General features: G+C 68.1%; 106 protein-coding genes and 2 pseudogenes (1 of these 108 only partly in view). 58 read left to right on the forward strand and 50 right to left on the reverse strand.

Going from position 1 to position 113243, the window contains the following annotated elements:
• The 5 genes from phnD (UN84_RS08725) to UN84_RS08745 form a co-directional block, all read left to right on the forward strand.
• A protein-coding gene (phnD, locus tag UN84_RS08725) for a phosphate/phosphite/phosphonate ABC transporter substrate-binding protein (protein ID WP_082090964.1) crosses the window boundary here: on the forward strand, positions 1–993 show its 3' portion. It extends 9 nt beyond the left edge of the window; the window shows 993 of its 1002 coding nt (coding positions 10–1002); the start codon falls outside the window, past its left edge; its stop codon occupies positions 991–993.
• A gap of 78 nt (positions 994–1071) precedes the next feature.
• A complete protein-coding gene (phnC, locus tag UN84_RS08730; protein WP_035598623.1) occupies positions 1072–1869 on the forward strand; it encodes a phosphonate ABC transporter ATP-binding protein in 798 nt (265 codons plus the stop codon).
• Positions 1856–2671, forward strand: coding sequence for a phosphonate ABC transporter, permease protein PhnE (phnE, locus tag UN84_RS08735; protein ID WP_046080273.1), 816 nt, complete (start codon positions 1856–1858; stop codon positions 2669–2671). Before phnC (UN84_RS08730) ends, phnE (UN84_RS08735) begins: the two co-directional genes overlap by 14 nt.
• On the forward strand, positions 2665–3474 hold the full coding sequence (gene phnE, locus UN84_RS08740) for a phosphonate ABC transporter, permease protein PhnE (RefSeq protein ID WP_046080272.1): 810 nt from the start codon (positions 2665–2667) through the stop codon (positions 3472–3474). The genes phnE (UN84_RS08735) and phnE (UN84_RS08740) overlap by 7 nt, the downstream gene beginning before the upstream one ends.
• Positions 3475–3641: 167 nt before the next feature.
• Positions 3642–4706, forward strand: a complete 1065-nt coding sequence (locus UN84_RS08745; RefSeq protein ID WP_046080271.1) for an endonuclease/exonuclease/phosphatase family protein — start codon at positions 3642–3644, stop codon at positions 4704–4706.
• 24 nt (positions 4707–4730) lie between these two features.
• Here UN84_RS08745 and UN84_RS08750 read toward each other — a convergent pair whose 3' ends face one another.
• On the reverse strand, positions 4731–6110 hold the full coding sequence (locus tag UN84_RS08750; RefSeq protein ID WP_046080270.1) for a class II fumarate hydratase: 1380 nt from the start codon (positions 6108–6110) through the stop codon (positions 4731–4733).
• Positions 6111–6309: 199 nt separating this feature from the next.
• Here UN84_RS08750 and UN84_RS08755 point away from each other — a divergent pair, with 199 nt between their 5' ends.
• From UN84_RS08755 to ehuB, 3 genes are all read left to right on the forward strand, one after another.
• Complete coding sequence (locus UN84_RS08755) at positions 6310–6678, forward strand: phasin family protein (RefSeq protein ID WP_046080269.1); 369 nt, start codon at positions 6310–6312, stop codon at positions 6676–6678.
• Between the two features lie 112 nt (positions 6679–6790).
• Complete coding sequence (locus UN84_RS08760; protein WP_046080268.1) at positions 6791–7363, forward strand: hypothetical protein; 573 nt, start codon at positions 6791–6793, stop codon at positions 7361–7363.
• Positions 7364–7443: 80 nt separating this feature from the next.
• Entirely contained in the window at positions 7444–8325 is an 882-nt protein-coding gene (gene ehuB / locus UN84_RS08765) for an ectoine/hydroxyectoine ABC transporter substrate-binding protein EhuB (RefSeq protein ID WP_052719406.1), read from the forward strand.
• A gap of 14 nt (positions 8326–8339) precedes the next feature.
• Here ehuB and hda read toward each other — a convergent pair whose 3' ends face one another.
• On the reverse strand, positions 8340–9041 hold the full coding sequence (gene hda, locus UN84_RS08770) for a DnaA regulatory inactivator Hda (RefSeq protein WP_046080267.1): 702 nt from the start codon (positions 9039–9041) through the stop codon (positions 8340–8342).
• Positions 9038–10114, reverse strand: a complete 1077-nt coding sequence (locus UN84_RS08775) for an AI-2E family transporter (RefSeq protein WP_046080266.1) — start codon at positions 10112–10114, stop codon at positions 9038–9040. Before UN84_RS08775 ends, hda begins: the two co-directional genes overlap by 4 nt.
• A 141-nt stretch (positions 10115–10255) precedes the next feature.
• Here UN84_RS08775 and purM point away from each other — a divergent pair, with 141 nt between their 5' ends.
• Together purM and purN are read left to right on the forward strand one after the other, a co-directional pair.
• Complete coding sequence (gene purM, locus UN84_RS08780) at positions 10256–11329, forward strand: phosphoribosylformylglycinamidine cyclo-ligase (RefSeq protein ID WP_046080265.1); 1074 nt, start codon at positions 10256–10258, stop codon at positions 11327–11329.
• A complete protein-coding gene (gene purN / locus UN84_RS08785) occupies positions 11326–12072 on the forward strand; it encodes a phosphoribosylglycinamide formyltransferase (protein ID WP_046080264.1) in 747 nt (248 codons plus the stop codon). Before purM ends, purN begins: the two co-directional genes overlap by 4 nt.
• A gap of 127 nt (positions 12073–12199) precedes the next feature.
• Here purN and dcd read toward each other — a convergent pair whose 3' ends face one another.
• Both dcd and apbC read right to left on the reverse strand, forming a co-directional pair.
• Positions 12200–12766 (reverse strand): dCTP deaminase, encoded by a 567-nt coding sequence (gene dcd / locus UN84_RS08790; protein WP_016854669.1) that lies wholly within the window; start codon positions 12764–12766, stop codon positions 12200–12202.
• 91 nt (positions 12767–12857) lie between these two features.
• Complete coding sequence (gene apbC / locus UN84_RS08795; protein WP_237022392.1) at positions 12858–13661, reverse strand: iron-sulfur cluster carrier protein ApbC; 804 nt, start codon at positions 13659–13661, stop codon at positions 12858–12860.
• A 304-nt stretch (positions 13662–13965) separates the two neighbouring features.
• Here apbC and UN84_RS08800 point away from each other — a divergent pair, with 304 nt between their 5' ends.
• Positions 13966–14898 carry a YihY/virulence factor BrkB family protein gene (locus tag UN84_RS08800; protein WP_046080263.1) on the forward strand — a complete coding sequence of 311 codons (933 nt, stop codon included), beginning with the start codon at positions 13966–13968 and terminating at the stop codon, positions 14896–14898.
• A gap of 27 nt (positions 14899–14925) precedes the next feature.
• Here UN84_RS08800 and UN84_RS08805 read toward each other — a convergent pair whose 3' ends face one another.
• The 20 genes from UN84_RS08805 to UN84_RS08900 all read right to left on the reverse strand — a co-directional run bounded on the left by UN84_RS08805 (position 14926) and on the right by UN84_RS08900 (position 37200).
• Positions 14926–15153: a lipopolysaccharide assembly protein LapA domain-containing protein gene (locus tag UN84_RS08805; RefSeq protein ID WP_016854666.1), complete on the reverse strand. Its 228-nt coding sequence runs from the start codon at positions 15151–15153 to the stop codon at positions 14926–14928.
• An 89-nt stretch (positions 15154–15242) separates the two neighbouring features.
• Entirely contained in the window at positions 15243–16667 is a 1425-nt protein-coding gene (locus UN84_RS08810; protein ID WP_046080262.1) for a phospholipase D family protein, read from the reverse strand.
• A gap of 156 nt (positions 16668–16823) precedes the next feature.
• A complete protein-coding gene (locus UN84_RS08815) occupies positions 16824–17417 on the reverse strand; it encodes a HupE/UreJ family protein (RefSeq protein ID WP_046080261.1) in 594 nt (197 codons plus the stop codon).
• Between the two features lie 248 nt (positions 17418–17665).
• The gene (gene ureG, locus UN84_RS08820) at positions 17666–18301 is read right to left on the reverse strand and encodes an urease accessory protein UreG (RefSeq protein WP_046080260.1); all 636 of its coding nucleotides are present in this window, start codon (positions 18299–18301) and stop codon (positions 17666–17668) included.
• Positions 18302–18396: 95 nt separating this feature from the next.
• Entirely contained in the window at positions 18397–19080 is a 684-nt protein-coding gene (locus UN84_RS08825) for an urease accessory protein UreF (protein ID WP_173835050.1), read from the reverse strand.
• Positions 19070–19585 carry an urease accessory protein UreE gene (gene ureE / locus UN84_RS08830; RefSeq protein WP_046080258.1) on the reverse strand — a complete coding sequence of 172 codons (516 nt, stop codon included), beginning with the start codon at positions 19583–19585 and terminating at the stop codon, positions 19070–19072. Before ureE ends, UN84_RS08825 begins: the two co-directional genes overlap by 11 nt.
• Before the next feature lie 10 nt (positions 19586–19595).
• On the reverse strand, positions 19596–21335 hold the full coding sequence (gene ureC / locus UN84_RS08835; RefSeq protein ID WP_046080257.1) for an urease subunit alpha: 1740 nt from the start codon (positions 21333–21335) through the stop codon (positions 19596–19598).
• Positions 21332–21655, reverse strand: coding sequence for an urease subunit beta (locus UN84_RS08840; RefSeq protein ID WP_035595978.1), 324 nt, complete (start codon positions 21653–21655; stop codon positions 21332–21334). The genes ureC and UN84_RS08840 overlap by 4 nt, the downstream gene beginning before the upstream one ends.
• Before the next feature lie 65 nt (positions 21656–21720).
• Complete coding sequence (gene ureA, locus UN84_RS08845) at positions 21721–22023, reverse strand: urease subunit gamma (protein WP_035595980.1); 303 nt, start codon at positions 22021–22023, stop codon at positions 21721–21723.
• A 160-nt stretch (positions 22024–22183) separates the two neighbouring features.
• Entirely contained in the window at positions 22184–23089 is a 906-nt protein-coding gene (locus UN84_RS08850) for an urease accessory protein UreD (RefSeq protein WP_046080256.1), read from the reverse strand.
• A gap of 263 nt (positions 23090–23352) precedes the next feature.
• Positions 23353–24051 carry an urea ABC transporter ATP-binding subunit UrtE gene (gene urtE, locus UN84_RS08855; RefSeq protein ID WP_046080255.1) on the reverse strand — a complete coding sequence of 233 codons (699 nt, stop codon included), beginning with the start codon at positions 24049–24051 and terminating at the stop codon, positions 23353–23355.
• Entirely contained in the window at positions 24045–24893 is an 849-nt protein-coding gene (gene urtD, locus UN84_RS08860) for an urea ABC transporter ATP-binding protein UrtD (protein WP_046080254.1), read from the reverse strand. The genes urtE and urtD overlap by 7 nt, the downstream gene beginning before the upstream one ends.
• On the reverse strand, positions 24890–26032 hold the full coding sequence (urtC, locus tag UN84_RS08865; protein WP_046080253.1) for an urea ABC transporter permease subunit UrtC: 1143 nt from the start codon (positions 26030–26032) through the stop codon (positions 24890–24892). The genes urtD and urtC overlap by 4 nt, the downstream gene beginning before the upstream one ends.
• 3 nt (positions 26033–26035) lie before the next feature.
• Positions 26036–27637 (reverse strand): urea ABC transporter permease subunit UrtB, encoded by a 1602-nt coding sequence (gene urtB, locus UN84_RS08870; protein WP_046080252.1) that lies wholly within the window; start codon positions 27635–27637, stop codon positions 26036–26038.
• A gap of 64 nt (positions 27638–27701) precedes the next feature.
• Complete coding sequence (gene urtA, locus UN84_RS08875; RefSeq protein ID WP_046080251.1) at positions 27702–29021, reverse strand: urea ABC transporter substrate-binding protein; 1320 nt, start codon at positions 29019–29021, stop codon at positions 27702–27704.
• Between the two features lie 232 nt (positions 29022–29253).
• A complete protein-coding gene (locus UN84_RS08880; RefSeq protein WP_237022301.1) occupies positions 29254–31287 on the reverse strand; it encodes a sensor domain-containing diguanylate cyclase in 2034 nt (677 codons plus the stop codon).
• A complete protein-coding gene (locus UN84_RS08885) occupies positions 31284–33854 on the reverse strand; it encodes a bifunctional diguanylate cyclase/phosphodiesterase (protein WP_046080250.1) in 2571 nt (856 codons plus the stop codon). The genes UN84_RS08880 and UN84_RS08885 overlap by 4 nt, the downstream gene beginning before the upstream one ends.
• Positions 33855–34235: 381 nt before the next feature.
• Positions 34236–35762 (reverse strand): tripartite tricarboxylate transporter permease, encoded by a 1527-nt coding sequence (locus UN84_RS08890; protein ID WP_046080249.1) that lies wholly within the window; start codon positions 35760–35762, stop codon positions 34236–34238.
• Positions 35762–36214 carry a tripartite tricarboxylate transporter TctB family protein gene (locus UN84_RS08895; protein ID WP_035595999.1) on the reverse strand — a complete coding sequence of 151 codons (453 nt, stop codon included), beginning with the start codon at positions 36212–36214 and terminating at the stop codon, positions 35762–35764. The genes UN84_RS08890 and UN84_RS08895 overlap by 1 nt, the downstream gene beginning before the upstream one ends.
• Positions 36214–37200, reverse strand: a complete 987-nt coding sequence (locus UN84_RS08900; RefSeq protein ID WP_046080248.1) for a Bug family tripartite tricarboxylate transporter substrate binding protein — start codon at positions 37198–37200, stop codon at positions 36214–36216. Before UN84_RS08900 ends, UN84_RS08895 begins: the two co-directional genes overlap by 1 nt.
• A gap of 211 nt (positions 37201–37411) precedes the next feature.
• On the opposite strand from UN84_RS08900, the gene UN84_RS08905 reads away from it, so the two are divergent.
• The 4 genes from UN84_RS08905 to UN84_RS08920 are packed head-to-tail and all read left to right on the forward strand — an operon-like array spanning position 37412 to position 41137.
• A complete protein-coding gene (locus UN84_RS08905; protein WP_046080247.1) occupies positions 37412–38023 on the forward strand; it encodes a helix-turn-helix domain-containing protein in 612 nt (203 codons plus the stop codon).
• Entirely contained in the window at positions 38020–38679 is a 660-nt protein-coding gene (locus UN84_RS08910; RefSeq protein ID WP_046080246.1) for a response regulator transcription factor, read from the forward strand. The genes UN84_RS08905 and UN84_RS08910 overlap by 4 nt, the downstream gene beginning before the upstream one ends.
• Positions 38676–40049, forward strand: a complete 1374-nt coding sequence (locus UN84_RS08915) for a sensor histidine kinase (protein WP_052719404.1) — start codon at positions 38676–38678, stop codon at positions 40047–40049. The genes UN84_RS08910 and UN84_RS08915 overlap by 4 nt, the downstream gene beginning before the upstream one ends.
• Complete coding sequence (locus UN84_RS08920) at positions 40049–41137, forward strand: ABC transporter substrate-binding protein (RefSeq protein ID WP_046080245.1); 1089 nt, start codon at positions 40049–40051, stop codon at positions 41135–41137. Before UN84_RS08915 ends, UN84_RS08920 begins: the two co-directional genes overlap by 1 nt.
• A 48-nt stretch (positions 41138–41185) precedes the next feature.
• Here the strand turns inward: UN84_RS08920 and UN84_RS08925 are convergent, their stop codons facing one another.
• The 5 genes from UN84_RS08925 to UN84_RS08945 all read right to left on the reverse strand — a co-directional run bounded on the left by UN84_RS08925 (position 41186) and on the right by UN84_RS08945 (position 45972).
• A complete protein-coding gene (locus tag UN84_RS08925; RefSeq protein ID WP_082090962.1) occupies positions 41186–41605 on the reverse strand; it encodes a septal ring lytic transglycosylase RlpA family protein in 420 nt (139 codons plus the stop codon).
• Positions 41606–41648: 43 nt separating this feature from the next.
• Positions 41649–42524 carry a uroporphyrinogen-III C-methyltransferase gene (gene cobA, locus UN84_RS08930; RefSeq protein ID WP_237022302.1) on the reverse strand — a complete coding sequence of 292 codons (876 nt, stop codon included), beginning with the start codon at positions 42522–42524 and terminating at the stop codon, positions 41649–41651.
• A gap of 161 nt (positions 42525–42685) precedes the next feature.
• Positions 42686–44146 carry a sodium-dependent transporter gene (locus UN84_RS08935; protein ID WP_035596014.1) on the reverse strand — a complete coding sequence of 487 codons (1461 nt, stop codon included), beginning with the start codon at positions 44144–44146 and terminating at the stop codon, positions 42686–42688.
• 166 nt (positions 44147–44312) lie between these two features.
• The gene (gene hppD / locus UN84_RS08940) at positions 44313–45425 is read right to left on the reverse strand and encodes a 4-hydroxyphenylpyruvate dioxygenase (RefSeq protein ID WP_046080244.1); all 1113 of its coding nucleotides are present in this window, start codon (positions 45423–45425) and stop codon (positions 44313–44315) included.
• A 217-nt stretch (positions 45426–45642) separates the two neighbouring features.
• On the reverse strand, positions 45643–45972 hold the full coding sequence (locus UN84_RS08945) for an MTH1187 family thiamine-binding protein (protein WP_046080243.1): 330 nt from the start codon (positions 45970–45972) through the stop codon (positions 45643–45645).
• 165 nt (positions 45973–46137) lie between these two features.
• Here UN84_RS08945 and cfa point away from each other — a divergent pair, with 165 nt between their 5' ends.
• Together cfa and UN84_RS17520 are read left to right on the forward strand one after the other, a co-directional pair.
• Positions 46138–47289, forward strand: coding sequence for a cyclopropane fatty acyl phospholipid synthase (gene cfa / locus UN84_RS08950; protein ID WP_046080242.1), 1152 nt, complete (start codon positions 46138–46140; stop codon positions 47287–47289).
• A gap of 46 nt (positions 47290–47335) precedes the next feature.
• Positions 47336–47380: pseudogene (locus tag UN84_RS17520) on the forward strand (class I SAM-dependent methyltransferase); the annotation flags it as partial.
• Positions 47381–47653: 273 nt separating this feature from the next.
• On the opposite strand, the pseudogene UN84_RS17400 reads toward UN84_RS17520, so the two are convergent.
• The 5 genes and pseudogenes from UN84_RS17400 to UN84_RS08985 all read right to left on the reverse strand — a co-directional run.
• Positions 47654–49570 (reverse strand): annotated as a pseudogene (locus tag UN84_RS17400) (retention module-containing protein); the annotation flags it as partial.
• A 157-nt stretch (positions 49571–49727) separates the two neighbouring features.
• Positions 49728–50339 carry a response regulator transcription factor gene (locus tag UN84_RS08970; RefSeq protein ID WP_046078141.1) on the reverse strand — a complete coding sequence of 204 codons (612 nt, stop codon included), beginning with the start codon at positions 50337–50339 and terminating at the stop codon, positions 49728–49730.
• Positions 50339–51766, reverse strand: coding sequence for an HlyD family type I secretion periplasmic adaptor subunit (locus tag UN84_RS08975; protein WP_046078142.1), 1428 nt, complete (start codon positions 51764–51766; stop codon positions 50339–50341). The genes UN84_RS08970 and UN84_RS08975 overlap by 1 nt, the downstream gene beginning before the upstream one ends.
• Positions 51763–53934, reverse strand: coding sequence for a type I secretion system permease/ATPase (locus UN84_RS08980; protein ID WP_046078143.1), 2172 nt, complete (start codon positions 53932–53934; stop codon positions 51763–51765). Before UN84_RS08980 ends, UN84_RS08975 begins: the two co-directional genes overlap by 4 nt.
• 71 nt (positions 53935–54005) lie before the next feature.
• A complete protein-coding gene (locus UN84_RS08985; RefSeq protein WP_052719278.1) occupies positions 54006–55760 on the reverse strand; it encodes a TolC family outer membrane protein in 1755 nt (584 codons plus the stop codon).
• 509 nt (positions 55761–56269) lie between these two features.
• On the opposite strand from UN84_RS08985, the gene UN84_RS08990 reads away from it, so the two are divergent.
• The 7 genes from UN84_RS08990 (at position 56270) to UN84_RS09020 (ending at position 65188) form a co-directional block, all read left to right on the forward strand.
• Complete coding sequence (locus UN84_RS08990) at positions 56270–56551, forward strand: hypothetical protein (RefSeq protein ID WP_016855562.1); 282 nt, start codon at positions 56270–56272, stop codon at positions 56549–56551.
• Between the two features lie 121 nt (positions 56552–56672).
• On the forward strand, positions 56673–58166 hold the full coding sequence (gene thiI, locus UN84_RS08995) for a tRNA uracil 4-sulfurtransferase ThiI (protein ID WP_046078145.1): 1494 nt from the start codon (positions 56673–56675) through the stop codon (positions 58164–58166).
• A 129-nt stretch (positions 58167–58295) separates the two neighbouring features.
• Positions 58296–60431 carry a putative bifunctional diguanylate cyclase/phosphodiesterase gene (locus tag UN84_RS09000; protein ID WP_052719280.1) on the forward strand — a complete coding sequence of 712 codons (2136 nt, stop codon included), beginning with the start codon at positions 58296–58298 and terminating at the stop codon, positions 60429–60431.
• Positions 60432–60639: 208 nt separating this feature from the next.
• Positions 60640–62676: a methionine--tRNA ligase gene (gene metG / locus UN84_RS09005; RefSeq protein WP_046078146.1), complete on the forward strand. Its 2037-nt coding sequence runs from the start codon at positions 60640–60642 to the stop codon at positions 62674–62676.
• A 7-nt stretch (positions 62677–62683) separates the two neighbouring features.
• Positions 62684–63715, forward strand: a complete 1032-nt coding sequence (locus tag UN84_RS09010; RefSeq protein WP_046078147.1) for an RnfABCDGE type electron transport complex subunit B — start codon at positions 62684–62686, stop codon at positions 63713–63715.
• 17 nt (positions 63716–63732) lie between these two features.
• On the forward strand, positions 63733–64368 hold the full coding sequence (nth, locus tag UN84_RS09015; protein ID WP_046078148.1) for an endonuclease III: 636 nt from the start codon (positions 63733–63735) through the stop codon (positions 64366–64368).
• A gap of 55 nt (positions 64369–64423) precedes the next feature.
• Entirely contained in the window at positions 64424–65188 is a 765-nt protein-coding gene (locus UN84_RS09020; protein ID WP_046078149.1) for a YdcF family protein, read from the forward strand.
• Positions 65189–65206: 18 nt separating this feature from the next.
• Here the strand turns inward: UN84_RS09020 and UN84_RS09025 are convergent, their stop codons facing one another.
• The gene (locus tag UN84_RS09025) at positions 65207–65884 is read right to left on the reverse strand and encodes a glutathione S-transferase family protein (RefSeq protein WP_146909001.1); all 678 of its coding nucleotides are present in this window, start codon (positions 65882–65884) and stop codon (positions 65207–65209) included.
• Between the two features lie 142 nt (positions 65885–66026).
• Between UN84_RS09025 and UN84_RS09030 the strand changes: the two genes are divergently transcribed.
• The 8 genes from UN84_RS09030 (at position 66027) to phnE (UN84_RS09065) (ending at position 75003) form a co-directional block, all read left to right on the forward strand.
• Positions 66027–66413 carry a response regulator transcription factor gene (locus UN84_RS09030; protein WP_046078152.1) on the forward strand — a complete coding sequence of 129 codons (387 nt, stop codon included), beginning with the start codon at positions 66027–66029 and terminating at the stop codon, positions 66411–66413.
• Complete coding sequence (locus UN84_RS09035; protein ID WP_046078153.1) at positions 66410–68476, forward strand: 3'-5' exonuclease; 2067 nt, start codon at positions 66410–66412, stop codon at positions 68474–68476. The genes UN84_RS09030 and UN84_RS09035 overlap by 4 nt, the downstream gene beginning before the upstream one ends.
• Positions 68473–68661 (forward strand): hypothetical protein, encoded by a 189-nt coding sequence (locus tag UN84_RS09040; protein WP_046078154.1) that lies wholly within the window; start codon positions 68473–68475, stop codon positions 68659–68661. The genes UN84_RS09035 and UN84_RS09040 overlap by 4 nt, the downstream gene beginning before the upstream one ends.
• On the forward strand, positions 68658–71405 hold the full coding sequence (locus tag UN84_RS09045; protein ID WP_082090815.1) for an ATP-binding protein: 2748 nt from the start codon (positions 68658–68660) through the stop codon (positions 71403–71405). Before UN84_RS09040 ends, UN84_RS09045 begins: the two co-directional genes overlap by 4 nt.
• Before the next feature lie 69 nt (positions 71406–71474).
• On the forward strand, positions 71475–72440 hold the full coding sequence (gene phnD, locus UN84_RS09050; protein WP_081945872.1) for a phosphate/phosphite/phosphonate ABC transporter substrate-binding protein: 966 nt from the start codon (positions 71475–71477) through the stop codon (positions 72438–72440).
• A 78-nt stretch (positions 72441–72518) separates the two neighbouring features.
• Positions 72519–73349, forward strand: a complete 831-nt coding sequence (phnC, locus tag UN84_RS09055; RefSeq protein WP_046078155.1) for a phosphonate ABC transporter ATP-binding protein — start codon at positions 72519–72521, stop codon at positions 73347–73349.
• On the forward strand, positions 73346–74173 hold the full coding sequence (gene phnE, locus UN84_RS09060) for a phosphonate ABC transporter, permease protein PhnE (RefSeq protein WP_046078156.1): 828 nt from the start codon (positions 73346–73348) through the stop codon (positions 74171–74173). Before phnC (UN84_RS09055) ends, phnE (UN84_RS09060) begins: the two co-directional genes overlap by 4 nt.
• Positions 74170–75003 carry a phosphonate ABC transporter, permease protein PhnE gene (gene phnE, locus UN84_RS09065; protein WP_046078157.1) on the forward strand — a complete coding sequence of 278 codons (834 nt, stop codon included), beginning with the start codon at positions 74170–74172 and terminating at the stop codon, positions 75001–75003. Before phnE (UN84_RS09060) ends, phnE (UN84_RS09065) begins: the two co-directional genes overlap by 4 nt.
• Positions 75004–75029: 26 nt before the next feature.
• Here the strand turns inward: phnE (UN84_RS09065) and UN84_RS09070 are convergent, their stop codons facing one another.
• The 3 genes from UN84_RS09070 to UN84_RS09080 all read right to left on the reverse strand — a co-directional run bounded on the left by UN84_RS09070 (position 75030) and on the right by UN84_RS09080 (position 77892).
• On the reverse strand, positions 75030–76154 hold the full coding sequence (locus UN84_RS09070) for a DUF294 nucleotidyltransferase-like domain-containing protein (protein ID WP_046078164.1): 1125 nt from the start codon (positions 76152–76154) through the stop codon (positions 75030–75032).
• A 164-nt stretch (positions 76155–76318) separates the two neighbouring features.
• Positions 76319–76621, reverse strand: coding sequence for an HlyU family transcriptional regulator (locus tag UN84_RS09075; protein ID WP_046078158.1), 303 nt, complete (start codon positions 76619–76621; stop codon positions 76319–76321).
• Between the two features lie 50 nt (positions 76622–76671).
• The gene (locus UN84_RS09080) at positions 76672–77892 is read right to left on the reverse strand and encodes an argininosuccinate synthase (protein WP_046078159.1); all 1221 of its coding nucleotides are present in this window, start codon (positions 77890–77892) and stop codon (positions 76672–76674) included.
• Between the two features lie 148 nt (positions 77893–78040).
• Between UN84_RS09080 and rnt the strand changes: the two genes are divergently transcribed.
• Positions 78041–78706 carry a ribonuclease T gene (gene rnt / locus UN84_RS09085; RefSeq protein ID WP_035598185.1) on the forward strand — a complete coding sequence of 222 codons (666 nt, stop codon included), beginning with the start codon at positions 78041–78043 and terminating at the stop codon, positions 78704–78706.
• A 164-nt stretch (positions 78707–78870) separates the two neighbouring features.
• On the opposite strand, the gene UN84_RS09090 is transcribed toward rnt, so the two are convergent.
• Positions 78871–79212, reverse strand: coding sequence for a Grx4 family monothiol glutaredoxin (locus UN84_RS09090; protein ID WP_016855581.1), 342 nt, complete (start codon positions 79210–79212; stop codon positions 78871–78873).
• A gap of 155 nt (positions 79213–79367) precedes the next feature.
• On the opposite strand from UN84_RS09090, the gene argF reads away from it, so the two are divergent.
• Positions 79368–80288 (forward strand): ornithine carbamoyltransferase, encoded by a 921-nt coding sequence (gene argF / locus UN84_RS09095; RefSeq protein ID WP_046078160.1) that lies wholly within the window; start codon positions 79368–79370, stop codon positions 80286–80288.
• Positions 80289–80517: 229 nt separating this feature from the next.
• Positions 80518–80820 carry a hypothetical protein gene (locus UN84_RS09100; RefSeq protein WP_046078161.1) on the forward strand — a complete coding sequence of 101 codons (303 nt, stop codon included), beginning with the start codon at positions 80518–80520 and terminating at the stop codon, positions 80818–80820.
• Here the strand turns inward: UN84_RS09100 and UN84_RS09105 are convergent.
• On the reverse strand, positions 80817–81533 hold the full coding sequence (locus UN84_RS09105; RefSeq protein WP_173834989.1) for an integrase core domain-containing protein: 717 nt from the start codon (positions 81531–81533) through the stop codon (positions 80817–80819). The genes UN84_RS09100 and UN84_RS09105 overlap by 4 nt on opposite strands.
• 388 nt (positions 81534–81921) lie before the next feature.
• On the opposite strand from UN84_RS09105, the gene UN84_RS09110 reads away from it, so the two are divergent.
• From UN84_RS09110 to UN84_RS09125, 4 genes are all read left to right on the forward strand, one after another.
• Positions 81922–82842, forward strand: a complete 921-nt coding sequence (locus UN84_RS09110) for a 3-keto-5-aminohexanoate cleavage protein (protein ID WP_046078071.1) — start codon at positions 81922–81924, stop codon at positions 82840–82842.
• Positions 82839–83795 (forward strand): L-carnitine dehydrogenase, encoded by a 957-nt coding sequence (locus UN84_RS09115; RefSeq protein ID WP_046078070.1) that lies wholly within the window; start codon positions 82839–82841, stop codon positions 83793–83795. The genes UN84_RS09110 and UN84_RS09115 overlap by 4 nt, the downstream gene beginning before the upstream one ends.
• Complete coding sequence (locus tag UN84_RS09120; RefSeq protein ID WP_046078069.1) at positions 83795–84256, forward strand: thioesterase family protein; 462 nt, start codon at positions 83795–83797, stop codon at positions 84254–84256. Before UN84_RS09115 ends, UN84_RS09120 begins: the two co-directional genes overlap by 1 nt.
• Positions 84257–84423: 167 nt before the next feature.
• On the forward strand, positions 84424–86031 hold the full coding sequence (locus tag UN84_RS09125) for a BCCT family transporter (protein WP_046078080.1): 1608 nt from the start codon (positions 84424–84426) through the stop codon (positions 86029–86031).
• 105 nt (positions 86032–86136) lie between these two features.
• Here the strand turns inward: UN84_RS09125 and UN84_RS09130 are convergent, their stop codons facing one another.
• Positions 86137–86775, reverse strand: a complete 639-nt coding sequence (locus UN84_RS09130; RefSeq protein ID WP_052719265.1) for a hypothetical protein — start codon at positions 86773–86775, stop codon at positions 86137–86139.
• Positions 86776–86778: 3 nt separating this feature from the next.
• Here UN84_RS09130 and UN84_RS09135 point away from each other — a divergent pair, with 3 nt between their 5' ends.
• Together UN84_RS09135 and UN84_RS09140 are read left to right on the forward strand one after the other, a co-directional pair.
• Positions 86779–87342, forward strand: coding sequence for a hypothetical protein (locus tag UN84_RS09135; protein ID WP_052719262.1), 564 nt, complete (start codon positions 86779–86781; stop codon positions 87340–87342).
• A gap of 126 nt (positions 87343–87468) precedes the next feature.
• Entirely contained in the window at positions 87469–88143 is a 675-nt protein-coding gene (locus UN84_RS09140; protein WP_046078068.1) for a Fe2+-dependent dioxygenase, read from the forward strand.
• A 9-nt stretch (positions 88144–88152) separates the two neighbouring features.
• On the opposite strand, the gene UN84_RS09145 is transcribed toward UN84_RS09140, so the two are convergent.
• Entirely contained in the window at positions 88153–89115 is a 963-nt protein-coding gene (locus tag UN84_RS09145) for a GlxA family transcriptional regulator (protein ID WP_046078067.1), read from the reverse strand.
• 151 nt (positions 89116–89266) lie between these two features.
• Between UN84_RS09145 and UN84_RS09150 the strand changes: the two genes are divergently transcribed.
• From UN84_RS09150 to UN84_RS09160, 3 genes are all read left to right on the forward strand, one after another.
• A complete protein-coding gene (locus tag UN84_RS09150) occupies positions 89267–90220 on the forward strand; it encodes a GlxA family transcriptional regulator (RefSeq protein WP_046078066.1) in 954 nt (317 codons plus the stop codon).
• Positions 90221–90342: 122 nt separating this feature from the next.
• Positions 90343–90723, forward strand: coding sequence for a Rieske (2Fe-2S) protein (locus tag UN84_RS09155; protein WP_046078065.1), 381 nt, complete (start codon positions 90343–90345; stop codon positions 90721–90723).
• A gap of 120 nt (positions 90724–90843) precedes the next feature.
• Positions 90844–92070 (forward strand): TauD/TfdA family dioxygenase, encoded by a 1227-nt coding sequence (locus UN84_RS09160; RefSeq protein ID WP_046078064.1) that lies wholly within the window; start codon positions 90844–90846, stop codon positions 92068–92070.
• A gap of 16 nt (positions 92071–92086) precedes the next feature.
• Here the strand turns inward: UN84_RS09160 and UN84_RS09165 are convergent, their stop codons facing one another.
• Positions 92087–93145, reverse strand: coding sequence for a GlxA family transcriptional regulator (locus UN84_RS09165; RefSeq protein WP_046078063.1), 1059 nt, complete (start codon positions 93143–93145; stop codon positions 92087–92089).
• Positions 93146–93267: 122 nt separating this feature from the next.
• On the opposite strand from UN84_RS09165, the gene tmpA reads away from it, so the two are divergent.
• The 11 genes from tmpA (at position 93268) to UN84_RS09220 (ending at position 104423) form a co-directional block, all read left to right on the forward strand.
• A complete protein-coding gene (gene tmpA / locus UN84_RS09170; protein ID WP_052719261.1) occupies positions 93268–94407 on the forward strand; it encodes a 2-trimethylaminoethylphosphonate dioxygenase in 1140 nt (379 codons plus the stop codon).
• Entirely contained in the window at positions 94404–94991 is a 588-nt protein-coding gene (locus tag UN84_RS09175; RefSeq protein ID WP_035598260.1) for an HD domain-containing protein, read from the forward strand. The genes tmpA and UN84_RS09175 overlap by 4 nt, the downstream gene beginning before the upstream one ends.
• Entirely contained in the window at positions 94988–96583 is a 1596-nt protein-coding gene (locus UN84_RS09180; RefSeq protein ID WP_046078062.1) for a 5-guanidino-2-oxopentanoate decarboxylase, read from the forward strand. The genes UN84_RS09175 and UN84_RS09180 overlap by 4 nt, the downstream gene beginning before the upstream one ends.
• Before the next feature lie 67 nt (positions 96584–96650).
• Positions 96651–97592 carry an ABC transporter substrate-binding protein gene (locus UN84_RS09185; RefSeq protein ID WP_046078061.1) on the forward strand — a complete coding sequence of 314 codons (942 nt, stop codon included), beginning with the start codon at positions 96651–96653 and terminating at the stop codon, positions 97590–97592.
• The gene (locus UN84_RS09190) at positions 97589–98332 is read left to right on the forward strand and encodes a class II aldolase/adducin family protein (RefSeq protein WP_046078060.1); all 744 of its coding nucleotides are present in this window, start codon (positions 97589–97591) and stop codon (positions 98330–98332) included. Before UN84_RS09185 ends, UN84_RS09190 begins: the two co-directional genes overlap by 4 nt.
• 20 nt (positions 98333–98352) lie before the next feature.
• Complete coding sequence (locus tag UN84_RS09195; protein WP_046078059.1) at positions 98353–99546, forward strand: pyridoxal phosphate-dependent aminotransferase; 1194 nt, start codon at positions 98353–98355, stop codon at positions 99544–99546.
• A 7-nt stretch (positions 99547–99553) separates the two neighbouring features.
• Positions 99554–100357 carry an ATP-binding cassette domain-containing protein gene (locus UN84_RS09200; protein WP_046078058.1) on the forward strand — a complete coding sequence of 268 codons (804 nt, stop codon included), beginning with the start codon at positions 99554–99556 and terminating at the stop codon, positions 100355–100357.
• Between the two features lie 327 nt (positions 100358–100684).
• Entirely contained in the window at positions 100685–101452 is a 768-nt protein-coding gene (locus tag UN84_RS09205; RefSeq protein ID WP_046078057.1) for a transporter substrate-binding domain-containing protein, read from the forward strand.
• Positions 101453–101531: 79 nt separating this feature from the next.
• A complete protein-coding gene (locus tag UN84_RS09210) occupies positions 101532–102245 on the forward strand; it encodes an ABC transporter permease (protein ID WP_035598240.1) in 714 nt (237 codons plus the stop codon).
• Between the two features lies 1 nt (position 102246).
• Positions 102247–102996, forward strand: a complete 750-nt coding sequence (locus tag UN84_RS09215) for an ABC transporter permease (protein ID WP_046078056.1) — start codon at positions 102247–102249, stop codon at positions 102994–102996.
• Entirely contained in the window at positions 102984–104423 is a 1440-nt protein-coding gene (locus UN84_RS09220) for an aldehyde dehydrogenase family protein (RefSeq protein WP_046078055.1), read from the forward strand. Before UN84_RS09215 ends, UN84_RS09220 begins: the two co-directional genes overlap by 13 nt.
• 82 nt (positions 104424–104505) lie before the next feature.
• Here the strand turns inward: UN84_RS09220 and UN84_RS09225 are convergent, their stop codons facing one another.
• The 4 genes from UN84_RS09225 to nanR form a co-directional block, all read right to left on the reverse strand.
• Positions 104506–104844: a tRNA-binding protein gene (locus UN84_RS09225; RefSeq protein WP_046078054.1), complete on the reverse strand. Its 339-nt coding sequence runs from the start codon at positions 104842–104844 to the stop codon at positions 104506–104508.
• A gap of 51 nt (positions 104845–104895) precedes the next feature.
• A complete protein-coding gene (gene yddG, locus UN84_RS09230; RefSeq protein ID WP_082090812.1) occupies positions 104896–105825 on the reverse strand; it encodes an aromatic amino acid exporter YddG in 930 nt (309 codons plus the stop codon).
• Between the two features lie 73 nt (positions 105826–105898).
• Positions 105899–106582, reverse strand: a complete 684-nt coding sequence (locus UN84_RS09235; RefSeq protein ID WP_046078053.1) for a helix-turn-helix transcriptional regulator — start codon at positions 106580–106582, stop codon at positions 105899–105901.
• Between the two features lie 25 nt (positions 106583–106607).
• On the reverse strand, positions 106608–107315 hold the full coding sequence (gene nanR, locus UN84_RS09240; protein ID WP_046078052.1) for a transcriptional regulator NanR: 708 nt from the start codon (positions 107313–107315) through the stop codon (positions 106608–106610).
• Positions 107316–107549: 234 nt separating this feature from the next.
• On the opposite strand from nanR, the gene UN84_RS09245 reads away from it, so the two are divergent.
• Genes UN84_RS09245 through UN84_RS09255 form a run of 3 tightly spaced genes read left to right on the forward strand, consistent with a single transcriptional unit; the run spans position 107550 to position 110997 of the window.
• Positions 107550–108377 carry a phosphogluconate dehydrogenase C-terminal domain-containing protein gene (locus UN84_RS09245; protein WP_046078051.1) on the forward strand — a complete coding sequence of 276 codons (828 nt, stop codon included), beginning with the start codon at positions 107550–107552 and terminating at the stop codon, positions 108375–108377.
• 11 nt (positions 108378–108388) lie between these two features.
• The gene (locus UN84_RS09250) at positions 108389–109657 is read left to right on the forward strand and encodes a ribulose-bisphosphate carboxylase large subunit family protein (RefSeq protein ID WP_046078050.1); all 1269 of its coding nucleotides are present in this window, start codon (positions 108389–108391) and stop codon (positions 109655–109657) included.
• Entirely contained in the window at positions 109654–110997 is a 1344-nt protein-coding gene (locus UN84_RS09255) for a four-carbon acid sugar kinase family protein (RefSeq protein ID WP_046078049.1), read from the forward strand. The genes UN84_RS09250 and UN84_RS09255 overlap by 4 nt, the downstream gene beginning before the upstream one ends.
• 89 nt (positions 110998–111086) lie before the next feature.
• On the opposite strand, the gene UN84_RS09260 is transcribed toward UN84_RS09255, so the two are convergent.
• Together UN84_RS09260 and UN84_RS09265 are read right to left on the reverse strand one after the other, a co-directional pair.
• Positions 111087–111968 carry an NAD(P)-dependent oxidoreductase gene (locus UN84_RS09260; protein WP_046078048.1) on the reverse strand — a complete coding sequence of 294 codons (882 nt, stop codon included), beginning with the start codon at positions 111966–111968 and terminating at the stop codon, positions 111087–111089.
• An 86-nt stretch (positions 111969–112054) separates the two neighbouring features.
• Positions 112055–113131: a tartrate dehydrogenase gene (locus UN84_RS09265; RefSeq protein WP_046078047.1), complete on the reverse strand. Its 1077-nt coding sequence runs from the start codon at positions 113129–113131 to the stop codon at positions 112055–112057.
• Positions 113132–113243: the final 112 nt, after the last annotated feature.

A 113243-nucleotide genomic window follows, 5' to 3' on the forward strand; every position in this document is an offset into this window, starting at 1 on the left:
CCTTCCGCTCGCCCCGGAAATCGCTCGCTCGTCCCCATCGCCCTCTCCACGCTGCTGCCGCTGGCCATGCTGGCGAGCCAGGCCCAGGCGCAGGAGGAGTGCGAGCGCGGCGCACTGGCCAATATCTACTGCGACGAGAATGGCGACATGGTCGCCGACCGGCCGACAGACGAGTCCGAATGGGCCAATCCCGACACGCTGATCTTCGCCTACACTCCGGTCGAGGATCCGGCCATCTACTCCGACATCTGGCAGCCGTTTATCGAGCACCTCGAGGAGGTGACCGAACGCGACGTGCGCTTCTTCGCCGTGCAGTCCAACTCGGCCCAGGTCGAGGCCATGCGCAGCGGCCGCCTGCACATCGCCGGCTTCTCCACCGGCCCGACCCCCTTCGCCGTCAACCTGGCGGGCGCCGTGCCCTTCGCGCTGATGGGCTCTGACGACGGTCGCTTCGGCTACACCCTGCAGCTCTATACCCACGTCGATTCCGGCATCGACGAGATGGAGGACCTGAGGGGCAAGCGCGTCGCCCACACCTCGCCGACCTCCAACTCCGGCAACCAGGCGCCGCGGGCACTGTTCCCCGAAATGGACATCGTGCCCGGCGAAGACTATGAGGTGGTGTACTCCGGCAGTCATGATCAATCCATGCTCGGGGTAGTGGCCCAGGACTACGACGCGGCTCCGGTGGCCTCGGAGGTGGTCGATCGCATGGCCGCCCGCGGCCTCTACGATCCGGAAGACGTCAAGATCATCTACGAGTCGGACAGCTTCCCGACCACTTCCTACAACTACGCCCACAACCTGCATCCCGACCTGGTCGAGAAGATCGAGGAGGCCTTCTTCAGCTTCGAGTTCACAGGCACCGAGCTTGGCGAGGAATTCGAGGGCGTCGAGAAGTTCGTCCCCATCAACTATCAGGACAACTGGAAGGTCATCCGCACGATCCAGAGTGCCAACGGCGTCGAGTACACCCCCGACAACCTCCAGTAACCTTCACGAGTCAGCGGCGCCGGCCTTCCCGCAGGGCCGGCGTCGACGTCTTGATGATCCTTTCTCGACGGACCCCTCATGCTAGAGATATCCAACCTGATCAAGCGTTACGGCCGCGACGAGCCGGTCCTCAAGGGACTCGACCTGACCGTGGAAGGCAACAGCGTCGTCTCCATCGTGGGAGCCTCCGGCGCCGGCAAGAGCACCATGCTGCGCTGTATCAACCGCCTGGTGGAGCCGACCTCGGGCTCGATCAAGCTCAACGGTACCGAGCTTGTCACGCTGCGCCACGGAGAACTGCGCCGCGCCCGACGCAAGATCGGCATGGTCTTCCAGGGCTTCAACCTGATCGACCGTCTCACCGTGATGGAGAACGTGCTGGCCGGTCGACTCGGCTACGTCAACCTCTTCCAGGCCATCACCCGGCGCTACCCGGAGGCGGACATCGAGCGCGCCTTCGTGCTGATGGAGCGCGTGGGAATCGCCCACTACGCCAACAAGCGTGCCGACGAGCTATCCGGCGGCGAGCGCCAGCGCGTCGGCGTGGTGCGGGCACTGATGCAGGAGCCCGAGGTGCTGCTCGCCGACGAGCCCACGGCCTCGCTCGACCCTCGTACCTCCGAGCAGATCATGGTGCTGCTGCAGAGCCTGGCGAGCGAGCTCGCGCTGCCGGTGCTGATCAACATCCACAACGTGGCGCAGGCGAGGACCTACACCGACCGTATCGTCGGGCTGCGCCACGGCACCATGATCTTCGACGGTGCTCCTGCGGACTTCGACAAGGCCGCCCTGGATGCCATCTACGGCGGTATCGAGGCGCCGGAAGACGAACTCGCCCCGCCCCCCGCGGAGGAGGTGCGCGATGGCCAGTCCTGACCGCGAGGCGCGCGCCACGCCGCGCACCTGGCGCAAGCCACCCTTCATCGCCAACCCGCTGGTGCGCTACGGCCTGCTGGTGGTGCTGGCGGCCTACCTGGTGTGGGCCTTCGGCAGCCTGCCCTTCAACTGGGAGCGCATCAGCGAGGGGCTTCCGCGGGCGGCGCGCATCTTCGGCGGCGGCTTCCCGCCGAGCCTGTCGCGCTTCGACCTGCTGCTCACCGGCTTCACCGAGAGCCTGCAGATCGCCATCCTGGCGACGCTGCTCGGCGTGCTGCTGTCGGTGCCGTTCGCGGTGATGGCGGCTCGAAACGTCGCACCGCTGCCGATCTACCTGCTGGGGCGCGCGGTGATCATCGTCTCGCGCAGCTTCCACCCGGTGATCGTGGCCATCCTGTTCGTCGCGGCGGTGGGCTTCGGCCCGCTGGCGGGGATCTTGACGCTGACCCTCTACTCCATCGGCTTCGTCGGCAAGCTGCTCGCCGAGGAGATCGAGGAGATCGACTGGGGACAGGTGGAGGCGATGCGCTCCACCGGCGCCGGCTATCTGACGACGCTCTTCTACGCCGTCTTCCCGCAGATCCTGCCCCGCCAGGTAGGACTCTCCATGTATCAGCTCGACAGCAACCTTCGAGCCTCAGCGGTGGTCGGCATCGTCGGCGCCGGCGGCATCGGCAGCACCCTGATGAACGCCTTCGGGCGCTACGACTATGACTTCGCCTTCGCCATCCTGCTGGTGATCATCGCGGTGATCCTGGCCAGCGAAGGCGTCAGCGGCTGGGTAAGGAAGAAGATATGGTAGACGATACCGACCTCTTGGCCGATCGCATCTGGCGACGGCACAATCCCAAGCAGCGGCTGATCCGCTACGGCGTGATGCTGCTGACCCTGATGGTGGTGGTCTGGGCCGTCAGCGACATCGATATCTTCTGGCCATGGGTATGGGACGCCCCCAACCAGATCTCGAGCTTGGGCGCGCGCATGTGGCCGCCGGATCCGACCCGGCTCGCCGAGATCGCGGATGCTATGATCGAGACGGTGCACATCGCCACCCTCGCGACCATGCTCACCATCTTCATCGCCCTGCCGGTCTCCTACATCGCTGCGCAGAACACCACGCCCAACCGCGCCTGCCTGTGGCTGGGGCGCTTCATCCTGGTCTCCAGCCGCTCGGTGAACACCATCATCTGGGCACTGCTGTTCGTGGCGATCTTCGGCCCTGGGGTGCTCGCGGGCATACTGGCCATCATGTTCCGTTCGGTAGGCTTCATCGGCAAACTGATGGGCGAGGCCATCGAGGAGATCGACCGCCGCCCCGTGGAGGCCATGGAGGCGACCGGCGCCTCCAAGGCCAAGGTGATCGCCTATGCGGTGGTGCCCCAGGTCATGCCTGCCTTCTTCGCCATCGTCATCCTGCGCTGGGATATCAACATCCGCGAATCCACAGTGCTGGGACTGGTGGGCGCCGGCGGCATCGGGGTCATCCTGCAGGGCTCCATCGACACCTTCGCCTGGCCTACCGTGGCGACGATCCTCATCGCCATCATCGCGCTGGTGCTGGTCGGGGAAGCGGTGACAGGCCTGCTGCGCCGCAAGGTGCTCTAGCGGCCGGCGCCATCCTGACGGCTGGAGCGGGCTTGGCCGAGCCCCGTGACCTGCTTTCAGCCACCGCGATGGCTCGGTACCGATCACCGGAGAGCGAGTTGCATCACGTTGAGGAGGGCGTGAGGTCACGCCCTTTCGAGGTGGACATGCCGGAGGGATGACGCGACATGCACGGATGGCTGCTCGGCGGGATCGCCGCCCTTCTCCTGCTGGCCAGCCTGATCGCCCGGGTGCCCGGGCACTGGTGGTGGCTGCGGGCCTGCGAGTTTCCCCGCCTGCAGATCGGCCTCGCCGGCGCCGCCTGCGCGCTGGCCTCGCCGCTGGCCGATGCGGCCGTGACGCCCTGGATCGCCGCCACGGGCGTCATCGTGTTCGCCATCCAGCTGCGCTACATCCTGCCCTGGACGCCGCTGTGGCCGGTGCAGGTGAAGCGCGCCCGGAACGACCGACCGGACCGCTGCCTGACGCTGCTGGTGGCCAACGTGCTGACCCCCAACCGCCAGAGCGAGGCCCTGCTCGCGATCATCCGCGAGCAGGACCCCGACCTGATCCTGACGCTGGAGTCCGACGCCTGGTGGGGCGAGCGCCTCGACAAGGGACTCGGCGACGACTGGCCGCATGCGGTGCGCGTGCCGCTGGACAACCTCTACGGCATGCACCTGTATTCGCGCCGGCCGCTGGTCGACCCGAAGGTCAAGTGGCTGATCCAGGACGACATCCCCTCGATCCACTGCGGCATCGAGCTGAAGAGTGGCGATCACTTCCGCTTCCACGCCCTGCACCCGCGCCCGCCGGCGCCCAGCGAGAGCGAGGAGTCGCTGTGGCGGGATGGAGAGCTGATGCTGGTGGCCAAGCTCATCCACCAGGACCCGGTGCCCACCGTGGTGGCGGGCGATCTCAACGACGTGGCCTGGTCCCGCAGCACCCGGCTGTTCTGCCGGGTCAGCGGCATGCTCGATCCGCGCCGCGGGCGCGGCATGTTCAGCACCTTCCATGCCCAGCACGCGCTGCTGCGCTGGCCGCTGGATCACGTCTTCGCCAGCGAGCATTTCACCCTCCGGCGCATGCGGCGCCTGTCACCCTTCGGCTCGGACCACTTCCCGATCCTGACCACGCTCTGCTATCGCCCCTCCCGCGCCGACGAGCACGACAACCCGACAGCGACGACCGAAGAGCATCGAGACGCAGTGGTGACCATCGAAGAGGCCCGGGAGCGCGAGCAGGACGACTGACGCTCCCGGCCACCTCGCCGAGGGCTAGCCCGGGATGCCGCCATGGGTCAGCGCCGCCGGATCGAGCAGCCGCTCGAGCTCCTCGCGGCCGAGGTCGGTCTCCTCGTCCGCCACGTCGATGATCGGCCTCCCCGCCTGGTAAGCCTTCTTGGCGATGGCCGCCGCGGCGTCGTAGCCGATCACCGAGTTCAGCGCGGTCACCAGGATCGGATTGCGCGACAGCGGCTCGCTCAGGTGATCCTCGCGCACCTTGAAGGTGGCGATGGCGCGGTCGGCCAGCAGCCAGGCGGCATTGCGCATCAGGGTGATCGAATCCAGCAGGTTGTCCGCCACCAGCGGCAGCATGACATTGAGCTGGAAGTTGCCGCTCTGCCCCGCCACCGTCACCGCCGCGTCGTGGCCGATCACCTGGGCGGCGGCCTGGGCGGCGGCCTCGGGAATCACCGGATTGACCTTGCCCGGCATGATCGAGCTGCCCGGCTGCAGCGCCTCGAGCTCGATCTCGCCAAGCCCCGCCAGCGGCCCCGAGTTCATCCAGCGCAGGTCGTTGGCGATCTTCATGATCGTGCAGGCCAGCGCCTTGAGCTGGCCGGAGAGCTCCACCGCGGCGTCCTGGCTGCCGAGGCTGGCGAAGAAGCTGTCGTTGGGCGCAAGCGCAAGCCCGGTCTGCCGGCCGAGCTCCTGGGCCATCCGGCTGGCGAACTCGGGATGGGCGTTGATGCCGGTGCCCACCGCGGTGCCGCCCTGGGCCAACCGGCACAGTCGCCCCATGGCGTCGTCGAAGCGTTCGATGGCCTGGCCGACCTGGCTCGACCAGCCGCCGAGTTCCTGGCTCAGGCGCAGCGGCATGGCATCCATCAGGTGGGTGCGACCGGTCTTGACCACGCCGTCCAGCGCCTCGGCGCGCACGTCGATGGTCCCGCGCAGGTGCACCAGCGCCGGGCGCAGCTCGCAGGCCACGCCCAGCGCCGCCGAGAGATGCAGCGCGGTGGGCACGACGTCGTTGCTCGACTGGCCCATGTTGACATGATCGTTGGGCCCTACCTCCAGGCCATCGCTGCTGGCCAGATGGGCGATCACCTCGTTGACGTTCATGTTGCTGGAGGTGCCGGAGCCGGTCTGGAAGACGTCCACCGGGAACTGGTCGTCGTGGTCGCCGGCGATCACCGCCTCCGCGGCCGCCTCGATGGCCTCGGCCCGGGCCGCGTCCAGCAGCCCCAGGTCGCGATTGACCCGGGCCGCCGCCAGCTTGATGCGGGCGATGGCATGAATGAAGCCGGTCGGCATCGCCCGGCCGGATACCGGGAAGTTGTTCACCGCCCGCTGGGTCTGGGCGCCGTAGAGGGCATCGGCCGGGACCTCCAGCTCGCCCATGCTGTCGCGCTCGATGCGGTGCTCGCTCATGTTCGCCTCCTGGCTGATGGTCTCCTGTCACCATGGTGGCGCGCCCGCCGGCTTACAAGACGCCGACACGACGAAAAGCCGAATCGCGGATGTTGCACTGCACAAAATGCGCTGCTATTGTGCATTGCAACAGAAGAGAGAAGGCGGCGGCATCCTGCCCAGGCCTTCGCAACGTGCGCCATCACAGGAGGCGAAGACGATGCAAAACTTCGATACCAAGCAGTTCACCGAACAGTTCGAGTCCATGTTCTTCGGCCCGGCCCGCGCCTATGCCAGCCTGTCCGTGGACTTCGCCGAGAAGCTGACCAACGCCCAGCTCGAGGCCGGCCGCGCCTACTCCGAAACCGGCATGGCCCAGCTCCGCGCTCTGCTCGACGTCAAGGATGCCGAAGGCCTGCGCAGCTACATGGAAGGCCAGCAGAAGGTCGCCAAGGACCTGACCGAGCGCCTGAAGGGCGACGCCGAGAAGGTCGTCTCCCTGCAGCAGGACTTCGTCCAGCAGAGCCAGAAGCTGACCGAAGAGAATGTCAAGCAGGCTACCGAGACCGCGACCAAGGCCGCCAAGTAAGGCCCACGGACCAGGCAGTCTCCCAGGGCCACCGCCAACGGCGGTGGCCCTTTCGTTGCGGATATGCGTTAAGCTCTCCCCCGCACAGGGCCAACCCTCACGGGAGAGTGCGATGACGACGTCCATGAACCGCGCGGTAGCGCGTTTTTCCCTGCCCATCCTGACGGGCCTGATCCTCACCGGCTGCCAGGTGCTGCCGCCCGACGGCGTCACACAGCGCGGCCCCGCCGAGGTGATCGACATCGGCGGCGAGGCTCCCGACACGACGCCATCGTCCCAGGGCCGCGTCCCCCGTCAGGTGGCTTTCCCCGCCGACGAGTACGCCGCCCTCGAGAAGACCGGCAGCGCCGCGCTCAGCGGCCGCCTGACCCTGGATACCGCGGCGGGCACCGTGATCGGCCGCGGCGAGACGGTCTCGGTGGCGCCGATCACCACCTACTCCGCCGAGGCCGCCGAACAGGCCCTGGCCGGACGCGCGGTGGAGCCCGCCGACCCACGGGCCCGGGCCTACACCCACACCGCCCGCACCGACGGCGACGGCTATTTCATGCTGCGCGGCCTGCCGTCCGGCAGCTTCTATGTCTCCGGCAGCGTGGTCGACCCCACCAGCGGCAAACGTCGGGTGATCGTCCATCAGGTGTCGCTCTCCGACGGCCAGCATCGCGAGGTACGGCTCAATCGCTGACGCCTCCGATGGCCCCCCTCCCGGCAGGCTTCTACCCTGAAGTCGAGGCCTGCGTCGCCAGGTCGGACGGGAGACACGACATGAAACGGAGCATGTACGACGCCGACTGGACCACGCGCGTCCGTTGGGCGGCACTGCCGCTGGCGATGACCGTCGCCATCCAGTCGTTCGCAGCCGACCTCGACACGCTTCAGGCGCGCGGTGGCATTCGGGTCGCGGTGGCCGACGAAGCGCCCTATGGCTACCTGGATGAGAACGGCGAGGCAAGAGGAGCAGGCCCCGACGTCGCCCGCCATGTGCTCGGTGAACTCGGCATCGACGACATCGAGTGGGAGGTGACCGCCTTCGGCGACCTGATACCCGGCCTCGAGGAGGGCCGCTTCGACATGGCGGCTGCCGAGATGGCGATTCGCCCCGAGCGCTGCCGGCGGGTGCTGTTCTCGGCCCCCAATACCTCCTACGGGGAAGGCCTGCTGGTGCGCGCCTCCAATCCGCTCGAGATCAACGGCTACCAGGACTTCACCGAACGCGACGACATTCGCGTCGCGGTACTCGCCGGCGCGACCCAGGTCGACATCATGTCGGCGCTGGGCGTCCCGGATGACCGGGTAGTGAGCATCGACGACAATGCGGCGGCCATCGACACCCTGCTCGCCGACCGGGCCGACGCCTACGCCGGCACCGGGCTCACCGTGAACCAACTGGACGCACAGCACCCCGGCGTCGAGATCGTGCAGGGCTTCGAGGATCCAAAGGTGAAAGGGGAGATCGTGCGCAGCTGGGGCGCCTTCGCCTTCCCGAAGGACGCCACCACGCTACGCGACGCCTTCGACGAGGTGCTGCTCGACTATCGCAATACCCAGGCCTGGGAAGACACTCTGGAAGGCTATGGCTTCACCCAGGACGACGTCCTCAACGCCTTCCGCTTCGATACCGACTGGCTGTGTCGCCATCAGGGGTGAACGTCATCTCCCTGCTACCAGCCCAGCGCCTGCTTGACGAAGGGAATGGTTAGCTTGCGCTGGGCGGAGAGCGAGGCGCGATCGAGAGTTTCCAGGGCATCGAACAGCGCTTCCAGCCTGCGCGGCCCGCGATGGAGGATGTAGCGCGCCACCTCATCCGGCAGCTGCATGCCGCGCACCCGAGCCCGCAGCTGCAGGGCGGTCAGGCGGTCGTCGTCGCCCAGCCCCTGTACGTGGAAGGTCATACCCCAGGTCAGCCGTGAGGCCAGGTCGGGCAGCTTGACCGCCAGCTGACGCGGTGGCGCCTCGGCGGCGATCACCAGCCGCTTGCCCGCGTCACGCAGGCGATTGAAGGCGTGGAACAGTGCCTCTTCCCAGCGCTTGCGCCCCACCACGCGCTCCAGGTCATCGATGGCGACCAGATCGAGACGTTCCACTTCCTCCAGCATCAGCGGCGGAAAATGGCCGAGCTCCTCCAGCGGCAGGTAAAGCGCGCGACGGTCGCGGTCCGAGGCGGCGTGACAGGCGGCCTGCAACAGGTGACTGCGACCCACGCCCTCGCCGCCCCACAGGTACAGGAAGGGCTCGCCGTCGTCGTCCAGCTGCCGCGTCAGGTGATCGACCAGGGTGGCACTGGGGCCGGGGTGGAAGTTGGCGAAGGTGGCGTCGTCACGCAGCCCCACGCCCAGCGGGAGCTGCGCGGGTGATCGACTCATGGTGACTCCTCGTCCTGGGGGCCGCGTCCCGCATCGTAAAGTGTGCTGTTTTTATAATGCTCGTGAAGATAACGCAACACCACCATCACCACGGCGGCCACCGGCAGCGCCAGCAGGATGCCGGTGAAGCCGAACAGCTGGCCGCCGGCCAGCACGGCGAAGATCACCGCCACCGGGTGCAGGCCGATCTTGTCGCCCAGCAGCTTGGGCTGCAGCACCGTGCTCTCGACCAGCTGGCCGAAGCCGAAGACCCCGGCCACGGCGAGCAGCATCAGCCAGTCGCCGAACTGGAAGAAGGCCACCAGGCCAGCGACGCTGATGCCGACGATCACGCCCAGGTAGGGCACGATGCTGGCCAGTCCCGACAGCAGGCCGACCAGCAGGCCGAACTTGAGCCCCAGCAGGGTCAGGCCGACGGCGTAGATGACGCCCAGGCACAGCATCACGATCAGCTGGCCGCGCAGGAAGGCCGACAGCACCTCGTCGCACTCGTGGCCCAGGCGCGCCGCCGCCGGCTCCCACTGGCGCGGTAGCGAACCGCGCAGCTTGGCCACCAGCACGTCCCAGTCGAGCAGCAGGTAGAAGGTCACCACCGGGATCAGCGCCAGGTTGCCGATCCAGGCCGCCAGCGCCAGCCCCGATTTCGAGGCCTTGGCCAGCAGGGTCGCGGCCACGGTGCCGGTTTCGCGCCAGTTGTCGAGCAACGCCCGACGCAGCTGGTCGAAATCGGTGCCCAGGTCGATGCCCGTGAGTTCGCGGAACTCGGGCAGCACCGTGACCTGCACCCAGTCCAGGGCCGCCGGCAGCAGCTGGGCCAGCTGGCCGATCTGACGCCCCAGCAGCGGAATCACCAGCAGCAGCGTCAGCACGATGATCAGCGTCAGCAGCAGGAACACCAGCGACACCGCCAGTCGCCGCGACAGCCCCTTCTCTTCCAGCCGGTCGGCCAGCGGGTCGCCAAGATAGGCCAGCACCATGCTGACGAAGAACGGCATCAGCACCGGCTCGATGCTGATGAAGAACCACAGCCCCAGCGCCGCCGTAACGGCCAGGACCCACCCCTGTCTGCGCATCTCGCTCTCCCTGTGTGATGCCCGGCACGGCGGTGCGAGCCGTGCGTCGTGATGCTACAATTCACGCCCCATCTTGCCCAGCCCGGCGGCGCCGACAGCGTCGCGGGCCTCATTGACCGCAATGTTCATACAGGACAGGCCATGACCGATTCCACCAACCGCCCGAGCGGCGCCTCCCTCAGCTACAAGGACGCCGGCGTCGATATCGATGCCGGCAATGCGCTGGTCGACCGCATCAAGGGCGTCGCCAAGCGTACCAGCCGTCCCGAGGTGATGGGCGGCCTGGGCGGCTTCGGCGCCCTGTGCCAACTGCCCAGCGGCTATCGCGAGCCGGTATTGGTCACCGGCACCGATGGCGTGGGCACCAAGCTGCGCCTGGCCATGGACCTGGGTCGACACGACAGCATCGGCATCGACCTGGTGGCGATGTGCGTCAACGACCTGGTGGTGGCCGGCGCCGAACCGCTGATGTTTCTCGACTACTATGCCACGGGCAAGCTCGATGTGGACATCGCCGCCGACGTGGTGACCGGCATCGGCACCGGCTGCGAGCAGGCCGGCTGCGCCCTGGTGGGCGGCGAGACCGCCGAGATGCCCGGCATGTACGAGGGCAACGACTACGACCTGGCCGGCTTCTGCGTCGGCGTGGTGGAGAAGGACGAGATCCTCGACGGCAGTCAGGTCGCCGAGGGCGACGTGCTGCTGGGCATGGCTTCCTCCGGCCCCCACTCCAACGGCTACTCGCTGATCCGCAAGATCCTCGAGGTCTCCGGGGCCTCCCTGGACACCGCCATCGACGGCAAGCCGCTGGGCGAGGCGCTGCTCGCGCCGACGCGCATCTACGTCAAGCCGCTGCTGTCGCTGATCAAGGAAACCGACGTGCCGGTGCACGCCCTGTCGCACATCACCGGCGGCGGCCTGACCGAGAACCTGCCGCGGGTGCTGCCCGAGGGCGCCGCCGCCCGCGTCGACGTGGCCAGCTGGGAGCGCCCGGCGGTGTTCGACTGGCTGCAGCAGCAGGGCAACGTCGAGGAGAACGAGATGTACCGCGTGCTCAACTGCGGCATCGGCATGGTCATCGCGGTGCCGGCCGACAAGGCCGACCAGGCCCGCGCCCACCTGCAGGGCCTCGGTGAAACGGTCTACCGCATCGGCGAGATCGTCGCCCGCGGAGACGACGAGGAGGTCGTCCAGCTGGAGAACCTGAAGGGATGAGCGAGAGCGACTACAGCAGCGACACCCTGCAGGACTTCACCCCCGAGCCCGCCGAGGCGCGTCGGGTGGTGGTGCTGATCTCCGGCAACGGCAGCAACCTCCAGGCGCTGATCGACGAGCAGGTCCACGACCGCCTGGGCGGCGAGATCGTCGCGGTGATCTCCAACCAGGCCGATGCCTATGGCCTGCAGCGCGCCCGCGAGGCCGGCATCGACGCCGTCGCCCTGCCCCACCGCGAGTACGAGAACCGCGAGGCCTACGACGGCGCCCTGATCAAGGTCATCGAGCGCCACGAGCCCGACCTGGTGGTGCTGGCCGGCTTCATGCGCATCCTGACGCCGCGCTTCGTGCAGCGCTTCCTGGGGCGGCTGATCAACATCCATCCCTCGCTGCTGCCGGCCTACCAGGGCCTGCACACCCACGCCCGGGCGCTGGCCGACGGCGTCGCCGAGCACGGCTGCAGCGTGCACTACGTCACCGAGGAGCTCGACGGCGGCCCGGTGCTGCTCCAGGCGGCGGTCGAGGTGGCCGACGGCGAGACCGAGGAAAGCCTCAAGGAGAAGGTCCACGCCCGCGAACACCTGATCTACCCGATCGCCGTGAAGTGGTGCCTGGAAGGTCGCCTGCAGTTCGGCGACGGTGGCGCCCGCTTCGACGGCATGCCGCTGCCGGAACAGGGCCTACGCATGTCCCACGCCGACGCGGCCGAGGAGCTGGACGAGGATATCGAAGACGAGGAGTAAGCTCGCGCTTCTCCCGGGCCAGACACAAGACAGCCCCGCCGGTTCGCCGGCGGGGCTGTCTTGTTTTCGAGGCGGTATCGCAATCCCGGAAAGCCGACAATTTGCGCAGCCGCCAATCGACGCTTTCTCAGGTTCGCGGCAGGGTCACACCTCGCTGCCCCATGTACTTGCCGCCGCGGTCCTTGTAGGAGGTCGCGCAGACCTCGTCGGATTCCAGGAACAGCATCTGCGCCACGCCCTCGTTGGCGTAGATCTTGGCCGGCAGGTTGGTGGTGTTGGAGAACTCCAGGGTCACGTGCCCTTCCCACTCCGGCTCCAGCGGCGTGACGTTGACGATGATGCCGCAGCGGGCATAGGTCGACTTGCCGAGGCAGATGGTCAGCACGCTGCGCGGAATGCGGAAGTACTCCACGGTGCGCGCCAGGGCGAAGGAGTTGGGCGGAATCACGCAGACGTCACCCTTGACGTCGACGAAACTGTTATCGTCGAAGCCCTTGGGGTCCACCACCGCCGAGTGGATGTTGGTGAACACCTTGAACTCGTCGGCGCAGCGCACGTCGTAGCCGTAGCTGGACGTCCCGTAGGAGATCACCCGCCGGTCGTTCACATAGCGCACCTGGTCGGCCTCGAAAGGCTCGATCATACCTTCCCGCTCGGCCATGCGGCGGATCCAGTGGTCGGATTTGATGCTCATGGGTCGTCCTGCTGGGTGGAATCGAAACGAATAGGGGCCGCCATGATAGCGGCCCCGGGGGCGGGCGTCACGGTTCTCGCCGCCGGCGGCCTCAGTCGCTGAACGAGATCGCCGGGCCGGCGTCGGGCGAGGCGCCCTCGAGCTGCTCGGCCACCTGACGGGCCATGGCACGGAAGCTGGCAGTGATCTCGCCGTCCGGCTCGGCGACCACGGTGGGTTCGCCGCCGTCGGCCTGCTCGCGGATCGCAAGCGTCAGCGGCAGCTGGCCCAGCACGCGGGTGTCGTATTCCCCGGCGATGCGCTCGCCGCCGCCCTCGCCGAAGATCGGCTCGCTGTGACCGCAGTTCGAGCAGACGTGCAGGCTCATGTTCTCCACCACGCCGAACACCGGCACGTTGACCTTGCGGAACATCTCGATGCCCTTGCGCGCATCCAGCAGCGCGATGTCCTGGGGCGTGGTGACGATCACCGCGCCGTCCACCGGCACCTTCTGGGCCAGCGTCAGCTGGATGTCGCCGGTGCCCGGCGGCATGTCGACGAACAGCACGTCCAGGTCGTCCCACACGGTCTGGGTCAGCAGCTGCTGGAAGGCGCCGGCGACCATCGGGCCGCGCCAGACGGTGGGCTCGCGGGTATCGATCAGAAACGCCATGGACATCACCTGCAGGCCGTGGGCCCGCATCGGCTTCATGGTCTTCTCGCCCGCCGCTTCGGGGCGTGCGCCCTCGGCCACGCCGAGCATCTTGGCCTGGCTGGGGCCGTGGATATCGGCGTCCAGAACGCCCACGCGATAGCCCTCGGCGGCCATGGCCAGCGCCAGGTTGGCGGTGACGGTGGACTTGCCCACGCCACCCTTGCCGGACGCCACGGCGACGATGTGCTTGACCCCTTCGATCACGACTTGCTCCTTACCTCGGTTGGGATGGCCGCCCGGGCGGCTCAGGCCATCAGTATACCCGCCGTCCCGGCGGCCGGTGAATGCCATCACGCTGCCCAGAAACGACAGACAGGATCACCCGCCGTTGACAGGTCTACGAGGGGCGCTGTGAACCCATCCATGGGCGCTAACGTTTGCCATCCCTGGCAAAAACCCCCTCAACGACCTGTCTTCGGCACCGGTCCGCCGGCCGCGGCGGGATTGACGCCAACGCCGTCGAGCGGCCTATCATGCCGTCAGACTTCCTCGACCCGGCCCCGCCATGACACCGCCTCCCGCCAGCGCCCCCTCGTCGTCTCGCCATTTTCGCCACAGCCGGCGGGTACTGAGCTTCGTATGGCGCGTGCTCGGCGCCTTCCTGCGCAATCGCGGCATCCTGCTGGCCGGCGGCGTGGGCTACAACATCCTGCTGTCGGTGGTGCCGCTGTTCGCGGTGATGGTGGTCCTGCTCGCGCGGGTGGTCGACGAGCAGCAGCTGCTCACCCTGCTGGCCATCCAGGCGCGCCACCTGACGCCCGCCCACGCCGAGGTGCTGCTGGACGCCGTGCGCTCGCTGCTCGACTCGCGCGAGGCGATCGGCGTGCTGGGCCTGCCGGTGCTGCTGGTGTTCAGCTCCTTCGCCTTTCGCATGCTGGAGGACGCCCTGGCGATCATCTTCCACGCCCCGGACGCCCACGTCGGGCGCTCGGCCTGGGTCTCGGTGCTGATGCCCTACGCCTTCATGGTGGTGCTGGGCGCGGGGCTGATGGGCCTGACGCTGCTGGTCAGCTTGGCGGATGCGGTCAATACGCTGTGGATGGCGCTGCTGGGCAGGGAGCTGCCCCTGGCGGGGCTCTCGAACACGGCGCTGAACCTGACCAGCTTCGCCGGCGTGTTCCTGCTGTTCAGCGCCATCTACAAAGTGATGCCGGTGGTCAAGGTGGCGCTCAGGCGCGCCCTGGTGGGCGGCTTCGTCGCCGCCCTGCTGTGGGAGGGCGCCCGGCTGCTGCTGGTCTATTACTTCGCCCACCTGTCGTTCGTCAACGCCGTCTACGGCTCGCTGGCGACGCTGATCGTGGTGCTGCTGACCCTGGAAGTGGGCGCCATCATCCTGCTGCTCGGCGCCCAGGTGATCGCCGAGCTGGAGCGCAACGCCCGCCTGGGCCTGCCGTGGCATCTGGACTCACGGCATCAGGCGGTCACCCACGTCGAGTAGTGGATGACCGCCCGAACCTCCGGCGACTCAGCGGTGCTTGGCATGCCCCTGCTGGCCGCGCAGGCGCCGCACCAGCCCCATCAGGCTGCGCCCACTGACCATGCCGAGCAGGTAGAGAGCCGCGATCAGCAGCGCCAGCGGTATCGAGAAGCTCCAGGTCAGCAGGCGCACCTGGACCAGATTCAGATTCTGCACGATCAGTATCACCACCAGCGCCAGCAGCACCAGTTTCACGCCTAGCCAGAACCGTTCCATGCCCTTTCTCCCTTGTCATCTCGGATCGCCCGCAGGCAGCTTAAAGCTGGTCGGCGGCGGCGAGGCTGTCAAAGCCGAATGGCCAACGTTCAGAACGTCGAGAGCCCCGAGGCCTCCATCAGCCGGTAGCGCCAGACATCCACCGCCCCGGCGGCATCAGACTCGTCATAGGGCCGGCTGGTGGTGCGTTCCGGCGTGGAGTGCCAGCGGCGGGTGAAGAACGCCTCGGCGTCGGCCAGCGCCGGCAGGCTGGGCGGGCCCAGCAGCCGCACGCTGGTCTCCAGGTTCAGGTCGTCGAGGTTGCGACGGGTGAAGTTGGCCGAGCCCAGGATCAGCTCGACCTCACTCCCATCGGCGGTCCGGCGCATCAGCAGCTTGGTGTGGCACTGCTCGCCGCGGGTGGCGCACCAGCGCACCGGAATGCCGGCCGCCGCCAGCTCGTCGGCCACCGGCCGATTCGGAATGCCGCCCTTGTCGAGGCCGAAGGCCTCGCGGTTGGGATCGAGCAGCACCCGCACCTCGACGCCGCGCCGACGCGCCGCGATCAGTGCTTCGATCAGCTCGCGATGGGCCAGATAGAACACCGCCACGTCGAGGTGATCGCCCTCCCCGGCCCGCTCCACGGCGGTGACCAGCGCATCGCGGATCGCGCCCTCGGTCAGCAGCTGCAGGCGAGCGCCAGGCAGGTCGTCCTCGGCGGGCGGCGGTGCGGGGCCGGGCACGGTGACGCCGGACCAGCCCGCCACCGCGCGCTCCGAGGCCAGCAGATCGAGGGCCGCCGCGCCCTCGACGCGCAGCGCCACGTTGCCGTGCAGGCTGCTGGCATCGTGGGGGTTGGCCGAGGTCACGAGCCCTGCCCAGCCGTCGCCCTGGTCCACCACCAGCGTCTTGCGATGGTTGGCCTTGACGTTGGCCAGCGCCAGATAGCTGCGCAGGGTGACGTCTCCCGGCCCCAGCGCATTGGGCAGCCAGCCGGCGGACGCCTGATTGCCGAGCCAGCGCGGCCCCAGCTGCCACAGTCCCGACCACAGCGGATTGGAGGCGCGCAGCCGATTCAGATCGGTGATCGCCACCTCCACGCCGGCCTGGCGCAGGCGCTCGAGGTGGTCGAGCTCGAGGCCGCCGTAGAGGGTGTTCAGCGGATCGGTGATCAGGATGGCGCGCAGCTCGGGATGGCGGCGCCGCTGACGGACCAGCGCCTCGGTGAGCTCCGCGGACAGCGGGCGGAAGTCGACCCCGTCGGCCGCCCCGGCGAAGTCGTTGAACAGGAACATGTCGACCACCACCAGGCGCTGCGCCTGGCCGATCATCGCCAGCGCCTCGTCGAAGATCGCCTGGCGGCGATGGCGCTCGCCCGCGGCGTCATACCAGGTCTCGTCGGTCAGCAGCCGCGGCGATTCGGCCACGCGCAGCGGATGGGCCTGGCCCACGCCCTCCGGCAGCGGCTTGTAGCGCTGCCAGACGCCCATGGCCAGCCACGCCAGCAGCAGCACCCCGAGCCACCATGGCCACATCCGCCGTCTCCCCGTCCCGCTTCTCATGTCGCGCCTCCCTGGCAGCCATCGAGGACACCATCGCCCTCGCTTATCGGCGCCAGCATAGCGCGGGGCTGGCCTCGACGCAGCGCGCCCGGCACGAGGCCGGGCGCGAAGACATCCTGCGCCGTGCGATCAGCCGATGGCGAACAACGCGCCCATGGCGGCGATGGCCGCGCCCAGGCCGCGCAGCACCCGCTGCTCGCGGGTCATCAACCAGCCGGCGACGCGGCGACCGACAACGGTCAGGGCCAGGGTCGCCAGGCTGAAGCCGGCCAGGTACAGCAGGGTGCTGGCCCCGTGCGGCATCTCGGCGGCGTGGGCATGGCCGTGGAAGACCATGAAGGTGACCACGGCAACGCTGCCCAGCGCCGCGGGCACGCGGGCCAGGGCCGCGACCAGCACGCCGGCCAGCAGCACGCTCATGGCGATGCCGAACTCCACGCCCGGCAGCGCCACGCCGCCCCAGGCCAGGCCGGCGCCGAGCAGCATGCCGCCCACCGCGAGCAGCGGCACGAAGCGGCCCATCGAGGCCGACTGACGCACGCTGAACAGGCCGACGGCCAGCATCGCCAGCAGGTGATCGAGGCCAAACAGCGGGTGGCTCAGGCCCGCCGCGAAGCCGCCGCCGGCGACCTCGTGACCGGGATGGGCCCAGGCGCTGCCGGCCACCAGCATCAGGGAAGCGGCGCCCAGGGCGCGCGAGCGAACGAGGGATGAGAGGTTCATGGCGATCTCCTTGCCGTGATAATCAGAGTGGCTTGCAGAAATGACGCTCGTCCGGCGCCAAGACCAGCGAGGGCGCTGTAAACCCTTCCCTGGGTAGCTACCGACGCCCTGCGGCGCTTTCGCATCCTGCGCCGCTTGCAGGGCCTGTGCCGGCCATCCATGGCCGGCCCGTTCGGAGCTATGCTCCTCACTCTTGGCGTAGGACCCTCGCTTTGTCTTGTCCCCGACGAACATGGCATTGGTGACGATCAGTCTGCGTCGGCGTGCTGGGGCCGGCGCTCCGGCAGCATGCCGCGGTCGAGGATGAAGGCGATGATCTCCTCGAGCCCCACCCCGTCGTGCAGGTTGGTGAACACGAAGGGCCGCTCGCCGCGCATCATCTTCGCGTCGCGCTCCATCACCGCGAGCGAGGCGTGGACCTGCTCGGCGATGTCGATCTTGTTGATGATCAAGAGATCCGACTTGGTGATGCCCGGACCACCCTTGCGCGGGATCTTGTCGCCGGCGGAGACGTCGATCACGTAGAGCGTCAGATCCGAGAGCTCGGGGCTGAAGGTCGCCGACAGGTTGTCGCCGCCAGATTCGACCAGCACCAGCTCGAGCTCAGGGTGGCGTGCCTGGAGGTCGTCGATGGCGGCGAGGTTCATCGAGGCGTCCTCGCGGATGGCGGTGTGCGGGCAGCCGCCGGTCTCGACGCCGAGGATACGATCCGCCGGCAGCGCCTCGTGACGGGTCAGGAAGTCGGCGTCCTCGCGGGTGTAGATATCGTTGGTGACCACGGCGATATCGTAGTGATCACGCAGGGCCCGGCACAGCTGCTTGAGCAACGCCGTCTTGCCGGAGCCCACCGGGCCGCCGACGCCGATACGCAGGCAATGGGTCATATTGTCTCTCCTTTTTACTTTCCTGAATCTTCTGTGTTCCTGAAGCGGTCCCGGTGCTGGCGACGCACTGGCCTCACCACACCAGCGGTCGCCTTCTAGCTTCGAAACAGCCGCGAGTACTGGGTCTCGTGCTGGGCGCTGGCCAGCGCCAGGCCGGGCAGCATCGGCCCGAGTGCGTCGTCGTCGCATTCGAGGGCCGCGTCCGTCGCCGCCACCAGCGACGGGCGCAGGCGCTCGATCAGCCGCTGGGCGGCGGTGTGGCCGAGCGGCAGCGCCTTGCAGGCCACGGCGAGCTGGTTCTCGAGCCAGGCCCAGGCGAAGCCGAGCAGCGCCTGGCGCGGCGTCACGCCCCGGGCCAGCGCCAGCCAGGCGAAGACGCCGACATAGCCCATGCCCTCTAGCCGGTAGGGCTCGTCCGGCGTCAGCCCGAGGCTCGTCACCAGCCGCGTCAAGGCGCTGCCGAGACGTGCCTCCTCGGCGGCGAGCTCGGCGGTCTCGCGGGTGGCGGCGAGCCAGCCGTTCCAGTGCTCGAGCGCCTCGACGTCGTCCTCGGCCCAGGCCGCCATGAAACGCGCCAGGGCCGGCAGCTCGCAGCGTGCCAAGCCGTCGTCGAGCACGCCTTCCAGCCACTCGCCGAGATCGTCCTCGCCGCACACCCAGTCGAGCTCGAAGGCGCTTTCCAGGCCCTGGGACCAGGCGAAGGCGCCGATCGGCAACGCCGGGCTGACCAGCTGCATCAGCCCCAGCAGCGCCAGGTCGTCGCTCGACTCAGTGGGCATGGTCATGACCGTGATGGTGGCCGTGGTGATGGTGATGCCCCCCCTCCCCGGCGCGTGCATAGGCGCCTGGCTCGGGATCGAAGGGCGCTTCGTGGTGCTCGAGCCGCGCGCCCAGGCGCTCGGCCAGCTCCTCCAGCACGTGATCCGGCGGGAAGCGGACCCAGCCCAGACCGGTAGACCCCGCATCGACATCGGCGCCGATGGCGAGCTGCACGTGGCGGTTACCCAGGTGATAGCTCAGCCGCGCCAGCGGCAGGCCCGACTCGAGGCGCGCGGTGACCACCGGTTCCACGGCGGCCTGGACGCGGATCGTCTGGCCGTCTTCGCCGGTCAGCCCGTCGCCGTGGCGCAGCACCGGCCCGCGGTCGAGGAAGATCCCGACCTCGCGTCCGCCGTCGGAGCTGGCCTTGAAGCGCCCGCGGGTGCGGGTCGCGTAGTCGAGGGTCAGGGTATCGACGGCGTCGCTCGCCTCGATCGGCCCCAGGCGTTCGGTCAATGTCAGCATCGTCACTTCCTTAGAACAGGTGATAGCGCTGGGCGAGGGGCAGCTCGGCCAGCGGCTCGCAGGTCAGGAGTTCACCGTCGCAGCGCACCTCGTAGGTCTGCGGGTCGACGCTGAGCTCCGGGCAGGCATCGTTGAGCTTCATGTCGCCCTTGCGCACCTCGCGCACGTTACGGCAGGCCACCAGCTCGCTGTCGAGCCCCAGCCGCTCCTTGATCCCCGCCTCCAGCGCCGCCTGGCTGACGAAGGTCACCCGGGTGGCGCTGGCGGCGCGGCCGAAGGCGCCGAACATCGGCCGGTAATGCACCGGCTGCGGCGTCGGAATCGAAGCGTTGGGATCGCCCATCGGCGCGGCGGCGATCATGCCGCCCTTGAGGATCAGCGCCGGCTTGACGCCGAAGAAGGCCGGGTCCCACAGCACCAGGTCGGCCAGCTTGCCGACCTCCACCGAGCCCACCTCGTGGCCGATGCCGTGGGTGATGGCCGGGTTGATGGTGGTCTTGGCGATATAGCGCTTGGCGCGGAAGTTGTCGGCGCCGAGCGCCTCGTCCTCGGGCAGCAGGCCGCGCTGGATCTTCATCTTGTGGGCGGTCTGCCAGGTGCGGCAGATCACCTCGCCGACCCGCCCCATGGCCTGGGAGTCCGAAGCGATCATCGAGATCACCCCCAGGTCGTGGAGGATGTCCTCGGCGGCGATGGTCTCGCGGCGAATGCGCGAGTCGGCGAAGGCCACGTCCTCGGGGATGTTCGGGTCGAGGTGGTGGCACACCATCAGCATGTCGAGATGCTCGTCGATGGTGTTAACGGTATAAGGCCGGGTCGGGTTGGTCGACGACGGCAGCACGTAGGGCTTGGCGCAGGCGGTCAGGATGTCCGGCGCGTGGCCGCCGCCGGCGCCCTCGGTGTGATAGGTGTGGATGGCGCGTTCCTTGAACGCCCCCAGAGTGTCCTCGACGAAGCCCGACTCGTTGAGGGTGTCGGTATGGATGGCGATCTGCACGTCGTAGCGCTCGGCCACCGACAGGCAGGTGTCGATGGAGGCCGGCGTGGTGCCCCAGTCCTCGTGCAGCTTGAGGCCCATGGCACCGGCCTCGAGCTGGGCCTCCAACGCCTCGGGCAGGCTGACGTTGCCCTTGCCGAGCAGGCCGATGTTCATCGGCAGGGTGTCGATCGCCTGCAGCATCTTGCCCAGGTGCCAGGCGCCGGGGGTGCAGGTGGTGGCGTTCGAGCCGGTGGCGGGGCCGGTGCCGCCGCCGAGCATGGTGGTCACGCCGCTGGCCAGCGCCTCCTCCACCTGCTGCGGGCAGATGAAGTGGATGTGGGCGTCGATGCTGCCGGCGGTGAGGATCTTGCCCTCGCCCGCGATCACCTCGGTGCCGGGGCCGACGACGATCTCCACGTCGGGCTGGGTGTCCGGGTTGCCGGCCTTGCCGATGGCCGCGATGCGCCCGCCCTGGAGGCCCACGTCGGCCTTGACGATGCCCCACCAGTCGAGGATCAGGGCGTTGGTGATCACGGTATCCATGACCGCGTCGTCGACGCGCTGGCTCTGGCCCATGCCGTCGCGGATGACCTTGCCGCCGCCGAACTTCACCTCGTCGCCGTAATGGGTCGCGTCGCGCTCGACCTCGATCCACAGCTCGGTGTCGCCCAGGCGCACTCGGTCGCCCACCGTGGGGCCGTACATGTCCGCATAGGCCTGGCGACTGATCTTGCTGGGGGTGGTGTTGGGCGCGTCCTTGGATGCACTCATGAAGTTTCTCCCTGATCGAGGCTGCCCATGACGTCGCCACGGAAGCCGTAGATGCGCCGATGGCCGACGAACGGAATCAGCGTCACCTCGCGGGACTGGCCGGGCTCGAAGCGGATCGCCGTGCCCGCGGCCACGTCGAGGCGCCGGCCGCGCGCCAGGTCCCGATCGAAGACCAGCGCCGGGTTGGCCTCGGCGAAGTGATAGTGGGAACCGATCTGCACCGGGCGGTCGCCGGTATTGGCCACCTCGAGGGTGATCCGTTCACGCCCCTCACAGAGTGCGATCTCGCCGTCCTGAAGCCGATATTCACCGGGAATCATCGATGCTCCCTCTTCGTTATTGGCGGTTATCCCATTGACGAAAAACTGATCGAGTACAGCCAGTTTTAGACGATGGGGTGATGGATGGTGACCAGCTTGGTCCCGTCGGGGAACGTGGCCTCCACCTGCACCTCGTCGACCATCTCGGCCACGCCCTCCATGACGTCGTCGCGTCCGAGGATCTCGCGGCCCGCGCCCATCAGCTCGGCGACGCTCTTGCCATCGCGGGCGCCTTCCATGATCTCGCAGCTGATCAGCGCCACGGCCTCTGGATAGTTCAGCTTCAGGCCACGGTCACGGCGCCGCTCGGCCAGCAGGCCGGCGGTGAACAGCAGCAGCTTGTCCTTGTCTCTCGGGGTCAGTTCCATCGAGATAGCTCCCAAAGCATGTCGTTTACCTTCAGTGTTCGGACTCTCGCCTGCCAGCTGGAAGAGCGGCGCTCCGCGCCTGGAAGCGTGAAGCCGGAAGAACCCCGATATCTGAAGGCCGGAGACTTCAAGCTTCCCGCTTCGAGCTTCCCGCTCCTCGTCAGGTCAGCCAGATGCGCGGCACGCTGGCCGGCCGCCCCGCCAGCCGCGGGCGCAGCACTTCCCAGGCCCGCTGGCAAAGCGCCCAGGCGACGTTGCGTTCATTGCCCAGGTAGCGCAGCAGCAGCACGCCCTGGCGCACCGTCACCGCCCATTCCCGACTCGCCGGCAGCGCCTCGCGCAGCTCGGCGATCACGTCCGCCTCGTCATCGAGCCCCACCGCCCACAGCGTCGCCTGTACCCTGGCGCCCCCCTGCCCCCAGGCGCCGCGGAAGCGACGATGGGTCGGATCCAGCACCTGGCGTTCGCACCATAGCGGGCGCCCCTCGCGGGTCAGGCGAAAACGCTGCTCGATGGCGCCGGAGACATAGGGCAGCCGGCTTGCCGGCCGGCCCAGGGCCAGCACCTCCCAGCCCAGGCAGCGCGCCCCGCCGGCCAGCTCGATGTCGGTGACCTGGCTGCCCTTCGAGCCGTCGAAGGCAATGGTCTCCTGGGGCAGCCACTCCAGCAGCGCGTCCTCGGCCACGGCGAGCCGGGTGTGCTGATGCCAGCGCACGCCCTGGCTGTCGGCACGGTAGAGCTTGTTGGCCGCCGGCGTGGTGAGCAGCGCCTGGGCCCCGAGCGCGAGCCGGGCCTCGATGGCGAGCTCGTCGCCGCTGACCAGTCCGCCGGGCGGATGCAGCAGATAGACGTGGCAGGCGCCTGGCCGACCCGCTTCGTCGGGGGCCTCCGGATAGAAGGGGCGCTGCACGCGCAACGGGCCCTGATGGCGGGCCTTGAGCATGCGGGTATGGCCATCGTCGCGGGCATCGAAGGCCAGCGACAGCGACGCCGCCCAGCGTCGCTCGCCGTCGAAGCGGTGGCCCGACTCGGCGGGCGACGGTAGGGCACGCGGAATGGCGGTCATCGACGGGTCCTGTCGGTCAGGTGGCTGATGGCAGACCTGCAGCAAGTGACGTACCAAACTGGTGAATTCACCAATAAATCATTTATAATCAATGCCTTATTTTGGATACAAAACGGCATACAGCCACTCTATGCACCATGGCGAGTCGTTTCAGGCCCTGATCGCGCACCGCTATCGAGCAAGAGAGTTTCGCTTGCACTGATATAAAGCAAGACGCCCGCCTCGGCCGGGCCGGGCGGGCGCAAGTCATCGGACGACAGGCGTCAGACCGTCAGGTGGGTCCTGATCAGTTCGTCGTCGAGCTCATCGATCGCCCCCTCGGCCACCGGCCGCCCGCGATCCATGATCGCGAAGCGGTCGGCATACCTGCGGGCGAAGGGCAGCTTCTGCTCGACCAGCAGCACGGTCAGGCCGTCCTCGCGGATCAGCCGGCGGATCACCTCGCCGATCTGGGCAACGATATTGGGCTGGATGCCCTCCCCCGGCTCGTCGAGGATCAGCAGCCTCGGCTCCAGCACCAGGGCACGGCCGATGGCCAGCTGCTGCTGCTGGCCGCCGGAGAGATCGCCGCCGCGCCGGTGGCGCATCTCGGCGAGCACGGGGAACAGCTCGTAGATGCGCTCGGGAATGCGCCTGGTGCCGTCGCCGCGGGCCGCCAGGCCGGTGCGCAGGTTCTCCTCCACGGTCAGCAGCGGGAAGATCTGGCGCCCCTGGGGCACGTAGCCGATGCCGAGCCGCGGGCGATCCTCCACGCGTTTCTTGGTCAACTCCACGTCGTCGGCGTAGCGCAGGCTGCCCGAGGCCACCGCGACCTCGCCCATCACCGCCTTCATCAGGGTGGTCTTGCCCACCCCGTTGCGGCCCATCACGCAGGTGCACTGCCCGGCCGGAATCTCGAGGTCGACGCCCCACAGGGTATGGCTCTCGCCGTAGTACTGATCGAGTGCGCGAATGCTCAGCATCGGGCATCCTCCGTGTTGTCCGACTCGGTGCCGAGATAGACCTCGACCACCTTGGGATCGCTCGACACCTGGTCCATGCTGCCCTCGGCCAGCACGCTGCCCTGATGCAGCACCGTCACGGTGCGTGCGATCGAGCGCACGAAGCCCATGTCGTGCTCGACCACCACCACCGACTGCTTGCCGGCCAGGCCGGTGAGCAGCTCGGCGGTGCGCTCCATTTCCTGTTCGGTCATCCCCGCCACCGGCTCGTCGACCAGCAGCAGCCGCGGCCGCTGCATCAGCAGCATGCCGATCTCCAGCCACTGCTTCTGACCATGGGAGAGGATCCCGGCCGGCCGGTCGCGGTGCGCGCTCAGGCCGATGGTGACCAGCACCTCGTCGATGCGGTCCCGCGCCTCGCCGGAAAGCCGGGCGGTCAGGGTGGGCCAGATGCGCTTGTCGGCGGCCATGGCGAGCTCGAGATTCTCGAACACCGTCAGGGCCTCGAAGACGGTCGGCTTCTGGAACTTGCGGCCGATGCCGAGGCTCGCGATCTGCGGCTCGTTCATGGTCAGCAGATCGTGGCGGCTGCCGAACCACACCGAGCCGTGATCGGGCCGGGTCTTGCCGGTGATGATGTCCATCATGGTGGTCTTGCCGGCGCCGTTGGGGCCGATGATGCAGCGCAGCTCGCCGTCGTCGATGGTCAGGTTCAGGTCATTGATGGCGCGGAAGCCGTCGAAGCTGACGCTGACGTCCTCCAGATACAGGATGGGGCCGTGGCGCACGTCCACCGGCGAGCGCACCGGCGCCATGAAATCGAAGACGCGATCACGGCTGGCCATCTCCTTGAGCAGGTTCATGAGCTCGCTCCTTGCGTGGGTGTCTCGGAGGCGACGTCGTCACGGCGGCGGCGCAGCGACGCCAGCAGGCCGGCCATGCCCTTCGGCAGCAGCACCGTGACCACCACGAAGAGCCCGCCGAGAGCGAACAGCCAGGCCTCCGGCATCACCCCGGTGAACACCGTCTTGGCGTAGTTGACCAGAAGCGCCCCGATCACCGCGCCGTAGAGGGTACCGCGGCCGCCGAGCGCCACCCACAGCACCACCTCGATGGAGAAGATGGGCGAGAACTCGCCGGGGTTGATGATGCCGACCTGGGGCACGTAGAGGGCGCCGGCCACGCCGGCGAGCATCGCCGAGACCACGAACACGAACAGCTGCACGCGCTCGACGCGATAGCCGAGAAAGCGCGTGCGCGCCTCGGCGTCGCGGCAGGCCACGCTGACGCGGCCCAGCTTGCTGGCGACGATGGCCCGGCACAGCACATAGCCCAGCGCCAGCGCCAGCCCAGAGGCCAGGAACAGCCCCAGTCGCGTGGCGTCGCTGCGCAGGTCGAAGCCGAGCAGCTCCTTGAAGTCGGTCAGGCCGTTGTTGCCGCCGAAGCCCATCTCGTTGCGGAAAAAGGCCAGCATCAGGGCGAAGGTCAGGGCCTGGGTGATGATCGACAGATAGACCCCGGTGACCCGGGAGCGGAACGCCAGGAAGCCGAACACCAGTGCCAGCAGCCCCGGCGCCAGCAGCACCATCAAAAAGGCGAACCCCGCCATGTCGAAGCCTTGCCAGTACCAGGGCAGGCTGTCCCAGTCGAGAAACACCATGAAATCCGGCAACACCGGGTCGCCATAGACGCCCCGGTCGCCGATCTGGCGCATCAGGTACATGCCCATGGCGTACCCGCCCAGGGCGAAGAAGGCGCCGTGGCCGAGGCTCAGGATGCCGAGATAGCCCCACACCAGGTCCAGCGCCACCGCCAGCAGCGCGAAGCTCAGGTACTTGCCGAGCAGGGTCACGGTATAGGTCGAGACGTGCATCGGATGCCCCGCCGGCACGATCAGGTTGAGCAGCGTGACGACCGCCAGTGCGGCCAGCAGCACGCCGAGAAAGAGTTGCGTCGACCGCTCGCGCAGCGGCCGCGACAGCCAGGATCTCGAAGCCAGCATGGATCAGCCCTCCGCCGCACGGCCCTTCTGCGGAAAGAGTCCGCGGGGGCGTTTCTGAATGAACAGGATGATGAACACGAGCACCAGGATCTTGGCCAGCACGGCGCCGGCCCAGGGCTCGAGCACCTGGTTGATGACACCAAGCGACAGCCCGGCCACCAGGGTGCCCCACAGGTTCCCCACGCCGCCGAACACCACCACCATGAACGAATCGATGATGTAGTTCTGGCCGAGGTTGGGCCCGACGTTGGTGAGCTGGGACAGCGCCACGCCGGCCAGGCCCGCCACGCCGGAGCCCAGGGCGAAGGTCAGGATGTCGACCCGGGTCGCGCGGATGCCCATCGAGCGCGCCATGGCACGGTTCTGGGTCACGGCGCGCACCTCAAGGCCAAGCCGGGTGCGGCGCATCACCAGCATCAGCCCGGCGAACACCAGCAGCGCGAAGCCCAGCACGAACAGGCGGTTGAGGGTCAGCGACAGGCCCTCGTTGATCATCAGCGAGCCGCTCATCCACTCCGGCGAGACCACCGTGCGGTTGAGCGGCGAGATCAGGGTGCGCACCAGCTGCTGGAGGATCAGACTGACGCCGAAGGTGGCCAGCAGGGTCTCCAGCGGCCGGCCCTTGAGGAACTGGATGACACTGCGCTCGATGACGATGCCGGCCAGCGCCGCGACCAGGAAGCCCGCGGGAATCGACAGCAGCAGCGCCAGTCCCGGCTGGCCCGGCAGCAGCTGCTGCATGCCCCAGGTGGTGTAGGCGCCGAGCATGATCAGCTCGCCGTGGGCCATGTTGATCACGCCCATCACGCCGAAGGTGATGGCCAGGCCGATCGCCGCCAGCACCAGCACCGAGCCGAGCGACAGGCCGAAATACAGCGTCTGGATGCCGTCGTTCAGCTTCTGCTTCTGCTCGATGCCGGCCAGGGCCTCGGTGGCGGCCTCGGACAGCGCCGTGTCATCGCTGCGAGCGGCGGCGCTGAGCGCCGAGCGCACGGAGGCATTGAGACTGCCGGACAGCGCCTCCACCGCCTCGACGTCGCCCTGCTCCAGGCGCTGGATGGCGATGGCCTGGGTCAGCAGCCGGCGCACCTCGTCGTCGAATTCGCCCTCCATCAGGGCGTTAAGCGGCTCGACCATCGCGGGCTCGACCCGGCCCAGCAGGTTCCGGGCCGCCTCGCGGCGCGCCGAGACCGCCGGAGCCCGCAGGTCGAGCAGCGCCAGGGTGTTCTGCAGCTGGCCGCGCAGCGCATTGTTGATGCCGATGCGATCCAGATCGCGACGCGACATCTCGCCGAGTTCCTCGTCGGTGATCGCATCGCGCACCGGCCAGTGGCGGCCGCGATTGGCGAGCACCACCACGAAGCGGCCGGCGTCTTGCTGGCGCTGCAGCTTGCCGTCGAGCAGCGCCTCGAGCCAGGCGCGGCTCTGCGGATGGCCGCTGTCGGCGATGGCCGTCACGGCCTCGCCCTTGGCGGCGTAGGAATCGGTGTCGAGGGCCTCGAGCAGTGCCCGGCCGTCGTCGGCCGCGGCCAGGCCGGTCGGCGCGGCGAGCGAGACGACGATCAGGCACAGCAGCCCCTGCACGAGGGAGCGAATCGTCCTCATGACCATGTCCTGTCAGTGGGAGAAAGGAAGGCCCGGGCCGCGACGCGGCCCGGGGAGCGGCTGCTTATTCGGCCGAAGCCACCTCGGTGTCGGCACCGCCGCCGCAGCGTCCCTCGACGACGTTGTAGTTGCCGCAGCGCATCGGCGCGCGCCAGTCGCTGATCAGGTCCCGCGAGCCCGGCAGGTAGTCGGACCAGGCATCGCCGGCCACGGTGGAGGGCGTCTCCCAGACGATGGAGAACTGGCCGTTGTCCTGGATCTCGCCGATCAGCACCGGCTTGGTGATGTGGTGATTGGGCATCATGGTGGCATAGCCACCGGTCAGGTTGGGCACGGACACGCCGATGATGGCGTCCTTGACCGCGTCGACCTCGGTGGTGCCGGCCTTGCGCACGGCCTCGCTCCACATGTTGAAGCCGATGTAGTGGGCCTCCATGGGGTCGTTGGTGACCGCCATCTCGTCGCCGTTGTAGTCGATCCAGCTGTCGATGAAGTCGTAGTTGGTGTCGGTATCGACGCTCATGAAGTAGTTCCAGGCCGCCAGGTGGCCGACCAGCGGCGCGGTGTCGATGCCGGAGAGCTCCTGCTCGCCCACCGAGAAGGCCACCACCGGGATGTCCGCGGCATCGATGCCCTGGTTGCCGAGCTCACGGTAGAACGGCACGTTGGCGTCGCCGTTGATGGTCGAGACCACCGCGGTCTTCTTGCCCTGGCTGCCGAAGTCCTTGATGTCGGAGACGATGTTCTGCCAGTCGGAATGCCCGAAGGGGGTGTAGTTGACCATGATGTCGTCGTCGGCGACGCCATGATCCTTGAGATAGGCCTCGAGAATCTTGTTGGTGGTGCGCGGATAGACATAGTCGGTGCCGGCCAGCACCCAGCGCTCCACGCCGACGTCGTTCATCAGGTAATCGACCGCCGGGATCGCCTGCTGGTTGGGCGCGGCCCCGGTGTAGAAGACGTTCTCGGAGGACTCTTCACCCTCGTACTGGACCGGGTAGAACAGCAGGCCGTCGAGCTCCTCGACCACCGGCAGCACCGACTTCCGCGACACCGATGTCCAGTTGCCGAAGATCACGTCGACCTCGTCCTGGGCCAGCAGCTGGCGCGCCTTCTCGGCGAACAGCGGCCAGTCGGAGGCCGGGTCGACCACCACCGGCTCGAGCTCGCGGCCGAGCAGGCCGCCCTGCTCGTTCTGCTGCTCGATTAGCATCAGCATGGTGTCCTTGAGGGTCGACTCGCTGATGGCCATGGTGCCGGAGAGCGAGTGCAGGATGCCGACCTTGATGGGATCTTCCTGCGCCAGGGCCGGTGCCGAGACGGCCAGGCTCAGCAGGCTGGCGACGAACAGGCGCTTGGGCACGGTGGGCGAATGGGAACTCATGGTGATCTCCTTGTCGATCCAGACGTTGCATTGGCGTTGTTATGGAGGGCGCTGACACACCACGGTGCACCATGCCCTACCCCCACTCTGCAAGAGCTACGCCACATTCTGGATCAACCGGGATAAACATTATTTTTCAATAACTTAAAGAATCCCCTTGAGCGCCCAACTCCGCCGAAAGTGCCCTTCTGGTGCAAGGGGTGCGCCGCTTACGCGCCACTTTGGTGCCGCATCAGTCCCCGGCCGGCTCGAACCGGGCATGCACGCGATCGCGCCCCGCCTGCTTGGCCGCATAGAGCGCCTGGTCGGCGCGCTTGATGGCCGGCGTCAGCGAGTCCTCGGCCGGATCGATCCGCGCCACGCCCAGCGAGGCAGAATAGGACAGCCACGATGCCCCGGACGAGGCGTCGTCGATCCTCGTCGAGGTCCCCACCGGCGTCGCCGCCACCGCCTGCCTCAGCCGCTCGGCCACGGCCATGGCCTGATCGGCATCGGTATCGCAGAGCAGCGCGACGAACTCCTCGCCGCCCATGCGGCACAGCACGTCGCCCTCTCGCAGCTGCTCGCGCACTGTCTCGGCGAAGGCCTGGAGCACCCGATCGCCCACGTCGTGACCGTGAACGTCGTTGATGCGCTTGAAATGATCCAGGTCGATGGCCACCAGGCTCAGCGGCATGCCGCGGCGGCGCGCCCTTGCCATCTCCAGGGCGGCCTGCTCCATCAGATAGCGGCGATTGCCCAGGCCGGTCAGGGGATCGGTCATGGCCTGCTGCTCCAGGCGAGCCTCCAGGTCCTTGCGCTCGCGAAGATCGAAGACCGTGGCCCGGGTGTACTGGAAGCCCTCCGCGGTGACCTGGGCAGTCGCCTGGATCGCTACCGGCAGCGTCGTGCCGTCGGCACGCAACAGCTCGCACTCGGCGCTGCCTTCGCCCTCTTCGCCCAGCACGCGGCGAAAGGCCGCCTGGAAGGCGCTCCGGGTCTCCGGGCTGACGAAATCGCGATACAGACGACGACCGATGACCTCGTCGGCCCGCAGCCCCAACCAGCCGAGCTCGGTGCGGTTGATCCTGACGATGCGGCCATCGGCGTCCAGGGAGTGATAGCCGCAGGGCGCGTGCTCGTAGAGATCCTGCACCTCGTCGGCGTACTGACGGGCCTCCCCGGCCAGGCGCTGCGCTTCGCGGGAAAAGGCCATGGCCTGGCGACGCAGTTGATGCTGACGCTGCAGGCTGAGCACCCACAGCACGCCCACGGCCACCGCCAGCAGATAGGTCAGCACGATCACCAGCAGCTGCCACGGATTGCCCAGCAGCAGCGCCGAAAGCGTCGGCCGGGGCACCAGGATGCCGAGTCTCCAGGGCTGGGTGTCCGGCGAGGTCATGATCATGCCCGCCTGGCTGCGATAGTGGTGGGTGCGGATATCATGGGTGCGGAAGCGCAGCAGATCCTCGTCGAGCGGCATCTCGCCCTGGCTGCGCGTCTCGAGGTCCTGCCAGAAGGCGGGATAGCGCTCCTCCAGCAGTCCTCCGAACTGGATGCCGTCTTCCACGTCGGGCAGCAGCCAGCGGCCGCGGGCATCGGCCATGACCGCCCGCACTCCCGCTTCTTCGCCGACGACATGAGGCAGCCGTGCCGTGAGATAGTGCCAGTCCAGGGTGAACAGCAGCACGCCGAGACGGTGGCCGTCGGCGCCGAACACCGGCGTGGCGATGTCGATCACCGCCGTGGTGCCCGCCTCGGCGCCAGCACGGCTGAGCCCGACCCGCGGTGGCGATACGTAGAGATTCCGCGCCGGCTGTCGCATGGCCTCGCGAAAGTAGTCGGCATGGGCGTGGTCGACGCCGGTCGGATGGGGCAACGGGCGAGTGCCGGCCGACATCAGCTCCTCGCCCTCGACACCGATCAGGACGAGGCGACTGTAGCGACCGAAATGGGTCGTCAGGGTATCGAGCAGCGCCGACAGCTGTGCCAGGTTCGTCTGGGTGGAGATCTGGCGATAGATCGCCACGCCGTCATGGACATCGCGCAGGTGGCGTCGCAGCAACGGCAGCTCGGCTACGGCCAGCACCTGGTTGAAACTCTCGTTCATGTCGTGAAGCAGGGTCTCGTACTCGGCGTCGAGCCGCGTGGCCGCGGCATCCCGAGCGCCGTCGAGACGCGTCTGGAGCTGGGCGACGAAGATCGGCGCCAGCGCCGCCGTGACGAGCAGAAGGGGCACGACCGTGGCGATGACCAGGCGCGCCCCGAGCGAGGTCGGTAGCATCATGTCAAAGGAATCGGCGAGTCGACGGCCAGATGATCGGGCAGATTTCCTAACGCGGTGAGCGGCATCGGGCGGGCGAAGTAAAAGCCCTGGAGCAGATCGCAGCGGCGGCGCAGCATGTCCTGCCACTGTACTGCAGTCTCGATGCCCTCGGCGACCACCACCATGTCCATGTGGTGCGCCATGGTGATCACGCCCTGCACGATGGCCGCACTGCGGCGTTCGGTGGGCGTCCTGGCGATGAAGCTGCGATCGAGCTTCACCTTGTGCGTCGGCAGGTCACAGAGGTAGCTGAGGCTGGAGAAACCGGTACCGAAGTCGTCGATGGCCACCCGTACGCCGATGGCCTTGAGACGATTCATCACATCGACCACCTGAGAGGCACCGTCAAGGAAGACGCTCTCGGTGACCTCCAGCTCCAGCTGCCCGGGAGGCAACCCGGTCTCGTCCAGCACTCGGCAGACCTCATCGAAGAAGCCGTCGCGGTGGAACTGTAGCGACGAGATGTTCACGGCCAGCGACAGCGGGCGTTCGCGACCGGCATTGAACCCCGCCAGTTCGCGGCAGGCACGGCGCAGCACCCAGCGGCCCAGCGGGATGATCTGGCCGGTCTGCTCGGCCAACGGGATGAAGTCGCCTGGCGAGACCATGCCGCGCTCGGGATGACGCCAACGCACCAGGGCCTCGACCCCGCAGATGCGCCCGCTGGGGGCCTCTACCAGCGGCTGATAGTGCAGTTCGAACTGCTCGTCCTGCAGGGCGGCGTGCAGGTCATGGCGCAGCAGCACGCTGTCCCGGGAGCCCGCCACCTCGCGGCCGCGATACCACTGCCAGGTATTGCGACCCTGGCGCTTGGCCCGCTCCAGCGCCGAATCCGCGTGCTGCAGCAGCTCATGGGGCTGCGAGGCGCCGCCCTCGTTGTCGGCGATACCGATGCTGGCACTGACATGAAGACGCTGCCCGTCGGCTTCGATGGGCAGCGCCAACGTCTCGAGGGTGCGCTCGGCCAGCTCGGCGACCGAGTCTCCACCGTCGAGCCCGGTCAACATCACCCCGAACTCGTCGCCCATCAGGCGGGCCACGACCTGCCCTTCGCCCACCAGCCGCCTGAGGCGCTGGGCCACGCGCATCAGCACCTGGTTGCCCAAGGGGCGCCCCAGCCCCTCGTTGATGCTCTTGAAGCCGTCCATGTTGAGGATCATCACCGCCAGAAACGCGGGTTGACTCAGGGCCTCACCCAGGCGATCGACGAAGTCGCCGTGGTTGGGCAGGCCGGTCGTCAGGTCATGGGTGGCCTGATAGGCGATCAGCGCCTCCTGCTCCTTTTCCAGGGTGACATCCCGCAGGCTGCCGATGAAATGCGTGCAGTCGCCGCCGGCATCGAAGACCGGGCTGATGATCAGGTGGTTCCAGAACGTCGAGCCGTCCTTGCGGTAGTGACGCAGCGTGACCTCGATACCGCGACGCTGGCGTATCGCCATGTGCATGGCCTCGACGGCCTCCGTTTCGGTCTCGGGCCCCTGAAGCAGCTCCCAGCTGCGGCCCATCACCTCATTCTGCGCATAGCCGGTCATGGCCTCGAAGGCCGGATTGCTGAACACGATGGGCGTATCGAAGCGTGCCTCGATCATCAGCATACCGGCCGGGCTGGCATCGATGCCGCGCTTGAGCAGGCGCAGCTCGTCGGTCTGTCGCCGCTCTTGGGTGACGTCACGGCAGACGCCATAGACGCTGACGATCTCGCCATCGATGATCACCGGGAACTTGCTTACCTCCAGTCGGCAGGAACGCCCCGACGCGTGGACGATGCGAATCTCGTAGGTCAGCGTCTCGCCGGCCCGGGCCCGGTCGAAGTTGGCCTGGGCCGAGGCCCGCCAGGCAGGCTCGACGAAACGACAGAAATGCATCCCCAGCATCGCCTCCGGCGAGTGGCCGGTGATGCGCTCGACGGCGGGATTGACGCGCTGGAAACGTCCCTCCAGATCGAAGGCGTAAGCCCCGTGCGGATGGTTGTCGAACAGCGCGTGATGCCAGCGGGACAGCGCCTTGTGTTCCCGACCATCGCGGTCACGTATCAGGGCCAGCGAGATCAGCGCGGCCGCCTGGCGCAGGCGCCGCTCGGCGACCTGGGTGGGCTCCCTGGGCGTGGGGAAATAGGCGTCGAGCACCCCCAGCAGCGTATCGTCGGGGCTGACCACCGGCATCGACCAGCAGGCCCGCACGCCCTCGTCCAGGGCCGCCGCGCGCAGACGCACCCAGCGCGGGTCGAGGGCGATGTCATCCGAGACGATGAAGCGCCCCTCACGGGCCGCAGCAGCGAAAGACGCCGCCTCGGCATTCAACGGCACCGACCAGCAGCGACGCGCGTACGCGTCGGACAGCCCCTCGCCGACCTCGAGGCCGAGGGTGTCCGACGACGGCTCGTGACGCATGAAGGCCGCAGTGGCGCCGGGCAGCACCAGCTCCACCCAACGGGCGATGGCCGACAGAGTGTCGTGCAGCGGCTGCTGCCGAGCGATCCGCTCGTGGATGTCCTGCTGCGCCTCCAGCCACGGAAGCTCTCGTTTCATCGGCACGGTCCCTGGTACGTTGCTGGCTCGGCCTGGCGGCACTGTAAGCAAGAAGGATCACGCCTGGCCCCTGCCGGACATCGTCGACATCGACGGGACTGACGATGCCCTCTCCGGGCACGTCAGCCGCAAAGGCATCCTGCTCGACAGAGCATATAGCATCTGCCTGCTGCCGACATGGCGCGTCCGACCCCGTGACCCTTCTATCGGCAAGGGATCGACGGTCTTGATCGGCGTGTCGCGACGGGTGTGGACACGGGTCGCAGCCGGCATCGGCCCTGGCCATTCGCACCGCCGTGCCTTCCCGCCCGATACGCAACGGGGGCGCCGGCCGGCTGCCGACGCCCCCGTCAGGTGGCGGACGCGTTCAGGCTAACGCCATCAGTCGCCCTCCGGGCCTCCGGTGCCGGTGGCCGCTTTCATGCGACGGCGCAGCAGCGGGCCGACGATGTAGGGCAGGATCAGGCCGAGGCCGGCGAACACCCACAGGCCGATGGCCAGGCCGCTGTCCCACAGGATGGTCCAGTCGCCGTCGGCGATGTCCATGGCGTGACGCAGGTTCTTCTCCATCTCCGGCCCCAGCAGCAGGCCGAGGATGATCGGCACCAGCGGGATCTCCAGCTTGCGGAAGACATAGCCGGCCACGCCGAAGGCCACCATGAAGTAGAGGTCGAAGGCGCTGTTGCTGATCGAGTAGATGCCCACGAACGCCACCATGGTGACAACCGGCAGCAGGTACTTCGGCGGCACCGACAGCAGCCGGACGAAGATGCCCACCAGCGGAATGTTCAGCACCAGCAGCAGGAAGTTGCCGATCAACAGCGCCGCGATCACACCCCAGACGATATCGGCGTTCTGGGTGAACATCAGCGGTCCCGGGGTGATGTTCAGCGAGATCAGCAGCGCCAGCAGCACCGCGGTGGTGCCGCTGCCCGGCACGCCGAGGGTCAGCATAGGCACCAGGGCACCGCTGGAGGCGCCGTTGTTGCCGGCCTCGGGGCCGGCCACGCCGCGCGGGTCGCCCTCACCGAAGTAGCCCTTGCTGCCGACCACCTTCTTCTCGAGGGTGTAGCCGATGAAGCTGCCCAGGGAAGCCCCCGCACCGGGAAGCACACCGGCGATGAAGCCGAGGATCCCGCCGCGAATGCTCGACGGCATGATGCCGCGGATGTCGGCCCACTTCAGCGACAGCTTGTTGACGGTCATCTTTTCCTTGCCGCCGCCGGCCTTGTCCTCGATGAAGAACAGCAGCTCGGAGATGGCAAACAGGCCGACGATGGCGATGATGAAGTCGACGCCCTCGTAGAGCTCCAGCACGCCGAAGGTGTAGCGCTGCACGCCGGTGCTGTCGATGCCCATGGTGGAGATCATCAGGCCCAGGCAGGCCGCTACCACGGTCTTCATCGGGTTCTTGCCGGTAATGCCGCCCAGGGTGGCGAAGGCCAGCAGGAACAGCGCGAAATACTCGGCCGGGCCGAAGGTCAGGGCAAACCTGGCCAGCAGCGGCGCCAGCAGGATCAGGCCCACGGTGGCGATCAGGCTGCCCATGAAGGAGGCCACGGCGGAGATCGCCAGCGCCTCGGCAGCCTTGCCCTTCCTGGCCATCGGATAGCCGTCAAGGCAGGTCATCATCGCCGGCTCGTCGCCGGGAATGTTGAGCAGAATCGAGGAGATGCGCCCGCCGTACATGGCCCCGGCATAGACCGAGGTGAGCATGATCAGCGCGGTTTCCGGCGCCAGGCCCAGGGAGAAGGCCAGCGGAATCAGGATCGCCACGCCATTGGCCGGCCCGAGGCCCGGCAGCGCCCCGATCAGGGTGCCGAGGAAGGCCCCCAGCAGGGCGAACATCAGGTTATGCGGCGCCAGGGCGACGCCGAAGCCGTCGATCAGATAACCCAGCGTTTCCATCAGCTCACCTCCAGGAGGGACAGCGGCCCCAGCGGCAGCGCCAGATCGAGGGCAAAGTTGAACACCAGGAACACCACCACCCCGGCCACGCCGCCGGTGACGTAGGCCCGGACCGGAGAGGCGCCCATGCGCCAGCACAGCGTGCCCACGGCCAGCAGGGTACTGAGGATGAAGCCAAGCGGCTGCAGCAGCGCGGTGTAGGCGATCAGCACCACCACCGCGATCACCAGCTCGATGCCGGTGCGGCTCCACGGCCAGGCGTTATCCGGGTCGGGGCGCACGATCAGATAGAGGCTGGACAGCGCCAGCACCGCGGACAGCAGCAGCGGGAAGGTCTCGGGGCCGACGCCCTCGGCCCCGCCGAACGGCTCGGGAAACTGGCTGGCGCCCCAGCCGTACGCGACGGCCAGGGCGATCAACAGGACCCCGAAGATGCGGTCGTTGAAGGTCATTACTGGATCAGCCCGATATCTTTGGAGAGTTGATTGATGTCGGCGATCTGGTCGGTCACGAACTGCTCGAACTCACCGGCGCTCATGTGGAACGGCATCAGGCCATTGCTGGTCATGACATCCTTCCACTCCTGGCTCTCGTAGATGGTGTCCATGGCATCCATCCAGTACTGCTTGGCCTCGTCGGAGACGTCGGCCGGCATGTAGAAGCCGCGCCAGTTCGGGCCGATGGCGTCGATGCCCTGCTCGCGGGCGGTGGGGATGTCGCTGTACTCGCCCGGCAGGCGCTCCTCGGCGAGCACGGCCAGCACTCGCAGGTCACCGGACTCCATGAAGCCCTGAGCCTCGGTGATGTCGCCGGTGAAGGCGTCGACGTGGCCACCGACCACCTGGGTCATGGCTTCACCACCGTTGTTGTACGACAGGTAGGGAATGCGCGGCAGGTTCTCGACGCCGGCTTCCTGGGCGGCGATCAGCACCTTGAGGTGGTCCCAGCCGCCCTTGGCGCTGCCGCCGGCGAACTTGACGCTGCGCGGGTTTTCCTTGAGCGCCTCCATCAGCTCGGGCAGATCGTCGTACTCGGAATCATCAGCCACGGCGATCACGCCATAGTCGGCGCCCAGCGCGCCCACCCAGTTGACCATGTCGGCGGTCATGCCCGGGAACTGCCCCTGGGCCAGGCGGGTAGTGGTGGCGGTGGAGGCGGCCACCAGCAGCTGCTCGTCGCCGGCACGCTTGCTGACGGTATGGGCGTAGGCCACACCGCCGCCGGCGCCGGCCATATTGATGGTCTGCACGTTGGCCGGCACCAGGTCCAGCTGCTCCATGACGTTGCCGACGCTGCGGCAGGTGAAGTCCCAGCCGCCCCCCGGATCGGCGGGGGCGATGCACTCGACCTTGCCCTGGGGTTCGAAGGCCATGGCGGAACCGGCGCTGACGGTGAAGGCGGCGACGGCGACGAACTTGAGCGGCGTTCTCACGGACATTGTTGTTGTCCCCTCTATGATTTTCGTTGGCGGATCGGGTCGGGCTTGCCGGGCGCTGACACCTGCCTTACAATTCTGTAAGGCAGAACAACGTTCCCTTGAGCGGAAAATTAGGCCGCCCACGCCATGGGGGTCAATGCCGTGGCGTCGAATTGCGACCAAAGTTGCAGGGCGCCGAATGTCCGTCACCGAGATACCGAAAGGAGCCGAGATGGCCCAGGACCGCGTCGAGGCCGTGGAGCGCGCGCTGACCGTGCTCGAGGTCTTCGATTCTTCCCAGGAGGCGTTCGCCCTGGCCGAACTGGCCGAGGCCACCGGCTTCTACAAGAGCACCCTGCTGCGCCTGCTCGGATCGCTGGCCCGCTTCGACTACGTGCAGCGCGGCGAGGACGGCCGCTGGCGACTCGGCGGCAGCCCCATGCGCCTGGCCCGCCGCCACGCGCCTTCGCAGCAGCTGGCCGTGCGCGTCCAGCCCTGGCTCGATCGCCTGGCCGCCGAGACCGGTGAAACCGCGGCCCTGCTGGCGCTGCATCCCGGCGAGGTGGAGTGCCGGCTGGCCGCCCTGCCCGCCACGCCGCTGCGCCACGATCTGCGCCCCGGCAGCCGCTGGCCGACCGAACGGGATACGGATCCGCGCCCCGCCCTGCCCGGCGGCACCATGACCTGCCTGGCGCTGGCCGACGCGCCCGGGGAGCCGCCGCTGTGGCTGTCGCTGTCCGGGCCCGCCGGCCGCCTGGCCCCGGAGACCGCCCACGAGGCCCTGACACGGGCCCGCGACGCGCTGGCCAGGCGCCTGGCCGGCGACAGGGAGAAAAACACATGATGCTGCTGGTGGAAGACGACCGGCTGCTGGCGGAGACACTGGTGGACGCCCTGTCGCTGGAGGGTCATGGCATCGAACACCTGGCCGACGGCGAGGCCGCCCGGCAACGCCTGGACGGCGCCGACCACGGCCTGTTGCTGGTGCTGCTGGACCTCAACCTGCCCGGCTGCGGCGGGCTCGAGGTGCTCGAGACCCTGCGCCGACACGACGCCGACACCCCGGTGCTGATCCTCACCGCCCGGGGCGCGGTGGAAGACCGGGTACGCGGCCTCGATCTCGGCGCCGACGACTACCTGGCCAAGCCCTTCGCCCTGGACGAACTCGAGGCCCGGGTGCGTGCCCTGCTCCGCCGCCGCGAACGCGGCCAGACACTCCAGGTCGGGCCGCTGGCCTTCGACGCCCCGGCCCAGCGCTTCGCCCTAGACGGCGAGACGCTGTCGCTGCCGCCGCGCGAGCAGCGCCTGCTGGCCTGCCTGATGCGCCACGCCGGCGAGCCCGTCGACAAGGCCCGGCTCGCCGAGGAAGCCTTCCAGGGCGAGACCATGGGCGACAACGCCATCGAGGTCTACGTGCACCGCCTGCGCAAGCGCCTGGCCGGCAGCGCCGTCGCCTTGCGCACCGTGCGCGGCCTGGGGTACCTGCTGGAGGCGGTGTGACGCGGCGCGACAGCCTGTATCGCCGGCTGCTGACCTGGCTGCTGCTGCCGCTGATGGCACTGGGCGCGCTGATGGTGCTGCAGGCCTGGATCGAGGCGCGTCAGACCGCCGATCGCGCCTTCGATCGACTGCTCGAGGCCGCCACCCTGGCCATCGCCGAGCAGGTCCAGTGGCAGGACGAGCGGCTGTGGCTCGACCTGCCTCCCGCGGCACTCGAGATGCTCGCAACCGATGCCGAGGAGCGCGTCTTCTACGCCCTCTACAACGCCGAGGGACGCTTCGTCACCGGCAACGCCGACCTCCCCGGCCCGCCCCGCCGCGACGATGAGAAGGCCGGCACGCTGCACTTCCGCGACCTGGTCTGGCACGACCTCGAACTGCGCCAGGGCGTGCGACGCGCCCGCCTGGAGGACTGGCAGACCCGCGAGCGTTTCGAGGTACGCGTCGCTCACACCCGAGAGGGCCGCGAACGCCTCGCGGCTGAGCTGCTGCGCACCAACCTGGCCTACATCCTGGGCATGGCGGGGCTCGCTGCGGCGGTCGTGGTGCTGGCCATCCGCGGCGCCCTGACCCCGCTGAGCCGCCTGCGCCACGCCATACGCGCCCGCGACCCGCGCACCCTGACGCCCCTGGCACTGCCGCTGCCGCGCGAACTGGCCGAACTTCGCGAGACGCTCAACGAACTGCTGGCGCGGATGCGCCGGGTGAAAGCCAACCAGGAGCGCTTCATCGGCGACGCCTCGCACCAGCTGCGCACGCCCCTCGCCGGCCTCTCGGCCCGCGCCGAGCTGGCCCTGCGCCAGGACGACCCGCAGCGCTGGCGAGAGGCGCTCGAGGCCATGCAGGCGACCAGCGCCCGCACCTCGCACCTGGCCGTCCAGCTGCTGTCGCTGACCCGCCTCGACAACCCCGAGTACCATCCCGAGCTGGCACCGGTGGCCCTCGACGACCTGGCCCGGCACGCCGTGCGACGCCACTGGAGCGCCTGTCATCGCGACGGCATCGACCTGGGCCTGGAAGCCTCGGAGAGCTCGGCGACGGTCGCCGGGCTCGACTGGCAGCTCGAGGAAGCGCTGGCCAATCTGATCGACAACGCGCGCCGCTACGGGGCGACGCACATCACCGTGCGGGTCACCGCCGCGCCGCCCGTCCTCGAGGTCGAGGACGACGGCCCCGGCATCCCCGCCGATCAGCGCCTGCTGATGCTGCGTCCCTTCCATCGCGGCAGCGACGAGCCCGACGGCTCCGGGCTGGGGCTTGCCATCGTCGACGGCATCGCGCGCACCCACGGCGCCCGACTGCGGCTCGATGACGGGCTGAACGGCCAGGGGCTGCGGGTCGGCCTGCACTTTCCGGAGGAGACCACCTGATGCGCCATCGCTGGCTCGTGCTGATAGGACTGTGGTCGCTGCTGTGCCTGGCCCCGCTCGCCGTCGCCGACGAGCGCCTGCACTACCCCGCCACGCCGACGAACGATGGCACCTCGGGCGAGCTGGTGGTCCACGGTGCCCTGGACCTGGTCTACGCCCGCACGCTGTTCGAGGCCTTCCATGCCCGCCATCCGGACATCGCGCTGACCTATCGCAACCTCGACACCCTGAGCCTGCATCAGCGCTTCCTAGCGCATCCCGACGAGGTCGACGTATTGATGTCCTCGGCCATGCCCTGGCAGTACCGGCTGGCCAACGACGGCCATGCCCGCTCGCTGGCCTCGCCGGAGGCCGAGGCCTGGCCTGCCTGGGCGCGCTGGCGGCACGAGCTGTTCGCCTTCACCTTCGAACCGATCGTGATGGTGGTGCGCCGCGAGCTCATCGAGCGCTTCGGCCGCCCGGACAGCCACGCCGAGCTGCTCGCCCTGCTCGAGCGTCATCCCGACGCCATGCGCGGACGCGTGGTCACCTACGACCCGGAGCACAGCGGCGCCGGCTACGCCTATGCCATTCAGGAATCGCGGCTCACGCCGCGCTACTGGGATCTGGTGGCCGCCTTCGGTGCCACGCAGACGGCGCTGGCGACCACCACCGGCGATATGCTCGAGGGCCTCGACGAGGGCCGCTACTGGCTCGGCTACAACCTGCTGGGCAGCTACGCCCAGGCGGTGGCCGATGCCCATCCGGCGCTGGAGGTGGTGGTGCCCGACGACTATGCGCTGGTCACCCAGCGCCTGGCACTGATCTCTCACCAGTCGCCGCATCCGGACAATGCGCGCCGTTTCATGAATTTCCTGCTCGGCGAGTCGGGCCAGCGAGTGATCGCCGAGGCGACGCCTCTCGGCGCCATGCACCCGGCCCTGAACGGACCGGGCACGGTCACGGCCCTTCAGGCGACACACGGCGAGGCGCTGCGCCCGGTATCGCTGGGGCCGGAGCTGCTGGCGACGCTGGACGACCTCAAGCGCCAGGCGCTGCTGGAACGCTGGAAACGGGAGTTCACGCGCGCGAACGCCACACCGCCCTAGCGGGTGGCACGGCGTCGGGCGCAGAGGAGAAGGCGCAGGTGGAAGGGCTCAGTCGGCCAGACTGAGCTGGACCCGGGCCGTTCCGCGATGGAGCATGCCGAGCGCGCGAGCGGCGCTCTTGGAGAGGTCGATCACCCGGCCGGAAACGAAGGGGCCTCGGTCGTTGATCATCACCTCGACCTGTCGTCCGTTATCGGGCCGGGTCACCAGCACCTTGGTACCGAACGGCAGGGTACGGTGGGCCGCGGTGAGTTCACGCTGGTCGAAGGCGTCGCCGCTGGCCGTGGTACGGCCCTGAAAGTAGTCGCTGTAGTAGGACGCCACCCCTTTCTGAATCGACGCCCCCTGCTGGTCCTCGTGGGCCAGGCTCGCGCCGGCGGCGCCGAGCATCCAGGCCACCAGGCCGACTTGCACCAGACGGCGAAAGCCTCTGGGGCGGGCCAGGCCCGCCTTGCCGGAAATTCCCATCTGTCACCTCGTAACGAAAGGGTCGCCGATCGACCTCCCGCGATCAGGCGCCGTCAGACGCATCGGACGGTGTCGGGTGCTTTCCCTGCAGCCAACCCAGGCTGGCGGCTCGTTCGCTGTCGAACCAGGCCAGCGCGTCATGCAATGTCACCACCGTACCGACGATGATAAGCGTTGGAGGTCGGATATTAGCCAACTCGTCGACCGACGGCAAATCCCCCAGGCTCGCCACGTGGACCCGCTGACGCGCCGTGGTGCCCTGTTCGATCAGCGCCAGCGGCGTGTCGGCCGCCAGGCCGTGGGCGCGCAGCCGCTCGCTGATGATCTCGAGACTGCCGAGCCCCATGTAGAACACCAGGGTCTGGCCGGGACTGGCCAGCGCCGGCCAGTCCAGGTCGCAGCTGCCGTTGCGCAGGTGCCCGGTGATGAAGCGCACCGACTGGGCATGATCGCGATGGGTCAGCGGAATGCCGGCATAGGCGGCGCAGCCGGAGGCCGCGGTGATGCCCGGCACCACCTCCACCTCGACCCCGGCGGCCACCAGGGTCTCGAGCTCCTCGCCGCCGCGGCCGAAGATGAAGGGGTCCCCCCCCTTGACGCGCACGACGCGCTTGCCCGACTTCGCCCAGTCGATCAGCGCCTGGTTGATGCCCTCCTGGGGCACGCTATGGTCGGAGCGCGCCTTGCCGACGTAAAGGCGCTGCGCCTCGGGGTTGGCCAGGGCCAGGATCTCGTCACTGACCAGCCTGTCGTGCAGGATGATCTCCGCGGCCTGCAGGCGGCGCAGCGCCTTGACGGTCAACAGCTCCGGGTCGCCGGGACCGGCACCAACCAGGCTGACGCGGCCCGGTGCCAGCTCGGACGCCGCGGGAGGAAGCCGTAGATCCGGCGTGACGGTCGGAGAAGTCGCGGCGCACATATTCCAATATCTCGATCAAATAAGATTTTATATGCAATAAAGTAATTAATTTGGCGACAAAATGCCACTCCCGCAGCGTCCGGGACGGGGCTTTTTTCCTCGATCAAACGACGCGGCCCCCGCAAGAGCGGGGGCCGCGTGGTCGCCAGGCGTGCTCGCCGTCAGGCGCAGAGCGTACGCTTCAGGCGCGGGCTGGCGAGCTCGCCGATCAGCGTGATCACTGCCAGCGCCAGCAGCAACCAGGGCCACTGCACGCCGAACTCCAGGGTGGCAATGCCCAGGGCATCGAGGAATACCGTCACGATGCCCAGCGGGCTGACATAACGCACCATGAACAGCCACAGGGCATGCACCGCCGGCGACAGGCCGAGCTCTTCGCGCATGGCCTCGCTGCTGAGCACGAAGCCGGCCAGCAGGGCCACGCCCAGGCCGCCCAGCGGCATCATCCAGCGCGACGTGAGGTAGTCCAGCCAGCCGAAGAAGTGCTTGCCGGCCAGGGTCCACTCGGCCCCGACGTTAAAGGACAGCATCGCCAGGGTGCTGATGATCCACAGCACGATGCCCACACCCCACGCCGCCGCACGACGCGTGATGCCCTTGTTGTCGGTGAGCCAGGAGACCGTGGCCTCGACCATGGAGATCGACGAGGTCAGGGCCGCCATGGACAGCATGACGAAGAACAGCACGCCGAACAGGGTGCCCATCGGCATGGCCTGGAAGGCCAGCGGCAGGCTCATGAAGATCAGCCCCGGGCCGCTGCCCGGCTCCATGCCGTTGGCGAAGATCACCGGGAAGATCGCCAGGCCGGCCATCAGCGCCACCAGGGTATCGGCAACGGCCACGCTGAGGGTGGTACGGCCGATGGAGGCCTTGTTCGGCAGATAGCTGCCGTAGGTCAGGATCGCGCCGGAAGCCAGCGACAGGGTGAAGAAGGCGTGGCCCATGGCGGCCAGCATGCCCTCGCTGGACAGGCTGCCGGCATTGAAGGCGAACAGGAAGCGCAGCGCGTCGCCGAAGCCGCCGGAGAAGGCGCCATAGACGATCATGATCAGCAGCATCACGACCATACCGGGCATCATCCAGCTGACGCTCTTCTCGATGCCGGCCTGCACGCCCTTGCCGACGATCACCATGGTGGCGACCGTGACCAGGGTGCTCCAGAAGCCGAGATTGAGCGGGTTGGCATTGTTGGCGCCGAAGATCGCCGCCATGTCGTCGACGCTGGAGCCGGCCAGGCCGCCAGTCAGCATCTTCCACAGGTAGGAGAACGACCAGCCGGCCACGACCACGTAGAAGCACAGGATCATGAAGCCGCAGAGCATGGCCATCCAGCCGAGCAGCGACCAGGCCGAGGCGCCCCTGGATTCAGCGGTGACGCGGCGAATGGCGTCGATGGGGCTGCCGCGGCCGCGGCGACCCAGGGCGATCTCGGTCATCATCACCGGCACGCCGATGGCCAGGATGCAGGCCAGGTAGACCAGCACGAAGGCCCCGCCGCCGTATTCGCCGGTCATGTAGGGGAATTTCCAGACATTGCCCAGGCCGACCGCGGAGCCGGTCGCCGCCAGGACGAAGCCCCAGCGGCCCAGCCACTGAGTACGGGGTTGTGAGTCGTTAGTCATGTCACACCAGGGATCACGGAACTGTTGTTGTCGCCGCCACGCGGCATGGGGCCGATACAGGGCACCCATTGTGACGGATTTTGTCGTGGTTGGGCAGGGAGACAGCGGATTGTTCTGGTTTCCGTCTCCCCGCCCTGACCGGCTCTCCGGCCGGCCCTTGGCGCTATCAGTCGTCCTTGAGCACGCCGCGACGGATCTGGTCTTCCTCGATGGATTCGAACAGCGCCTTGAAATTACCCTCGCCGAAGCCATCGTTGCCCTTGCGCTGAATGATCTCGAAGAAAATCGGGCCGATCACGGTCTCGGTGAAGATCTGCAGCAGCACGCCCTGATCGGGACCACCATCCACCAGCAGGTTCAGCTCGCGCAGCTCGTCGAGGTTCTCCTCGTGGTTGGGCACGCGCTGACCGACCTTCTCGTAGTAGGTGTCCGGGGTGGTCAGGAACTGGATGCCATTGGCCTTCAGCGCGCGCACCGTGGCATAGATGTCATCGGTGGCCATGGCCAGGTGCTGGATGCCCTCGCCGTTGTATTCGCGCAGGAACTCGGCGATCTGGGAGTTATCGTCGGCGGACTCGTTGATCGGGATGTGCATCTTGCCGCAGGGAGCGGTCATGGCACGGGAGTAGAGGCCGGTCTTCTTGCCGGCGATGTCGAAATAGCGCAGCTCGCGGAAATTGGCCAGCCGGGTGTAAAAGCCGGCCCAGACGTCCATCTGGCCGCGATCGACGTTGTGGGTCAGATGGTCGAGCACCTGCAGGCCCACGCTGTTGTCGCCAGCGCTGCGGCCCTCGATCGGCGCGAAGTCGATGTCATAGATGCTGCGCCCCTCGCCGTCGAGCTTGTCGTCGACGAAGTACAGCAGCGAGCCGCCGATGCCCTCGACCGCCGGAATACCGACCTCGCCCTCGCCCACCGGCACGTCCACCGGCGTGGCGCCGCATTCCACCGCGCGGTCGTAGGCCTGGCGGGCATCGGCCACCTTCCAGGCCATGGCACAGGCGGAGGGACCATGAACGCGGGCGAACTCGGCGGCATGGCTGCCGGGTTCGGCGTTGAGCACGAAGTTGATCCTTTCCTGCTGGAACAGGAAGACGTTCTTGGAGCGGTGCTTGCGGGTCTCGGTGAAGCCCAGCTGCAGGAACAGGCGACGCAGCGCCTCGATGCCCTCGGCGGTGGGCGCACTGTACTCGACGAAGGCGAAGCCGTCGGTGCCGAGCGGATTGGTGGTGTCGATCTCGGACGCCTGGGCAGGAGTACCTTGGACAGGGGCGTTCATGCAGAACCTCCGGGGTGCTAGTGATTGTGGTCTCCGGGCCTTGGCCCTTGGAGGTGCCCCCCCAGACTAGTGCGACCCGCCCCCTGCCGGAATGCGCCGCGACGCCCTGACGCCGCGCCTGGACGGCCCGCCACGGCGCCATCCGTAAATATTTCGTTACACCTCGCCCAAATCCCCGATCTGTCTTGCCGCGGCGGAAAGCTTCACTGACAGGGCGTCAACATTTCGTGACACCCTCGACGTCATCATCGCCCAACAGCCGCTTCACGCTCTCGACCTTGTCATCCATATGCTGCTCCCGGTCGGTCCGCGTGCCGAGCTTGAGCGTCGAGGTGATACGCGGCGCGCCCATCTCATGCACCGTCTCGTGACAGCGCTTGACCACTGCCATGACCTCGTCCCAGGGCCCTTCGATATTGGTGCCATAGGCATGCATCCGATGCTCGAGCCCCGAGACCTCGATCACTCGCTGACAGGCCGCTACCTGGGGGGAGACGGACACGCCGACCCCCATCGGTACCACGCACAGATCCACGATCACCTGCATTATGCTTACCTCATAAATATTAGCCTGATACAAAAGCCACAGCGTGAGTTGTCAGAAACGCTCATGGCTGATCTATGCTAACGCCTTGTAATAGAACAATCGGCATCACGCCACCTCCCGCTTTCTCACACCGGCTGCCCCGACTCTGAAGGATCAGGAGGAACCATGACCAGCGACCCACGTCTCGGCCCCATCGCCCTGCCCGACACCAGAGCCCGACGCGTCTTCGAGAAGCTGCTCGACGGCTCCGGCATTACCCTCAACGGCTCGGCCCCCGCGGACATCCGTGTCTATCATCCCGACTTCTTCTCCCGCGTTCTGCACCAGGGCACCCTGGGGCTCGGCGAGGCCTACATGGACGGCTGGTGGGAGTGCGAGCACATCGACGAACTGGCCCACCGGCTGCTGCGCCACGGCCTGGGCGAACACGCCCAGTCCAAATCAGAACGACTGATGTATCGCCTCCAGTCCGGTTTCTTCAACCTGCAGAGCCGCGCCCGCGCCCATATCGTCGGCGAGGCCCACTACGACTTCGGCAACGACCTCTTCGAACGCATGCTCGATGACACCATGTGCTACTCCTGCGGCTACTGGAAGGACGCCGGCAGCCTGCTGGAGGCCCAGCGCGGCAAGCTCGAGCTCGCCTGCCGCAAGCTCGAGCTGGAGCCCGGCATGCGGGTGCTGGACATCGGCTGCGGCTGGGGCAGCTTCGCCGAGCACGCCGCGCGGCATCACGGCGTCGAGGTCACCGGCATCACCATCTCCCGGGAGCAGGCGGAGCTGGCCCGTCGGCGCTGCGAGGGGCTGCCGGTCGAGATCCTGCTCGAGGACTACCGCGAGCTCGAGGGCCGCTTCGATCGCGTCGTCTCCATCGGCATGTTCGAGCATGTCGGCCATCGCAACTACGCCACCTACTTCGGGACGGTGGAACGCCTGCTCCCCGCCGACGGCCTGTTCCTGCTGCACACCATCGGCTCCAACACCTCCAACATCAGCGCCGATCCCTGGATCAACCGCTACATCTTCCCCAACGGCGTATTGCCCTCAGCCAGGCACATTGCCCAGGCCAGCGAGGAGCACCTGCTGATGGAGGACTGGCAGAACTTCGGCGCCGACTACGACCGCACCCTGATGGCCTGGCTCGAGAACTTCGACGCCCACTGGGACGAGATCGCCGATCGCTACAACGAGCGCACCCAGCGGATGTTCCGCTATTACCTGTCCATCTGCGCCGGCGCCTTCCGCGCCCGCAATCTGCAGCTGTGGCAGGTAGTGTTTTCGAAGGGCCGTGAAGGACGCTACGACGCACCGAGATAAACGCCGGACTGGCGCTGACATCCATGCCGACTACGACCGCACCCTGATGGCCTGGCTCGAGAACTTCGACGCCCACTGGGACGAGATCGCCGATCGCTACAACGAGCGCACCCAGCGGATGTTCCGCTATTACCTGTCCATCTGCGCCGGCGCNGCCGTTGGCATCGAGCGTCAGCGTGCCGTAGGTGTTCGTGCCGCTGTCGAGCGTGTAGGTCACCCCGGTGCCGGCGACCGCCAGCTGGCCGCTGGCCGTCTCCGCAGGGCTCGTCGGGTCACTGCCCACATCGTCCAGCGCGGCCTCGTTCACCGTCTCGCTGGCGTTATCGGCGACCAGGGTCACGTCGGCCACGTCGATGGTCAGTGTGGTGGTGGAGCGGTCGCCGTCACCGTCTTCGATGGTGTAGACGAACACGTCCTGCGCATCGCTGCTGATCGCATCGGCATTCGCCACGTAGGTGTAGCCGCCGTTGGCATCGAGCGTCAGCGTGCCGTAGAGGCCGTCGATGGCCACCCCGACACTGCCGCTGGCGTCCGTGGTGGTATCACCACCGGCCGCACGCACCCCGACCACGCCGCCATTGGCCTCGGCGCCGTCGGCGCCGAACACGTCGGCGGTGCCGTCGGTCAGCACGTTGCCGCTGACGCTGCCGCCCTCGCCCACGGCGTTGGTGTCGGCGTAAGCCATCGGCCCATCGTCATTGACGTCAATGGTCAGCGTTGCGGGATCGGAGACGTCACCATCGTCGTCGGTGAAGCGTACATCGAACTGTTCCTGCACCTGATCGTTGGTGCCGACGGCATTGCTGACATCATGGTCCAGGGTGTTATCGCTCAGCACATACTGCCAGCTGCCGTCAGTGTCGACGGTCACGATGCCATAGGTGCCTTGCACCTCGGTGCCATCCTCCTCGATCGCGATCCATTCGCCATTGACGTCCTTGACCTCGATCAGCGCCAGCTGGTCGTTACCGGTATCGATCTCCGGCGTACCGCTGATCGTCGTGGTGCCGCCACCACTGCCATCGGGCAGCGCTGATTCCCACACCATGTTGCCTTCAGCACGAATGCCGAGCGTCACGACCTGGGGGGTGGAATCCTCGGCGATGGTCAGGTTCACCGTCGCCGTGTCGGTATCGCCATCGGCGTCGGTGATGGTGTAGGTGAAGCTGTCGGCGCCTTCGGCGCCGGGATTGGCCTGATAGGTGAAGGTACCGTCACCGTTGTAGGTGACCGTGCCCTTGCCGGGTTGCGAGGCTACGCCGACGCCGCTCTGCAGATCCACACCGTCGGCCCCGGCGGTGTCATTGGCGAAGACATCAATGTCGACGCTGCCATCCTCCGGCACCTCGTCGGTCACGGTATCGTCGACGGCCACCGGGCCGTCGTCATTGACGTCGATGGTCAGGGTCGCTTCCGGCGAGACGTCACCATCGTCGTCAGTGACTCGTACCGCGAAGGCATCCTGCACCTGGTCGGCCGCCCCGGTCTGGTCGACGCCGTCATGGTCCAGGGTGTTGTCGTCCAGCGTGTACGTCCAACTGCCGTCGGTATTCACCGTCAGCGTGCCGTAGGCACCCTGCACGCTCGTGCCATTGGCAGAGATCGGGATCCAGACGCCACTGGCATCCTGCACTTCGATCAGGTCGAGTGCATCCACGCCGGTATCGATCTGGAAGGCGCCGCTGGCGGTCAGGCTGCCGCCACCGCTGCCATCAGACAGTGCAGACTCCCAGACCACATCGCCATCGCCGTTGAGGTCCTGGGTATCGACCGTCGGCGAGTCGTCCTCCTCGGCGACGAGGGCCGGATCGAACTCGACCTGGTTCGGCCCCTCGAGTGAATTGGCGCCGTAGTTGAAGACCAGCGGGCTGACGTTTTCGCTGATGCGCAGCAGACGCACGAAGCCGTGACCGCTGTCGCCGCCGCCCGCACCACCGGCACCGCCGGCCGCAGTGGCATCGAGCCCTTCGAGCAGATCACCCTCGCCCTCGTCGATGGCCGCCAGCAACGCTGCGATATCCCCATCCTGGGCGCTGGCCTCCTCGCTGGCCGGCGCCTGATCCGACGCAAGGTCCGGCGTCATCACGACCTCTTCACCACCGGCGATGGCGGCCGGTTCGAGACCATCGCCGAAATCCAGCACGGCTCGCCCACCATCGGACGTTACCAGGGTCTCTCCTTCCTGAAGCGCGTCGCCGACGCTGAGCTCACGGAGGTTGCCGTCGGCGTCGCGCGCCCAGGCCTGGCCGGTAATGGATACCACGGTGGCGATGGTCATCATTCATTTCCCCTGAGGAGTCACATCAACCGGCATTTGCAACGAATACGCCGGTGGCTAATGACATCACACTAGGTCAGGGGCCAGGCCCCCGGTATTGGACCGAAGGACAGGTAACAGAAAGTAACGAGGCAGGACTGAACACCCGCCAGGGCAGGGCTCAAGTCACGCTCTGTTCCTGATGGGACAGCTTGAGCACGAGCTGCATGCGGTCGCGCACCTCGAGCTTGCGGAACACGGCACCGAGATGCGCCTTGACGGTCCGCTCGGTAATGCCCAGCAGACGGGCCACCGCCTTGTTGCTGTTGCCCTCCGCCACGGCCACCGCCACGGCACGCTCACGCTGGGTCAGGCGGTCGAGCATCTCTTCGCGTAGCCTCTCTTCCCCACCGAGCGCGCGATAGGCTCCTCCCACCACCTGGGCCATGAGCTCGGGCCCCACCCAGATGCCCTGATGGGCCGTGACCAGGGCCATCTGGCTCAGCAGCTCGGGAGGGGACAGCGCATGAGCATAGCCCCGCGCATTGGCCTCGAGGGCCTGGGTCGCCTCGCGCGAGTCCGGCGCATAGCTCAACACACTAACGATCGCCCCCTGCTGCGCCAGCTGCCGCACCAACACCGGCCAGGTGTCTCCCTGTATGACCACCCAGGCCTGGACCTCGGCGGATGCCATTTCCAGGGCAAAGGTCTCGTCGAGGCAGCGCGCATCAGGGAAGGCCTCGCGCCAGCGCGGCATCAGGACGCTCTCACGACATACGAAGATCTGCTTCATCAACGTTCTCCCAGCGCATCCTGCCAGCCTCTCAGCACCGGCTTGAGCAGGTACTGCATCACCGTGCGCTTGCCGGTCAGGATATCCACCTGTGCGGTCATCCCCGGTATCACGTCCAGTCTCTGGTGCTCGCTGCCGCCTTCCAGGGTACGGACCCGCACCAGATAGAAGGTATCGCCCTCGTCATCGGTGATAGTATCGGGGCTGATGTGCACCAGCTCGGCCTCCAGCCCCCCATAGATGGCGAAGTCATACGCCGTCAGCTTGATGGTGGCCGGCTGGCCGGGCCGCAGGAAGGCGATATCCTGCGGCGCGATACGCGCCTCGACCAGCAGGGCATCCGCAGTGGGTACGATCTCGACCACTTCCTGTCCCGGCTGCACCACGCCACCGAGGGTATTGAGGGTCAGGCGCTGGACGATGCCATCCACAGGCGAGCGAATCTCCGCCAGCCTCACGCGATCCTGCAGGCCGGCACTGGATTCATCCAACGCCGCCAGCTCCGCCATGGTCCGGGACAACTCCCCGCGCCACTCGTTGCGCTTCTCGAGCGTGACCTCGCGCAGCTTCGACTGCGCCTCCTCGATGGAGGATTGCAGGCGTTCGACCTGAGCCGCAGCCTGGTCGCGCTCGCCACGCGCACGGGTCACGTCGCGCTGCAGTCGCAGCACCTCGACCTCGGAGACGGCGCCGGAATCGAGCAGCGGCCGGGTCAGGTTCAGCTCGCGCCCGGCCATGCCCAGCTCCCGCGCCGCCGTATCGCGACGAGACTGGGCTTCGATCAGCTCCGCCCGGCGCTGGTCCAGCTGTTCCTCGAGGATGCTCTTCTGCTCCTCCAGTGCCTCGAGATTGTTCCGATACAGCTCACGCTCCTGGGCGACGATGTCAGGCGCCTCCTCGAGCAGCTCGCGCGACGGGGTGAAGGCGTCATCGGTCACCAGGGCACGCAGGCGTTCCACGCGAGCCTCGAGCGATTCGGCCTTGGCGCGGTTCTCGCGGAAATTGGCCACGAAGCGGGTGGGGTCGATACGCATCAGCAGCTGCCCCTGGGATACCGTCTCCCCCTCCTCGACCAGAATCTCCTGGACCACGCCCCCATCGAAGGACTGCACCTTCTGCAGCTGGCTGGAGGGAATCACCCGCCCGGTGCCCCGGGTCACCTCGTCCAGCGGCGCGAAGGCCGACCACACGATCAGCGCGGCAACGGCCAGCACCACGGTATAGAGCAGCAAGCGGGCCCGCAGCGGCTCCTGCTGGAGCCTGGCCCAGTCGGCATCGCTGGCCCAGTCGCGATCCAGGTGCGCGGACGTGACCCGCCGCGAGAACAGCCGGTCGATGAAGGGACGAAACGGCTTGCCGCCGGTCTCGGAAAAACGGCCGATGGCCTCGAAGCCACGCTGCTCGGAGGTACGGGAACGGTCGGTCATGTGCCGGCCCTCCCGATCTGCCCCTTGCGCAGGGCCTCGATCACCTTGTCCCGCGGCCCATCGGCCACCACCCTGCCCACATCGATAACCACGATGCGATCCACCAGCGACAGCAATGACGTGCGGTGGGTCACGATGAGCATCGTCTTGCCCGCCGCCACCTCCTGCAAACTGGCCTTGAGCGCCTCCTCGGAGGAATGGTCCATGGCGCTGGTGGGCTCGTCGAGCAACAGTACCTGCGGGTCGTGCACCAGCGCCCGGGCGATCGCCACCTGCTGACGTTGTCCTCCGGACAGCCGCTGGCCACGCTCGCCTACGTCGAGGTCGATCCCCTCCGGATGGCCGTCGACCAGACCGGAGAGGCCGCTGAGCCGAATGGCCCTCAGCAGGGACTCGTCATCGACACCGTCGCTGCCGGCACCGGCCAGGATATTGTCGCGCAACGAGCCATGAAACAGCGTGACGTCCTGGGGCACATAGCCGAAATGCCGCCGCAGCTGGACGGGGTCGTACTGACGCACGTCCACGCCATCCAGCCGCACCGCGCCGGCGTCGGGTTCATAGAGTCCCAGCAGCAGCTTGTGCAGCGTGGTCTTGCCGCACCCCACTCGCCCGAGCACGCCGACCTTCTCGCCGGCCTCGAGGGTCAGCGAGACCTCACGCAGCGCATCGCGCTGCTCGTCGGGATAGCGAAAGGCGACCTTGTCGAAGCGCAGCTCGCCCTGCACCACCGGGCGGTCGATGTACGGCCGAGCCTCGTCGCGCTCCACCGGCAGCGCCATCACCCCATCCAGTGAGCGCAGGGCCGTGGAGGCCTGGTGATACTGGGCCAGCAGCGCCGCGGCCTGGCTCACCGGCGCCATGGCCCGCGACGACAGCAGATAGGCCGCGATCAGTCCGCCCTGGGTCAGCTCGCCAGCGATGATCAGATAAACCCCCGTGATAACGACCGCCACCGCCACACTGTGCTGCGTCCACAGCGCCACGCTGCTCACCGAGGAGCTGATCAGGCGCAGCTGGGCGGTAGTACGCGAGAGAAAGGCCGAGGCCCGCTCCCAGATGCCCTGCACCCGGCTCTCGCCGCGCAGCGCCTTCAGGGTCTCGAGCTGCGAGATCGACTCGACCAGCGTGGCATTGCGCTGGGCGCTGGCCCGCCAGGTGGTCTCGGACAGCTCGTGCAGCTTGCCCTGGGCCGCCAGCGCATAGAGCAGCACGAAGACGACACCCACCAGCACCGGGATCACCAGCGGCGGGCCGATCAGGGCGATGATGGCGGCGAACAGCAGCACGAACGGCAGGTCGACCAGCCCGACCACCGTGGCCGAACCGATGAAGGCGCGCACCGACTCGAAGGACTGCAGCATGGCGGCGAAGGACCCGGTGGATGACGGCCGCGCGGTCATCCTGAGGCCGAGCACCTGCGACATCAGCGACGACGAGAGCTTGACGTCGGCCCGGCTCGCGGCCAGGTCCACGAAGGCGCCACGCATCAGCCGAAGCGCCAGATCGAAGCACAGCACCACGAAGACGCCGATCGCCAGCACCCACAGCGACTCGGTGGCATGATTGGGCACCACGCGATCGTAGACGTTGAGCACGAACAGCGGCATGGCCAGCGCGAAGAGGTTGATCACCACCGACCCGGCGAGCACGTCGCGGTAGAGTCTGCGGTTCTCGCGGATGACGCCCCAGAACCAGTGTCGGTCGCGCTTGCGCTCGACCTCGGGGCCGCGGGCATCGAAGCGAAAGCGTGGCCTGACATAGATGGCCTGGCCGCTGTAGCTGGCCTGAAGGCCGTCCAGCTCGACCTCGGTTTCCGCCTCGCCGAGCTCCGGGAAGATCACCCGGGCACGGCGCGCCTTGAGATCCAGCGCCAGCAGCACGCAGGCGCGTCCCGGCTCGAGCAGCAGTACGGCGGGAAACAGCGCGGGATTGAGCTGTACCAGACGCGAACGAACGATCCGCGCCGACAGCCCGGCACGGGCGGCGGCACGCGGAAAGACGCCAGGCGTCAGGCGCCCTTCCTCCAGCGGCAGGCCCGCCGTCAAGGCATCGGCGCTGACGTCATGTTCATGGGCCAGCGCAATGCTCTGCAGGCATTCGAGCAGCTCGTCCCGAACGGCAGACCTGGCCCCGCTGCCATCATCGAGCGCTTCACGTTGTGTCAATTCTCACCCCTGCGTAGAGACGATAGAGCGACGTCGGTCGAGCCGGGCCCGACCGACACCCACCTCACGTCCTAGGGCCGATAGGCGGCCATGTCGAGATTCTCTCCGGCACGCTCCAGGGTGACCTCCACACGACGGTTCTGGCGACGCCCCTCGACGGTGTCGTTGGACGCCACGGGCCGGCGAGAGCCGAAGCCTTCGGTCTGGATCAGCGAGGCGTCCACGCCCTGACTCACCAGGTAGTCGCCGACGCTCCGGGCACGACGCCGAGACAGCGGGTCGTTGATGGCGTCATTGCCGGTGGCATCGGCATGACCGGCGATGTAGACGCGCACCAGGTCGTTGCGGCCGCGGATCTGCTCGGCGAGCTGACGCAGCTCATCGCGCGATGCCATGCTCAGTTCGGCGCTGTTGATCTCGAACAGGGCGTCCGCCGAGAGCGTGACGTCCGGCGCGCGGGTCGGCGGCGCCGTGATGCCGCCGGTGAAGTCGGCCAGGGTGAAGCCGGTGGGCCCCGGAGACGGACAGATCGTCTCGGGGTCGAGGGAGACCCCATCGCTGCCGAGCTCGGCCAGGGTCGGCATGTCGTCGCGACGCACCTCCAGGGTCTGCATCAGCTGGCCCATGGCAGCCAGGGTGCGAGCGTCGGCCAGATCCACGTCATAGCTGGCATTGGCATAGGCGCGGCTGGCCTCGAAGTACTCGTTCTCGGTATCCAGCACGTCCAGCAGGCTACGCTGGCCGATGTCGAACTGCTGCTGGTAGGCACCTCGCACGCGGTTGGTGGAGAGGCGATGCTGGTTCAGGTAATCGAGCTGCTCACGCAGCCGCTGGGTATCGTTGTAGGCGATCTGGGTGGTCTGGCGCACGTCGACGCAGGCCTTTTCGCGCAGGTTGATGGCCTGCTCGACCCGTTCGCTGGCGGCACGGAAGCTGGCCAGGTCGCTGCCGCCGCGATAGAGGTTCATGCTCGCCACCAGCTCGATGCTGCTGCGGTCCTGACGCTCGTCGACGTCGTCGAGGGTACCGCTGTCGCTATCCTTGTAGGTGCCGGTGCGAGCGACCAGGTCGAGGGTCGGATGGAAGGCGGAGCGCTCGCCGCTCTGTGCTGCCCGAGAGGCCGCGATGTTCTCGATGGCGGCATGGAACTCGGGATTGCCCTGGAAGGCCAGATCCAGCGCCGACGCCACATCGGCGGGCAGGCGACCGGCGAAGTCCGGCGCCGGCGCCAGCGAGGCCGCCGGCAGGTCGCCGACGATACGCTGGTAGCGAGCCGTCACGTCATGCAGGTTGGAGGCCTCGGTCATCAGGTTGGATTCGGCCAGCGCCAGGCGTCCGCTGATCTGCTCGAGATCGACCCCACGCCCCGCCCCGGAGAGCGTGCGCTCCTCGATCTGGTTGAAGACTTCCAGGTGCTTGGCGTAGTTATCCTGCGCCAGGCGGACCAGTTCCCGGTAGCGCTGCACGTCCAGATAAGCCCGCACCGCCTCCAGGGAGACCTCCTCGCTGGCCCCGAGCAGCTCGTAGTAGCGCACCAGCTCGGCCCGATCGAGACGCTCCACCTCGCTGCTGGTGGCGAAACCGTCATAGATCATCTGCGTCAGCGCCACCTCGGCGTAGTCGGTATCGTAGCTGCCACGACCGTCGTGCTCGCGATCCTCCTGCCCCACCCCGGCGTTGACGTCCACGCTGGGCAGGTAATTCCCCCAGGCGGCACGACGGTCCTGCCCCGAGGCCCGAAGCTCGCGCCAGGCCGCCTGCACCTCGGGATTGGTGCTGATCGCCTGCTGCACGACACGTTGCAGATCACTGGATCCCGGAGACATCAGCCCCTGAGGCAAGGACTGGGCGACGGCCGAGGCTATGGGCAACAGGGCGAGGCCTGTCCCCACGGCAAGACCGCGGACGATGCGCGCTCGCGCGACGCGCGAAGACAAAGTGACGCTCGTGCGTTTCATGACAGTTCCCACCCCTTGCTGAGCCGGCATCGGTCGAGCACGGCTGTTGTTTTTTCGTCGCTGTGCCGCCTGCAAGAGCCAGCCCTGGTCAGGCAAGCTCCGCCTATGGCGAACTTGATCTTTTCTTGGGCGTCTAGGCCATCATGCGAAAAGATCAGCCCCTGCGAAGAACGTATTAACCCTCGTTCTGTAACATATAGTAACCAAAAGCCCACGATACGCCAGTATTACGCCATGGTGTTTATGTATGAAATTTGCTTACCGCGATGTAATCCATGGCTTACAAAGAGGCCGATGCCACGCCCGCTCTCACCGGAAAGCCCAAACGTGCTATCGTCAGCACCATCAGTCACACGGCCCGCCCAAGGAGAATCGGCATGTCGTCATCGGAGATCCAGAAGACTCGTGTCATCAATGAGCTACGCAGCTTCATCAAGAAGCTGCTGCAGGACCCCAAGATCCTCGAACAGTCGCTGACGATCGCCCGCGAGCGCCTCGGTGAGGGCGACCAGACCCAGGTCATGGCCCAGATCGCCAACGAGATTTCCGACACCACCAGCGTGCACATTCCGGAAGATCCCAAGGAGCACTCCGAGGCCGACCGGCTGTTCCTGGAACTGCTCAAGGAAGTGGTGCGGGAGGAGCAGGCCCTCTACTGAGGCCGCTCCGCATCGGGTCGAGGGACACTTCCGCGGCATCGCCTCCCTCGACCTGCGCGCCTTCACGCCAGCTGGTACAATGCGCGCCCTTTTTCCACGCCTCGCTTCAACGCCGCCTCGCATGCTCTATCTCCTCAAGCTTCACCCCGAGATCACCATCAAGTCCCGTTCGGTACGCCAGCAGATGACGCGCTGCCTGACGGCCAATATCCGTAACACTCTGCGTCGCCTGGACGACCGGGTGCGGGTCAAGGATCAGTGGGACGCCATTCGGGTGCGCCTGCCGGAAGGCCTCGATGGCGACACCACAGCCGCCATCGAAGACAGCCTCACCCGCATTCCCGGCATCCAGCAGGTGCTGGCCACCGAGGAAGTACGCTTCGAGTCGCTGGAACAGGCCGCCGAGCATATCGTGCCGCTATGGAGCCCGGTGATCGCCGGACACAGCTTCCGGGTCCAGGCCAAGCGCCGCGGTGAACACGACTTCACCTCGGCGGACATGGAGCGTTACCTCGGTGGCCGGCTGCTGGAGGCGACACCGAACGCCCGGGTCGACCTCAAGCATGCCGAGGTGGTGGTGCCGGTGGAGCTCAACGATCGGCGCCTGCAGGTGATCCGGGCACGCTGGAAGGGACTCGGCGGCTACCCGCTGGGCGTGCAGGGGCAGGCCCTGGCGCTGATGTCCGGCGGCTTTGACTCCCCGGTGGCGGCCTGGAAGATGATCCGCCGCGGCGTGAAGACCCACTTCCTGTTCTTCAACCTGGGCGGCCCGGCCCACGAGGCCGGCGTGCGCGAGGTCAGCCACCATCTCTGGTCACGCTACGGCGTCTCTCACAAGGTGAAGTTCATCTCGGTGCCCTTCGATGGCGTGGTGGGCGAGATCCTGCGCACCATTCCGGATGGCCTGATGGGCGTGGTGCTCAAGCGGCTGATGATCCGCGCCGCCAACCGCATGGCGCAGCGGCTGCGTATCCCGGCACTGGTCACCGGCGAGGCCATCGCCCAGGTCTCCAGCCAGACCCTGGCCAACCTGGCGGTGATCGACGACGTCAGCGAGCGACCGATCCTGCGCCCGGTGCTCACCGACGACAAGCAGGACATCATCGACCGGGCACGGCAGATAGACACCGCCCGCATCGCCGAATCGATGCCGGAGTATTGCGGCGTGATCTCGCGGCGACCGCACAACAAGGCGCCGCTGGACGACGTGCTGGCGGCCGAACGCGACTTCGACGACCGGGTGCTCGACGACGCCATCGAGGCGGCGATCATCAAGCGCATCGATGAGGTGCTGGAGCGCGAGCCTGCGCCGACCGAGGTCGCCACGGTGAAGACGCCCGAGGAGCTCGCCGGGCTCGACACGCCCTGCATCGTCGACATTCGCCGTGCCGACGAACGCGAGGCCGCGCCCCTGGCGCTGCCCCAGGAACTGGCACAGGTGCCGCTGATCGAGATTCCCTTCTACGAGCTGCAGGACCGGGCCCCCGAGCTCGATACGGACCGGCACTATCTGCTGTACTGCGACCAGGGCGTGATGAGCCGCATGCAGGCGCTCCACCTCGCCGACCGCGGACTGCATCACTTCGGCGTCTATCAGCACCGTCCCGACGCCTGAGGTCCCGCTCCCGACGGACATTCGCTCTATTTTCCTAGTCGTCGATGGAGCGATCTCCTACTCGAGACCGAGGCAGGCCACGCGGCATCCCACTATAGTGAGGGCACTTCACTCCGTGGGTTGCCTGATATGGATATGGGTTCCAATCCGCCGACCAGACGTCACCCGCTCGTTCACCTCGCCGAGACGCTCGAGACGCTCGAGGCATCCGCGGAACAGGGCGAATGGCGCGACGACGTACTGGCGCTGGTCGAGCGACTGTTCGGTCATGCCCCGATCATGATCGACGGTTTCGATGAACAGGGGCACTGCATCCTCTGGAACCATCAGTGCGAACGGGTCTTCGGCTGGACGGCCGATGAGGTGATGAACCACCCCGCCCCCCTGACGCTCTTCTACCCCGACCCGGCAGAATATCGGGCGGTCGTGGCCGGCCTGTCGTCCGGTGACGGCTCGCGGTTTCGGGAGTGGACACCGACGACCCGCGAAGGACGACGACTCACCACCCTGTGGGCCAACGTCGCCCTGCCGTGCGGCGGCATGATCTGCATCGGCCACGACATCACCGAACAACGCCAGGCGGAGAACCAGCGGCGTCTCGCCGCCAGCGTCTTCGATTCAAGCTCCGACGCCATCATGATCACCGATGCCGAGCGGCGCATCTGCGACACCAACGCTGCCTTCACTCGCATCACCGGCTATGCCAGGCAGGACGTGCTGGGCCTGACCCCCGGCATGCTGGGCACCGCACAGCACAACGCGGAAACCTACGAGGCGATCTGCCGCCACCTGGACGTGGAAGACAGCTGGAAGGGCGAGATCGTCGGTTACCGGCGCAACGGCGAGGCCTACCCGCTCATGCTTTCGGCCTCTGTGGTACGTGACGACCAGGGCCGGACACTCCACTACGTCGCCACCTTCTCCGACATCACCCATCTCAAGCGCCACCAGGACGAACTGCGCCACCTGGCACGACACGACGTGCTGACCGAACTGCCCAATCGCCGCCACTTCGCCGAACACCTCGCGGACGCGCTGCCACGGGCCCGTCGTGACGACACGCTGCTGGCGGTGTGCTTCCTCGATCTGGACGGCTTCAAGCCGATCAATGACCGCCTGGGCCATGCGGCTGGCGACCAGGTGCTGATCACGATTGGCCAGCGATTACGCGATGCCATTCGCGCCGACGATGTGCTCGCCCGGCTGGGCGGCGACGAGTTCGCCCTGCTGCTGACCGACCTGGAAGACCGCGAGGAATGCCTGCGGATCGTCGAGCGAGTCCGCTACCTCATCGCCAGGCCCATCCCCCTGGACGACTCATTGGTACGCATTTCCACCAGCATCGGCATCACCCTGTTTCCACAGGACGATGCGGAGGCGGGCATCCTGCTGCGCCATGCCGATCAGGCCATGTATTGCGCCAAGCGCGGCGGCAAGAACCGCTATGCCCTGTTCGATCCCGAAGAGCGCGAGGATTCGTCGCCCGGCCGCCGGCGCCTGGACCGCCTCGAACAGGCCTTCCGTGACGACGAGTTCCGGCTCCACTATCAGCCCAGGGTCAATCTGCTCAGCGGTGAGGTCTGTGGTCTCGAGGCCCTGATTCGCTGGGAGCATCCCGAGCATGGACTTCTGGAACCCGATGATTTCCTGCCCCAGCTGCTCGGCAGTCGTCTCGAGGCGCCCCTCGGCGACTGGGTGGTCGAACGGGTCCTGCATCAGCTCGCGGACTGGCAGCGCCAGGGGCTCGCCCTGCGCATCAGCTTCAACGCCAGCGCCAACGATCTGGCCCTGCCCGAGTTCTGCGATCGGCTGACGGCGGCTCTGGCGCGCTACCCCAGGCTGGACCGGCGTCTGCTGGAGATCGAGTTCCAGGAAAGCGCCGCCGTGTCGGATCTCGACGCCATCACCCGTACGCTCCAGCATTGCCGGCACTCGGGCCTGTGCATCGCCCTGGACGACTTCGGCACCGGCTACTCGTCGCTGGCGCATCTGCGTGAGCTGCCCATCGACGCCCTCAAGATCGACAAGCGCTTCGTCGGCGCCATCCTGAAGGACGAACGCGACGCCGCCCTCGTCCAGAGCATCATCCAGATCGGCGCACGACTCGGGCTCGACGTGATCGCCGAAGGCGCCGAGTCACCCGCACACTGCCAGCGTCTGCTCGAGCTGGGCGCCTCCCAGGCCCAGGGCTATGCCATCGCCCGCCCCATGCCCGCCGAACGCATCCCGCCCTGGCTGGCGAGCCGGGCCAAGGGGCCTCACTGACCACCCCGCTCACGCTCGACACGCCATCCCCCCGCCTCCTGGAGGCCCGGCCCGAGCCCGAGCCGGCAAGGGCCCGGGCGGATGCAGCCGGCGAGGAAAATGCTACAATCCGGGCCTGATTTCACGGATATCCGCATGACGGCCTCGACTTCGCCCAGGCGTCGAGTCGGCCGCCGTGCTCCACGTCTACGGGAACCTCTGAGCCACCATGTCGAACATCGCCCCGCGCAAGATCCTGGTCACCAGCGCCCTGCCCTACGCCAACGGCGCCATCCACCTGGGCCACCTGCTGGAATACATCCAGACCGACATCTGGGTGCGCTTCCAGAAGAGCCGCGGTCATGACTGCCACTACGTCTGCGCCGACGATGCCCACGGCACCGCCATCATGCTGCGCGCCGAACAGGAGGGCATCACCTCCCAGGCGCTGATCGACCGCGTCAGCCAGGAACACCAGACCGACTTCTCGCGCTTCGGGGTGGCCTTCGACAACTATCACTCGACCCACTCCGAGGAAAACCGCCACTTCAGCGAGCTGATCTACACCCGGCTGCGCGATCAGGGGCACATCGCCACCCGCGACATCGAGCAGATGTACGATCCGGAGAAAGGGCTGTTCCTGGCCGACCGCTTCATCAAGGGCACCTGCCCGAAGTGCCAGGCCGACGACCAGTACGGCGACAACTGCGAGGCCTGCGGGGCCACCTACACCCCGGCCGAGCTGATCGACCCGGTCTCGGCGATCTCCGGTGCCACCCCGGAAGTCCGCAGCTCCACGCACTACTTCTTCAAGCTGCCCGACTTCGCGGCCTTCCTGCAGGGCTGGATCAACGACGATCACGTCCAGCCGCAGATCCGCAACAAGCTGATGGAGTGGTTCGAGTCGGGCTTCAACGAGTGGGACATTTCCCGAGACGCGCCCTACTTCGGCTTCGAGATCCCCGACGCTCCGGGCAAGTACTTCTATGTCTGGCTGGATGCCCCGATCGGCTACCTGGCCAGCTTCAAGAACCTCTGCGAGCGCGAGGGTCTCGACTTCGACGCCTACTGGCGCGAGGATTCCGACGCCGAGGTCTATCACTTCATCGGCAAGGACATCGTCTACTTCCACGCGCTGTTCTGGCCGGCCATGCTGCACGGCGCCGGCATGCGCACGCCGACCGCGGTGAACTGCCACGGCTTCGTCACCGTCAACGGCGCCAAGATGTCCAAGTCGCGCGGCACCTTCATCAAGGCCGCGACCTATGCCGAACATCTGAATCCCGAGTACCTGCGCTACTACTTCGCCGCCAAGCTCACCGCTGGCGTCGATGACCTGGACCTCAACCTCGAGGACTTCGCCCAGCGCGTGAACTCGGACCTGGTCGGCAAGGTCGTCAACATCGCCAGCCGCTGCGCCGGCTTCGTCAAGAAGCTCGGCGGCGGCAAGCTCTCGGCCCACTGCGCCGAGCCCCAGCGCGTCGCCCGCTTCGTCGCCGCCGGCGACGAGATCGCCGAGCACTTCGAGGCCCGCGAGTTCGGCCGCGCCATGCGCAAGGTGATGGAACTCGCCGACGAGGCCAACACCTACATCGCCGAGGCCGAGCCCTGGGTGCTGGCCAAGCAGGAAGGCCGCGAGCAGGAAGTGCTCGACATCTGCTCGGTGGGCATCAACCTGTTCCGCCAGCTGATGGTCTACCTGGCCCCGGTGCTGCCCGAGATGGCCGAAGGCGCCCGCGCCTTCCTGAAGCTCGACTCCCTCGACTGGGACAGCCGCCAGGAGCTGCTGGTGGACCACGAGATCGCCAAGTTCAAGCCGCTGATGACCCGGGTCGAGCGCGACCGCATCGACGCCATGATCGAAGCGTCCAAGGAGGATCTGGTGGAAGAACAGAAGCTCAAGGACACCCCCAAGGGGCCGCTGGCCGACAATCCCATCGCCGAGACGATCGACTTCGGCGACTTCGCCAAGGTCGACCTGCGCATCGCCCGCATCGCCAAGGCGGAATACGTCGAGGGCGCCGACAAGCTGCTCCAGCTGACCCTGGACCTGGGCGGCGAGACGCGCAACGTCTTCGCCGGCATCCGCAAGGCCTACGCCCCGGAGGCCCTGGAGGGCCACCTGACGGTGATGGTCGCCAACCTTGCGCCGCGCAAGATGCGCTTCGGCGTCTCCGAAGGCATGGTGCTGGCCGCCGGCGATGACGACGGCATCTACCTGCTGGAGCCCCACTCCGGCGCCCAGCCCGGCCAGCGCGTGAGCTGATCCGGGCATGACGCAGCCCGCCCTGATCGAGGCCGTCGACGCCGCCTTGCCGCAGACCCAGTGCGGCAAGTGCGGCCACGACGGCTGTCGTCCCTACGCCGAGGCCATCGCGGAAGGCGAGGCGATCAACCGCTGCCCGCCCGGCGGCCAGGCCACCGTGGTGCGGCTGGCCGAGCTGACCGGTCGTACCGAGGTGCCGCTGGAGCAGCCCGCCCAATCGCCGCTGGTGGCGCGGATTCGCGAGGCCGAGTGCATCGGCTGCACCAAGTGCATCCAGGCCTGCCCGGTGGACGCCATCCTCGGCGCCGCCAAGCACATGCACACGGTGATCGAGGCCGAATGCACCGGCTGTGAACTCTGCGTGGCCCCCTGCCCGGTCGACTGCATCGACCTGCTGCCGCATCCGCACTGGCAGGCCGCCGACGGCGAGGCCGAGCAGGACGCCTACCTGGCCCGGCGCGCCGAGCGCGGCCGTCGCCGCTTCGAGGCGCGCAACGATCGTCTCGTCCGCGAGGAAGATGCCAAGCGAGAGCGGCGGCGCAAGCGCAGCGCCAGACAGGCCGCGCCGGCCCGGTCGCCCCATCAGGCCCAACCCCAGGCGCCCACGGCGACGCAGCCCCAGGCGCCGGCAGCGTCCTCCAGTGCCCTGCGCGCCAGCCGGGTCAGCCTGGTCGCCAGCCTCAAGCGACTGGATCGCCAGCGCCAGGCGAGCGATCTCGCGCCCGACAAGCGCGACGAGCTCGACCGTCGCGACACGGAGCTTCGCCAGCGCCTGGCCGACATCGATCGTCAGCTCGATGCGACCGACGGCTCCCAGCCCGCGAACGACGATGTGGGCAAGAGCGCGCGGCAGACCGAGCGTCAGCGCCGCTTCGCCGTCAACGCCGCCGAACAGGCCCGGCGCCGCGCCCGCCAGCAGCTGGCCCACGCCGAGCGCCAGCGCGACGACGCGGGCATCGCCGCCGCCCACGAGCAGATCGAGCGCGCCGAGCGCATGCTCGCCGAGGCGCGTGCCACCCTCGGCTCCGCCTCCCACTGATCACTGTCGCCCACGCTATGAACGCCCAGAAACGCCACGAGATCTTCGCCCGCCTGCGCGAGCACAACCCCGAGCCCACCACCGAGCTCAACTGGTCGACGTCCTTCGAGCTGCTGGCCGCGGTGCTGTTGTCGGCCCAGGCCACCGACGTGGGCGTCAACAAGGCCACCGACCGGCTGTTTCCGGTGGCCAACACCCCGGCGGCCATCCTCGAGCTGGGCCTCGACGGCCTGAAGGAACACATCAAGACCATCGGCCTGTACAACACCAAGGCCGAGAACCTGATGAAGACCTGCCGCATCCTGGTGGAGCAGCACGACGGCGAGGTTCCGCGTACCCGCAAGGCGCTCGAGGCACTGCCAGGCGTCGGCCGCAAGACCGCCAACGTCATCCTCAACACCGCCTTCGGCGAGCCGACCATCGCCGTGGACACCCATATCTTCCGGGTCTCCAACCGCACCGGCATCGCCAAGGGCAAGGACGTGGTCGAGGTGGAGCAGAAGCTGCTTCGCCACGTCCCCAAGGCATTCCGCCAGGACGCCCACCACTGGCTGATCCTGCACGGCCGCTACACCTGCGTGGCCCGCAAGCCGCGCTGCGGCAGTTGCGTGATCGAGGATCTGTGCGAATTTCCGGACAAGGTGGAACTCTAGTCACGCTTCACTCACGGTCTGACGCGCCGGACACGACCGGCGAGGGAGACGCTGCATGGCCCTGCTCGAGTCGCTGTTGCTGCCTCCGCTGCTCAACGCCTGGCTGATCCTGGTCGGCGGCCTGCTGTGGATGCGCCTGCATGTGATCGGCGGGCTGCTGGTCGCGCTGGGCCTGGGCAGCCTGATCGTGCTCGCCACCCCGACGGTCAGCCATGCCCTGCGTCAGGGGCTGGAGCCTCAGCCGCTTGCCGTCAGCGCCCTCATGGACGGTGCCCTGGGGGAACGAGCAAGCGCCATCGTGATTCTCGGCGGCGGCCGTGACTACGACGCCCCCGAATTCGGCTGGGGCGACGCCCCGTCCAACGCCAGCTGGCGGCGCCTGGCGTACGGTGCCTGGCTGCATCGCCAGAGCGGCCTGCCGATCCTGGTCAGCGGCGGTCGGGTCCATGACGAACACAGTGCCGAGGCCAGCCTGATGGCGGCCGCCCTGCGCGAGGTGTTCGACGTGCCGGTCCGCTGGCGGGAAGGCCGCAGTGCCAATACGGCGGAAAACGCCCGGCACAGCGCCGAGATGCTCACCGCCGAAGGCATCGACCATGTGGCGCTGGTTTCCCAGGCCTGGCATCTCCCGCGCGCCACGGCCGAGTTCGAGCGCGCGGGCCTTGCCGTCACGCCGGCCCCCACCGAGTTCGCCAGCCCTCCTCCCGATGGCCCCCTGGCCTGGCGCCCCAGCGCCTATCACCTGCATCAGAGCACCCGCGCCCTGCATGAATGGCTGGGGCGCGGTGAAGGATGGCTCAAGGCCAGGCTCCTGCCTTGAATCGCCCGCCCCGGGCCCTTACCCCAGCGAAAACTCCCCGCCGCGCTCGATCGCCTTTCGATACCCCGGACGCTCGCGGCAGCGGGCCAGGAAGTCCTGCAACCGGGGCGCCGATGCGAGCCCGCCGCGCCCCTCGAGCGCCAGCACCGGAAAGCTCATCTGGATGTCCGCCGCCGAGAAGGCCTCTCCGGCGAACCAGGTCGAAGCGTCAAGCTCGGCCTCCCAGAAGTCGCGCAGCTCGGTGATGCGCGGCCCCAGGAAGTTCTGCTCCACGCCCTTGGCGAACTGCCGCCCCAGCGGCCGCACCAGGGCCGGCACCGGCGGCTTACCGAGGCGCGAGAACACCAGCCGCATCACCAGCGGCGGCATCGCCGACCCCTCGGCATGGTGCAGCCAGAAGCGATAACGCTCGCGCTCATCGCTGCCGACGGGCGGCGCCAACTGGCCGTCGGCATCGTGATGCTCGAGCAGGTATTCGATGATCGCCCCCGACTCGGCGATGGCCCGCCCACCCCGCGCCTCATCGGTGATCACCGGCGACTTGCCCAGCGGATGCACCTCTTTCAGTGAGGCCGGGGCCAGCATGGTCTCGGGATCACGCCGATAAACGACCAGCTCATACTCGACACCCAGCTCCTCCAGCAGCCACAGCACGCGCTGGGAACGCGAGTTCTCCAGATGATGTACGCGAATCATGAGACGCTCTCCCTGTCCTTTCGTGAGTCGCCAGTGTAACGGGCTTGGCCCAAGGTCGTCTTTGCCACCTCAGGAGCCCTCTCTAGACTTGGAGACACTGGGATTTAATGCGTCGTGCAACGGGCGTCACGGGGAGGACGGCATGCGCAAGGTGCTGGTAGTGGACGACGAGCCCAATATCGTCCTGTCGCTGGAGTTTCTGATGCAGCAGGCCGACTTCGAGGTGGTGACCGCGGAGGACGGCGAGACGGCGCTGGCCCGCGTGTCCGAGACGCGACCGGATCTGATGCTGCTCGACATCAGCCTGCCGGGCATCGGCGGCTTCGACGTGCTGGAACGGCTGCGCGCCGATCCCGACTTCGCACGCCTGCCGATCATCATGCTCACCGCTCACGGGCGTGAGGTGGAACGCGAGAAGGGCCTGGCCCTGGGCGCCGACGACTACATCACCAAACCCTTCTCGACCCGCGAGCTGGTCGAGCGGGTCAAGAGGCTGCTCGCCGACGCCGGACGGGAGGGCGAACCATGACCCGCCGCCGTCCCGGTCCGCCTCGCCGACAGACCCTGATCGGGCTGTGGCTGCTGCTGAGCGGCGTGAGCCTGCTGGGCGGTGCACTCTTCGCCCTGTGGCTCGACGGCCTGCTGGCCCCCGAGGGCCTGGCCCGCGGGGCCCTGTGGGCCGGCAGTTTCTCCGGCGGCGGCACCATCTTCCTGGTCGGCCTGATCCTCGAACGGCGGCTGTTCATGCCGCTGCGGCATCTGCAGGTGCAGCTGGCACGCCTGGTGGCCAACCCCGATGCCGTAGACGACTATCCCCCGGAGGGTTGGCTGCGCGGCCTGGGGCCCGACCTGGTGCGCATCCGCGAGGCCTGGCGCGACGATCGTGCCCGGCTGGGCAACGCCCGCGCCGAAGGGGCGCGCAGCGCCGCCCGCATTCGCCAGGAGCTCGAGGCCCTGCTGCAGGTGCTGGACACGCCGCTGCTGCTCTGCGATCGCCATCGCCGGCTCCTGCTGTTCAACCCCGCCGCCGAGGCCCTGTTCGCCGATGCCCCCGGCCTGGGGCTCGGCAAGCGACTCGACACCCTGCTACCCGCCGCCAGCCTGCAGGAGGCCCTGCGCCAGCTGCCCGAAGACGCGACGCCCAGGGACGTGCTGGTCCCCTGCGGCGAGCGCTGGCTGCGCGCGACCCTCAGACGCATCCCCGAGAGCCAGGGCGAGACCCTGCTGACGCTGGTGGATGCCACGGCCAGCTGGCACAACGAGCTGGGCGCCGGTGCGGCCCTGGCCGAGCTGCTGCCCGCCCTGCGCCGCCATGGCGCCGGCTTGACCAGCGCCGCCGATGCCCTGGGGCACCTGCGGGGCACCGATAACGACGCCCTGCGCCAGCGCCTGTCGGGGGTGGTCGAGGAGGAAGGGCGCGGGCTGGCCGAAGGCCTGGAGCGGCTGGGTGAAACGCTCGACGCCCAGCAGCGCCGGGCCGAGCGTCTGTCCCCGCTGTGGTCCAACGATCTCTGGGCCGGCCTCGTCGAACGCCTGCCTGCCGGCGGCCCGACCCTCACGCCCATCGGCATGCCGGCCTGGCTCAAGGGCGATGCCCCGGTGCTGCTCGAGGCCCTGCACAGACTGCTGACCCGGCTGGCCGAGCGCACCGGCGAGACCCGCTTCGACGGCGAGGTCTGCCTGGGCAACCAGCGCGCCTACCTCGACCTGTGCTGGCAGGGGGCAGCGCTCAGCGAACGCGAGCTGTCGGCCTGGCGAGGCGAACGCCTCGAGGCCCTGCCGCTGGCCCCGACTCTCGGAGAGGTGCTCCGCCAGCATGCCAGCGATGCCTGGAGCCTGGCCGATGAAGACGGCGTTCATGCCCGCCTTCGGCTGCCCCTGCCGGCGCTGGAGCGAGTGGGCGCCCCTCGTCCGGCTCCACCGCCTCGCCCCGAGTTTCATGACTTCGGCATCGCCGAGCTGCCACCGCCTGACGCCGAGCTCGCCGCCCGGCCGCTGCGGGCGCTGGAGATCGTGGCCTGCGATACCGAGACCACCGGCCTGGAGCTGCGCCGCGGCGACCGGGTGATCAGCATCGGGGCCTGCCGCATCGTCAACGCGCGGCTGCTGGCCAGCGAGACCTTCGACCTGCTCATCGATCCCGGCCGGCCGATTCCGCCGGCCAGCACCGCCATCCATGGTCTCACCGACGCCGACGTCACCGGCGCCCCGCCCGCCGCCGTCGCCCTGCCGCGCTTTCGCGACTACGTCAGCGACGCCGTGCTACTGGCCCACAACGCCGCCTTCGACCTGCTGGCCCTGCAGCCATCGGACGGCGGCGTCTCCCTCGACATGCCGGTGCTGGACAGCCTGCTGATCTCGCGCGGTCTGGACCCCAGCCTCGACGGCCATGACCTGGATTCCCTGGCCGAACGCTACGGACTCGCCTTCCCGCCGGGCAGCCGCCACACCGCGCTGGGGGATGCCCGGGTCACCGCCGAGCTATGGCTGGCCCTGCTGCCGCGCCTCGAGGCCCGGGGCATCGACACCCTGGCGGCGGTACTGGCCCTGCAGGCGAGCGCCTTCGATCGGGAGGACGCCAGCGCTTCATGATGACGTCACGCCGCAAGGAGCGCCTGATCGCCCTGATCATCCTGGCGACGCTGCTGTTCACGCCGCCGCTGCTGCTGGTCACCGAGCGCCTGGGCCCCGGCGCCCTGACGCTGTATGTCTTCCTCGCCTGGGCCGCGGTGATCGCGCTGGCCGCCTGGCTGCTGGAAGGCGGGCGCCGGGAATGAGCCTGCGCGGCGAGTGGACCGTGCTGGCCGTGGCCTTCGGCTACCTGGCCCTGCTGTTCCTGATCGCCGCCTGGGGCGACCGGCGCGCCGCACGAGGCCGATCGATCATCGGCTCCCCCACCATCTACGCGCTGTCGATCGCCGTCTACTGCACCGCCTGGACCTTCTACGGCAGCGTCGGGCGCGCCGCCGAGACCGGCCCCAGCTTCCTGCTGATCTATCTCGGCCCGACGCTGGCCATGCTGCTGGCCCCCTTCGTGACCCGCAAGATGGTGCGCATCGCCCGCGCCCAGCGCCTCACGTCGATCGCCGATTTCATCAGCGCCCGCTACGGCAAGAGTACCGGGCTGGGCGCCCTGGTGGCGCTGATCGCCCTGATCGGCATCACGCCCTACATCGCCCTGCAGCTCAAGGCCATCACGCTGAGTCACGCGGTACTGGTCGACTACCCCGGGACGGCCGGCCAGGCCCTGGAGACCACCGCCTTCTGGGCCGATAAGTCGTTCTGGGTGGCGCTGGTGCTGGCGGTGTTCATCATCCTGTTCGGCACCCGCCACCTGGACGCCAGCGAACGCCATGAGGGCATGGTCGCCGCCATCGCCTTCGAGTCGCTGGTCAAGCTGGCGGCCTTCCTGGCGGTCGGCGCGTTCACGGTCTTCGTGCTCTACCGCGGCCCCGGCGAGCTGTTCACCCGGGTCGCCAAGACCCCGGACCTGCTCGGGGTGCTGGGCCTGGCCGCGGTACCGGGCGGCGCCCTGGGCTGGGTGGGCACCCTCGCCCTGGCCTTTTTGGCCTTCCTCGGCCTGCCACGCCAGTTCCAGGTGATGGTGGTCGAGAACGTCGACGAGCGACACATCATCCGGGCGACCTGGCTGTTTCCGCTGTATCTGCTGGCGATCAACCTGTTCGTGCTGCCCATCGCCCTGGCCGGCCTGCTGGGCGATGCCGGGGGCGATCCGGACAGCTTCGTGCTGACGCTGCCGCTGGCCACCGGCGCCGAGGGGCTGCCGCTGCTGGTCTTCATCGGCGGCCTGTCGGCGGCCACGGGCATGATGATCGTCGAGACCATCGCGCTGTCCACCATGGTCAGCAACCAGCTGGTGATGCCGCTGCTGCTGCGCGCCCGGCTGCTGCCCCGCGGCGGCCAGGGCGCGCTGGCCGGCTGGATGCTCGGCGTGCGGCGTCTGGCGATACTGGCCATCCTGCTGCTGGGCTACGGCTACCATGCGCTGGTGGGGGACGCCTACAGCCTGGTCACCATCGGCCTGGTGTCCTTCGCCGCCGCGGCCCAGTTCACCCCGGCGCTGCTGATCGGCCTCTACTGGCGCGGCGCCAATCGGCTCGGCGCCGGGCTCGGCCTCACGGCCGGCTTCATCGTCTGGGCCTGGACGCTGCTGATCCCGGGCTTCGCCCAGTCCGGCTGGCTCGACGCCGGTTTCCTCACCGACGGCCCGTTCGGCATCGCCTGGCTCCGGCCCTATGCGCTGTTCGGCCTGGAAGGCTGGGATATCTACACCCACGCGCTGCTGTGGAGCCTGGTGGCCAATGTCGGCCTACTGGTCGGCGTCTCACTGTTCACGCGGCCGTCGGCGCTGGAACAGACCCAGGCCGCGCTGTTCACCGAGGCGCTGCATCCGCGCCTCGACCAGGCCTCGCTGGGGCATGCCGGCCACACGCCGCGCGGCGAGCTGCGCGCCCTGCTCGACCGCTATCTGGGCGCGGCCACCACCGCCCGGGTATTCGCCGAAGAACCCGATCAGGACGACCGGCACCCCGCGTCGCCGGCGCTGGTGGCGCGGGGCGAACGGGCGCTGGCCGGGGCGCTGGGCAGCGCCTCGGCCCGAGTGCTGATCGACTCGGTGGTGCGCGGCGAAGCCCTCGACCTGCCGGCGCTGCTGAGCGTGCTCGATACCACCTCCGAGACGCTGGAGATGAACCGCCGCCTCGAGCAGAAGTCCCGCGAGCTCGAGCGCACCGGCGAGGCGCTGCGCGAGGCCAATGAACGGCTGCGCGAACTCGACCGCCTCAAGGACGAGTTCGTGGCCATGGTCAGCCACGAGCTGAGGACGCCCTTGACCTCGATCCGCGCCTTCGCCGAGATCCTGCGCGATCATCGCGACCTGCCCGACGACAAGCGCGAACACTTCCTCGGGGTGGTGGTACGCGAGAGCCAGCGGCTGTCTCGACTGATCGAGGAGATACTCGACCTGGCCCGCCTCGAGAGCGGCCGACTGACGCTGCATCCCGAGCGGCTCGATCTCGCCGAGCTGGCCCGCCGAGGCGTCGAGGCGGTGCAGCGCCCGCTGGAGGAGCGCGGCATCACGCTGGAGGTGGCCCTCGAGGTGGACGCCGCGCCGGTGATCGGCGACCCCGACCGGCTGGAACAGGTGGTCATCAATCTGCTCGACAACGCCGGCAAGTTCGCCGACGGCGCGTCCCCGCGCGTGCGCCTGGCGCTGACCCACTACAAGCGCGGCTTTCGGCTGGCCGTGGAGGACAACGGCCCCGGCATCGCCGAGGCCGAGCGCGAGCGGGTGTTCGAGAAGTTCCACCAGATCCAGCACCAGGACGACGGCGCGCCCCGCGCCCGCCCCCGTGGCAGCGGGCTGGGCCTGCCAATCTCCCGCGGTATCATCGCCCATCTCGGCGGCCGGCTGTGGGTGGAAGACGCCCCGACGCTGGGCGGCGCCTGTCTGGTGATGGAGCTGCCGGAGGCACCGGCCATGTCGCCGACTCACGACTGACATGCTGCTGTCACAGTAACGTTACACCCTGTGTCCTGACTCACGTCTCTCCTCACACAGGTGATTCCCATGCAGCTCATGTCTCGCTCTTTGCTCGTCGGCGGCGTCGCCGCCACCCTCGCCGCCGGCATGTCACAGGCACAGGCAGAATTCTCCCTCAGTGATCGCTTCCACGATGCCGATGGCGACCTGGTGGCCGACATTCCCGAGGACGCCTCCCAGTGGCGCGATCCCGATACGCTGGTCTTCGCCTATACACCGGTCGAGGACCCCGCCGTGTATGCCGAGGTGTGGGATGGCTTCCTAGAGCACATGGAGGACGTCACCGGCAAGAAGGTGCAGTTCTTCCCGGTGCAGTCCAATTCCGCCCAGATCGAGGCCATGCGTGCCGGCCGCCTCCACGTGGCCGGTTTCAACACTGGCTCCAACCCGCTGGCCGTCGCCTGTGCCGGCTATCGCCCCTTCGCCATGATGGCCGCCGAGGACGGCAGCTTCGGCTACGAGATGGAGATCATCACCCACCCGGGCTCCGGCATCGACGAGGTGGAGGACATCCGCGGCAACACCCTCACCCACACGTCGGAGACGTCCAACTCAGGCTTCAAGGCGCCCACCGCGCTGATGGCCTCGGAGTTCGGCATGGTCTCCGGCGAGGACTACGACGTCGACTTCTCCGGCAAGCACGACAACTCGGTGCTGGGCGTGGCCAACCGGGACTACGCCGTGGCCACCGTGGCCAACTCGGTCAAGAACCGCATGATCGATCGCGGCGTGATCGACGCCGACCAGATCGAGGTCATCTACCAGTCGGACACCTTCCCCACCACCAGCTATGGCACCGCCCACGATCTGGCGCCCGAGCTGCAGGAAGCGATTCAGGAGGCCTTTTTCAGCTTCGACTGGGAAGGCAGCGCCCTCGAGGAGGAGTTCGGCCGCAACGGCGAAGAGCAGTTCATTCCCATCACCTTCCAGGAACATTGGGCGGTCATTCGCCAGATCGACGAGGCCAATGGCGTGGAATACGCCTGCCAATGAGCCTCGTGACCGGCCGGGCGTGGGCGGAACGTCGCTCGCGCCCGACCGGTCGAGGAAAATCGAACGAGACCCTATCCATTGCTTACCATCGACCGACTCACCAAGACCTATGCATCCGGCGACACGGCGCTCCGTGAGGTGACCTTGCAGATTCCGCAGGGCCAGGTGGTGGGGCTGATCGGCCCCTCCGGGGCCGGCAAGTCGACCCTCATCCGCTGCATCAACCGCCTGGTGGAGCCCTCGGCCGGCACCGTGCACCTGGGCGAGACCGACCTGGTCCCACTGCGCGGCCGTGAACTTCGCCGGGCCCGGCGCCGCATCGGCATGATCTTCCAGGAATATGCCCTGGTCGAGAGACTGACCGTGATGGAGAACGTGCTGTCCGGACGCCTCGGCTATGTGCCCTTCTGGCGCAGCTTCACCCGACGCTTTCCGGGCCAGGACATCGAGAACGCCTACCGACTGCTGGATCGGGTGGGGCTGCTGGCGCATGCCGACAAGCGAGCCGATGCCCTCTCGGGCGGCCAGCGCCAGCGCGTGGGCATCGCCCGGGCACTGGCCCAGGACCCCGAGCTGCTGCTGGTGGACGAACCCACCGCCAGCCTCGATCCCAAGACCAGCCGCCAGATCATGCGATTGATCACCGAGGTCTGCGCCGAGCGCGGGCTGCCGGCCATCGTGAACATCCACGATGTACCGCTGGCGCAACGCTATCTCGATCGCCTGATCGGGCTGAAGGCGGGTCAGGTCGTCTTCGACGATGCGCCCGACCGCCTCGACGACATGACCCTCACTCGGATCTACGGCGCCGAAGACTGGAGCGGCGCGGAATCGGACGCGGACGCGGACGCCGTCGATGGCGACGACGCGGCAACGCCCCGGATGATGCCCGCGAGGTCGGCATCATGACCTCGTCCCCTGGCTACTGTTCATCCCATCCCTACCCGCGCCACTGGCGGCGACCACCGCAGCTCATCACCACGCGCCGCTGGCGACTGGCCATACCGCTGCTGGCACTGACCTATCTGATCCTCGCACTCGGCTCGCTGGAGGTCGACGGTGCCCGTCTGATGGAGGGCCTGTCACGCGGCGCGCGCTTCGTTCAGGGCTTCCTGCAGCCGGATTTCACCAGCCGTTGGCACGACATCCGTCAGGGACTGATCGAGAGCCTGACCATGACCCTGACCGCCACCGTGGTGGGCGTGCTGGTATCGATACCCATCGGGGTCGGGGCGGCACGCAACCTGTCGCCGCGCCCCGTCTACATGGTGTGCCGCTCGGTCGTGGCCATCAGCCGGTCGCTGCAGGAAATCATCATCGCCATCTTCCTGGTCGCCATGTTCGGCTTCGGGCCCTTCGCCGGCTTCCTCACCCTCGCCTTCGCCTCCATCGGCTTCGTGGCCAAACTGCTGGCCGACGACATCGAGGAGGCCAGCGCCAGCCAGATCGAAGCCATCCGCGCCACCGGGGCCAGTGGCCTGCAGCTGATCCACTATGCCATCCAGCCCCAGGTCATGCCGCGGCTGATCGGCCTGTCGCTCTACCGGCTGGACATCAACTTCCGGGAAAGCGCGGTGATCGGCATCGTGGGCGCCGGAGGCATCGGTGCCACCCTCAACACGGCCATCGACCGCTACGAGTACGACAGCGCCGGCGCCATCCTGCTGATCGTCATCGCCATCGTCATGTTCGCGGAATATGGCTCCAGCTACCTCAGGAAGACGCTGCAATGAGTGCCCTCGATTCCCGCCCGGGCGAACCCGCCCACTACTCGCAGGTCTGGTGCTTTCGCACACCGCGCGCCAGGCTGGCGCTATGGGGCGGCTGGGTGGCCCTGGTGGCGCTGTTCGTCTGGTGCTGGCAGGTGATGAACGCCAACACCCTGTGGGTCTTCGTCGCCGATGCACCCGATCAGGCAGTCGATATCGGCAGCCGCATGTTCCCGCCCGACCCGACCTACCTGCCCGAGCTGCTGCTGCCGCTATGGGACACCCTCAACATCGCCACGCTGGGCACGCTGGGCGGCATCATCCTGGCGATTCCGGTGGCCTTCCTCGCTGCCGGCAACACCACCCCCTCGACGCTGCTGGTGCGTCCCGTGGCGCTGTTCATCATCGTGAGTTCACGTTCGATCAATTCGCTGATCTGGGCACTGCTGCTGGTGGCGATCATCGGCCCGGGCCTGCTGGCCGGCATCGTGGCCATCGCCCTGCGCTCCATCGGTTTCGTCGGCAAGCTGCTGTATGAAGCGATCGAAGAGACCGATGGCCGACAGGTCGAGGCGGTGACGGCCACCGGCGCCGGACGCGCCCAGGTCATCCACTACGGCATCGTGCCCCAGGTGCTGCCGGCCTTCTGGGGCATCGCGATGTTCCGCTGGGACATCAACATACGCGAGAGCACCATCCTGGGCCTGGTCGGTGCCGGCGGCATCGGCATGAAGCTGCAGTCCTCCATCGACACCCTGGCCTGGTCCCAGGTCGCCACTATCCTGATCGTGATCCTCGCCACGGTGGTGGTCAGTGAAGCCCTTTCGGCCCGAGTTCGCCGAGCGCTGATCTGAGCGTCATGGCGTGACGCAGGAAGTCGTCACGCCTGTGCCCGCTTCACCAGCCGCCGAATGAGGGCCAGGTCATGGCGCAGCAGCAGACGCTGGTCCTCGCCGAGCGCGTCGAGGTCGATCCAGCCATCGGCGATGCGGCCCTGACGCAGGGCATCACGCTGAGCCGACAGCAACAGCGCCTGCAAACGCTCCAGCGCCCGCCTCAGCTCGGCGGCAAGCGCCGCCTCAAGCCCTCCCGCCATCACCAGTGCGGCCAGGCGTTCGCGGGTGGCCATCGCCCGCACGCGATGACGCACACTCAGCAGGCGCACGGCGCCGACCAGCGGCAGCAGTCCACGGTGCTTGAGGTCCAGCGCCGACTCGGCCGGCGCCCCCTCGCCCCCGGCGGCCAGACGTCCGAAGCGGTCGAGCGCCACCGGGCACTCGTTCAACAGCGCCGCCATCTCGTCGAGGAACAATCCGGCCTCGGGCACGTGACGCATCACGCCATCGACCAGTCCGGTCGCCAGCGCGGCATTACCGTACACCGGTGACGCATCGAGCAGGATATTGGCCTGCTGCACGCGCTTGACCCGCCGCTCGGCGGTCCAGATGGCCAGCTGGGCATGCCACGCCGAGAGGCGCTTGCGCCACATCGGCCAGCGCGCCATGACGTGCCCCGGGCACAGCGGGATGCCGGCGGCGTCGAGAGCGGCGGTGAAGCGCTCGCCCAGCGCCTGGAAGTAGCCATCGATCTCGGTGTGACGGGCGTCCGCATAGTCGGCGATGACCATGGCATTGTCCTGGTCCGGGACCAGCAGACTCTCGTGGCGCGCCGCCGAGCCCAGGGTCAGCACGCAGAACGCCACCGGCGGCGCCCCCCAGCCCTGCTCCTGCATGGCGACGAGTGACGCCTCGATGGCGCGGCGATAGAGCGCATCGTTGTGGTCGCTGATCAGCTGACTGATCCGCCAGGCCGGCAGGTCGAGGCGCACCAGCGCCGCCGCCAGATCGCGCTGCCAGGCATGGGCCTCGGCCAGGCTCGGCGTCGGCCCCAGCCGTTCGATGGCCTCGCCCAGCGGCGCGAGCAGCGCCGGCAGCCGCCCGACATCGGGCACGATGTCGTCGGCGAACAGCGAGCGCCAGGTCGAGGTTCGGTGGAGCAGGTGCATCGGCATGCCCAAAAGAAGACTGCCTCCAGCGTAGCAAGCGCCTCGTCCTTGCCGGTTGACCGGGAGCAGTCATGCGGTGCCCTGCCCTCATTGCCGACCATAAAAAAGACGGCGCCCCTGGGGACGCCGTCGCTCGGAAGCCTCTGGCAGAGCCGGAGATCGGCTCAGCGATCGTCGAACAAGGCGTCGCCCAACTCGTCGATCATCCGCTCGGCCTTGCTGACCATCAGCGCCTCGCAGGCCTCGCGACCGGGCACCACATCGGAGCGCTCGAAGCGATGCTCGAGCACCTCCTCGTCCTCGCCGCGGGGCTTGCGGATCCAGCCGCTGACGCGATACTGGCCGCCCATCTCCTCACACTGGGGCACGATCAGGTAACCCTGATAGGACACCGGCTCGCCCTCTGGCGCGGCGGCGGGCGTCGTCTCTCCCTGGCCGAACAGACCGGATAGCAGTTTCTTCAGCATCGAAGCCTCCTGGATCAAAAACGCCGACCCGATCGTCGGCGCTTTCTGGATCAGTCCTGCTGACGACCCTTGCCCGCCGCAATACGCAGACGCAGGGCGTTGAGCTTGATGAAGCCCTCGGCATCCTTCTGGTCGTAGGCGCCGGCGTCGTCCTCGAAGGTGGCGATGGACTCATCGAACAGCGAGGCGTCGGACTTGCGGCCGGCCACGGTGGCATTGCCCTTGTAGAGCTTCATGCGCACCACGCCGGAGACGTTCTTCTGGGTCTCGTCGATGGCGGCCTGCAGGGCACGACGCTCCGGGCTCCACCAGTAGCCGTTGTAGATCACCTCGGCGTACTTCGGCATCAGCTGGTCCTTGAGGTGGGCTTCCTCGCGGTCCAGGGTCAGCGACTCGATGGCACGGTGGGCGCGCAGCATGATGGTGCCCCCCGGGGTCTCGTAGCAGCCGCGGGACTTCATGCCCACGTAGCGGTTCTCGACGATGTCGAGACGGCCGATGCCGTTGTCGCCGCCCATCTGGTTGAGCTTGGAGATGACCTCGTGGGGACGCATCGGCTCGCCGTCGATGGCCACGATGTCGCCGTTCTCATAGGTCAGCTCGACGTAGGTCGGGGAGTCCGGGGCCGCCTCCGGGGAGACGCTCCAGCGCCACATGTCTTCCTCGGCCTCGGTCCAGGGGTCCTCGAGGTTGCCGCCCTCGTAGGAGATGTGCAGCAGGTTGGCATCCATGGAGTACGGCGACTTCTTCTTCTGGCTGGTGAAGTCGACCGGGATGTCGTGCTGCTGGCAGTAGGCCATCAGCTTCTCGCGGGAGTTGAGGTCCCACTCGCGCCACGGGGCGATCACCTTGACGCCCGGCTTCAGCGCGTAGGCGCCGAGCTCGAAGCGCACCTGGTCGTTGCCCTTGCCGGTGGCACCGTGGGAGATGGCGTCGGCGCCGGTCTGGTTGGCGATCTCGATCAGGCGCTTGGCGATCAGCGGGCGCGCGATGGAGGTACCGAGCAGGTACTCGCCCTCGTAGATGGTGTTGGCGCGGAACATCGGGTAGACGTAGTCGCGGGCAAACTCCTCGCGCAGGTCCTCGATGTAGATTTCCTTGACGCCCAGTGCCTCGGCCTTGGCACGAGCCGGCTCGACTTCCTCGCCCTGACCGATGTCGGCGGTGAAGGTCACCACTTCGCAGTCGTAGGTTTCCTGCAACCACTTGACGATGACGGACGTGTCCAGGCCGCCGGAATAGGCAAGCACGACCTTCTTGACATCGGACATGCTGAGGCTCCTTTTAGCTGTTCGGTGTAGAGGGCCGATTATAGCGCGACCAGCCTGGCGCGAATACCGGTGCGGCGGGACGCATCGCGGTGAAACTGCTAGACTCCCGCGTTTCGAGACAACCCGACCCCAAGTCAAGGAGAGGTGCATGAGCGAGGTGGCCGCCCGCGAACTCATGGCACAACGCTTCCGCAGTTTCCTGCCCGTGGTGGTGGACCTGGAAACCGGCGGCTTCAATGCCCAAGGCGACGCGATCCTGGAGATCGCCGCCGTGACCCTGACCATGGACCCCGAGGGCAACCTGATGCCCGACGCCACCTATGCCTATCACGTCAATCCCTTCGAGGGGGCCAACGTCGAGCAGTCCGCCCTGGACTTCACCGGCATCCGCCTCGACGACCCGCTGCGCCAGCAAGTCGCGGTCAGCGAGGCCGAGGCGCTGGGCGAGATCTTCCGGCCGGTACGCAAGGCGATCAAGGCCAGCGGCTGCACCCGCGCCGTACTGGTGGGGCACAACGCCGCCTTCGATCACGGCTTCCTGAACGCCGCGGTGGAACGCTGCGGGATCAAGCGCAATCCCTTCCACCCCTTCTCGAGCTTCGACACCGCCTCGCTGGCCGGCCTGGTCTACGGCCAGACCGTGCTGGCCCGCGCCTGCCGCGCCGCCGGTATCGAGTTCGACAACAGCGAAGCCCACTCGGCGCGCTACGACACCGAACGCACCGCCGAACTGTTCTGTGCCATGGTCAACCGCTACAAGGACCTGGGCGGCTGGCAGCTGGCCCAGCGCGAGCAGGGCATCGAAGAGCCGTAAGCTGCAAGCTGCAAGCTGCAAGCTGCAAGCTGCAAGCTGCAAGCTGCAAGCTGCAAGCTGCAAGCTGCAAATCAGCAGCATGAAAATTGCCCGAAGCAAAAGAAACCCCCGAAGGCTGAGCACCTTCGGGGGTTTCTTGTAGCTCGGCGCTTGTAGCTCGGCGCTTACTGCTCGGCGTCGTCCTGATGCTTGGCGGCGGTCTCCTTGATCAGCGGCTCGAGCTCGCCGTTCTGGTACATCTCGACGACGATGTCGCAGCCGCCGACCAGCTCACCCTCGACCCAAAGCTGCGGGAAGGTCGGCCAGTTGGCGACCTTGGGCAGCTCGGCGCGGATGTCCGGATTGTCCAGCACGTTGACGAAGGCGAAGCGCTCGCCGCAGGCCATCAGGGCCTGAACGGTCTGGGCAGAAAAGCCGCACTGCGGCAGCTGGGGGGTGCCCTTCATGTAGATCAGGATCGGGTTTTCGCTGATCTGGCGCTGGATGTTCTCGACGGTGGTACTCATCTGCATTCCCTCTGGATCGGTGGTGGCCGCCGCGCCAAGGACAATACCCGAGCGCGCAGGTGGGCCTTCGATGCCGCCATTGTACGGATGCCAGCCGCGTTGCGCATCCCCCGCCGGCTGGCTAGGATGGTCGTTTTTTCCCGTGGAGTGACGCCATGGCCACCCGCCATTTCCTGACCCTGCTCGACCTGAGTCCGGAAGAGCTGCGCTACCTGATTCAGCGCGGCATCACGATCAAGAACGGCCTGAAGACCCACGGCCCGACCTACACCCCGTTCGCCAATCGCACCCTGGCGATGATCTTCGAGAAGTCGTCGACGCGCACGCGGGTGTCGTTCGAGACCGCCATGGCCCAGTTCGGCGGCCACGCCCTGTTCCTGTCGCCCCGCGACACCCAGCTGGGCCGCGGCGAGCCGATCGGCGACACCGCCCGCGTACTTTCGGAGATGGTCGACGCGGTGATGATCCGGACCTTCTCCCATGAAGGCCTCGAGGAGTTCTCCGACGCCAGCGACGTGCCGGTGATCAACGCGCTGACCGATGATTACCATCCCTGCCAGCTGCTGGCCGACGTCATGACCTGGACCGAGCTGCGCGGCAGCGTGCGCGGCCGCACGGCGGTATGGATCGGCGACGGCAACAACATGTGCCACTCCTGGATCAACGCCGCCCGCCAGTTCGAGTTCGACCTACGCGTGGTCTGCCCCGAAGGCTACGAGCCGCGTCAGGACATCCTCGATGCCGCCGGTGACCGGGTGACCATCCACCGCGACCCGATGGCCGCCGTGGAAGGTGCCGACCTGGTGACCACCGACGTCTGGGCCTCCATGGGCCAGGAAGAAGAGCAGGCCAAGCGCGAGGCCGACTTCGCCGGTTTCCAGGTCAGCGAGGCGATGCTCGACCGCGCCGCCGACGACGTGCTGTTTCTGCACTGCCTGCCGGCCCACCGCGGCGAGGAGATCAGCGAGACCCTGCTCGAGGACCCGCGCGCCGTGGTCTGGCAGGAGGCAGGCAATCGCCTGCACGCCCAGAAGGCGCTGATCGAGTTCCTGCTGCTGGGTCGCGTCGAGAACTGATCGACGTCTCCCTCGCTGCCCTCACGACGCCTCGGCAACGCCGGGGCGTCGCTGTTTCTGCGGTTCCGTCAATTTCGTGACCCTGGCAACACCGGCCTCTCGCCATGGGCAACGACGGCAAGCCGAAACGGGGGCCGACGCCCGCCCTTCACATTAGACCTTGGTCTAACCCCCTTCCCGCCGGTATAATGCGCCGCAACATATGACACCGCGAGACAGGCCGTCCCTCATGACCACCCTCTCCGCCGGCAATATCGCCCAGCGCAGCCTCCGCCAGTGCCTCTGCAACATGGCCGAACTGCTCTATCGCCAAGGCCACGTCCTGGAAACCGTCTCCAGCCCGCATCGGGGCCTCGACCGCCGCGCCCTGAACGCCCTCGCCCAGACCGAGCACGACTGGTCGAGCCACCAGCGCACCCTGGAGCGCAGCGAGGCCGCCACCTTCAATGCTCAGCGTCGCTTCGTGCTCACCGACCTGGGTCGCGAGCTGTTGTTCGAGATGTTTGGCGAGGGCGCCGCCGATATCGCCTAGGTGTCGGGTCCCGTGTGATTGACTACCCGCTTGGTGAATAACTCCGGCCGCTTGGCCTGCCATTCCTTCATCGCTGCAATCGGTGATTGATGATGCAGCGCCTTCTGAGGGATGTGGTGATTGTACAGCCAAGCGTAGCGTTTGAGCGTCTGCTCCAGATCCTCGCCTGAGGTATAGCGCCGGGTCGCCAGCACGTCACTGATGCGGCCGTTGAACCGCTCCACCATACCGTTCGTCTGTGGCCTTCCCGGCTTGATCAGGCGATGTTCGATATCATGGGCCTGGCACTCCTGGTCGAAGGGGTGGCGGCCGCTGGGCTTGCGCTCACCTGCCCGCGTGAAGCGATCGGTGAACGACTTGCCGTAGTACCTTCGGAACAATCTGGTGAGCGGCAGCCATCGNAGGCCTGAGCGGGACAGTCGAGGGTTCAGGAACTCACGTGCCACGACGAGCAGATCATCCAGACCGAGGCGCAGGAATTCACGAGCGGCGATCAGCACCTCCTCCTGCTCAGACGAGAGGGTGGCGAGTAGGTTGTGACGCGTGTGCGGTCGGTCATGGACATCGTTGCGGTACCGCCAGCGGCGGATGGTCGCGTGGGAGACACCATACTGGCGGGCCAGCTCGCTATCCGTGATGCTGGACGGTGCCGCCTGGATTTCAGCACGGATCTTCGGTGTCGTGGTGGCCTGCTTATGCAGCTTGATGTCCATGAACCTGCTCCCGAATGAATTGCTTTAGAAGCTCTCTGGCTGCCAGCAGAGGATAACTCCTATAGCTCATTTGATCATCCGGGACCCTACACCTAGGCAATCCGCGAAAAGTGCCTGCGCTCGGTAATACAGCGTCAAAAATCAGCTCGTGCGCGAGCCCGGTCAAAGTACTCATTTACAGCACGTAAACTCGCACGCGAGCCCGGTCCGCCTTCTCGCTGATTTTTTCCTTGCCTAACCTTCGCTCGTCGACTTTTCGGCATCGCCTGATCTCGGCGTCCTTCCCTTTCGCCACTCTGGCGACTTGCGTCAACTCGACGTCGCCTAAGGTCAACTTACTCCAGGCGTCATGACGGAAACTCCCTGCAGTTCACGCAAGGAGGTCCCCATGAACCGCAATGTCATCCTCACCTGCGCCATCACCGGCGCCGGTGACACCGCCGACAAGAACCCCAACGTCCCTGTCACCCCCCAGCAGATCGCCGACGACTGCATCGCCGCCGCCAAGGCCGGCGCCAGCGTCGCCCACATCCACGTTCGCGACCCCGAGACCGGCGGCATCAGCCACTCCACCGAGCACTTCCGCGAGGTGATGGACCGGGTCCGCGAGGCGGGCACCGATATCGTCATGAACATCACCGCCGGCGGCGGCGGCGACTGGATTCCCGATGCCGAAGACCCGACCCGTGGCGGCCCGGGCACCGACATCCAGACCCCGGCCGAGCGTCACGCGCCGGTCGGCGAGTTGCTCCCCGAGCTGTGCACCCTGGACTGCGGCAGCCTCAACTTCGGCGACATGGTCTACGTCAACACCGCCGACTGGCTGCGCGAGCATGCCCGCCTGGTCCAGGCCGCCGGCGTGAAGCCGGAGCTCGAGTGCTTCGACCTGGGCCACGTCTGGTTCGCCCGCCAGCTGCAGCAGGAAGGCCTGCTCGACGGCGACCCGCTTTTCCAGCTGTGTCTGGGCATTCCCTGGGGCGCCGAAGCCGATCCCGAGACCATGCTGGCGATGCGCAACAAGCTGCCGGAAAACGCTAATTGGGCGGCCTTCGGCATCGGTCGCCAGCAGATGCCCATGGTCGCCCAGGCGATGCTGCTCGGCGGCCATGTCCGCGTCGGCCTGGAGGACAACCTCTATCTGAGCAAGGGCGTGAAGGCGACCAACGCCCAGCTGGTCGAGAAGGCCGGCACCATCGTCGAGAATCTCGGCGGACGCCTCATGACCCCGGCCGAGACCCGCGCGCATCTCAAGCTGCGCGACCCGCGCACCGGTCAGACCGTCACCAGCACCCCGGGAGGTGAGGCATGAGCCGCCAACTGACGGTCATCGGCACCGGCGTCATCGGCAACGGCTGGATCGCCCGGGCGCTGGCCCAGGGCTGGGACGTGGTCGCCTTCGACCCCGCGCCGAACGCCGCCGAACGCACCCGCGCCTTCGTCGACAATGCCTGGCCGTCGCTCGAGAAGCTCGGCCTGGCCGAGGGCGCGGCCCCCACGCGACTGACCTTCGTCGACAGCCTCGAGGAAGCCGTGGCCGGCGCCGACCTGATTCAGGAGAACGTGCCGGAGCGCCTCGAACTCAAGCGCGAGATCCTCGCCGCCATCGATGCCGCGGCGGCGCCCGGCGCGATCATCGGCTCCTCCACCTCGGGCTTCAAGCCCAGCGACCTGCAGCGTGACTGCGCCTGGGTGCCGGGCCGGGTGATCGTCGCTCATCCCTTCAACCCGGTCTATCTGCTACCGCTGGTGGAGCTGGTCGGCGGCGAAGCCACCGAGCCCCGCCAGATCGAGCAGGCCCAGGCGCTCTACCAGGCGCTGGCCATGCGGCCGCTGGTGGTGCGTCGCGAGATCGAAGGGCATATCGCCGACCGACTGATGGAGGCGCTGTGGCGCGAGGCCCTGCACCTGGTCAACGACGGCGTGGCCACCACCGAGGAAGTGGATGCCGCCGTGGTCTACGGCTGTGGCCTGCGCTGGTCGCTGATGGGCACCTTCCTGACCTTCCATCTGGCCGGGGGCGAACAGGGCATGCGTCACATGCTTGAGCAGTTCGGCCCGGCGCTGAAACTGCCCTGGACCAAGCTCGAGGCCCCGGAACTCACCGACGAGCTGATCGACAAGGTGGTCGAGGGCTGCGAGTTCCAGGCCGCCGAGCGCCCGGTCGCCGAGCTCGACCGTCGCCGCGACGACTTCCTGGTCGAGCTGCTCGACCTGGTGCAGAAGTACTGGCCCGAGGCCGAAGGCCTGGAAGGACGCATCTGATGGCACTGCTCGAGACCCGCGTCGTCCCGGAATGGGTCGACTACAACGGCCATATGAACGACGCCGAATACGCCCGGGTGTTCTCTCTGGGCGTGGAGGCGCTGATGGACGCCATCGGCCTCGACGAGGCCGGCCGTCGGCGCCATGGCTACACCGTCTATACCCTGGAGACCCATCTCTGCTATCGCCGCGAGGCCCATGAAGGTCAGCCGCTGGCGATGGACGTGACCGTGCTCGACCGCGACGCCAAACGGCTTCACGTCTTCTTCGAGATGCGCGATACCGAGGGCACCCTGCTGGCCACCAGCGAGCAGATGCTGATGGGCATCGACAGTGAGGCCGGGCGCCCGGCGCCCTTCCCCGACCCCGTCGAGGCGGCCATCGGCGAGCTGCCAATCGCCGCAGCGGATGCCTGGCCGGACGCCGCCGGACGCCGCATCGGGCTGCCCGCCAAGCGCTGACGACGATCGAGCACATGACAACGCTTCTCCGCCCGGTCGATGCCGGGCGGATACGGGATCGCCGGCCCGCGGCCCGGCCCGAGAGGAGAAAAATTATCACCACGCCAACTCCCCCCACCCCACCGACTCGCCGTGCCAGTCATGAGGTGGAGACCTCCACCGACTACATGATCACCGAACTGTCGCAAAATGGTGTCTTCAGCGGCATGCACAAGGGCATGACCATCACCGCGGCCTTGCTGGTGCTGGCATTCGTGCTCTTCACCGGCATGATGCCGGACCTGGCCGGCGGCCTGTTCGGCACCACCCGTGCCTGGATCGAGAGCACCTTCAGCGGCTACTACCTGGTGACCGTGATGCTGCTGATGGCGGTGTGCGCCTTCATCGTGATCAGCCGCTACGGCAGCGTGCGCCTGGGCCCCGACGACAGCCGCCCCGACTTCAGCAACTTCGCCTGGTTCTCGATGCTGTTCTCGGCCGGCATCGGCATCGGCATCCTGTTCTTCGGCGTGGCCGAGCCGGTCTTCTACTTCGACAACGCCGGCGCCTTCGGCTACCCCAACAATCCCCATGCCGACATGGCCGGGGCCACCGCCATGAACCACGAGCGCGCCATCGATGCGCTGCGCGTCTCGGTGTTTCACTGGGGGCTGCACGGCTGGGCGATCTACGTGATCGTCGGCATGTCACTGGCCTACTTCGCCTACCGCAAGGGGCTTCCGCTGGCGCTGCGCTCGGCGCTCTATCCCTTCATCGGCGAACGCATCTTCGGACCGGTCGGCCACTTGGTGGACATCCTCGGCGTACTCGGCTGCGTGTTCGGCGTCGCCACCTCGCTGGGCCTGGGCGTCAGCCAGATGGCAGTGGGCCTGGAGCGTCTGGTCGGCATCGGCGCGGGCCTCGACACCCAGCTGACCCTGATCGCCGTGATCTCGTTGATTTCGATCCTCTCGGTGGTCTCGGGCGTGAAGAAAGGCATCAAGGTGATCTCCGAGCTCAACATCTGGGTCTCGGTGGTGGTCGTTGGCGCCTTCCTGATCGGCGGCCCGACCCTGTGGCTGGTGAGCGCCTTCGGCGAGACGGTGCTCGACTACGCCGTCAACTTCCTTCCCATGGGACTGTGGTTCGCCGACGAGCCCGGCACCACCGAGTGGCAACAGGGGTGGACCATCTTCTACTGGGGCTGGTGGCTGGCCTGGGCACCGTTCGTCGGCCTGTTCATCGCACGCATCTCCCGGGGCCGCACCCTGCGTGAGTTCGTGCTCGGCGTGCTGCTGGTGCCGACCCTGATCATCTTCGTATGGCTGATCATCTTCGGCGGCAACGCCCTCTACCAGGAGCTGCATGCCGCGGGCGGCCCGGGCAGCGGCGGGATCATCGAGCTGGTCAACGCCTGGAACCTGCCGGCCGCGCTGTTCGAGAGCGCCGACGGCATCGCCGGCACCGGCACCCTCGGCTGGGTGCTCTCGGCGTTGATGGTGTTCCTGCTGATGAGCTGGTTCGTCACCTCCTCGGACTCCGGTACCCTGGTGCTGACCACCATCCTGTCGCTGGGCAACGAGGAGCCGCCGCAGCGCTTCCGGGTCTTCTGGGGCGTGGTGATCGGGCTGGTGGCGGCAGCACTGCTGGTGGCCGGCGGCCTCAAGGCGCTGCAGACCGCGTTGATCGCCGCCGCACTGCCGCTGAGCGTGGTCATCCTGGTGATGACCGGCGGGGTGCTGCTCTCGCTGCTGCGCGAGTCGCGTCGCGCGCCTGCATCGGCGGCGAAACGCTAGCACGGTCCTATCGATCACCAGGGCAGGCAACAGGAAGGCCCGATCCGGCATCGCCGGATCGGGCCTTTCATCACGGGGCCAACGCCCCGACATATCTCGCTACGTTCAGTACTGGCCGAGAGTGGCCTCCAGCTTGAACAGGCTGGCGGACAGCTCGCCCGGCGTCATCACCGGCGAGGCGGGCGCCACCACGGACGGCCAGGCCTTCAGCGTGGCGTCATAGGCCGCCATCAGCTCGTCCCGTGTCTCGTCATCATACAGGTCGGCGTGCTGCTCGAGCCGCTCGCGGGCGATCTGCACGAAGCCGAAGCTGTCCTGATATTCCAGCACGTTGACGAACTCGCCGTCGTCGCCGATGGCTTCCTGGTACTCGTGCATGGCCTGGCTCAGCAGCGCCAGCTGGATGCGGCTCTGGAAGGCCACGTCGCCGCGCAGATCGGCGTCGACCGTCTCCAGCGCCCCATCGATGGCATCGAATGCCGCCTCATAGGCCTCGTCATGGCTGCCCCACTCGCCGCCCTCGCGGGTATCGGCGATCAGCGCCTCGAGAGCGGGCTCGACATCGTCGACGCCGCGTTCCTCGAAGGCCGGCGCCATGGGCTCGTAGAGTTCATGGATCGGATGACCGAAGTGCGGCTGGGCAGCGGTCTGCTCGCCTTCCTGGTAGAGCTCGCGCGCCACGGTCAGGTGGCCCTTCATCATGGCGAGGTTGGTGGCATAGACGCCGGGATTGGTGACGTTCATGACGTGGCCGGCTTCGCCGCCTTCACCACCTTCGCCGCCTTCACCACCTTCGCCGCCTTCACCACCTTCGCCACCTTCACCACCTTCGCCGCCGGCCGAAGCGTTCAGGTAAGCGAAGACGGCGTAGGGATCGGCCGAGGCACCGGCTTCACCGCCTTCACCGCCTTCACCGCCTTCACCGCCTTCACCGCCTTCACCGCCTTCACCGCCTTCACCGCCATGATGGCCGGATTCACCACCCTCGCCGCCTTCGCCGCCGTGATGGCCGGATTCACCACCCTCGCCACCTTCGCCGCCGTGATGGCCGGATTCACCACCCTCGCCGCCTTCACCGCCATGATGGCCGGATTCACCACCCTCGCCGCCGTGATGGCCGTATTCGCCGCCTTCATCGCCATGGTCGGCGTGTGCCAGCATCGGCTGGTCGGGGCCTTGGGTGAACGCCGCCGAAGCATCGGGCTCCGCCCCACTGGCGGTGCCGGCCCCCAGCAGGACAGTGGTACCAACGCCGACCCAGAGCTTGGTTCGAGTAGAGTGAGACATGGACGCTTCCTTTTGATGTTGTGATTGCCGGGACACGCGGCCCTGAGGCCGACTCAAGCGGCCATAGGGTGCTACCTCGGGAAGTGTAATGCAAACGATTCACAGTCGTTTATAATCCGCGACACATCCTCAGCTCCCGGAGCACCGACCGTGATCCTCTGCATCGACCAGGCCATCCCTTCCGAGCTGCTGTCCCGCGTGTGCGCCACGCTGGCCGGCAGCGAATTCCGCGACGGACGCGAGACCGCCGGCTGGCACGCACGCACGGTCAAGCAGAACCAGCAGGCCGACGGCCGTCACCCCGACATCGCCGAACTGCGCCAGGAGGTCACCAAGGCCCTCCACGACCATCCGCTGTTCCAGATGGCGGCGCGCCCGAAGCGAATGAAGCCGCTGATGTTCAGCCGCTACCAGGAAGGCATGACCTACGGCAACCACGTCGACGATGCGGTGATGGCCACGCCCCAGGGCGCCATGCGCACCGACCTGTCGTTCACCCTCTTCCTCAACGATCCGGACAGCTATGACGGCGGCGAGCTGCTGATGGACACCCCCGCCGGCGAGCAGACCTACAAGCTGCCGGCCGGCGGACTGATCCTCTATCCCTCCTCGACCCTGCATCGCGTCGAACCGGTCACCCGCGGCGAGCGCCTTGCCGCGGTGGGCTGGGCCCAGAGCCAGGTCCGCGACCCGCAGCAGCGCGAGATCCTCTTCGACCTGGATACCACTCGCCGCCAGGAGTTCGACGCCAACGGCAAGACCCTGACCTTCGACATGCTGTCCAAGAGCCTGGCGAATCTGCTGAGAATGTGGGCGGAGGTGTAGTCGACCGCCTCAGCCTCGCCGCACCTCCCGCGGCGAGGCACCGAAGTGCTGGCGAAAGGCCCGGGAGAAGCTGGAACTCGAGGTGAAGCCACAGGCCAGGGCCACGCCGAGCACCTCGAGGTCCGTTTCCTCCAGCAGCTGACGCGCCCGGGCCAGGCGCAGCGCCAGGTACCAGTCACGGGGCGAGCGTCCCAGCTCGCGCTCGAACAGCCGCTGCAGCTGTCGTAGCGAGACGCCGCTGCGGCTCGCCACGTCCTCCAGCGTCAGCGGCGTTTCCAGGTGGCGCTCCATCAGTTCGACGGCCTCCGCCAGCCGTGGGCTATGCGTGGCCAGGCGCCGCGCCTGGGTCATGCGCTGTGAATCGTGACGGGTGCGCATGCGCTCGTGAATCAGCTGTTCGGACACGTCGACCGCCAGCCGCTGCCCGTGACGCCGGGCGATCACGTCCAGCGCCATGTCCATGGCCGCCGCCCCGCCGGCGCAGGAGAAGCGCCGCTCGCCCAGCTCGAACAGCTCGTCGGAGGTCTCGATCGCCGTGAAGCGCTCGCGGAAGGCCGGCAGGCTCTCCCAGTGCAGGGTCACCCGCTCGCCCTCCAGCAGCCCCGCCGCGGCCAGCAGGAAACCGCCGGTATCGAGCCCGCCCAGCGCGCAGCCGGCCCCGTCCAGCCGATGCAGCCAGCGCATCAGCCCACGGCTCAGGTAGCGCTCGGGATCGAAGCCGCTGCACACCGCCAGCGAGGCGGGATGATAACGCGCCTCGATGTCCTGATCGGCCAGCAGCGTCATGCCGTTGGAAGCCGTGACCGGCCCGCCGTCCTCGCTGATCAGCGTCCACTCGAACAGCGGCCGACCGCTGATGCGATTGGCGATGCGCAGAGGCTCCACGGCCGAGAAGAAGGCCATCATCGAGAAACGGGGCAGCAGGAGGAACCCGATCGGCTCGGGCAGCGGGCCGGCATAGTCGAGGCGCATGGCAGCGGATGTACGGCAAGGAAAGGGCCGACATGATGACCGGCCCCAGGTGAAGGAACAAGCCTGCCGGGCGGTCACCGCTCGACATTGCATCCCCCGGCGCCGGCTCTACAATCGTGGTGCACCCTACCCCGCTGCCGCCACGAGGCCCATGAGACTGACGCCCAACGTCCCCGCCCCGGAGCGGATCGACTTCCTGCTGCTGCCGCGCTTCGCCATGGTGGCGTTCTTCTCGGCGATCGAACCGCTGCGCATCGCCAATCGCATCAGCGGTCGGCCGCTGTTCGAGTGGCGGCTGATCGGCCGCGACGGCGAGCCGGTGGTCGCCTCCAACGGCATGACCCTGGCGGTCGATCACGCCCTGGATGAGGCCCCGCTCGCGCCCAGCCTGGCGGTGTGCGCCAGCTTCGAGCCGGAAGCCGCCATCGACCAGACGCTGGTCGACTGGCTGCGCGAGCGCGCCGCGGCGGGCTGCCGGCTTGGCGGCATGGACACGGGCTGCTTCGTGCTGGCCACCGCCGGCCTGCTCGACGACCAGACGGTGACGCTGCACTGGGAATCGCTGCCCGAGTTCCGTGCCCGCTTTCCCGGCATCGACGCGGTGGAGTCGCTCTACGAGGTGACGCCGGAGGGTTTTTCCTGCGCCGGTGGCAGTTCGTCCATCGACATGAGTCTCGACCTGATCCGACGACGCCACGGCCGCGAGCTGGCCGAGCGGGTCCGCGACCAGCTGCTGCACGACCAGGGCCGACGCCCGGCCAGCCGCCAGCGTGACCCTGCCGCCCCCGAGGATCCGACACTCCACCGCGCCCTCGACCTGATGGACGCCAATCTGGACACGCCGCTGGAGATTCGCCGACTGGCCGACGAGCTCGACCTCTCCTGGCGGCGGCTGGATCGTCTGTTCGCCCGTCATCTGGGCACGTCGCCGCAGCGGGCCTACCTGGCGCGTCGGCTGGACCACGCCCGGCGGCTGCTGCAGGAGACCCGGCATTCCGTGATGGACGTCGCTCTGGCCAGCGGCTTCGCCTCCGCCTCCAGCTTCACCCGCGCCTTCCGCCAACGGCATGGCATGACGCCCAGCGAACTTCGACAGCGACGCTGAGCCCCGATACCCGGCCTCCGACACCTGAACTCCGATACCCCAGGACGTTCGCCGCGTTGACACACGGATGCCCATACGGTTTCACTTGAAACCAAATGAACCGTGATCAGAGGAACCCCATCATGACAGCCGCCTGGCAGCAGTACCGCAGCGCCCCACCCTTCGGCACCCGCGTCGCACCCGCCATCGATCTGCCCGAGCACGGACACCTGAGCCTGACCGTGGAGAGCGAGCGCGGCCGCTTTCCGCTGCTGGTGGTGCGCCTCGCCGACGATGCCCTGGTCGCCTACGTCAACGCCTGCCCGCACCAGTACCTGCCCCTCGACCAGCGCGGCAACCGCCTGCTCAGCGACGACGGCGAGACACTGCGCTGCACCAACCACGACGCCGCCTTCGCCACGCGCAGCGGCGAAGGCGTAGGCGGCCTGGGGACGGGCTGCGCCCTGGACCCGGTGCCGGTGCATGTGGAGGACGACTGGCTGGTCATCGGCAACGTTTCGTAAAACGCCTCGCCTAGCGCCTATCTGTCGAATCGTGCACAGTCGGCGTCGAATCATGACGCTAGCCCACGGGACTGCGCTGGCATCCTGAGCCGGAACATACATCGCTCGGGAGACTAGCCCATGACCGACGCCGCACTGCCCCTCACCCCCGACTACGACGCCTGGCCGATCGACGCCGACCTCGATGCCGTCTCCTTCACCTCGCGCCTGGTCACGGTGCGCTGGAGCGACGGCCGCGTCAGCCGCTATCACGGCATCTGGCTGCGCGAGAACGCCGCCGACGAGACCACCGTCAATCCCGCGACCCGCGAGCGCATCCTGGACCTCTCGGCCCTGCCGGCATGGCCGGAGATCGAAGGCGCCGACATCGATGCCGCCGGCGCGCTGTGCGTGACCTTCGCTCCCGAGGACCGTCGCCTGCGCTTCCACCCCGGCTGGCTGCGCGCCCACGACTACGACAACGCCGGCGATCCCGAGGCGCCGCTGGTCCCGGTGACCCTCTGGCACGGCAGCCCCGATGCCGGCCCCGACACCCTCGACGCCAGCGGCCTGCTCGATACCGCCCCCGCCAGCGAGGCCGAGGAGGCGATCCTCGCGCCGGCGCTCGAGAGCGTGCTCGGCAAGGGGCTGGTAAGACTGCGCGGCCTGCCCACCGAGCCCGGCTCGCTGGAGGCCATCGCCCATCGCATCGGCCCGATCCGCGATACCAATTTCGGCGGCCTGTTCAACGTCAAGGCCAAGCCGGACCCGGACTCCAACGCCTACACCTCCATCGCCCTGCCGCCCCACACCGACCTGCCGACCCGCGAGTACCATCCGGGCCTGCAGATGCTGCACTGCCTGGAAAACAGCGTGGAGGGCGGCCAGGCGGTGATGCTCGATGGCTTCGCGGTGGCCGAGGCACTGCGTGAGCGAAACCCCGAGGCCTGGGAGACCCTGACCCGGGTGCGCTGGTGCTACGCCAACACCGCCAGGACCACCGACCATGTGTGGTTCGAGCCGATGATCCGCCTCGACGCCCGCGGCGAGCTGCTCGAGGTACGCATCGCCGACTTCCTGCGCGGCCCGCTGCAGACCGCCTTCGAGGACGTGGAGCCGGCCTACGAGGCGCTGATGGCACTGCAGCGGCTGCTGCGCGACCCGGCCTTCGCCATTCGCTTCACCTACGCGCCCGGCGACCTGGTGATCTTCGACAACCGCCGCCTGCTGCACGCCCGCGACGCCTTCGAGGGCAGCACCGGCCATCGCTGGCTGCAGGGCTGCTACATGGAGCGCGACGAGATCCGCTCGCGCTATCGCATGGTGCAGCGCGCCCGCCGGCAGCGGCGCATCGGCGTCGAGGCCTGACCCGGGCCTCGTCTCCCTAGCCGGGGCCTCGGGCCGCCGTCTCTCTTGGCGCTTCCCCGAAGCGCGCCCGATAGGCCCGGGAGAAGTGCGCAAGGTGGCTGAAACCGTTGGCCAGGGCGGCCTCGGTGACCGTGGCGTGGCTGGCCGAGAGCAATCGCTGCGCCCGGTCGAGCCGCATCCCCAGGTAGCACTGCTTGGGCGTCTCGCCGAAATGCGCCAGAAACAGCCGCGAAAGCTGCCGCTGGGACTGACCCGCCAGGCGGCAGATCTCGGGGATGGGCAGTGCTTTGGCCAGGTTGGCTTCCATCACCGCCAGACTCTTCACCACGCTACGCGGCAGGTTCGCGTAGTGTGATGGCGTCACCTCGCCGATCGCGTCTCCATCCTCGCCCTCCCCGCCGTCTGCACCGCTCGAGGCATCGTGGCGGTCATGGACCAGCTGACGGCTCACTGCATCGGCCAGCGCCGGCCCGTAATCCCGGGCGATGCGATCCAGCATCATGTCGATCCCGGTAGTGCCACCGGCGCCGGTCTGGCGCGTCGCATCGGACGAGAAGCGACGCCGACTGATCCTGAGAGCGGGAAACTCACGCCGGAAAGCCGGCACGCTCTCCCAGTGCATGGCCACGCGATGCCCCTCCAGCACTCCGGCCCGCGCCAGGATGAAGGGCGCCGTGTCCAGCCCACCCAGCCAGCCGCCATGCGCCGCGATCCGGCGCAGCACCGCACGGTCCTGGGCCATCACCGTGGCCTCCGCCTCGTAGGACGACACCACCATCAGGTGGGCATCGTCCGGCGCGTCGGCCAGCCGGCCATCCACCTCGATACACACGCCATTGCTGGCGACCACGCCCTCGCCATCCACCGAGCGCAGCCGCCAGGCGAACAGTTCCCGCCCGAAGCGATTGGCCACCCGCAGCGGCTCGAGCATGCAGAACAGCGTCAGCATCGAGAACTTGGGCAACAGCCAGACGTCCAGCGTCTGCTCGGCCTGCTCCGGCGACAGCAGTGGCGGTGAATCCGGCCGCGGATAGGGCCAGACGGCGGAAACCTCCTCGCCTACGTCCAAATTCATCAACCTTATGGCGGATTTTATCAAATTCTACCGCTGAACCGACGTTAGGGTACAGGGGTGTCACGTCACCGGCGCCGCTGACCACGACCGCTCAAGCCCTGATCATCCGGAGATTCATCGCCATGACCTCAAGCGCCAAGGTAGCGCTGTCCGACGACGGCAAGCGCCTGATCCTCGACCTCGACGGACGTTCTCGCGAGCTCGCGGCCATGTGGCTGCGGGAGCGCTCGCCCGACGCCGAGACCCTGGATCCGGGCACCGGCCAGCGACTGATCGAGGCCGCCGAGCTGCCGCTCGACCTCACCCTGCTGCACGCCGAATGCGACGGCGACGCCCTGGCCCTGCGCTTCAGCGACGGTCACGCGACGCGTTTTCCGCTCGCCGCCGTGGTTGCCGATGACACCGGGCCGAGCGATATCGTGCCGGGCCGCACCCTGTGGGACGCCGAGCTGTCTGGCCCGCCCCGAGCCGACTTCGCCGCCGCCGTCGCCGACGATGCCGCCCTGCTCGAGATGCTCGACGGCCTGCACCGCTATGGCGTCGCCCTGGTGTCCGGCGTGCCTGCGGACGAACACGGCATGCAGGCGCTGATCGACCGCATCGGCCCGCTGCGTCACACCAACTGGGGCGGCATCGCCGACGTCAAGTCGGTGGCCAACGCCTATGACCTGACCATGACCCAGCGCGGCCTGGAGCCGCACACCGACAACCCCTACCGCGATCCGATCCCCGGCTATATCTGGCTGCACTGCCTGACCAACGCCGCCGACGGGGGGGACAACACCCTGGTCGATGGCTACCGCGCGGCCCAGGTGCTGCGCGAACGCGACCCGGCGGCCTTCGACTGCCTGACCCGGGTGTCCCCGCGCTTCCGCTATCGCGACGAGAGCACCTGGCTGGAGAGCGAGGGTCCGCTGATCGAGCTGGACAGCCAGGGTCGGGTGAGCCGCGTGCGCTTCAACAACCGCACCGAGCAGGTCGACGCCCTGCCGGCCGATGAGCTCGAGCGCTACTACGCCGCGCGCCACGCCTTCTATGCGCTGATCACCTCCGACGAGCTCACCGTGCATCTCAAGCTGGACCCGGGCCAGATGCTGATCATGGACAACTATCGCCTGTTCCACGGCCGCCGCGCCTTTGAACTGGCCGGCGGCGTGCGCCACCTGCGCCAGGGCTACGTCGATCGCGACAGCACCGCCAGCCGCCGCCTGACCCTGCGCCACCAGTTGACCGACATCACCACCCCCGAGGAGGTCGCATGAACCAGGCCCGTTTCCGCCACTTCGGCGAGGCCAACCGCGACGAGTGGGCGCTGATCGACGACCGCTTCCGCGACTACGTCAACGACGCCCCCCGCCGCGTGCTCGAACACCTTCACCGCCTGGCCGGCGACACCCACGGCTATCCCGTGGATCGCTTCGAGCACTGCCTGCAGACCGCCACCCGCGCCCTGCGAGCCGGCGCCGATGAGGAAATGGTGGTCTGCGCCCTGCTGCACGACATCGGCGACGACCTGGCACCGGCCAACCACGCCGAGATCGCCGCGGGCATCCTCGAGCCGTTCATCGATCCGCTCAACGCCTGGATGATCCGTCATCACGAGCTCTTCCAGGGCTATCACTACCGCCACTACTTCGGCCTGGATCGCCACGCCCGGGAACAGTTCAGGGACCATCCGGCCTATGAGCGCACGGTGCGCTTCTGCGACGACTGGGATCAGGCCAGCTTCGACCCCGACTACGACACCCTGCCGCTCGAGCACTTCGTGCCGATGGTGGAACGGGTGCTGACGCGCGCGCCCTTCGGCGGTCTGCCGCCCATCGTCGAGGAGGAACCCCGTTCATGAACTGTGCCCAGCACCTCATCGCCCTGCTCGAGGCCCACGGCGTCGACACCGCCTTCGGCATCCCCGGCGTGCATACCATCGAGCTGTATCGTGCCCTCGGCGACAGTGGCCTGAGCCACGTCACCCCGCGCCACGAACAGGGCGCCGGCTTCATGGCCGACGGCTACGCCCGTGCCAGCGGTCAGCCCGCGGCCTGCTTCATCATCTCAGGCCCCGGCATGACCAATATCGCCACCGCCATGGGCCAGGCCCTGGCCGACTCGGTGCCGATGCTGGTGATCTCCAGCGTCAACCAGCGCGCCACCCTGGGCCGCGGCCAGGGCCGGCTGCACGAGATGCCGCACCAGGGCGAGACCCTCGCCGGCGTCAGCGTGTTCAGCCACACCCTGCATGACCCGGCGGCGCTGCCCGAAGTGCTAGCCCGCGCCTTTGCGGTGTTCGCGAGCGCCCGACCGGGCCCGGTCCACGTCGAGATTCCCCTCGACGTGATGACCGCGCCGGCCCCCGATACCGTGGCCACACCGACCTCGGTGTTTCCGCCGGCGCCGGCCCCCGCGGCACTGGCAAGGGCCGGAGACTGGCTGGTCGAGGCCAGGCGCCCGCTGGTGCTGCTCGGCGGCGGTACCACCGCCGTGCCGGAGCTCGCCCGGACTCTGGTCGATCGCCTCGATGCACCGACCTTCACCACCATCAACGCCAAGGGCGTGCTCGGCCGCGACCATCCGCTCGATCTCGGCGCCACCCAGAGCCTGCCCGCGGCACGCCGACTGGCCGCCGAGGCCGACGTGGTGCTGGCGATCGGCACCGAACTCGGGGAGACCGACTACGACCTGGTGTTCGACGGGGGCTTCCGGCTCGGCGGTCGGCTGATCCGCATCGACATCGATCCGCAGCAGCTGGGCCGCAACCAGACCGCGGATCTCGCCCTGCTCGCCGAGGCCGGCCAGGCGATGCGCGGGCTGCTCGATGTCCTGCCGGATGCCGCGGACCGCGACGGGGCCGCTCGCGCCGAGGCCGTGCGCGAGGCCCTGGCGCTGGGCGCGGACCCGGAGCTCGCCCCCTATGTACCGCTCTACGCCACCCTGCGCGAGGCATTGCCCGAGGCGATCGTGGTCGGCGATTCCACCGGCCCGGTCTACGCCGGTAACTTCCTGGCCGCGATGCCGGCGCCGAGGCGCTGGTTCAACGCCGCCACCGGCTTCGGCACCCTCGGCTACGGCCTGCCCGCCGCCCTGGGCGCTGCCGTGGCCAGGCCCGACCAGCCGGTGGTCGCCCTGGTCGGCGACGGCGGCCTGCAGTTCGTGCTCGGCGAACTCGGCACTGCCCGCGACCTGGGCCGGCCGGTGGCGCTGGTGATCTGGAACAACGACGGCTATGACGAGATCCGCCGCTACATGTCGATGAGCGAGGTGCCGCATCTCGGCGTCGACCTGGCCGCCCCGGACTTCCGCGCCCTGGCCGAGGCCTACGACTGCCGCCATGTCGGCGTCACCGACCCGGCGAGCCTGCACGACGCCCTGGGCCGGCTCTGCGAGGCGGAAAGCCCGCTGATCATCGAGGTCGATGCCACCGCCTGGACGGCATCGCTCTGACACCTTGGGAAATCTCCCACCTCATGGCCGGCCGAGACCGGCCCACGACACAAGGAGACGTCCAGGAATGAAGACGCATACCAAGACTCTGACCCTGAGCCTGATCGCCGGCCTGAGCCTGGCCGGTCCGGCACTGGCCGCCGACCGCGACGACCGCCTGCGCCTGGTCGTGCCGCCCTGGCCCGGCGTGACCGTGAAGAGCGAGATCATGACCCAGCTCATCGAGCCGCTGGGCTACACCACCGAGACCCTGGAAATCAGCTCGACGGTGGGCTACAGCACGCTGCAGAGCGGCGACAGCGACGCCTTCCTGGCCGGCTGGATGCCCGCCCAGCAGGAGAGCTACGACGCCGCCATGGAGGCCGACGCCATCGTCGACCTGGGCAACAACGTCAACGGTGCCCGCATGGGCTTCGCGGTCCCCGACTACGTCTACGAGGCCGGCATCACCCGTGCCGAACAGCTCGCCGACCCGGAGGTCGCCGAACGCTTCGAGCGCACCATCTACAGCATCGAGAGCGGCTCCACGGTCACCGACATGATCGAGGGCGCCATCGACAGCAACACCCATGGGCTCGAAGGCTGGAAGCTGATGGCCTCATCGACCCCCGGCATGCTCAGCGAGGTGAACGGCGCCGTCGAGCAGGAGCGCTGGATCCTGTTCTACGGCTGGACCCCGCACTGGATGGTGCCCGAATACGACGCCCGCATCCTCGACGACTCGGCGAACATCTTCGGCGCCGACGGTGGCCGCAGCGACGTCAAGACCATCGTCGCCAAGGACTATGCCGAGGCCAATCCCAACCTGATCCGGCTGCTCGATCAATTCGAACTCTCCGCCGACGAGCAGAGCGAGTTCATCCTCGAATACAGCCTCAAGGAACGGGAGCTCGAGGACGTCGCCCATGAATGGCTGGTCGCCCATCCCCAGCGCGTGGCCAGTTTCCTCGAGGGCGTCACCACCCGCGAGGGCGACGACGCCCTGAGCGCCGTGGAGGCCAGCCTGTGACCCTTGCCCAGCACGAGCGCGAGATCCGCCGCGACCTGGCCGCCGCCTATCGGCTGATCGCCCTGGACGGCATGGACGACGGCATCTCCACCCATATCTCCGCGCGCCTGCCGGGCGAACGTTTCCTGCTCAACGCCTTCGGGCTGCGCTTCGAGGAAGTCCGCGAGGACAACCTGGTGATCGTGAATGCCGACGGCGAGGTGCTCGACGACCCCACCGGATTCGGCATCAATCCGGCCGGTTTCACCATCCACAGCGCCCTGCACGCGGCCCGTCCCGAGGTGGCCTGCGTGCTGCACACCCACACCGTGGCCGGGGTCGCGGTATCGAGCCTCGCCGAGGGACTGCTGCCGCTGAATCAGTGGGCGCTGCAGTTCCACGAGCGGCTCGCCTACCACGACTACGAGGGCATCGCCCTGGATCTCGACGAGCGCGAGCGCCTGGCCACCGACCTGGGTCCTCACTCGGCGATGATCCTGCGCCAGCACGGCCTGCTGACCTGCGGTACAAGCGTCGGTGAGGCCTTCCTGCGCATGCGCGATCTCGAGCGCAGCTGCCAGGCCCAGCTGGCCGCCCAGGCCACCGGCCGGCCGCTGCTCGAGGCATCGCCGGCCATGGCCGAGCACGTCGCCCGCCAGTACGAGGCCTGGGCCGAGAGTCCCGGCGGCACCGACCGGGCCTGGCAGGCCGAACGACGCCGCCTGACCGGTGACGCCCCCCGGGCTCAAACGACCCGCTGACACGACAGAGCGAGACAACGATGCGTTATTCCCGACTGACCCAGCGGATCGCCGGTGAGGGCGCCGCCGCCTGGGACATCCACAACCGCGCCCTGGCCCGCCGGGCCGCCGGCGAGGACATCACCGTGCTGTCGGTGGGCGACCCGGATTTCGACACCCCGGCGCCGATCGTCGAGGGCGCCGTAGCCAGCCTGCGCGCCGGAGCCACCCACTACCCCGACGTGCAGGGCAAGCGGGCCCTGCGCGAGGCCATCGCCGAGCGCTACCGCAAGCGCGGCATGGCCGTCACACCGGAGCACCTGATCGTGGTCGCCGGCGCCCAGTGCGGTCTCTACGCCGCCGCCCAGTGCCTGCTCGATCCGGACGACGAGGTGATCGTCCCCGAGCCGAGCTACGTCACCTACGAGGCGGTGCTGCAGTCCACCGGCGCTCGCATGGTGCATATCCCGCTGCGCGGCGACGCCGGCTTCCGCCTGGACGTGGCCGACCTGGAGGCGGCCATCACCCCGCGCACCAAGGCGATCCTGCTCAACAGTCCCCATAATCCCACTGGCCAGCTGATCGATGCCGCGGCCTGGGCCGACATCGCCGCGCTGTGCCGGCGCCACGACCTGTGGCTGATCTCCGACGAGGTCTACGCCGAGCTGATCTTCGAGGGCGATCACGTCTGCGCCGCGAGCCTGCCCGACATGGCCGAGCGCACCGTGGTGATCGACAGCCTCTCCAAGTCCCATGCCATGACCGGCTGGCGGCTGGGCTGGGTGCTGGGCCCGGAACCCCTGATCGAGCATCTGAGCCACCTCGCGCTGTGCATGCTCTACGGCTGCCCGGACTTCATCCAGGACGCCGCCCGCGACGCCCTGAGTGCCCCCCTGCCCGAGCTCGACGCCATGCGCGAAACCTACCGCGGCCGGCGCGACGCGGTGGTCGCTACGCTCAGCGGCTGTCCGTCGGTGAAGGTCATCACGCCCGCCGCCGGCATGTTCCTGATGATCGATATCCGTGCCACCGGGCTGTCGTCCCAGGCCTTCGCCGACCGCCTGCTCGACGAGCAGGGCGTCTCGGTACTGTCCGGCGAGGCCTTCGGCCCCTCCGCCGCCGGTTTCGTGCGCCTGAGCCTCACCGTCGACGCGGCCCGTCTCGACGACGCCTGCCGCCGCCTGGCGCGCGTCGCCGAGCAGGCCCGTGCCGGCACCCTTTCCACCATCGAATGAGTCGCCTATGACGTCATCGCTACAAACTCCTTCCACTGACGCCTCGCACCGCCTGGCGGTGGAGGCCCGACACCTCGTCAAGCGCTACGGCGACCTCGAGGTGCTGCGCGACGTGTCTCTCGAGGTTCCCGAGGCCAGCGTTACCTCGATCATCGGCGCCAGCGGCTCGGGCAAGAGCACCCTGCTGCGCTGCCTCAACCTGCTGGAACGCCCCGACCAGGGCGATCTGGCGATTGCGGATGAGACGATTCGATTCGACCGCAATCCCCAGGGCGACATCGTCGGCCTCGACCGGCGCCAGCTGCAGCAGCTGCGCGCCAAGGTCAGCATGGTCTTCCAGCAGTTCAATCTCTGGCCCCACTTCACGGTGCTGGGCAACGTCACGGAGGCGCCGATGCGCGTGCAGGGCCTGTCGAAACGCCAGGCCATCGAGCGCGCCGAGTACTACCTGGAGCGCGTCGGCATGGCCGACAAGCGCGACGGCTACCCGGGGTTCCTGTCCGGCGGTCAGCAGCAGCGGGTCGCGATTGCCCGGGCGCTGGCCATGGAGCCGCGACTGCTGCTGTTCGACGAGCCCACCTCGGCGCTCGACCCGGAACGCGTCAGCGAGGTGCTCGGCGTGATCCGCGACCTGGCCGCCGAGGGTCGCACCATGGTGCTCGTGACCCACGAGATGGCCTTCGCCCGCGAAGTGTCCGACCAGGTGGTGTTCCTCGACCGCGGCTTCGTCGGCGAGGCCGGCTCGCCGCGCCAGATCTTCGAGGAGAGCCAGGATCCGCGCTGCCGGCGCTTCGTCGCGCCAGCGGCCTGAATGCCTCCCATCCCCTTTGGCTCTCCTGCCCGACGAGATGAGCACCGGGGACAAGGCGTAGCGAGGGTTTTTGCCATGGGCGAGGCGGAAGGAGAAGAACATTCGGTGAATGTTCTTCCCGCCGAGCGGGTTGGCCAAGGATGGTCAACCCCGGCCCTGCAAGCGGCGCAGGATGCAAGAGCGCCGCAGGGCAAAAGTAGCGCCCAGGGATGGGTTCACAGCGCCTCGCTATGGTCCGGCACCCCGGGGCTTGTCGCCGGAACAGCTCATCGCTTCCACGAGCAGAGAGTCACTCACGCCCGACACGACAATACCAAGGAGAACTGCATGAACCGTCCCCTGATCGCCCTGACCGCCGCGGCCGCCCTCGGCCTCTCCGCCACCGCCCAGGCCGGCGAACCGCTGAAGATCGGCATCTCCGCCGAACCCTACCCGCCGTTCACCTACACCTCCTCCGAGGGCGAGTGGACCGGCTTCGAGGTCGAGCTGGGCATGGCCATCTGCGAGGCCATGGAACGCGACTGCGAGATCACCCCCACCGGCTGGAGCGGCATCATTCCCTCGCTCAAGGCCGGGCGTATCGACATGATCATGAACTCCATGTCGATCACCGCGGCCCGCCAGCGGGTCATCGACTTCAGCGAGCCCTACTACTTCACCCCGGGCGCCTTCGTGGCCGCCGAGGACCTGACGCTTGCCGGCCCGGACGACCTCGACGGCAAGGTGCTCGGCGTACAGGCCGCTACCACCAACGCGACCTACGCCCGCCGCGCCCTGCGCGACCAGGTCGGCGACATCCGCCTTTACGATCAGGCCGAACAGGTCAACCGCGACCTGCTGTCCGGCCGCCTGGACGTGATCCTGGCCGACAAGATCGCCATGACCGAACTCCTCGAGCGCGACGAGGCCGAGGGCTTCGAGATCAAGGCCACCGCGCCGCGCCACGAGGCCTACGGCGAGGGCGTCGGCATCGGCATCCGCCAGGACGACGACACCCTGGAGACCGACCTCAACGCCGCCATCGCCAAGGTGCGCGAGGACGGCACCTGCCGCGCCCTGTCCGAACAGTACTTCGACACCGACATCTGCACCTGATTCGTTCCTCGACGACGCTCGTCCGGCGGCCCTCGCGGCCGCCGGCCCCGCCCTGTCTCATCAAGGACACGATTTCCCCATGAACCACGTTTCCCAAGAGGGGCTGCTCGACTGGGCCGGCCCGATCCTTCAGGGGGCGCTCACGACCCTCGAGATCGCCGTGCTGGCCTATGCCATCGGCCTGGTGCTGGGGCTGATCGGCGCCAGCGCCCGGCTCAGCCCCTGGGCACCGCTGCGCGGCCTGGCCACGGCCTACTCCACCGCGGTACGGGCCGTCCCCGAGCTGTTGCTGATCATCCTGCTCTACTACGCCGGCTCCCAGGCGCTCACCGCCCTGACCAATGCCATGGGGCTGCCCGGCCAGGTCGCCATCAACGGCTTCGTCACCGCCGTGGGCGTGCTGGCCTTCGTCCAGGGCGCCTACATGACCGAGGTGATGCGCGGCGCCATCCAGGCGATACCCCGCGGTCAGCTCGAGGCCGCCGACGCCTTCGGCTTCTCCGCCTGGGACCGCTTCCACCGCATCGTCGTCCCGGCCATGCTGCCCCATGCCCTGCCCGGGATGTCCAACCTGTGGCTGATCCTGATCAAGGACACCGCGCTGATCAGCGTGATCGGCTTCAGCGAGCTGTTCTTCACCATCCAGCAGGCCGCCGCCAGCACCCGTGCGCACTTCCTGTTCTACGCCGCCGCCGGGGTCATCTACCTGGCCATGACGCTGAGCTCCACGGCGCTGTTCACGCGCCTCGAGCAGCGCGTGCGCCGCGGCCAGCCGACCGGCGAGGAGGCATGACATGGACTTTTCCTGGCTTCAGGACCCGTTCTATCAGGAGTACCTGATCGAGGGCTTCGTCAACACCCTGTGGCTGCTGGCCGTCTCCGCCGTGGGCGGCCTGGCGCTGGCCGTGGCGGTGGCCATGGCGCGTCTCAAGGGCCCGCGCCCGCTGGCCATGCTGGCCAAGGGCTTCACCGTGGTGATGCGCGGCACGCCGCTGCTGGTGCAGCTGTTCTTCTTCTACTACGGCGTGGGACGGCTGCTGGAGGGCATTCCCGGCGTGCAGGACAGCATGATCTGGCCGCTGCTGCGCGATCCCTTCTTCTACGGCGCCCTGACCTTCACCCTCAGCGTCGGCGCCTACTCCGGTGAGGTGCTGCGCGGCGCCCTGGCCAGCGTGCCCCCGGGCGAGCGCGAGGCCGGCCGCGCCTTCGGCATGACGCCCTTCCAGGTGTTTGCCCGGCTGTGGCTGCCGCGCGCCATCCAGCGCTGTCTGCCGACCCTGACCGGCGAGATGATCCTGCTGCTCAAGTCGGTGCCGCTGGTCTCGACCATCGCCCTGATGGACCTGCTCCAGGCCGCCAACATCATTCGCGACGAGACCTTCCTGGTCTACGAGCCGCTGATGCTGATCGCCGGCATCTACCTGGCCATGACGGTGGTGCTGACCCTGGTGCTGCGCCAGGTCGAGCGCCACTTCCCCGGCATGCAGCCGACGCGCCGCCGCTTCCCCCTCCGCCGAGTCGAGAACGCCCCATGCAAGCACTGACCCAACACTTCATCGACGGCCGCTGGGTGGAAAGCCGCGGCCACCGGCGCCTGCCGGTCAGCGACCCCTACCACGAGACGGTGATCGCCGAGGTCACCGCCGGTTCGCCGCAGGACGTCGACGCCGCGGTGAGCGCGGCCCGGCGCGCCCTGGCCGGCTGGCGCGCCCTCGGTGGTGCCGCGCGCGGCGACAGCCTGGACGCCCTGGCCGAGGCGCTGGTGGCGCGCCGCGACGAGCTCGCGGCGCTGTCCAGCCGCAACAACGGCAAGCCACTGGCCGAGGCCGAACAGGATCTGGCCGACGCCATCGCCTGCTACCGCTACTACGCCGGCGAGGCCCGCGCGCTGGATGAACGCCAGGGCGAGGCCGTGGACACCGGCGAGGCGGGGCTGGTATCGCGCCGCTACCGGGACCCGGCCGGCGTGGCCGGGCTGATCACGCCCTGGAACTTCCCGCTGGTCAGCAGCGCCTGGAAGCTGGCCCCGGCGCTGGCCGCCGGCTGCACGGTGGTGTTCAAGCCCTCCGAGGTCACCCCTTTGCCGGAGCAGGCGCTGGCCGAGATCGCCGAGGCCATCGACCTGCCGCCCGGCGTGCTCAACCTGGTGCACGGCGACGGCGGCAACGTCGGCGCGCCGATCGCCGCTCACCCGGGTATCGACAAGCTGTCCTTCACCGGCAGCAACCGGGTCGGCGAGGCGGTGATGGCCGCGGCGACCCGGGGCTCCCGCAACGTCTCGCTAGAACTCGGCGGCAAGTCGCCGATTCTCGTCACCGAGGACGCCGATCTGGATCACGCCGCCGCGCTGGTGCTGGCCGGTTTCTGCTACAACGCCGGCCAGATGTGCTCGGCCACCTCGCGGCTGCTGGTCCACGAACAGGTCGCCGACGCCCTGCATGCGCGGCTGGACGCCGCCGTGGCCGAACTCGTCGCCGGCGATCCGCATGACCCGGCGACCACCCTTGGGCCGCTGGTCAACGCCGGCCAGCGCCGCCGGGTGAGCGCCTACCTGGCGGAGGCCGAGGAAGAGGGGCTCACGCCGACCGCGACGCCGATCGCCGTGCCCGGGAACGGCCACTTCGTCGCCCCGCGGGTGTTCCGCGACGTGCCGACCGCGAGCCGGCTGTGGCGCGAGGAGGTGTTCGGGCCGGTGCTGTGCGCACGGACCTTCCAAAACGACGACGAGGCGGTGGCGCTGGCCAACGACAGCGCCTTCGGCCTGGCCGCCAGCGTGGTCGCCGGCAGCGATGCACGAGCCGAAATCCTGGCATCCCGCCTCGTCGCCGGCAACGTCTGGTGCAACACCGGCCAGATCGCCCCGCCCGGGCTCGGCTGGGGCGGCATGAAAGGCAGCGGCATCGGTCGCGAGCTCGGCCGCGAGGGGCTCGAGGCCTATCTGGAGACGCGCTACGTCACCCGGCCGGCCTGAACACCAGCTGACCTTTCCTCCTTCCCGCAACGCAACGGGGCCGCCCAGAAGGCGGCCCCGTCGTCGTCAGGATGGGTATGCTCTATGCCAACCGTGCCCCGTTGGGCACCCCCAGATCGGGCACGGCCAGCGCCACGGCGCCATCCTCGCGGTGAAAGCCTGTGACCAGGCACTCCGAGGTCATCGGGCCGATCTGTTTCGGCGGGAAGTTGACCACCGCGATCACCTGCTTGCCGACCAGCTCGTCCGGCGCGTACAGCTCGGTGATCTGGGCGCTGGACTTGCGTACCCCGATGGCCTCGCCGAAGTCGACCCGCAGCTTGTAGGCCGGCCGCCGCGCCTCGGCAAAGACCTCGGCCTCGACGATGGTGCCCACGCGCAGTTCGACCCTGGCGAAGTCCGCCCATGCGATCTGTTCCATGAGGGTGTTCTCCTTATCTCTTGAACGTGCCCAGCCACGCGGCGGGCGTTATCACCGCGACGAGTCTGTCGCCTCCGGCGATCGCCGGTCCTTGCGACCGCTCAACATGCCGCTACCGATCAGCGCCCCGCCGCAGATCAGCAGCGCGGCGAGCAACAGCGTCGGGCTGGGGGCGGCCAGGCCGGCGGCGATCAGCACCAGGGTCGAGCACAGCGGCGTGGCATAGGACATGAGCCCCAGCAGCCGCACGTGACCACGCTTCATGCCGAGATCCCAGGTGAAGAAGGCGCTGCCCACGGGACCCAGCCCCAGGGCCAGGATCGCCCACAGGTTGGCGCCTTCCGGCCAGCCGAGCGGCTCCCAGGCCAGATGACAGGCGAGCGCCAGCACCGCGGCGCCGAGGCAATTCCAGGCCACCGCCGTGGTCGGAATCCGCGACAGCAGCCGCGAGGCCACGGAATAGCCGCTCCAGATGAAGGCCGCCAGCAGCGCCACCAGATAGCCCGGCGTGTATTCGCCGGACCAGTCGAAGCCGTCGGGTCCCACCAGCAGCCCCGCACCGATGAAGCCGCACACGCCGCCCACCAGGTGAATCCCGCGCAGGCGCTCGCCGGGCAGCAGCCAGCCGGCCAGGATCACGATCAGCAGCGGCCACAGATAGCTGATCAGCCCGGCGTTGGCCGCCGGCGCGTTCTGCTGGGCGATGAAGTAGCACAGGTGATAGCCAAACAGCCCGCCCACGCCCAGCAGCCAGCCCGCCGGCGGCTGGCGGAAGGCCTCGGCCAGGGCGCGCTTCTCGCCACGCAGCAGGAACACCAGCAGCGCCAGGCCGCCGGCCAGGCCGAAGCACAGCGCGGTCAGCAGGAAAGGCGGCACCTGGCCGGCCCATTGGGTGAACAGCGCCAGCGTCGCCCAGCTCAGGACGGTACTGGCGCCCCACAGGGTGGCGCGGCGCGCCTCGGCGGGGGAAACAGCCGACATCTCGATTCTCCATTCGCGGGTCGGCTGGGCAGTATGGGGGACGAGAAAGACGAAGGCTTGTCGATTTCGGCCGTCACCGAACGCGACGAAACGCGCTCGGCGGCTGCCCGCGCCAGCGCCGGAAGTGGCGGCTGAACTGGGCGCCGTCGGCGAAGCCACAGGCCAGGGCAATCTCGGTAAGGGAGGCATCGCTGGTCATCAGCAGCCGCTCGGCCAGTGCCAGTCGCTGCCGCGTAAGCCACTGCCAGGGCGTCAGGCCGGTGATCTCGGTGAGACTGCGACGCAGCTGCCGTTCGGAGAGCCGTGACGCCTCGGCCAGCCGCGCCAGGCTCCAGGGCGCCGCCGGGTCGGCCTGGACCCGCCGGGTCAGGCTCGCCATGTTGAGCCGCGGCCCCTGCCAGGCGGGTGCGGCGCCAAGCCGCGCCAGCAACCGCTCATCGTCCAGTCCGGCGGCCTCCTCCGGCGCCAGGCGCAGGAAGCGAATTCGCTCGAACAGCGTATCCACGGCCTCGCCCACCGGCAGATCCAGCACGCGGCAGCGATTGTCGGCATCGAGCCCCAGGTAGTGATGGGTCGCCGCGGCGGGAATCAGGCACACGCTCCCCGGGCCCATGGCGGCGCCACGCCCCTCGACCTCGACGTCCACGCGGCCGCCGAGCCCCACCAGCAGCTGGTGGTAGTCGTGGGTATCGCTCAGGCAGTCGAGCGGATAGGAGCGCTCGACGCTGCCGATCAGGGGAGAAAGATCACGGCTCATGGGCCAAAGATGCCGCGCCAGCGTATCAGGACAGGTGATACAGGCTGCGGGCCCGGTCCAGATGCGCCCGCATCTCTCTCACCGCGGCGGCCTCGTCATTCTGGCGGATGGCATCGAGGATGCGCCCGTGCTCCTCGAGGGTGATGTGCTCGCTGCCCTTCCAGTGCAGTACGGAGGCGTGGAAGTTGGCCAGCCAGTTGAGCATCGCGTGGCTGATGGCGATGAAGATCGGGTTGCCGGTGATCTCGACGATTGCAGAGTGGAAGGACATATCGGCCTTGATGAAGGCCCCGATGTCACGGTTGAGCTCGCTGCGCTGACGCTCGAGCAGCTCCTGCAGGTGAGCGACATCCTCCTCGCGTGCCGCCCTGGCGGCCCGCGCCACCATGCCCAGCTCGAAGAAGGCCCGGGCCTCCTTGAGATGCTCCAGCGACTGCGGCGAGTTGGACAGCATGTGCATGGCCGTCAGCTCGATCTGAGACAGCATGCCTTCCGCCGTGGGCATGGTCACCTTGGGACGCTGTCCGTGCTGGATCGACACCAGCCCCAGGCGTTCCAGAGACTGCATGGCCTCGCGAATGGCGGGCCGGCCCACGCCGAAGCGCTCCATCAGTTCGCGCTCCGAAGGCAGGTGATCACCGGGGGCATAGTCGCCGTTCAGCAGCATCGCATAGAGCCGATCGAAGACTTCGTCGGACAGCTTTCTGCGCGAGATCTTCAGGGCATCGCTCATGTGTCTGGCCTTCATCAGGGTCGAAAACAGGGGCACAGCATACGCATCTCGCGGCACGCCGGCATAGCGAATGCCACCAAGGTCGTGTTTGACAGTCACGTCAACTTATATTGTCATCATACCAGTTGAGCGAGAAAAATGCTCGTCCTGGCTCGACGCCCTGCGTCTGTATGTCACAGCGCGCTCGCAAGACGTTCACAACAACACTCCACAACGACCCGAGGAGACAGCCCCATGACTACCATTGCGTTGATCGGTGCCGGCGGCAAGATGGGCTTTCGCCTGTCCCGCAACCTGCAGTCGTCGGACTTCAGCGTGCGTCACGTCGAGGTCAGCGACGCCGGGCGCGAACGCCTCAAGAGCGAGCTGGGCATCGACTGCATGGCCGCCGAAAAGGCGGTTCCCGGGGCCGATGCCGTGATCCTGGCCGTCCCGGACACCCTGATCGGCAGCATCTCCGCGCAGCTCGCCCCGCTGATGGAAAGCGGCACCATGCTCGTGACCCTCGACGCCGCCGCCCCCTTCGCCGGCCACCTGCCGGAGCGCGAGGACCTCACCTACTTCGTCACCCATCCCTGCCATCCGCCGATCTTCAACGACGAGACCGAGCTGGAGGCCAAGCGCGACTATTTCGGCGGCTACAAGGCAACCCAGCATATCGTCAGTGCCCTGATGCAGGGGCCGGAGGAGAGCTTCGCCCTGGGCGAGCGGATCGCCCGGACCATCTACGCGCCGGTCGGCCGCTCGCATCGCGTCAGCGTCGACGAGATGGCGCTGCTCGAGCCGGGCCTGTCTGAGACCGTCTGCGCCACCCTGCTGGCGGTGATGCGCGAGGCCATGGACGAAGTCGTCGCCCGCGGAGTCTCCGAGCAGTGCGCGCGCGACTTCCTGCTCGGCCACATGAATATCCTCGGCGCGGTGATCTTCGACGAGCAGCCCGGCGCCTTCTCCGATGCCTGCAACAAGGCCATCGAGAACGGCAAGCCGATGCTGATGCGCGACGACTGGAAACAGGTCTTCGAGCGCGACGCCATCGCCGACAGCATCCAGCGCATCACCTGACGGGGGCGGCCATGAGCGATCGTATTCGTGCCAGCTACCTGATCGAGACGCCCTACCCTCTGGAGCACGCTGCCGCGGTCATGGCGGGCGAGCAGTCCTGTGGCACCTTCACGCGTCTCGCCAGCGAGACCGACGAACTGCGAGAGCATCACGGCGCCCGCGTCGAGGCCATCGAGCCGCTGGACAGCGTGGCGACTCCGTCCTTGCCCATCCCCGCCCCGCTGGTGGACGACGGACATTCCGTCTATCGGCGCGCCCGGGTGACGCTGTCCTGGCCGCTCGCCAATCTCGGCCCCTCGCTTCCCACCCTGGTGGCCACGGTGGCCGGCAACCTGTTCGAGCTCAAGGAGTTCTCGGCGCTCAAGCTGCTCGACCTGGAACTGCCGGCGCCCTTCGCCGACGCCTATCCCGGACCGCAGTTCGGCATCGCCGGCACCCGCGAGCTGACCGGTATCAGCGAACGCCCGCTGATCGGCACCATCATCAAGCCCAGCGTCGGCCTGTCACCCGGCGCCACGGCCGAGGTGGTCCGCGAACTTGTCGAAGGTGGAATCGACTTCATCAAGGACGATGAACTGCAGGCCAACGGCCCGCACAATCCGCTCAAGGCGCGGGTCGACGCCGTGATGCCGGTGATCCGCGAACACGCCGAGCGCACCGGGCGCCGGGTGATGTACGCCTTCAACATCACCGGCGACCTGGATGAGATGCGCGAGCATCACGACTACGTGGTCGCCGCCGGGGGCAGCTGCGTGATGGCGGCGCTCAACGCCGTCGGGCTCGCCGGCATCACCCGGCTGCGCCGCCACTGCCAAGTGGCACTGCACGGCCATCGCGCCGGCTGGGGCATTTTCAGCCGCTCGCCGCACCTGGGCATGAGCTTCGTCGCCTACCAGAAACTGTGGCGACTGGCCGGGGTCGACCATATCCACGTCAACGGGCTGCGCAACAAGTTCAGCGAGGAAGACGCCAGCGTCATCGCCAGCGCCCGCACCTGCCTGACGCCGATGTTCGCCCCGCCCTCACCGGGCTGCGAGGTGATGCCGGTGTTCTCCTCCGGCCAGACCGCCGACCAGGCCGCCGATACCTATCGCGCCGTCGACAGCACCGATCTGATCTTCTGCGCCGGCGGCGGCATCATGGCGCATCCCGACGGCATCGGCGCCGGCGTGCATAGCCTGCGCCAAGCCTGGGAGGCCGCCGTGGCAGGCATCGAGCTGGACGCCTATGCCCGCGAACATCGTCAACTGGCCCGCGCCCTGGAGACCTTCCGCCGATGAGACCCGACCACGACACGACGCTGATCAGCTACTACGGCGACGACCTGACCGGCTCCACCGACGTCATGGAGGCCCTGAGCAGCCAGGGCGTCGATACCGTGTTGTTCACCGCCCTCCCCGATGCCGACCAGCTGGCCCGCTTTCGCCACTGCCGCGCCATCGGCCTGGCCGGCACCAGCCGCAGCGAGTCGCCGGCCTGGATGGATCGGCATCTGGTGCCGGCACTGACCTGGCTGCGCGAACGCGGCGCGGCACTGTGCCACTACAAGACCTGCTCGACCTTCGACAGCGCCCCGGAGACCGGCAGCATCGGCCGCGCCCTGGAGATCGGCCGCCGCCTCCACGATCAGGCCTGCGTGCCGATCGTGGTCGGCGCCCCCCAGCTCGGCCGCTATACCGCCTTCGGCCAGCTGTTCGCCACGGCCTGGGGCGAGGTGTATCGCATCGACCGTCATCCGATCATGTCGCAGCATCCGGTAACGCCGATGCACGAGGCCGACCTGCGCCGGCATCTGGCCGCCCAGACCGACCTCGAGACGGGCCTCGTGGACTTCCGGACCCTGACCGACGATGCGGCCGACCGACGCGTGGACGAGGCCCGGGCACGCCACCAGGCGCTGCTCTTCGATGTACTCGACCCCGCCAGCCAGGCGGCCGCGGGCCACCAGATGTGGCGCACGCGACCGCCGCAGGGCGGCTTCGTGGTCGGCTCCTCCGGGGTGGAATATGCGCTGCTCGCGGAATGGCGCCGGCAAGGAATCGTCGACGCGGCCCCCGCCCCCTTCGAGGAGCCCGCTCCGGTGGAGCGCATCGCGGTGGTCTCGGGCAGCTGCTCCGAAACCACGGCCCGGCAGATCCGCTGGGCCGAGGCCAACGGCTTTCGCGGCATCGCCCTCGACGCGGCCCGCCTGGCCGACGCCGAAACGGCATCGGCCGCGCTCGACGAGGCCCGCCAACAGGCGCTGACGGCGCTGCACGACGGGCTCAGCGTGGTGATCTACACCGCCCTGGGACCGGATGGCAGCCTGCCGACGCTGTCGGGCGAAGACGCGCGTCACGCGCTGGGACGCGGACTGGGCCGACTGCTGCGCGAGCTGGTACTCGCCGAGGGCCTCACCCGCGTGGTGGTCGCCGGCGGCGACACCTCGAGCCACGCCCTCCACGAACTGGGCATTCATGCCCTCACCACCTGCCGTCCGCTGCCGCAGACGCCGGGCTCGCCGCTGTGCCTTGCCCACGCCGACGAGACCGCCTTCGATGGTCTGCAGGTTGCCTTCAAGGGCGGCCAGATCGGCGACGATGCCTACTTCGGACGCCTGCGCGACGCCGACTTCGGCTGATTCGCATGGTCGGCACAAGAGACGGCGCCCGGCGGAATCTCCGCCGGGCGCCATCGCTTGTTTCCCTTCCGCTCAGGGCTGTCTACCGCTCAAGGCTGCCCCAGCAGCGCCACCAGCTCCGGGGTCAGGCGATCGCCATGCCCCCGCTCGTTGACGTCGCGATACAGCGCATCGATGGCGGCGGCCACGCCACGCTCGGCGCCCACGTCCCGGGCCATGGCGTTGTAGTAGTCGATGTCCTTGAGCGTATTGGAGAGGCTGAAGCGGAAGCCCGAGGGGTCCCCGGCGGCGATGAAGGGCCGCAGGCGCTCCAGCACCACCCCGCCACCGCCGCCGTTGCCCAGCACCTCGAGGAAGACGTCGTCATCGATGCCGGCACGGCGCGAGGCCGCCGCCGCCTCGGACAGCACCGCGGTGAAGCCCAGCGACACATAGTTGTGCAACAACTTGAGCTTGTGGCCCGCCCCCACCGGACCGCCGTGGGTGATGTGCTCGGAGAAGCTCTCCAGCAGCGGTTTCATATCGCGGAACAGCTCGTCGGCGGCCCCGACGATCAGATTGAGACGCCCCTCGGCGGCCTCCTTGGGCGTGCGGGTCATGGCGGCGTCCATGAACTGGCCACCGGCGGCGGCAACCCTTTCGGCGATGGCCAGGGTGGAGCTCGGGATCGCCGTCGAGCAGTCGACGATCACGCTGCCCGGCTGCAGGCCTTCCAGCACGCCGCCGGCATCGAACAGAACACTCTCCACCTGGGGCGTGCCGGTCACGCAGAGGATCACCACTTCGGCATGCTCGGCCACCTCGCGGGCGCTGGATCGCTTCTCGGCACCGGCCTCCAGCAGGTCCTCGACCGGCTGATTGCCGGGATGATCGAGGAAGCTCAGCCGATGGCCGCCCCGCAGCAGGCTGGTGGCGATGCCGTGGCCCATCAGGCCCACGCCGATCATGCCGACCCGGTATGTCTTGTTCATTCGTCACTCCCGTTAGACGTCGCCACGCGCCCGGCCCTCCCGCCCCACACGTGGCGCTTGCTGGTTGAACTACCGATATGTCGCGCTCAGGCGGCGCCCAGCGCCTCGGCGATGGCACGCCCCAGGGTCTCGGTGCTGCCGCGGCCCTTGAGGTCCGGCGTCAGCACCTGCGGATCGCTCTGCTCCAGCACCGCTTCGATGGCGGCGACGATCGCCGCTCCGGCCTCGGCCTCGCCCAGGTGCTCAAGCATCATCGCCCCACACCAGATCTGGCCGATGGGGTTGGCGATGCCGCGCCCGGCGATGTCCGGGGCGCTGCCGTGGACCGGCTCAAACAGGCTGGGGAATTCCCCGGTCGGGTTGATGTTGCCGGACGGCGCGATGCCGATGGTGCCGGTGCAGGCCGGGCCCAGGTCGGAGAGGATGTCGCCGAACAGATTGCTGGCCACCACCACGTCGAACCAGTCGGGATGCAGCACGAAGTTGGCAGTGAGGATATCGATATGGAACTGATCGACGTCGATCTCGGGGAAATTCGTCTTCATCGCCGCCACCCGCTCGTTCCAGTAGGGCATCGAGATCGACAGGCCGTTGGACTTGGTGGCCGAAGTCAGCTTCTTCCGCGGCCGCGACTGGGCCAGCTCGAAGGCGTACTTCAGCACCCGGTCGACCCCGGTGCGGGTCATCAGCGTTTCCTGCAACACCACCTCCCGATCGGTGCCTTCGAACACTCGCCCGCCGAGGCGCGAGTACTCGCCTTCGGTGTTCTCGCGCACCACCAGGAAGTCGATATCGCCGGGTTCCCGCCCCTTGAGCGGGCTCTCGATGCCCGGCATCAGCCGGCACGGCCGCAGGTTGACGTACTGGTCGAAGGCGCGCCGGAACTTGAGCAGCGAGCCCCAGGCCGAGACATGGTCCGGCACCGTATCGGGCCAGCCCACGGCGCCGAAGAAGATGGCGTCGAAACGGGTCAGAGTCTCGTACCAGTCCTCCGGCAGCATGTCGCCGTGTTCCATGTAATAGGCACAGCTGGCGAAATCGAAGTGCTCGAATTCCAGCGGCAGGTCGAAACGACGAGCCGCCGCCTCCAGCACCTTCAGCCCCTGGGGCACCACCTCGAGGCCGATGCCGTCCCCCGCCAGTACTGCGATCCTGTAGGTCATGATGTTGTCTCCCGGCAGCAAGCTGCCCGTGTCGCAATGGAACCTCTGACGCACGACACTCCCACGACCGAGGCGGCGACAGTGCGCCCTCCCCGGCCAATGGCGTCATGCG

The organism is Halomonas sp. HG01 (assembly GCF_000968715.2).
Classification (GTDB): Bacteria; Pseudomonadota; Gammaproteobacteria; order Pseudomonadales; family Halomonadaceae; genus Halomonas; species Halomonas halophila.

Bases quoted from the DNA above. Each gene is read 5' to 3' on its own strand.
- UN84_RS08900 (WP_046080248.1), bottom strand. From the start codon at position 37,200: ATGTCCGTGAGAACGCCGCTCAAGTTCGTCGCCGTCGCCGCCTTCACC.
- UN84_RS08920 (WP_046080245.1), top strand. From the start codon at position 40,049: ATGCGCCATCGCTGGCTCGTGCTGATAGGACTGTGGTCGCTGCTGTGC.
- hda (WP_046080267.1), bottom strand. From the start codon at position 9,041: ATGAGTCGATCACCCGCGCAGCTCCCGCTGGGCGTGGGGCTGCGTGAC.
- ureE (WP_046080258.1), bottom strand. From the start codon at position 19,585: ATGCTGACATTGACCGAACGCCTGGGGCCGATCGAGGCGAGCGACGCC.
- UN84_RS09035 (WP_046078153.1), top strand. From the start codon at position 66,410: ATGACCCGCCGCCGTCCCGGTCCGCCTCGCCGACAGACCCTGATCGGG.
- phnD (WP_081945872.1), top strand. From the start codon at position 71,475: ATGCAGCTCATGTCTCGCTCTTTGCTCGTCGGCGGCGTCGCCGCCACC.
- UN84_RS09185 (WP_046078061.1), top strand. From the start codon at position 96,651: ATGAAGACGCATACCAAGACTCTGACCCTGAGCCTGATCGCCGGCCTG.
- ureG (WP_046080260.1), bottom strand. From the start codon at position 18,301: ATGACCCATTGCCTGCGTATCGGCGTCGGCGGCCCGGTGGGCTCCGGC.
- urtC (WP_046080253.1), bottom strand. From the start codon at position 26,032: ATGCTGGCTTCGAGATCCTGGCTGTCGCGGCCGCTGCGCGAGCGGTCG.
- phnC (WP_035598623.1), top strand. From the start codon at position 1,072: ATGCTAGAGATATCCAACCTGATCAAGCGTTACGGCCGCGACGAGCCG.
- UN84_RS09075 (WP_046078158.1), bottom strand. From the start codon at position 76,621: ATGCTGAAGAAACTGCTATCCGGTCTGTTCGGCCAGGGAGAGACGACG.
- tmpA (WP_052719261.1), top strand. From the start codon at position 93,268: ATGACCTCAAGCGCCAAGGTAGCGCTGTCCGACGACGGCAAGCGCCTG.
- UN84_RS09175 (WP_035598260.1), top strand. From the start codon at position 94,404: ATGAACCAGGCCCGTTTCCGCCACTTCGGCGAGGCCAACCGCGACGAG.
- UN84_RS08905 (WP_046080247.1), top strand. From the start codon at position 37,412: ATGGCCCAGGACCGCGTCGAGGCCGTGGAGCGCGCGCTGACCGTGCTC.
- UN84_RS09115 (WP_046078070.1), top strand. From the start codon at position 82,839: ATGAGCCGCCAACTGACGGTCATCGGCACCGGCGTCATCGGCAACGGC.
- argF (WP_046078160.1), top strand. From the start codon at position 79,368: ATGGCCACCCGCCATTTCCTGACCCTGCTCGACCTGAGTCCGGAAGAG.
- UN84_RS08975 (WP_046078142.1), bottom strand. From the start codon at position 51,766: ATGACCGACCGTTCCCGTACCTCCGAGCAGCGTGGCTTCGAGGCCATC.
- UN84_RS08745 (WP_046080271.1), top strand. From the start codon at position 3,642: ATGCACGGATGGCTGCTCGGCGGGATCGCCGCCCTTCTCCTGCTGGCC.
- UN84_RS09045 (WP_082090815.1), top strand. From the start codon at position 68,658: ATGAGCCTGCGCGGCGAGTGGACCGTGCTGGCCGTGGCCTTCGGCTAC.
- UN84_RS08755 (WP_046080269.1), top strand. From the start codon at position 6,310: ATGCAAAACTTCGATACCAAGCAGTTCACCGAACAGTTCGAGTCCATG.
- UN84_RS09030 (WP_046078152.1), top strand. From the start codon at position 66,027: ATGCGCAAGGTGCTGGTAGTGGACGACGAGCCCAATATCGTCCTGTCG.
- UN84_RS09180 (WP_046078062.1), top strand. From the start codon at position 94,988: ATGAACTGTGCCCAGCACCTCATCGCCCTGCTCGAGGCCCACGGCGTC.
- UN84_RS08970 (WP_046078141.1), bottom strand. From the start codon at position 50,339: ATGAAGCAGATCTTCGTATGTCGTGAGAGCGTCCTGATGCCGCGCTGG.
- nth (WP_046078148.1), top strand. From the start codon at position 63,733: ATGAACGCCCAGAAACGCCACGAGATCTTCGCCCGCCTGCGCGAGCAC.
- UN84_RS09200 (WP_046078058.1), top strand. From the start codon at position 99,554: ATGACGTCATCGCTACAAACTCCTTCCACTGACGCCTCGCACCGCCTG.
- UN84_RS08985 (WP_052719278.1), bottom strand. From the start codon at position 55,760: ATGTCTCCGGGATCCAGTGATCTGCAACGTGTCGTGCAGCAGGCGATC.
- UN84_RS08910 (WP_046080246.1), top strand. From the start codon at position 38,020: ATGATGCTGCTGGTGGAAGACGACCGGCTGCTGGCGGAGACACTGGTG.
- urtD (WP_046080254.1), bottom strand. From the start codon at position 24,893: ATGAACCTGCTCAAGGAGATGGCCAGCCGTGATCGCGTCTTCGATTTC.
- UN84_RS08895 (WP_035595999.1), bottom strand. From the start codon at position 36,214: ATGACCTTCAACGACCGCATCTTCGGGGTCCTGTTGATCGCCCTGGCC.
- UN84_RS08815 (WP_046080261.1), bottom strand. From the start codon at position 17,417: ATGAACCTCTCATCCCTCGTTCGCTCGCGCGCCCTGGGCGCCGCTTCC.
- yddG (WP_082090812.1), bottom strand. From the start codon at position 105,825: ATGTCGGCTGTTTCCCCCGCCGAGGCGCGCCGCGCCACCCTGTGGGGC.
- UN84_RS08810 (WP_046080262.1), bottom strand. From the start codon at position 16,667: ATGTGGCCATGGTGGCTCGGGGTGCTGCTGCTGGCGTGGCTGGCCATG.
- UN84_RS08800 (WP_046080263.1), top strand. From the start codon at position 13,966: ATGACACCGCCTCCCGCCAGCGCCCCCTCGTCGTCTCGCCATTTTCGC.
- UN84_RS09020 (WP_046078149.1), top strand. From the start codon at position 64,424: ATGGCCCTGCTCGAGTCGCTGTTGCTGCCTCCGCTGCTCAACGCCTGG.
- UN84_RS08935 (WP_035596014.1), bottom strand. From the start codon at position 44,146: ATGACTAACGACTCACAACCCCGTACTCAGTGGCTGGGCCGCTGGGGC.
- UN84_RS08805 (WP_016854666.1), bottom strand. From the start codon at position 15,153: ATGGAACGGTTCTGGCTAGGCGTGAAACTGGTGCTGCTGGCGCTGGTG.
- phnE (WP_046078157.1), top strand. From the start codon at position 74,170: ATGAGTGCCCTCGATTCCCGCCCGGGCGAACCCGCCCACTACTCGCAG.
- UN84_RS09210 (WP_035598240.1), top strand. From the start codon at position 101,532: ATGAACCACGTTTCCCAAGAGGGGCTGCTCGACTGGGCCGGCCCGATC.
- phnE (WP_046078156.1), top strand. From the start codon at position 73,346: ATGACCTCGTCCCCTGGCTACTGTTCATCCCATCCCTACCCGCGCCAC.
- cobA (WP_237022302.1), bottom strand. From the start codon at position 42,524: ATGTGCGCCGCGACTTCTCCGACCGTCACGCCGGATCTACGGCTTCCT.
- dcd (WP_016854669.1), bottom strand. From the start codon at position 12,766: ATGAGCATCAAATCCGACCACTGGATCCGCCGCATGGCCGAGCGGGAA.
- urtB (WP_046080252.1), bottom strand. From the start codon at position 27,637: ATGAGGACGATTCGCTCCCTCGTGCAGGGGCTGCTGTGCCTGATCGTC.
- UN84_RS09025 (WP_146909001.1), bottom strand. From the start codon at position 65,884: ATGATTCGCGTACATCATCTGGAGAACTCGCGTTCCCAGCGCGTGCTG.
- UN84_RS08850 (WP_046080256.1), bottom strand. From the start codon at position 23,089: ATGACCGCCATTCCGCGTGCCCTACCGTCGCCCGCCGAGTCGGGCCAC.
- UN84_RS09220 (WP_046078055.1), top strand. From the start codon at position 102,984: ATGCAAGCACTGACCCAACACTTCATCGACGGCCGCTGGGTGGAAAGC.
- ureC (WP_046080257.1), bottom strand. From the start codon at position 21,335: ATGAGTGCATCCAAGGACGCGCCCAACACCACCCCCAGCAAGATCAGT.
- UN84_RS09195 (WP_046078059.1), top strand. From the start codon at position 98,353: ATGCGTTATTCCCGACTGACCCAGCGGATCGCCGGTGAGGGCGCCGCC.
- UN84_RS09225 (WP_046078054.1), bottom strand. From the start codon at position 104,844: ATGGAACAGATCGCATGGGCGGACTTCGCCAGGGTCGAACTGCGCGTG.
- UN84_RS09245 (WP_046078051.1), top strand. From the start codon at position 107,550: ATGACTACCATTGCGTTGATCGGTGCCGGCGGCAAGATGGGCTTTCGC.
- UN84_RS09235 (WP_046078053.1), bottom strand. From the start codon at position 106,582: ATGAGCCGTGATCTTTCTCCCCTGATCGGCAGCGTCGAGCGCTCCTAT.
- phnE (WP_046080272.1), top strand. From the start codon at position 2,665: ATGGTAGACGATACCGACCTCTTGGCCGATCGCATCTGGCGACGGCAC.
- ureA (WP_035595980.1), bottom strand. From the start codon at position 22,023: ATGGAACTGACCCCGAGAGACAAGGACAAGCTGCTGCTGTTCACCGCC.
- urtA (WP_046080251.1), bottom strand. From the start codon at position 29,021: ATGAGTTCCCATTCGCCCACCGTGCCCAAGCGCCTGTTCGTCGCCAGC.
- UN84_RS08890 (WP_046080249.1), bottom strand. From the start codon at position 35,762: ATGGAAACGCTGGGTTATCTGATCGACGGCTTCGGCGTCGCCCTGGCG.
- UN84_RS09110 (WP_046078071.1), top strand. From the start codon at position 81,922: ATGAACCGCAATGTCATCCTCACCTGCGCCATCACCGGCGCCGGTGAC.
- UN84_RS08775 (WP_046080266.1), bottom strand. From the start codon at position 10,114: ATGCGCAGACAGGGGTGGGTCCTGGCCGTTACGGCGGCGCTGGGGCTG.
- hppD (WP_046080244.1), bottom strand. From the start codon at position 45,425: ATGAACGCCCCTGTCCAAGGTACTCCTGCCCAGGCGTCCGAGATCGAC.
- phnE (WP_046080273.1), top strand. From the start codon at position 1,856: ATGGCCAGTCCTGACCGCGAGGCGCGCGCCACGCCGCGCACCTGGCGC.
- UN84_RS09215 (WP_046078056.1), top strand. From the start codon at position 102,247: ATGGACTTTTCCTGGCTTCAGGACCCGTTCTATCAGGAGTACCTGATC.
- UN84_RS09160 (WP_046078064.1), top strand. From the start codon at position 90,844: ATGACCGACGCCGCACTGCCCCTCACCCCCGACTACGACGCCTGGCCG.
- UN84_RS08750 (WP_046080270.1), bottom strand. From the start codon at position 6,110: ATGAGCGAGCACCGCATCGAGCGCGACAGCATGGGCGAGCTGGAGGTC.
- UN84_RS09125 (WP_046078080.1), top strand. From the start codon at position 84,424: ATGATCACCGAACTGTCGCAAAATGGTGTCTTCAGCGGCATGCACAAG.
- ehuB (WP_052719406.1), top strand. From the start codon at position 7,444: ATGAAACGGAGCATGTACGACGCCGACTGGACCACGCGCGTCCGTTGG.
- UN84_RS09265 (WP_046078047.1), bottom strand. From the start codon at position 113,131: ATGACCTACAGGATCGCAGTACTGGCGGGGGACGGCATCGGCCTCGAG.
- UN84_RS08945 (WP_046080243.1), bottom strand. From the start codon at position 45,972: ATGCAGGTGATCGTGGATCTGTGCGTGGTACCGATGGGGGTCGGCGTG.
- UN84_RS09250 (WP_046078050.1), top strand. From the start codon at position 108,389: ATGAGCGATCGTATTCGTGCCAGCTACCTGATCGAGACGCCCTACCCT.
- UN84_RS08880 (WP_237022301.1), bottom strand. From the start codon at position 31,287: ATGATGCTACCGACCTCGCTCGGGGCGCGCCTGGTCATCGCCACGGTC.
- UN84_RS08840 (WP_035595978.1), bottom strand. From the start codon at position 21,655: ATGATTCCCGGTGAATATCGGCTTCAGGACGGCGAGATCGCACTCTGT.
- UN84_RS08825 (WP_173835050.1), bottom strand. From the start codon at position 19,080: ATGCCCACTGAGTCGAGCGACGACCTGGCGCTGCTGGGGCTGATGCAG.
- UN84_RS09000 (WP_052719280.1), top strand. From the start codon at position 58,296: ATGGATATGGGTTCCAATCCGCCGACCAGACGTCACCCGCTCGTTCAC.
- UN84_RS08990 (WP_016855562.1), top strand. From the start codon at position 56,270: ATGTCGTCATCGGAGATCCAGAAGACTCGTGTCATCAATGAGCTACGC.
- cfa (WP_046080242.1), top strand. From the start codon at position 46,138: ATGACCAGCGACCCACGTCTCGGCCCCATCGCCCTGCCCGACACCAGA.
- UN84_RS09145 (WP_046078067.1), bottom strand. From the start codon at position 89,115: ATGCGCCTCGACTATGCCGGCCCGCTGCCCGAGCCGATCGGGTTCCTC.
- urtE (WP_046080255.1), bottom strand. From the start codon at position 24,051: ATGCTGAGCATTCGCGCACTCGATCAGTACTACGGCGAGAGCCATACC.
- UN84_RS08885 (WP_046080250.1), bottom strand. From the start codon at position 33,854: ATGAAACGAGAGCTTCCGTGGCTGGAGGCGCAGCAGGACATCCACGAG.
- UN84_RS09205 (WP_046078057.1), top strand. From the start codon at position 100,685: ATGAACCGTCCCCTGATCGCCCTGACCGCCGCGGCCGCCCTCGGCCTC.
- purN (WP_046080264.1), top strand. From the start codon at position 11,326: ATGAGCGAGAGCGACTACAGCAGCGACACCCTGCAGGACTTCACCCCC.
- UN84_RS09040 (WP_046078154.1), top strand. From the start codon at position 68,473: ATGATGACGTCACGCCGCAAGGAGCGCCTGATCGCCCTGATCATCCTG.
- purM (WP_046080265.1), top strand. From the start codon at position 10,256: ATGACCGATTCCACCAACCGCCCGAGCGGCGCCTCCCTCAGCTACAAG.
- UN84_RS09070 (WP_046078164.1), bottom strand. From the start codon at position 76,154: ATGCACCTGCTCCACCGAACCTCGACCTGGCGCTCGCTGTTCGCCGAC.
- rnt (WP_035598185.1), top strand. From the start codon at position 78,041: ATGAGCGAGGTGGCCGCCCGCGAACTCATGGCACAACGCTTCCGCAGT.
- UN84_RS09090 (WP_016855581.1), bottom strand. From the start codon at position 79,212: ATGAGTACCACCGTCGAGAACATCCAGCGCCAGATCAGCGAAAACCCG.
- UN84_RS09155 (WP_046078065.1), top strand. From the start codon at position 90,343: ATGACAGCCGCCTGGCAGCAGTACCGCAGCGCCCCACCCTTCGGCACC.
- UN84_RS08760 (WP_046080268.1), top strand. From the start codon at position 6,791: ATGACGACGTCCATGAACCGCGCGGTAGCGCGTTTTTCCCTGCCCATC.
- nanR (WP_046078052.1), bottom strand. From the start codon at position 107,315: ATGAGCGATGCCCTGAAGATCTCGCGCAGAAAGCTGTCCGACGAAGTC.
- UN84_RS09260 (WP_046078048.1), bottom strand. From the start codon at position 111,968: ATGAACAAGACATACCGGGTCGGCATGATCGGCGTGGGCCTGATGGGC.
- UN84_RS09130 (WP_052719265.1), bottom strand. From the start codon at position 86,775: ATGAACGTCACCAATCCCGGCGTCTATGCCACCAACCTCGCCATGATG.
- UN84_RS09010 (WP_046078147.1), top strand. From the start codon at position 62,684: ATGACGCAGCCCGCCCTGATCGAGGCCGTCGACGCCGCCTTGCCGCAG.
- thiI (WP_046078145.1), top strand. From the start codon at position 56,673: ATGCTCTATCTCCTCAAGCTTCACCCCGAGATCACCATCAAGTCCCGT.
- UN84_RS09150 (WP_046078066.1), top strand. From the start codon at position 89,267: ATGAGACTGACGCCCAACGTCCCCGCCCCGGAGCGGATCGACTTCCTG.
- UN84_RS08925 (WP_082090962.1), bottom strand. From the start codon at position 41,605: ATGGGAATTTCCGGCAAGGCGGGCCTGGCCCGCCCCAGAGGCTTTCGC.
- UN84_RS09120 (WP_046078069.1), top strand. From the start codon at position 83,795: ATGGCACTGCTCGAGACCCGCGTCGTCCCGGAATGGGTCGACTACAAC.
- UN84_RS09255 (WP_046078049.1), top strand. From the start codon at position 109,654: ATGAGACCCGACCACGACACGACGCTGATCAGCTACTACGGCGACGAC.
- UN84_RS09165 (WP_046078063.1), bottom strand. From the start codon at position 93,145: ATGAATTTGGACGTAGGCGAGGAGGTTTCCGCCGTCTGGCCCTATCCG.
- UN84_RS09080 (WP_046078159.1), bottom strand. From the start codon at position 77,892: ATGTCCGATGTCAAGAAGGTCGTGCTTGCCTATTCCGGCGGCCTGGAC.
- metG (WP_046078146.1), top strand. From the start codon at position 60,640: ATGTCGAACATCGCCCCGCGCAAGATCCTGGTCACCAGCGCCCTGCCC.
- UN84_RS09100 (WP_046078161.1), top strand. From the start codon at position 80,518: ATGACCACCCTCTCCGCCGGCAATATCGCCCAGCGCAGCCTCCGCCAG.